Origin of the sequence: Haloarcula sp. CBA1122 (genome assembly GCF_009741785.1) — an archaeon.
Lineage (GTDB): Archaea > Halobacteriota > Halobacteria > Halobacteriales > Haloarculaceae > Haloarcula > Haloarcula hispanica.
In genome coordinates, this window is sequence record NZ_WPCB01000004.1 from 1 (window position 1) to 115,343 (window position 115,343).

At 60.5% G+C, this 115,343-nt stretch carries 95 protein-coding genes, 3 tRNA genes and 7 pseudogenes (1 of these 105 running past the window's edge); 48 read left to right on the forward strand and 57 right to left on the reverse strand.

Features of this window, described 5'->3' with window-relative positions:
- Both GJ630_RS02290 and GJ630_RS02295 read right to left on the reverse strand, forming a co-directional pair.
- The coding region (locus GJ630_RS02290) for a CARDB domain-containing protein (RefSeq protein ID WP_252718701.1) at positions 1–2,492 on the reverse strand (2,492 nt) is incomplete at its 3' end.
- Between the two features lie 346 nt (positions 2,493–2,838).
- Positions 2,839–4,494 (reverse strand): tRNA uridine(34) 5-carboxymethylaminomethyl modification radical SAM/GNAT enzyme Elp3, encoded by a 1,656-nt coding sequence (locus GJ630_RS02295; RefSeq protein WP_191449328.1) that lies wholly within the window; start codon positions 4,492–4,494, stop codon positions 2,839–2,841.
- Between the two features lie 107 nt (positions 4,495–4,601).
- On the opposite strand from GJ630_RS02295, the gene GJ630_RS20260 reads away from it, so the two are divergent.
- Both GJ630_RS20260 and GJ630_RS02300 read left to right on the forward strand, forming a co-directional pair.
- Positions 4,602–4,736, forward strand: coding sequence for a hypothetical protein (locus GJ630_RS20260; protein WP_014040429.1), 135 nt, complete (start codon positions 4,602–4,604; stop codon positions 4,734–4,736).
- 148 nt (positions 4,737–4,884) lie between these two features.
- Entirely contained in the window at positions 4,885–6,777 is a 1,893-nt protein-coding gene (locus GJ630_RS02300; protein ID WP_191449329.1) for a methyl-accepting chemotaxis protein, read from the forward strand.
- A 4-nt stretch (positions 6,778–6,781) separates the two neighbouring features.
- Here the strand turns inward: GJ630_RS02300 and GJ630_RS02305 are convergent, their stop codons facing one another.
- The 7 genes and pseudogenes from GJ630_RS02305 to glmS form a co-directional block, all read right to left on the reverse strand.
- On the reverse strand, positions 6,782–7,270 hold the full coding sequence (locus GJ630_RS02305; RefSeq protein ID WP_191449330.1) for a cupin domain-containing protein: 489 nt from the start codon (positions 7,268–7,270) through the stop codon (positions 6,782–6,784).
- A 40-nt stretch (positions 7,271–7,310) separates the two neighbouring features.
- Positions 7,311–9,509, reverse strand: a complete 2,199-nt coding sequence (locus GJ630_RS02310) for a DHH family phosphoesterase (protein ID WP_050038109.1) — start codon at positions 9,507–9,509, stop codon at positions 7,311–7,313.
- A gap of 64 nt (positions 9,510–9,573) precedes the next feature.
- Entirely contained in the window at positions 9,574–9,837 is a 264-nt protein-coding gene (locus tag GJ630_RS02315; RefSeq protein WP_004592637.1) for a hypothetical protein, read from the reverse strand.
- Between the two features lie 26 nt (positions 9,838–9,863).
- The gene (locus GJ630_RS02320) at positions 9,864–10,511 is read right to left on the reverse strand and encodes a YIP1 family protein (protein WP_023843271.1); all 648 of its coding nucleotides are present in this window, start codon (positions 10,509–10,511) and stop codon (positions 9,864–9,866) included.
- A gap of 87 nt (positions 10,512–10,598) precedes the next feature.
- Positions 10,599–11,176: pseudogene (locus GJ630_RS02325) on the reverse strand (NADPH-dependent FMN reductase).
- 109 nt (positions 11,177–11,285) lie between these two features.
- On the reverse strand, positions 11,286–11,447 hold the full coding sequence (locus tag GJ630_RS19420) for a hypothetical protein (protein WP_162470422.1): 162 nt from the start codon (positions 11,445–11,447) through the stop codon (positions 11,286–11,288).
- A 134-nt stretch (positions 11,448–11,581) separates the two neighbouring features.
- Positions 11,582–12,028 (reverse strand): methylaspartate mutase subunit S, encoded by a 447-nt coding sequence (glmS, locus tag GJ630_RS02330; protein ID WP_014040435.1) that lies wholly within the window; start codon positions 12,026–12,028, stop codon positions 11,582–11,584.
- 248 nt (positions 12,029–12,276) lie between these two features.
- On the opposite strand from glmS, the gene GJ630_RS02335 reads away from it, so the two are divergent.
- Positions 12,277–12,816, forward strand: a complete 540-nt coding sequence (locus GJ630_RS02335) for a GNAT family N-acetyltransferase (protein WP_064288103.1) — start codon at positions 12,277–12,279, stop codon at positions 12,814–12,816.
- Between the two features lie 73 nt (positions 12,817–12,889).
- On the opposite strand, the gene GJ630_RS02340 is transcribed toward GJ630_RS02335, so the two are convergent.
- The 3 genes from GJ630_RS02340 to GJ630_RS02350 all read right to left on the reverse strand — a co-directional run bounded on the left by GJ630_RS02340 (position 12,890) and on the right by GJ630_RS02350 (position 16,872).
- Positions 12,890–13,897, reverse strand: coding sequence for a sodium:calcium antiporter (locus GJ630_RS02340; RefSeq protein ID WP_191449331.1), 1,008 nt, complete (start codon positions 13,895–13,897; stop codon positions 12,890–12,892).
- Between the two features lie 47 nt (positions 13,898–13,944).
- Entirely contained in the window at positions 13,945–14,880 is a 936-nt protein-coding gene (locus tag GJ630_RS02345; protein ID WP_064288204.1) for an A/G-specific adenine glycosylase, read from the reverse strand.
- Positions 14,881–15,006: 126 nt separating this feature from the next.
- Positions 15,007–16,872, reverse strand: a complete 1,866-nt coding sequence (locus GJ630_RS02350; protein WP_191449332.1) for an ATP-binding protein — start codon at positions 16,870–16,872, stop codon at positions 15,007–15,009.
- Positions 16,873–17,030: 158 nt separating this feature from the next.
- Between GJ630_RS02350 and GJ630_RS02355 the strand changes: the two genes are divergently transcribed.
- Together GJ630_RS02355 and GJ630_RS02360 are read left to right on the forward strand one after the other, a co-directional pair.
- Positions 17,031–17,357 carry a hypothetical protein gene (locus GJ630_RS02355; RefSeq protein ID WP_008309033.1) on the forward strand — a complete coding sequence of 109 codons (327 nt, stop codon included), beginning with the start codon at positions 17,031–17,033 and terminating at the stop codon, positions 17,355–17,357.
- A gap of 570 nt (positions 17,358–17,927) precedes the next feature.
- On the forward strand, positions 17,928–19,982 hold the full coding sequence (locus tag GJ630_RS02360; RefSeq protein WP_371726824.1) for a histidine kinase N-terminal 7TM domain-containing protein: 2,055 nt from the start codon (positions 17,928–17,930) through the stop codon (positions 19,980–19,982).
- A 119-nt stretch (positions 19,983–20,101) separates the two neighbouring features.
- Here GJ630_RS02360 and GJ630_RS02365 read toward each other — a convergent pair whose 3' ends face one another.
- Positions 20,102–20,377, reverse strand: a complete 276-nt coding sequence (locus GJ630_RS02365; protein ID WP_004518082.1) for a PadR family transcriptional regulator — start codon at positions 20,375–20,377, stop codon at positions 20,102–20,104.
- Positions 20,378–20,586: 209 nt separating this feature from the next.
- On the opposite strand from GJ630_RS02365, the gene GJ630_RS20465 reads away from it, so the two are divergent.
- Positions 20,587–20,928, forward strand: a complete 342-nt coding sequence (locus GJ630_RS20465) for an amphi-Trp domain-containing protein (protein ID WP_371726857.1) — start codon at positions 20,587–20,589, stop codon at positions 20,926–20,928.
- A 177-nt stretch (positions 20,929–21,105) separates the two neighbouring features.
- On the opposite strand, the gene GJ630_RS19425 is transcribed toward GJ630_RS20465, so the two are convergent.
- Positions 21,106–21,252: a hypothetical protein gene (locus GJ630_RS19425; protein ID WP_004961170.1), complete on the reverse strand. Its 147-nt coding sequence runs from the start codon at positions 21,250–21,252 to the stop codon at positions 21,106–21,108.
- A 59-nt stretch (positions 21,253–21,311) separates the two neighbouring features.
- On the opposite strand from GJ630_RS19425, the gene GJ630_RS02375 reads away from it, so the two are divergent.
- Positions 21,312–22,031, forward strand: coding sequence for a hypothetical protein (locus GJ630_RS02375; protein WP_050007612.1), 720 nt, complete (start codon positions 21,312–21,314; stop codon positions 22,029–22,031).
- Between the two features lie 4 nt (positions 22,032–22,035).
- On the opposite strand, the gene GJ630_RS02380 is transcribed toward GJ630_RS02375, so the two are convergent.
- The 4 genes from GJ630_RS02380 to glyA form a co-directional block, all read right to left on the reverse strand.
- Positions 22,036–22,518 carry an NUDIX hydrolase gene (locus GJ630_RS02380; RefSeq protein WP_191449334.1) on the reverse strand — a complete coding sequence of 161 codons (483 nt, stop codon included), beginning with the start codon at positions 22,516–22,518 and terminating at the stop codon, positions 22,036–22,038.
- Positions 22,519–23,412, reverse strand: coding sequence for a bifunctional methylenetetrahydrofolate dehydrogenase/methenyltetrahydrofolate cyclohydrolase (locus GJ630_RS02385; RefSeq protein ID WP_014040444.1), 894 nt, complete (start codon positions 23,410–23,412; stop codon positions 22,519–22,521). It lies immediately after the preceding gene.
- 75 nt (positions 23,413–23,487) lie between these two features.
- Positions 23,488–24,075 (reverse strand): hypothetical protein, encoded by a 588-nt coding sequence (locus GJ630_RS02390; protein ID WP_058990820.1) that lies wholly within the window; start codon positions 24,073–24,075, stop codon positions 23,488–23,490.
- Positions 24,076–24,158: 83 nt separating this feature from the next.
- Positions 24,159–25,406, reverse strand: coding sequence for a serine hydroxymethyltransferase (glyA, locus tag GJ630_RS02395; protein WP_050038115.1), 1,248 nt, complete (start codon positions 25,404–25,406; stop codon positions 24,159–24,161).
- Between the two features lie 153 nt (positions 25,407–25,559).
- Between glyA and GJ630_RS02400 the strand changes: the two genes are divergently transcribed.
- From GJ630_RS02400 to GJ630_RS02410, 3 genes and pseudogenes are all read left to right on the forward strand, one after another.
- Entirely contained in the window at positions 25,560–27,647 is a 2,088-nt protein-coding gene (locus tag GJ630_RS02400; RefSeq protein ID WP_014040447.1) for a hypothetical protein, read from the forward strand.
- Positions 27,648–28,018: 371 nt separating this feature from the next.
- Positions 28,019–28,836, forward strand: a pseudogene (gene tbsP, locus GJ630_RS02405) (transcriptional regulator TbsP).
- Between the two features lie 31 nt (positions 28,837–28,867).
- Complete coding sequence (locus GJ630_RS02410; protein ID WP_050038117.1) at positions 28,868–30,577, forward strand: YcaO-like family protein; 1,710 nt, start codon at positions 28,868–28,870, stop codon at positions 30,575–30,577.
- Between the two features lie 42 nt (positions 30,578–30,619).
- Here the strand turns inward: GJ630_RS02410 and GJ630_RS02415 are convergent, their stop codons facing one another.
- The 3 genes from GJ630_RS02415 to GJ630_RS02425 form a co-directional block, all read right to left on the reverse strand.
- Positions 30,620–31,768, reverse strand: coding sequence for a DUF63 family protein (locus GJ630_RS02415; RefSeq protein WP_014040450.1), 1,149 nt, complete (start codon positions 31,766–31,768; stop codon positions 30,620–30,622).
- Positions 31,769–31,870: 102 nt separating this feature from the next.
- Positions 31,871–32,710 (reverse strand): inositol monophosphatase, encoded by an 840-nt coding sequence (locus GJ630_RS02420; RefSeq protein WP_064288120.1) that lies wholly within the window; start codon positions 32,708–32,710, stop codon positions 31,871–31,873.
- A 72-nt stretch (positions 32,711–32,782) separates the two neighbouring features.
- Positions 32,783–32,983: a hypothetical protein gene (locus tag GJ630_RS02425; RefSeq protein ID WP_004518094.1), complete on the reverse strand. Its 201-nt coding sequence runs from the start codon at positions 32,981–32,983 to the stop codon at positions 32,783–32,785.
- Between the two features lie 119 nt (positions 32,984–33,102).
- Here GJ630_RS02425 and GJ630_RS02430 point away from each other — a divergent pair, with 119 nt between their 5' ends.
- A complete protein-coding gene (locus GJ630_RS02430; RefSeq protein WP_191449335.1) occupies positions 33,103–33,282 on the forward strand; it encodes a hypothetical protein in 180 nt (59 codons plus the stop codon).
- 595 nt (positions 33,283–33,877) lie between these two features.
- Positions 33,878–35,091: pseudogene (locus tag GJ630_RS20470) on the forward strand (glycosyltransferase family 2 protein).
- 28 nt (positions 35,092–35,119) lie between these two features.
- On the opposite strand, the gene GJ630_RS02440 reads toward GJ630_RS20470, so the two are convergent.
- Complete coding sequence (locus GJ630_RS02440) at positions 35,120–36,106, reverse strand: hypothetical protein (protein ID WP_050007609.1); 987 nt, start codon at positions 36,104–36,106, stop codon at positions 35,120–35,122.
- Between the two features lie 351 nt (positions 36,107–36,457).
- Here GJ630_RS02440 and GJ630_RS02445 point away from each other — a divergent pair, with 351 nt between their 5' ends.
- Genes GJ630_RS02445 through GJ630_RS02455 form a run of 3 tightly spaced genes read left to right on the forward strand, consistent with a single transcriptional unit; the run spans position 36,458 to position 39,227 of the window.
- Complete coding sequence (locus tag GJ630_RS02445) at positions 36,458–37,777, forward strand: DUF58 domain-containing protein (RefSeq protein WP_252718704.1); 1,320 nt, start codon at positions 36,458–36,460, stop codon at positions 37,775–37,777.
- Complete coding sequence (locus GJ630_RS02450; protein ID WP_191449336.1) at positions 37,774–38,274, forward strand: hypothetical protein; 501 nt, start codon at positions 37,774–37,776, stop codon at positions 38,272–38,274. Before GJ630_RS02445 ends, GJ630_RS02450 begins: the two co-directional genes overlap by 4 nt.
- Positions 38,271–39,227 carry a hypothetical protein gene (locus GJ630_RS02455; RefSeq protein ID WP_050038121.1) on the forward strand — a complete coding sequence of 319 codons (957 nt, stop codon included), beginning with the start codon at positions 38,271–38,273 and terminating at the stop codon, positions 39,225–39,227. Before GJ630_RS02450 ends, GJ630_RS02455 begins: the two co-directional genes overlap by 4 nt.
- Positions 39,228–39,241: 14 nt before the next feature.
- On the opposite strand, the gene GJ630_RS02460 is transcribed toward GJ630_RS02455, so the two are convergent.
- The 7 genes from GJ630_RS02460 to GJ630_RS02490 all read right to left on the reverse strand — a co-directional run bounded on the left by GJ630_RS02460 (position 39,242) and on the right by GJ630_RS02490 (position 49,494).
- Positions 39,242–40,252 (reverse strand): MoxR family ATPase, encoded by a 1,011-nt coding sequence (locus GJ630_RS02460; protein ID WP_050038122.1) that lies wholly within the window; start codon positions 40,250–40,252, stop codon positions 39,242–39,244.
- The gene (locus tag GJ630_RS02465; RefSeq protein ID WP_064288126.1) at positions 40,245–41,339 is read right to left on the reverse strand and encodes a DUF4350 domain-containing protein; all 1,095 of its coding nucleotides are present in this window, start codon (positions 41,337–41,339) and stop codon (positions 40,245–40,247) included. Before GJ630_RS02465 ends, GJ630_RS02460 begins: the two co-directional genes overlap by 8 nt.
- Positions 41,339–41,614 (reverse strand): hypothetical protein, encoded by a 276-nt coding sequence (locus GJ630_RS02470; RefSeq protein WP_014040460.1) that lies wholly within the window; start codon positions 41,612–41,614, stop codon positions 41,339–41,341. The genes GJ630_RS02465 and GJ630_RS02470 overlap by 1 nt, the downstream gene beginning before the upstream one ends.
- 88 nt (positions 41,615–41,702) lie before the next feature.
- The gene (locus GJ630_RS02475) at positions 41,703–44,768 is read right to left on the reverse strand and encodes an FtsX-like permease family protein (RefSeq protein WP_191449337.1); all 3,066 of its coding nucleotides are present in this window, start codon (positions 44,766–44,768) and stop codon (positions 41,703–41,705) included.
- Between the two features lie 7 nt (positions 44,769–44,775).
- On the reverse strand, positions 44,776–45,477 hold the full coding sequence (locus GJ630_RS02480) for an ABC transporter ATP-binding protein (RefSeq protein WP_014040462.1): 702 nt from the start codon (positions 45,475–45,477) through the stop codon (positions 44,776–44,778).
- A gap of 99 nt (positions 45,478–45,576) precedes the next feature.
- Entirely contained in the window at positions 45,577–47,259 is a 1,683-nt protein-coding gene (locus tag GJ630_RS02485) for a hypothetical protein (protein ID WP_050038126.1), read from the reverse strand.
- A gap of 156 nt (positions 47,260–47,415) precedes the next feature.
- Complete coding sequence (locus tag GJ630_RS02490) at positions 47,416–49,494, reverse strand: hypothetical protein (RefSeq protein WP_191449363.1); 2,079 nt, start codon at positions 49,492–49,494, stop codon at positions 47,416–47,418.
- 209 nt (positions 49,495–49,703) lie between these two features.
- Here GJ630_RS02490 and GJ630_RS02495 point away from each other — a divergent pair, with 209 nt between their 5' ends.
- Together GJ630_RS02495 and GJ630_RS02500 are read left to right on the forward strand one after the other, a co-directional pair.
- Positions 49,704–50,717 (forward strand): DUF1616 domain-containing protein, encoded by a 1,014-nt coding sequence (locus GJ630_RS02495; protein ID WP_064288133.1) that lies wholly within the window; start codon positions 49,704–49,706, stop codon positions 50,715–50,717.
- Between the two features lie 118 nt (positions 50,718–50,835).
- The gene (locus tag GJ630_RS02500; RefSeq protein ID WP_225306762.1) at positions 50,836–51,369 is read left to right on the forward strand and encodes a metal-dependent hydrolase; all 534 of its coding nucleotides are present in this window, start codon (positions 50,836–50,838) and stop codon (positions 51,367–51,369) included.
- 474 nt (positions 51,370–51,843) lie between these two features.
- Here GJ630_RS02500 and GJ630_RS02505 read toward each other — a convergent pair whose 3' ends face one another.
- The 3 genes from GJ630_RS02505 to GJ630_RS02515 all read right to left on the reverse strand — a co-directional run bounded on the left by GJ630_RS02505 (position 51,844) and on the right by GJ630_RS02515 (position 55,826).
- Positions 51,844–53,466 (reverse strand): PGF-CTERM sorting domain-containing protein, encoded by a 1,623-nt coding sequence (locus GJ630_RS02505; protein WP_252718705.1) that lies wholly within the window; start codon positions 53,464–53,466, stop codon positions 51,844–51,846.
- A gap of 370 nt (positions 53,467–53,836) precedes the next feature.
- Positions 53,837–55,114, reverse strand: a complete 1,278-nt coding sequence (locus GJ630_RS02510; RefSeq protein WP_191449364.1) for a PGF-CTERM sorting domain-containing protein — start codon at positions 55,112–55,114, stop codon at positions 53,837–53,839.
- Positions 55,115–55,742: 628 nt separating this feature from the next.
- A tRNA-Leu gene (locus GJ630_RS02515) sits at positions 55,743–55,826 on the reverse strand.
- Between the two features lie 206 nt (positions 55,827–56,032).
- Between GJ630_RS02515 and GJ630_RS02520 the strand changes: the two genes are divergently transcribed.
- From GJ630_RS02520 to GJ630_RS02535, 5 genes and pseudogenes are all read left to right on the forward strand, one after another.
- Positions 56,033–56,515, forward strand: coding sequence for a DUF309 domain-containing protein (locus GJ630_RS02520; protein ID WP_014040469.1), 483 nt, complete (start codon positions 56,033–56,035; stop codon positions 56,513–56,515).
- A gap of 45 nt (positions 56,516–56,560) precedes the next feature.
- Entirely contained in the window at positions 56,561–57,349 is a 789-nt protein-coding gene (locus GJ630_RS02525; RefSeq protein ID WP_014040470.1) for a succinylglutamate desuccinylase/aspartoacylase family protein, read from the forward strand.
- Between the two features lie 147 nt (positions 57,350–57,496).
- A pseudogene (locus tag GJ630_RS20415) lies at positions 57,497–57,610 on the forward strand (IS200/IS605 family transposase); the annotation flags it as partial.
- Between the two features lie 57 nt (positions 57,611–57,667).
- Positions 57,668–58,153, forward strand: a complete 486-nt coding sequence (locus tag GJ630_RS02530) for a YbaK/EbsC family protein (protein ID WP_191449338.1) — start codon at positions 57,668–57,670, stop codon at positions 58,151–58,153.
- A 211-nt stretch (positions 58,154–58,364) separates the two neighbouring features.
- Positions 58,365–58,931, forward strand: coding sequence for a hypothetical protein (locus GJ630_RS02535; RefSeq protein WP_050038131.1), 567 nt, complete (start codon positions 58,365–58,367; stop codon positions 58,929–58,931).
- Between the two features lie 52 nt (positions 58,932–58,983).
- On the opposite strand, the gene GJ630_RS02540 is transcribed toward GJ630_RS02535, so the two are convergent.
- Together GJ630_RS02540 and GJ630_RS02545 are read right to left on the reverse strand one after the other, a co-directional pair.
- Complete coding sequence (locus tag GJ630_RS02540) at positions 58,984–59,751, reverse strand: hypothetical protein (RefSeq protein WP_175055158.1); 768 nt, start codon at positions 59,749–59,751, stop codon at positions 58,984–58,986.
- A 58-nt stretch (positions 59,752–59,809) separates the two neighbouring features.
- On the reverse strand, positions 59,810–60,331 hold the full coding sequence (locus tag GJ630_RS02545; protein WP_050038132.1) for a metal-dependent hydrolase: 522 nt from the start codon (positions 60,329–60,331) through the stop codon (positions 59,810–59,812).
- 369 nt (positions 60,332–60,700) lie between these two features.
- Between GJ630_RS02545 and GJ630_RS02550 the strand changes: the two genes are divergently transcribed.
- On the forward strand, positions 60,701–60,940 hold the full coding sequence (locus GJ630_RS02550) for an antitoxin VapB family protein (protein ID WP_050007776.1): 240 nt from the start codon (positions 60,701–60,703) through the stop codon (positions 60,938–60,940).
- Between the two features lie 712 nt (positions 60,941–61,652).
- On the opposite strand, the gene GJ630_RS02555 is transcribed toward GJ630_RS02550, so the two are convergent.
- Positions 61,653–62,240, reverse strand: a complete 588-nt coding sequence (locus GJ630_RS02555; protein ID WP_050007777.1) for a hypothetical protein — start codon at positions 62,238–62,240, stop codon at positions 61,653–61,655.
- A gap of 1,351 nt (positions 62,241–63,591) precedes the next feature.
- Between GJ630_RS02555 and GJ630_RS02560 the strand changes: the two genes are divergently transcribed.
- Positions 63,592–64,809, forward strand: coding sequence for a Cdc6/Cdc18 family protein (locus GJ630_RS02560; protein ID WP_191449339.1), 1,218 nt, complete (start codon positions 63,592–63,594; stop codon positions 64,807–64,809).
- Positions 64,810–64,903: 94 nt separating this feature from the next.
- Here the strand turns inward: GJ630_RS02560 and GJ630_RS02565 are convergent, their stop codons facing one another.
- Positions 64,904–66,043: a glycosyltransferase family 4 protein gene (locus GJ630_RS02565; RefSeq protein WP_151103436.1), complete on the reverse strand. Its 1,140-nt coding sequence runs from the start codon at positions 66,041–66,043 to the stop codon at positions 64,904–64,906.
- Between the two features lie 406 nt (positions 66,044–66,449).
- Between GJ630_RS02565 and GJ630_RS02570 the strand changes: the two genes are divergently transcribed.
- Positions 66,450–67,625 carry a glycosyltransferase family 4 protein gene (locus tag GJ630_RS02570; protein WP_050007822.1) on the forward strand — a complete coding sequence of 392 codons (1,176 nt, stop codon included), beginning with the start codon at positions 66,450–66,452 and terminating at the stop codon, positions 67,623–67,625.
- Between the two features lie 260 nt (positions 67,626–67,885).
- Positions 67,886–69,319: a sulfatase-like hydrolase/transferase gene (locus tag GJ630_RS02575; RefSeq protein ID WP_146418120.1), complete on the forward strand. Its 1,434-nt coding sequence runs from the start codon at positions 67,886–67,888 to the stop codon at positions 69,317–69,319.
- 9 nt (positions 69,320–69,328) lie between these two features.
- On the opposite strand, the gene GJ630_RS02580 is transcribed toward GJ630_RS02575, so the two are convergent.
- Complete coding sequence (locus tag GJ630_RS02580; protein ID WP_191449340.1) at positions 69,329–70,858, reverse strand: flippase; 1,530 nt, start codon at positions 70,856–70,858, stop codon at positions 69,329–69,331.
- A 214-nt stretch (positions 70,859–71,072) separates the two neighbouring features.
- Between GJ630_RS02580 and GJ630_RS02585 the strand changes: the two genes are divergently transcribed.
- Positions 71,073–72,458 carry a sulfatase-like hydrolase/transferase gene (locus GJ630_RS02585; protein WP_191449341.1) on the forward strand — a complete coding sequence of 462 codons (1,386 nt, stop codon included), beginning with the start codon at positions 71,073–71,075 and terminating at the stop codon, positions 72,456–72,458.
- Positions 72,459–72,597: 139 nt separating this feature from the next.
- On the opposite strand, the gene GJ630_RS02590 is transcribed toward GJ630_RS02585, so the two are convergent.
- Positions 72,598–74,235, reverse strand: a complete 1,638-nt coding sequence (locus tag GJ630_RS02590; RefSeq protein ID WP_146418117.1) for a hypothetical protein — start codon at positions 74,233–74,235, stop codon at positions 72,598–72,600.
- A 229-nt stretch (positions 74,236–74,464) separates the two neighbouring features.
- Between GJ630_RS02590 and GJ630_RS02595 the strand changes: the two genes are divergently transcribed.
- Together GJ630_RS02595 and GJ630_RS02600 are read left to right on the forward strand one after the other, a co-directional pair.
- The gene (locus GJ630_RS02595) at positions 74,465–75,259 is read left to right on the forward strand and encodes a glycosyltransferase family 2 protein (protein ID WP_146418116.1); all 795 of its coding nucleotides are present in this window, start codon (positions 74,465–74,467) and stop codon (positions 75,257–75,259) included.
- Positions 75,260–75,349: 90 nt separating this feature from the next.
- Complete coding sequence (locus tag GJ630_RS02600; protein WP_146418115.1) at positions 75,350–76,513, forward strand: glycosyltransferase family 4 protein; 1,164 nt, start codon at positions 75,350–75,352, stop codon at positions 76,511–76,513.
- 341 nt (positions 76,514–76,854) lie between these two features.
- Here GJ630_RS02600 and GJ630_RS02605 read toward each other — a convergent pair whose 3' ends face one another.
- From GJ630_RS02605 to GJ630_RS02620, 4 genes are all read right to left on the reverse strand, one after another.
- Entirely contained in the window at positions 76,855–77,220 is a 366-nt protein-coding gene (locus tag GJ630_RS02605; protein ID WP_146418114.1) for a hypothetical protein, read from the reverse strand.
- Positions 77,221–77,324: 104 nt separating this feature from the next.
- Entirely contained in the window at positions 77,325–77,507 is a 183-nt protein-coding gene (locus GJ630_RS02610; RefSeq protein WP_050007816.1) for a hypothetical protein, read from the reverse strand.
- Between the two features lie 158 nt (positions 77,508–77,665).
- The gene (locus tag GJ630_RS02615; protein ID WP_191449343.1) at positions 77,666–78,115 is read right to left on the reverse strand and encodes a UPF0179 family protein; all 450 of its coding nucleotides are present in this window, start codon (positions 78,113–78,115) and stop codon (positions 77,666–77,668) included.
- Positions 78,116–78,147: 32 nt separating this feature from the next.
- A complete protein-coding gene (locus tag GJ630_RS02620) occupies positions 78,148–78,525 on the reverse strand; it encodes a DUF5820 family protein (protein ID WP_064288155.1) in 378 nt (125 codons plus the stop codon).
- Between the two features lie 612 nt (positions 78,526–79,137).
- On the opposite strand from GJ630_RS02620, the gene GJ630_RS02625 reads away from it, so the two are divergent.
- From GJ630_RS02625 to GJ630_RS02645, 5 genes are all read left to right on the forward strand, one after another.
- A complete protein-coding gene (locus GJ630_RS02625) occupies positions 79,138–81,210 on the forward strand; it encodes a PrkA family serine protein kinase (RefSeq protein ID WP_014040494.1) in 2,073 nt (690 codons plus the stop codon).
- Entirely contained in the window at positions 81,210–83,492 is a 2,283-nt protein-coding gene (locus GJ630_RS02630; protein WP_191449344.1) for a PrkA family serine protein kinase, read from the forward strand. Before GJ630_RS02625 ends, GJ630_RS02630 begins: the two co-directional genes overlap by 1 nt.
- Complete coding sequence (locus GJ630_RS02635; protein WP_146418111.1) at positions 83,483–84,796, forward strand: YeaH/YhbH family protein; 1,314 nt, start codon at positions 83,483–83,485, stop codon at positions 84,794–84,796. Before GJ630_RS02630 ends, GJ630_RS02635 begins: the two co-directional genes overlap by 10 nt.
- Positions 84,793–88,020, forward strand: coding sequence for a SpoVR family protein (locus tag GJ630_RS02640; RefSeq protein WP_050038142.1), 3,228 nt, complete (start codon positions 84,793–84,795; stop codon positions 88,018–88,020). The genes GJ630_RS02635 and GJ630_RS02640 overlap by 4 nt, the downstream gene beginning before the upstream one ends.
- An 89-nt stretch (positions 88,021–88,109) precedes the next feature.
- Positions 88,110–88,502 carry a secondary thiamine-phosphate synthase enzyme YjbQ gene (locus GJ630_RS02645; RefSeq protein WP_014040498.1) on the forward strand — a complete coding sequence of 131 codons (393 nt, stop codon included), beginning with the start codon at positions 88,110–88,112 and terminating at the stop codon, positions 88,500–88,502.
- 30 nt (positions 88,503–88,532) lie between these two features.
- On the opposite strand, the gene GJ630_RS02650 is transcribed toward GJ630_RS02645, so the two are convergent.
- Positions 88,533–90,515: a long-chain fatty acid--CoA ligase gene (locus GJ630_RS02650; RefSeq protein WP_191449345.1), complete on the reverse strand. Its 1,983-nt coding sequence runs from the start codon at positions 90,513–90,515 to the stop codon at positions 88,533–88,535.
- Positions 90,516–90,674: 159 nt separating this feature from the next.
- Between GJ630_RS02650 and GJ630_RS02655 the strand changes: the two genes are divergently transcribed.
- Positions 90,675–90,884 (forward strand): hypothetical protein, encoded by a 210-nt coding sequence (locus GJ630_RS02655; RefSeq protein ID WP_008308946.1) that lies wholly within the window; start codon positions 90,675–90,677, stop codon positions 90,882–90,884.
- A 106-nt stretch (positions 90,885–90,990) separates the two neighbouring features.
- Here the strand turns inward: GJ630_RS02655 and GJ630_RS02660 are convergent, their stop codons facing one another.
- The 5 genes from GJ630_RS02660 to GJ630_RS02680 form a co-directional block, all read right to left on the reverse strand.
- Positions 90,991–91,170 carry a hypothetical protein gene (locus GJ630_RS02660; RefSeq protein WP_008308944.1) on the reverse strand — a complete coding sequence of 60 codons (180 nt, stop codon included), beginning with the start codon at positions 91,168–91,170 and terminating at the stop codon, positions 90,991–90,993.
- A gap of 139 nt (positions 91,171–91,309) precedes the next feature.
- Positions 91,310–92,491 (reverse strand): bifunctional sugar-1-phosphate nucleotidylyltransferase/acetyltransferase, encoded by a 1,182-nt coding sequence (gene glmU / locus GJ630_RS02665; RefSeq protein WP_191449346.1) that lies wholly within the window; start codon positions 92,489–92,491, stop codon positions 91,310–91,312.
- Between the two features lie 110 nt (positions 92,492–92,601).
- On the reverse strand, positions 92,602–93,855 hold the full coding sequence (locus tag GJ630_RS02670) for a DUF4352 domain-containing protein (protein ID WP_014040501.1): 1,254 nt from the start codon (positions 93,853–93,855) through the stop codon (positions 92,602–92,604).
- Positions 93,856–94,129: 274 nt separating this feature from the next.
- Positions 94,130–94,204 (reverse strand) — tRNA-Glu (locus GJ630_RS02675).
- A 214-nt stretch (positions 94,205–94,418) separates the two neighbouring features.
- Positions 94,419–96,383 (reverse strand): 3-hydroxyacyl-CoA dehydrogenase/enoyl-CoA hydratase family protein, encoded by a 1,965-nt coding sequence (locus tag GJ630_RS02680; protein WP_191449347.1) that lies wholly within the window; start codon positions 96,381–96,383, stop codon positions 94,419–94,421.
- Positions 96,384–96,496: 113 nt separating this feature from the next.
- Between GJ630_RS02680 and GJ630_RS02685 the strand changes: the two genes are divergently transcribed.
- From GJ630_RS02685 to GJ630_RS02695, 3 genes are all read left to right on the forward strand, one after another.
- A complete protein-coding gene (locus GJ630_RS02685; RefSeq protein ID WP_191449348.1) occupies positions 96,497–97,654 on the forward strand; it encodes an acyl-CoA dehydrogenase family protein in 1,158 nt (385 codons plus the stop codon).
- A 280-nt stretch (positions 97,655–97,934) separates the two neighbouring features.
- Positions 97,935–98,492 (forward strand): serine O-acetyltransferase, encoded by a 558-nt coding sequence (gene cysE, locus GJ630_RS02690; protein WP_191449349.1) that lies wholly within the window; start codon positions 97,935–97,937, stop codon positions 98,490–98,492.
- 45 nt (positions 98,493–98,537) lie between these two features.
- Complete coding sequence (locus GJ630_RS02695; protein WP_191449350.1) at positions 98,538–99,149, forward strand: DNA-3-methyladenine glycosylase; 612 nt, start codon at positions 98,538–98,540, stop codon at positions 99,147–99,149.
- Between the two features lie 30 nt (positions 99,150–99,179).
- Here the strand turns inward: GJ630_RS02695 and GJ630_RS02700 are convergent.
- Positions 99,180–100,531: pseudogene (locus tag GJ630_RS02700) on the reverse strand (RimK family alpha-L-glutamate ligase).
- Positions 100,532–100,619: 88 nt separating this feature from the next.
- Between GJ630_RS02700 and GJ630_RS02705 the strand changes: the two are divergent.
- The 4 genes and pseudogenes from GJ630_RS02705 to GJ630_RS02720 all read left to right on the forward strand — a co-directional run bounded on the left by GJ630_RS02705 (position 100,620) and on the right by GJ630_RS02720 (position 103,416).
- Positions 100,620–101,641, forward strand: a pseudogene (locus GJ630_RS02705) (succinylglutamate desuccinylase/aspartoacylase family protein).
- A 99-nt stretch (positions 101,642–101,740) separates the two neighbouring features.
- Positions 101,741–102,160, forward strand: coding sequence for a succinate dehydrogenase, cytochrome b556 subunit (sdhC, locus tag GJ630_RS02710; RefSeq protein WP_008308928.1), 420 nt, complete (start codon positions 101,741–101,743; stop codon positions 102,158–102,160).
- Positions 102,160–102,525, forward strand: coding sequence for a succinate dehydrogenase hydrophobic membrane anchor subunit (locus GJ630_RS02715; RefSeq protein WP_008308927.1), 366 nt, complete (start codon positions 102,160–102,162; stop codon positions 102,523–102,525). The genes sdhC and GJ630_RS02715 overlap by 1 nt, the downstream gene beginning before the upstream one ends.
- A gap of 3 nt (positions 102,526–102,528) precedes the next feature.
- Positions 102,529–103,416 (forward strand): succinate dehydrogenase/fumarate reductase iron-sulfur subunit, encoded by an 888-nt coding sequence (locus tag GJ630_RS02720; protein WP_129755225.1) that lies wholly within the window; start codon positions 102,529–102,531, stop codon positions 103,414–103,416.
- Positions 103,417–103,678: 262 nt separating this feature from the next.
- Here the strand turns inward: GJ630_RS02720 and GJ630_RS02725 are convergent, their stop codons facing one another.
- The 4 genes from GJ630_RS02725 to GJ630_RS02740 all read right to left on the reverse strand — a co-directional run bounded on the left by GJ630_RS02725 (position 103,679) and on the right by GJ630_RS02740 (position 106,643).
- Positions 103,679–103,966: a hypothetical protein gene (locus GJ630_RS02725; protein ID WP_050038155.1), complete on the reverse strand. Its 288-nt coding sequence runs from the start codon at positions 103,964–103,966 to the stop codon at positions 103,679–103,681.
- A 15-nt stretch (positions 103,967–103,981) separates the two neighbouring features.
- Positions 103,982–104,527 carry a DoxX family protein gene (locus GJ630_RS02730; RefSeq protein ID WP_151146016.1) on the reverse strand — a complete coding sequence of 182 codons (546 nt, stop codon included), beginning with the start codon at positions 104,525–104,527 and terminating at the stop codon, positions 103,982–103,984.
- Between the two features lie 453 nt (positions 104,528–104,980).
- Positions 104,981–105,199, reverse strand: a complete 219-nt coding sequence (locus tag GJ630_RS02735; RefSeq protein ID WP_050038157.1) for a ketopantoate reductase C-terminal domain-containing protein — start codon at positions 105,197–105,199, stop codon at positions 104,981–104,983.
- A gap of 94 nt (positions 105,200–105,293) precedes the next feature.
- Positions 105,294–106,643 carry a PAS domain-containing sensor histidine kinase gene (locus GJ630_RS02740; RefSeq protein ID WP_191449351.1) on the reverse strand — a complete coding sequence of 450 codons (1,350 nt, stop codon included), beginning with the start codon at positions 106,641–106,643 and terminating at the stop codon, positions 105,294–105,296.
- 248 nt (positions 106,644–106,891) lie between these two features.
- On the opposite strand from GJ630_RS02740, the pseudogene GJ630_RS02745 reads away from it, so the two are divergent.
- A pseudogene (locus GJ630_RS02745) lies at positions 106,892–108,717 on the forward strand (FAD-binding protein).
- A 39-nt stretch (positions 108,718–108,756) separates the two neighbouring features.
- Here GJ630_RS02745 and GJ630_RS02750 read toward each other — a convergent pair.
- Positions 108,757–109,077 carry a cupin domain-containing protein gene (locus tag GJ630_RS02750; protein WP_151103458.1) on the reverse strand — a complete coding sequence of 107 codons (321 nt, stop codon included), beginning with the start codon at positions 109,075–109,077 and terminating at the stop codon, positions 108,757–108,759.
- Positions 109,078–109,291: 214 nt separating this feature from the next.
- Here GJ630_RS02750 and GJ630_RS02755 point away from each other — a divergent pair.
- Positions 109,292–109,393 (forward strand) — tRNA-OTHER (locus GJ630_RS02755).
- A gap of 362 nt (positions 109,394–109,755) precedes the next feature.
- Here the strand turns inward: GJ630_RS02755 and GJ630_RS02760 are convergent.
- Positions 109,756–109,980: a hypothetical protein gene (locus GJ630_RS02760; RefSeq protein ID WP_004592515.1), complete on the reverse strand. Its 225-nt coding sequence runs from the start codon at positions 109,978–109,980 to the stop codon at positions 109,756–109,758.
- Positions 109,981–110,066: 86 nt separating this feature from the next.
- Here GJ630_RS02760 and GJ630_RS02765 point away from each other — a divergent pair, with 86 nt between their 5' ends.
- The 4 genes from GJ630_RS02765 (at position 110,067) to GJ630_RS02780 (ending at position 114,109) form a co-directional block, all read left to right on the forward strand.
- Positions 110,067–111,107 carry a nicotinate-nucleotide--dimethylbenzimidazole phosphoribosyltransferase gene (locus tag GJ630_RS02765; RefSeq protein WP_191449352.1) on the forward strand — a complete coding sequence of 347 codons (1,041 nt, stop codon included), beginning with the start codon at positions 110,067–110,069 and terminating at the stop codon, positions 111,105–111,107.
- Positions 111,108–111,109: 2 nt separating this feature from the next.
- On the forward strand, positions 111,110–112,429 hold the full coding sequence (locus tag GJ630_RS02770; RefSeq protein WP_191449353.1) for a cobyrinic acid a,c-diamide synthase: 1,320 nt from the start codon (positions 111,110–111,112) through the stop codon (positions 112,427–112,429).
- A 73-nt stretch (positions 112,430–112,502) separates the two neighbouring features.
- A complete protein-coding gene (gene dacZ / locus GJ630_RS02775) occupies positions 112,503–113,312 on the forward strand; it encodes a diadenylate cyclase DacZ (protein WP_004960990.1) in 810 nt (269 codons plus the stop codon).
- 2 nt (positions 113,313–113,314) lie between these two features.
- Complete coding sequence (locus GJ630_RS02780) at positions 113,315–114,109, forward strand: mechanosensitive ion channel domain-containing protein (RefSeq protein WP_050007619.1); 795 nt, start codon at positions 113,315–113,317, stop codon at positions 114,107–114,109.
- Positions 114,110–114,115: 6 nt separating this feature from the next.
- On the opposite strand, the gene GJ630_RS02785 is transcribed toward GJ630_RS02780, so the two are convergent.
- Positions 114,116–114,664, reverse strand: a complete 549-nt coding sequence (locus tag GJ630_RS02785) for a DapH/DapD/GlmU-related protein (protein WP_191449354.1) — start codon at positions 114,662–114,664, stop codon at positions 114,116–114,118.
- A gap of 20 nt (positions 114,665–114,684) precedes the next feature.
- A protein-coding gene (locus tag GJ630_RS02790; RefSeq protein WP_191449355.1) for a TrkH family potassium uptake protein crosses the window boundary here: on the reverse strand, positions 114,685–115,343 show its 3' end. Its footprint extends 838 nt past the window's final position; only the last 659 of its 1,497 coding nucleotides appear in the window; the start codon falls outside the window, past its right edge — the gene reads right to left on this strand; its stop codon occupies positions 114,685–114,687.

The following is a 115,343-nucleotide window of genomic DNA, read 5'->3' on the forward strand; positions in this document are numbered from 1 at the left end:
CCACCGCCACCGCCTCCGCCGCCTCCGCCGCCACCGCCTCCGCCGCCTCCGCCACCGCCGTCACTACTGCTTTCGGCTTCGACAGCAAGCGTTTCAGTGGCGGCGTTGCCAATAGCGAGCGAGCGGTTGCCCTCGTTGTCGAAGGAGATACTGAAGGAGACAGTTACTGTTTCACCGCCGGCAATCGGGCCGATAGTTCTGGACTTGAGCGTCTGGTTGGTCTCTGTAAGCGCCGCGGTGTAGTTCCCACTCTCTGTCCCGACGTTTGCGACAGTCGCTGTCACGTCCACTGACTCGCCGGTTTCGGTGGACGAATTACTCAGTCGGGCGTCGCGAACCTCGAACGTCGCGGGTTGGGTCACTGAGATGTTTCCGCCGGAGTCACCGTTGACCGCCACGTCGTACTCTCCGCCGCTCTCGAAGACGTAGACGAAGGAGACCTCGGTCTGTTGACCGCCCGAGAGCGTGACGTTCCTCGTGTCCACGATGTCGTCGTTGGTCTGGAGGCGCACCGGGGAGGTCCCTGTCTCGTCGCCGTTGTTGACAACGGTGGCAGTCACCTCAATCGGTTCGCCTGTCCGAGCGCTCGTCCGGTTCAGGTCGACGCTAGTGGTTTCGAACGTCGTCGCCTCGGAGACTCGAACTGTTCCGACCCGCTCGCCGTCGAGGTCGATAGGGTACGTGCCGACGGCGGTGAACGACTCCGTGAACGAGACAGTCGTCGATTCTCCAGGGCCTAATTGCAGTTCCGTGGCGTTCACCCGCTCGTCAGCGACTGTAAGCGGGACCTCGTAGGTACCGGTCTGGTCGCCAGTGTTCGTAACCGTCGCGGTCACCGCGACGCTCTCGCCCTCGCCCACCCTCGTCGTGTTCAGCGCCCTTTCGGAGACTTCGAACGTCGCTGGCTGCTCCACCGTGACGGTCTGAGTCTCGCTACCGACCGTGAACTGGTACGTGCCGGGCTCCTCGAACGTGTGCACGTACGTGTCCGTATCGGATGCATCGGGTTCCAGATCGAACGAGACGGCGTCGACGGCTTCATTCTCCGTTTCGACCCAGAACTCCTGCTTCGCGGTCACGGTCCCATCGTTTCTGGCCGTCACCGTCAGCTCTGCCGTGCCGCCCCGAGTGACCGTTGTTCTGTTCCACCTCGCGTCGGTGACCTGAATATCGGGCTGGCCGACAGTCAGGGTGCCGGCGATGACGCCGTCGACCGTGACCTCGTGGTCGCCCTCGTCAACAGCTCCTTCGAGTCGATAGAGGAGTGTCTCGTTGACTGTCTCTCCGGCCGGGACCGTTACCGACTCCTGGCCAACCTGTGTGCCGCCAACTTCGATAGGCAGCGTAATCGTTCCGGTCTGTCCGCCAGTGTTCTCCACCGTCACCCACAGCTCCGGCTCGCGGGTCCCGATGCCACCCGTGTCCGTGTCAGTATTGACCTGGGTGTCGATGAGCCCGGCGTCCTGAATCTGGAGCGAGCCCTCGTCCGCAACGTCGACAGTCCCGACCGATTCGCCGTTTATCGTCAGGTCGTAAGTACCCTCGCTGTCGAAGCTCGGTGAGAACTCCAGCGTCTCCGTATCGCCGTTCTCGATTTCGACGGTCCGGGTGGCGATTTCGGAGCTGTCAGTCTGCAGAACGACGTCCTCTGTCGCCGACCCGTCCCCGCCTCTGGGGTTTTGCATCCGGACCGTCAGGTCGACGGGCTCGCCGGTGACCGTCGAGTCGTCGCTTAGCTGCGAGTACTCGACGGTGAACTGCCTGGATTCCTCGATGGTGATGGTCGGGTTCGAGCCGGAACCGTCCCGCAGTTCGTACGCCCCGGCAGGCAGCTCGTCGAGGGTCCCGGTGTCCAGCGTCCACGAGGTCGTCTCCGTGTCGCCGCCACCGACCTTGACGGCGAGTTCGTTGACCATCCGGGACGCTCCGGTGTCCGTGTTCTCAAGTTTCGGTATGATCGTCAGTTCGCCGGTTTGCCCGCCAGTGTTTTCGAGCGTATGAGTTACCTCGATGGTTTCGCCTCGCGTGACAGTAGCCCGGTCGACTGTCGTCTCGGTGACCGTGATGTTCGGCGGTTCGACGACGGTTACCGTCCCGGCCGGGACTCCATCGACGGCGAGGTCGTACTCGCCGGTGTCGTCGAGGGTGACGGGAACAGTCTCCGTCGTCTGCTGGCCGCCGCCAACCGCAACGTCGGCTTGCTCAATTTCCTCGCCGTCCGCCGTGACGGCTACTTGTTTCGTCCCATCGCTGTCTCCGGTGTTCTCAGCCGTGAGCTCCACCTGGAACTCCATCCCGGAGACGACAGAGAACGGCGCATCGTGTATACCGGAACTGTTGGTCTTTGTCGCAGAGGCGTCGGTCACCTCGATAGCCGCTGTCTCGTGATTGGACGCGGCTGCGACACCCGGCCCGAACACCGGGGCCGTCGACACCGCAACCACAGCCAGTAGCGTCATCGCTGATAGCCACAGGCCCGTAATCTTACCCATGGGAGGGGCGATGACAGTATGGTAATTAGTTAGCGGGAACGAATCGCAGAGTAAGGTACTATTATCGCGTATACCGTCCGCTACCGCCGGTTCTATCCTAATAAGGGCTGAAAGGTGGCATTACAAGTAATGGCTCACTCGGCGCACCCAGCCCACAGGGCTGGCACGTCGGTATACATATAGTACCTCAAACGGCGGCTGTTCTTTCGGTCAGCGCCCGTCACTCGTCGCGCGATGAAAGCATCTCTCGCTGGCGGGATCCACAACAGCGCGGCTGTAATCTATCGATGAGACGCTCAGGGGCGCACCTGAGGCCGGTAAGAATTAGACTGAGGCTGTGAGGCTATCAGAGACGCTTGCTCACGTATGGGCCGTCCTGCTTGTACCCCAGCTTCTCCCGGTAGTACTGCCGGACGCCGATACCGGAAATAACGGCCAATTTCGGGTAGCCGGCGTCCCGTGCCAGTGTTTCCGCTTTTTCCAGCAGTTTCTTGCCGTAGCCTTTGTGCTGGTGGTCCTCGTCGTCACCCTCTTGACCGACGCCGACGGCGTTGCCGTAGACGTGGAGTTCGCGGACGATTGCGGCGTCCTGTAGCTCCCGGCGTACCGGATCGTTGGGGAATCTGAGCCGACAGAACCCGACGAGCACGTCGTTGTCGAAGTCTTCGAAGGAGATGAAATGCTCCGTGCCGCCACAGGCCTCGTAGGTCATCACGTCGAGTTCGATGCTCTCGGCGGCATCGTCGCTGTGTCCGGCCTCCCGACAGCGGATACAGTCACACGTCCAGTCGTGCTCTTCCATCCGCTGCCAGGCGAGCTGGCGGAGGTTCGACTTCCAGACGCCGCCCTCGATGAAGTCCGCCGGGATGTCCCGCTGGACGCGCTGGAGGCGGGTGTAGCGGGGAATCATGTCCTTGATTTCGGCGACCAGTTCGGCGGCCTCGTCGTTGGAAAGCGGGTCGAACTCGTCGTTGCGCCACCAGTCGTATGTGACGGTTCCCTCGACAATCAGCGTCGGGTATATCTTGAGGTAGTCGGGCCGCCAGTCCGTCTGGTCGAAGATGCGCCGGAAGTCCTCCAGACACATCTCCTTGGACATCCCGGGCTGGCCTGGCATCATGTGAAAGCCCACCTTGAACCCGGAATCGCGCAGGCGGCGGTTCGCGTCGATGGAGGCCTGCACGCCGTGGCCGCGGTGCATCTCGCGGTTGATCCGCTCGAAGGTCGTCTGGACGCCGACCTCGACTTTCGTCCCGCCGAGGTCGAGCATCCGGTCGATCTGTTCCGGATCACACCAGTCCGGCTTCGTCTCGAACGTGGTGGCGACGTTGCGGACGTCAGCGGTCTCGTTTTCCGCGATGACATCTTCCAGATACCGGAACTCGTAGTCGTCCTCGGCGAAGCTCACGTCCTCCGCGGGCGTCGGCTCCGAATCCACGTCGAAGTCGTTCATCGCCTCCAGGGCCCGCTTGACGAACCACTCCTGGTAGTCGTGGCTCCGGGCCGTCATCGTCCCGCCCATCACGATGAGTTCGGCCTTGTCGACAGGATGGCCGATCTCCCGCAGTTGGTTGAGTCGGAGGGTCACCTGGCCGTAGGGGTCGTAGTCGTTCTGTTCGCCGCGTGCGGCCGCGGGCTCGTGGCCGGTGTAGGACTGCGCGGAGGAGAACTCCGAATCCGGGCCGCCCGGACAGTACAGGCACTTCCCGTGAGGACACCGCTCGGGTGAGGTCATGATAGCGATAGGGGAGACACCCGAGGCAGTCCGAACGGGCTTGCGCTGGAGGACCTCCTCCAGCACCTCGCGGTGCTCCTGTGGCGCGTAATCGAGCAGTTCGGAGTTTTTCGGCACTTTCGGCGCGGAATACTCTCGACAGACATCTATCTTGGCCGATTCGACGTCGTCGCGCTCGACCTCGCCTGCGAGAATCCGGTCGACCAGCTCCGCACACACCTGCTGGAAGGTCTCTGTCTCGTCTGGGTCCGGCGTCTCCGTGCTCATCGGCGTTGTGCGAAATCGGCGTCTCGGCCGAATAAGCGTGTCGCTCGGGTATCGTCAGCGACGGGGGTGGCCGTGGGGTTCATTGTGCTGTCACACCAAAGAGAGGTATGAGAAGCGAAACGGACGACACCAGGAGCCCCGACCGACCGACCTTCCGCGGCTGTGTGTTCTGTTACAGCGCGGAGTGGGCGTACTACGGTGCGAAGAAGGCAGCCAGGTCCGTCTCGGCGACTGATACGTAGCGGGACCCGGGTCGCAGTCGGCAGCGAATGAGCTGTCTGAAAACAACTCCAGAGTCGTTGAAGCCCCGTCTCAGGCGCTCTACCCCGTTATTTCGAATGATACTGCCAGGGGAGTCTTTTAGTCATTGCTCTCCTCGACTGTGTATATATGCCAGACACGACCAGTGGGTCTGCACAAACTCGCTCCCGGGAATTGACGCCGACGGAACGGTTCCAGGAGTTCATTGCATACATTCCGAGTGGCGATACGATCCCCGACGAGACATGGCGCGGCCGACACCGTAATATCCTCATTCTGCTGCTTGCGCATGTGCCGTTCCTGCTGGCACTCGGGCTGTATTCGGGAACTGAGTCGCTCGTCACGGGCGCGACGCTTCCCGAGATAGACACGCTCCACGTTCTCGCAGAGGTCGGGGTCGTCGTCGGCCTCGCCGTGTTAGCGAGGTTGCCCTGGTTCGGTCGGCGAACGCGAACCGCGCTGGCGACGATGGGACTCGTCACGACGTCCGGGTTCCTGGTCCACTTCTCCGGCGGGTACATCGAGGCTCACTTCCACTTTTTCGTCGTGATGGCTGTGGTTGCCGTCTACGAAGACTGGCTGCCGTTCTTCCTCGGCATCGGGTACGTCTCCGTCCAGCACGGGATTTTCGGCATGATCGACCCGAGTCGGGTGTACAACCACTCGGCGGCGATCAACAACCCGTGGGTGTGGGCGTTCATCCACGCGGGCTTCGTTCTGATGCTGGCCGCGGCGCTGATGGCGCACTGGTCGTCGACCGAGCGATCCCGTGAAGCGGCGGAACAACAACTCGAACAGGCCAGAGAGAAGACCCAAGAGGTCGAAAACCTGGAGGAGAAGAAAGCCGAGATGGAGCGGACCATCGCCGAGGCCGAAGAGGCGAAAGCCGAGGCCGAGGCCCGACAGCAAGAGGTCGAAGAGTTCAACGAGCACCTCGAAGCCACGGCCGACGCTTACAGCGCGGCGATGTCCCGGGCGGCCGACGGAGACCTCACGGTCCGGATTGACCCCGACAGCGAGAGTGACGCGATGGCACAGATCGCCGAGTCGTTCAACAAGATGATGACGGAGACGGAGTCGGCGATGGCCGAAATACAGACGTTCTCGCAGGAGGTCGCGTCGACGAGCGACCAGGCCACGGCCGGTGCCAACGAGGCAACAGGTGCCAGCGAAGACATGAGCGAATCGATTCAGGGCATCGCCAGCGGGGCGGTCGACCAGCGTGAGATGCTCGAAACCGTCTCAAGCGAGATGACCGACCTGTCAGCCACCGTCGAGGAGGTCGCCGCTTCGGCCGAAACCGTCGCGGAACGGTCCCGCGAGACAGCCAAGATCGCGGACGACGGCGAGGAGACCGCACAGGAAGCGATAGCGGGCTCCCGGGAGGTCCAGACAGCGATCGATTCGACCGTCGAAAACGTGGAGCGGCTGGACGAGAAGATGGCAGAGATCGGTGAGATCGTCGATCTCATCGGCGACATCGCCGAGCAGACGAACATGCTGGCCCTGAATGCCAACATCGAGGCCGCACGGGCCGGAAACGGGTCGGGCGGCGATGGGTTCGCTGTCGTCGCAGACGAGGTCAAACAGCTGGCGGAGGAGACGCAGGCCTCTGCGACCGAAATCGAACAGCTCATCGCGGAGACCCAGGCCCAGACCGAAACCACGGTCACAGAGGCACGGGGGGCAAAGCAGGATATGCAGGAGAGTACAGAAGCCGTCGAAGACGTCGTCGACACGTTCACGCAGGTGGCCGAGAACGCCGAGGCGACCGACGACGGGATTCAGGAGATCAGCGACACGACCGACGACCAGGCCGCCACGACCGAGGAAGCGGTGTCGATGGTCGAGGAGGCCGTGGACATCAGCGAGGCGACCGCCGCGGAGACCGAGACCGCCTCCGCGACCGCGCAGGAACAGGCCGCGTCCATGTCGCAGGTCAGTGCCAGCATCGAATCACTCGCCGAGCAGTCCGAACGGCTCCAGACGATGCTGTCGGAGTTCGAAGTCGACAGCCGATAGCGGCTCACTCCTCCCAGTACTCTTTTTCCGCGTTCCTGTCGAGATACGTCGACAACGTCCGGTCCGCCTTCTCGCCGCCCGGCGGTGACCCGGCGTACAGCCCGACCATCTCCCGGTCGGGGTAGACGGTGATATCCGGTTCCTCCATCGTCGAAACCATCAACAGTCGGAGTTCAGACTCGTCGGCTTCGATTTCGTGCGCACTCTCCTCGCCGGCCGGAAGCGCGACGAAATCGCCCGGCTTGAGTGCGTGTTCCTCAGCGTCGGGGCCGAGCCAGAGCGTGCCGGTCCCGGCCTGGACAAATATCGCTTCCTCGTTGCCTTCGTGGTAGTGGCGCACCCAGAGCCGTTTCCCCGGTGGGACGGCATAGAGGCTCGCGCCGAGTTGTTCGCCCCCGGCGGCGTCACCAAGCTGCTTGCGCCTGAACGTCCGGTCGCCGTGGTCGTGGTCGGTCCAGTCGAGGTCGGCTTCGTTGACGGGGCCGTCGCTCATGCCCGGTCAGACTGCCGGCGGATAGAAAAAGTCCTCTGCGCTACAGTTCGTCGGCCAGCACGTCGAGCGTGGCGTCGAGGACGGCCGGTCGCTCGCCGGCCAGGTAGCGGATGGTCCCCTCGCGGACGCTCCGCGTCGCGACGCCGCCTTCGGGAACTCGCTCGCTGACTTCGCTGACTAGCTCGTGCAGGTCCAGGTCGCCGTTGGCACGGACGTACATCGTGTCCGTCGAGATGCCGAGCACGGCGTCGCTCTCGTCGCGGACATCCCGGTGGAGTTCATCCAGCAGGAGCGACTCCGGCGGGAACTCGTACTGGTGGGTAAAGGCGTCCGTGTCGAGCACGGCGATGTCCACGTCACCGACGGTCCGGTGGTCGAGGTTGGCCCGGGCGGTGGACACCTCTTCGTCGACCTTCTCGCGGAACTGCTCGGCGATGTGGCCGGCCAGGCCGCCCACGTCCTCCTCGTCGTCGCCGAACACGAGGTCGGTGATGAGTTCGCGCTTGTCCTCGTAGGACTGGTAGTGGGCTTCGAGCGCGACGGCTTCGCGGAGTTCCGACACGGCGGTCTCGTCGTAGCCGGCCTCGCTGGCGGCCTCGACGTACGGCTCGGGGATGTCCTCCCAGAAGCTCACGGCCGGAAGGTGTTGCAGGTCGTCACGAACGTCTTCGTTGACGTGTGCGGCGACGTTGGCCGCAAGCGCCGTCGAGGTGGTCTCGGAAACGGCGTCAGCGGAGGGGGAGACAACGGCGTCGACCGTGTCGACGACCGCGCCGTCGACGTCGATGTCGTCGATGACGACGCTCGGCGCGCCGTAGACGTTCAGCAGGTCGAAGCCGTCAAGGCTCTCGCGCGTGCCGCCGGCGGCGACGAAGACGAACAGCGGGAGTTTCTCCTCGTGGCGCTCCCGGTTGTCGAGCATCGTCGTCGTGTCCTTCGTCGCGTCGTCCATGTCGTAGACGCCGCCCTCGATTGGTCGCCGGTCGAAGTAGTGGTACTTCGCGTCGGCGCGGCGGTGCTGCTCGGTGACCAGCGGGAGTGCGGCGCGTTCGAGCGCGCTGCCGGCGAGATAGCCGTCCGCGGTGTTGGCGTGGCGGACGATGACCGGACGGTCCGTCAGCACTGCCTTCCGGATCTGGGTCGCCGCTTCGACCAGATCATCGGAGAGGGCCGCAACCGCCGTATCATCGGCGAGCGGTTCGGCCGTGTCAGGTCGGGCCTCGTCGTCGAGGGCGTCGGCGAGCCGCTGTTCGACTTCCTCGCGCTCCTCGGCTTCGAGGACATCGAGCTCCTCGGTCTCGACCTGCAGTTCACCGCGACGCTCGCGGACTTCGCCCGAGAGTCGGACGTAGTCGTCTTCTTCGACCTCGGGGTAGGCGCGGACGCCTGCCTCGACGAAGGCCGCGCAATCGACAGTGCCGGTCTCGTCCTGCAGTTCGAACACCGTCGGCCCGGAGGTCTGTCGGATGCCGACGACTTCGCCTTCCAGTCGAACGTCCGCACCGACGTGGTCGTCGAGATCGCCGATAGCCGCGGCGACCGGTTCGGCCGTGGTCGCCTCGTCCGTCTGCTCCTCGCTTTCGTCGCTCTCTGCGTCGGCTTCCTCGTCGGACTCGGTCATGACGGCGGTGTTCGACCCGCTGTCGTTGCCGCCGACGGCCGCAGTGCCTTCGACGCGGTCGTCATCGCTGGCCCGACTGACTGCGCCGGCGTTCGTGGCGCTGCTGTCGTCGGATTCGGTGCCTTCGTCCGCGTCCGATTCGTCGTCGCTTTGTCCCGCTGACTCGTCAGTTGAGGGTCGAGACGCCTCCTCGTCCGAATCGTCGGACTGTGTCTCGTCTTCGTCGTCTTCGTTTTCAAGCAGAACGGAGTGACCGATTTCCGGGTCGTCGACGAGGACGCCGCGGAACTCGCGTTCGGACTGGCGGATCGACCAGCCGAGGTCGACGTTGCCGTTGTCCCGTACGTTCTTGACCTGGACGTAGACGGTGTCGCCCGAGTCCCAGTCGAGGGAATCGAGCCGCTGGTCCAGTTCGCTCCGGTGGAGCAGCCCCGTTACGCTGTCGCCGATGTCGACGAACACGCCGAACTCGGCGAAGCCGTCAACACTGCCGCGGTAGTAGCGGTCGACCGATAGCTGGTCGGCACGCGAGCCACGGAACTCGAACAGGGCGTCCTCCTCGTGGAGGTCACAGATGCGTCCTTCGACAGATTTGCCGCAGATGATACACGAACCCATTACACGGTGCAAGCATGTCGGGCCTAAAACGGTTGTCGAATTCCGGACGAACTGAACGGGTCCGCTATTCGAACATCTCGCTCTCTTCTTCCAGTAGTTCGAGCCCTGAAGCGACCGCTTTCGCCTGTTCAGGGAACAGAGCGACCTCGATTTCGCTTCCCTGTTCGTCTTCGAAGGCAATTTTCACGCGCTTGTCGCCGTACTCGCGAACGTCGACGCCCTCCACGTCGTACATCTTGATCGTCGCTTCCTTGTTCGACGGGCCGACGCTCTTGAACGCTCCATCTTTGAGTTCCAGCATGAACTGGTCGATGTCGATACTGAGCATCGTGTGGAAACGCACGCCGGCGGACCCTAAAACCCGTAGTCAGCGGCCAGCACCGAGACGGCCTGAAAGCCCCGGAAGCCGTAGCCGAAAATAATTGCGGCGGGGACGGCTCCGACGATTGCGGCCACGGGGTGCCGGATATTGTGGACGACGGCAGTGCCGAGCAGGTACAGGCCCGCGCCCCAGGCGGTGACGAGCACCCGGACTTCTGCGCTGGGCAGCCCCGCCAGCAGACAGGGGGCCATCGCGTAGCACATCACCTGGACGGTTTCGCTCACGCCGCCGCGGTCCGACGCGACGGGGAGCAGTCCGAGGGGAAGCAACAGCAGCGTCTGTAGCGCCGCCGTCAGATGCACCGTCGCCGGCGTGACGAACACGAGAATAGCAAACAGCGCCAGTACCGCGACGCCGGGCGAGAAGCCACCGATAGCGGGGTAGTCGAACGGCCCCGTAGACAGCAGTCCCCGCTGGGCCAGCTTGACGACGGCGTAACGGCTCACCTCCTCGAAGAGGACTACTGTCGCCGCAAACACCAGCCCCGGGGCCTGGTCACCCGGCGCGACGCCGGTCCGGAAGAACCGCCGCGGACGGCGGAGTATTTCCACCCACGCACGCACCAGCGCGGCTGGCCCGCGGTCCCGGCCACCGGTCGGATTCTCGACCCACTGAGTCACGCCTGAAACTTGGGCGCGAGCCGGTTTGACCGTTTCCTTCTATCCGTCAGCCCCCTTCGGCTCGGACACGCACAGCGGTCCTCACGGCTAATCGTCCGCTCCGACGTTCTCCGTACTCTCGAAACACGCCGAGTCCGGCTCGATGTTCGCGTACTTGACTGCTTCCTCACCGAGCGACGTCACGCGTTCCTCGATATCGGCGTCGACTATCTGACCGTCAGCGATGTGATTGTGTGCGTTCGGAACCGCGGCCTGATGCGGGATGACCCAGCAGTTCAGCGCCCGGCAGACCGAGCGGAGGTGTTCGAGCGCGGTGATGGGAAAGCCCCCGCCGGCGACCGCTAGCAATCCCACGGTTTTGTGTTCGAACTCGTCGAAGCCACAGTAGTCGAGTGCGTTCTTCAGCACGCCGGAATAGGACCCGTGATACACCGGCGTCCCCAGCAGAATTGAATCAGCCGCGTGAACTCTATCGGCGAACTCGACAGCGTCGCCGACCTCGCGATGGTCGGCATCGAACACCGGTAGGTCGAATTCCTGAAGATCCAGCAGTTCCGTGGTCGCCCCCAACTCCTCGGCGGCGACGAGCGCGCGCTCGATACCGACCCTGGTGTAGCTCTCCTCTCTGAGACTGCGACGACACCGACGATGTGTGGTTCGGACATGTCGGGTCTATGGAGTGGGGCCGGTATATCGATGGGGGAGACGAGGCGCAGCGCTAGTCCCTTTCCGGCTGTCGGTTTGTCAGGCCATGAAGGTCGCTCTGGCCGACGCTCAGTTGTCGTGGTAGACGTAGAGGAGGTTCGGATACGGGATGTACGCGACACGTTCGAGCCCGCCACTGCCGACCTCCTTCTTCAGATGGACACCGTTCGACCCCTCGACCACGTCGTGAATGTTCTTGATTTCGGTGCCGTCACTCAGCTCAGCTGTCATGTGTGACATTATACTCCATAGGGACCCTGGTCGTAAAGCACCCCGGGCTGTGCGTGGTCGACGACAGCAGTCGATGAGTGGCTGGCGGATTACGCATGTTCGCTACGCTAACGGCTGCAAAAGGAGTCCGTGGCTCAGGAGCCGAGCTGAACCTTCTCGGACGACGCTTCCTCACGGGAGCGGTGGCCGAGGTCGGCTTTCAACGCCTCGATAGCCTCCTCAGGGTCGGTCTCCGAATCGAAGACCCGGTCGAAACCGAGCGCTTTGAACGTCTCGCGCGTCTCCTCGAAGGAGTCCTGCCCGACAGCGAGGTTGCCGCCGATGTAGGTCGTCACGTCCAGACCCGCCTCGTTGATCTGCTGCTGGAACCCCTGACAATCCTGCTCGGCGTGGCCGTACAGCGACGAAACGAGTATCGCTTCGGCGTCGTGTTCATCCGCGGCGTCGATGAACTCCGACTGGGACGACTGGACACCGAGGTTGACTACGTTGAACCCTGCCGCTTCGAACGCTCGTTCCAGAATGGTAATCCCAACGACGTGCGCGTCGGAGCCGATGACACCGAGGATGACTGTCCTCATACAAGACCACCAATGGGTGTCAACTACATAAACCTAATGATAAACCATGATAGATTATGGGAATGGTTCACACACCGGGGAGAGGATATTAGCCATGATAGCCCAAACGAACCGATAGACACAGCATCTATGGTACGCGACACGATTCAGCATCTGGCAGATCCCCGGGTACTGCGCCGCCTATCGCGTCAGTCCACCCACTGTGGCACCCGCTCGGAACAATCTGTCTGTCCGTCGTCGGGACACGCATGACGACCATCCGCCGAGCCTTCGACGCCGACGCCGACGGCATCCGCCGGGTCGCACGGGCGGCGTGGCACGACGCCTACGACTCGCTGGACTCCGACGTCATCGACGAGACGATATCCGACTGGTACGCCGACCCGCTGGGCAGCGCGCTCCACGGGTGGGCCGGCGGCGTCCCCGCCAACGACCTCGACGACATCGAGGCGACGTTACTGGTTGCCGAACAGGACGGCGAAATCATCGGCTTCACCCAGGGCATCACCATGCATACGATGGGGACGATGCTGCGGCTGTACGTCCACCCGGACTACCACGGGGAGGGTGTCGGGACGGCGCTGTACGACCGGCTCGAAGACATCTTTCTGGAACACGGCGTTGAGCAGTTCCGGGCGCTCGACCTGGCCTCGAACGACCGGAGCCGGGAGTTCTTCGAGAACCTCGGCTTCGAGCGGACCAAGACTCGGACACTCACTATCGGCGGCGATCCCTACGACGAGGCCGTGTATTTCCGCGAACTATCGCCCGGAGAAGGCGATGAGTAAGCCCAACAGGGCAGTTTCCCGAGAGCATCGAGGGCGGATGCTGGCTCACCAGTGACGGCACTGTGGACCCGCCTCAGATACCGCTAACCGTCTCAATAAGCCCGACCGATTCGAGGGCCATCCAGCAGACGAACACCACGTACAGCCCAAGCAGGGTGTACGCTTCGCGGTCGGTGAGCTCGAGATCGGTCCGGATGAACACGATGAACACCAGCGTTGCGAATCCCAGAAACCCCATCGTCGGAATTGCCACGAGAAAATCGATTGTCGCCCGCCCTGCCAGGAGGACGCCGACCGGAATCGCCACCAGCAGATTGAACGTATTGCTTCCCAGAACGTTCGTCAGACTCGTGACGCTGTCGTCGTTTTTCGCGGCCCGGACGCTGACGAAGGCATCAGGGAGGCTCGTCCCGGCGGCGATGACGGTCAATCCCCAGAGAAACGTCGGGGTGTCGAAGATGACACCGAGGGCGAGCGCGCCCTGGACCATCCCCTCGACGCCGACAGTGATGATGACGAGTCCGACCCCGAGCATCCCCCACTCCCGGCCAGGCCGGACACTGTGGGTTTCGTCCGCGACGTGCTCGCTGGCGTCCTGCTGATGCAGGAAGGCGTAGATGCCGTAGGTCACGAGCGGAATGGCCGCGAGCGTCGGAGTCAGGATAGCCGCCCGATTGGTCCCGCCCGGAACGTACGTCGCCCCGAGCGCGAACACGATGAACAGGATGAGGATGCTGATGACGTAGAACTGGGCGTCTTTGTGGACGATGTCACGCGTCGACCGGAGTTCTTCGCTCGACAGCGCCGCGAGGGCCGGAATCACGAGCAGATTGAATATCGCGCTCCCGACGATTGCACCGACGCCCAGCGAGAACTCGTCGTGGACGACGGTGCTGATAACGACCGAACTTATCTCGGGAAAGCTCGACCCGACGGCGACGACGATTGCGCCGTGAACCGCCACCGGTAACCCGTAGTACTTGCTCAGCCGTTCTGCGGCCCGCTCGAAGTACGCGCTCCCTTTCCAGATGACAGCGGTTGCGACGACGATGAGAGCGACCGAACCCAGCAAGCCAGCCATTGTGGACGTATTGACCGCACGGGTTCAAGGGTGTATGCCACTGGCGGTCAGCGCTGGAGGCGCGCGACCGCCTCGCCGTCGCTGTTCTCGACATCGACTAGCCCGTCGTCGGCCAAATCCTCCAGAAGCCCTCGGAGCCATTCGCGGCCGTACTCCCCCTCGGGCGCGTAGTCCACGCGCACACGCGGCCCCAACTGGTCCAGTTGTAGCTCGTCGTACTCCTTGAGCGCCGAGATGACGCGGCCGCGCATCTGTCGACGGCTCCCCTCGAACTCGGGCTGGGTCGGGACGTCCGGCGCGGTGAAATCGCCCGTTTCGTAGGCCGAACACCACTCACGCCACGGGCACTGCGCGCCGTCACAATCCGGCGTCTTTTCGCAGGCAACCCCGCCCAGTTCCATGATGGCGTTGTTCCAGACTCGCGACTGGCCCCCGGGCATGAGTTTGCTTGCGGCCGCTTCAAACTCTGAATCGTCGTCCGGCACGTCGAAGGCGCGGTACAGGACGCGCTTGACATTCGTATCGACGACGGCGTTCCCGTTGTTGAACGCGAAGGAGGCGACAGCGTTGGCGGTGTAGGGACCGACCCCCATCAGGTCGCTGAGGCCATCCGGGTCGCGGGGCCACTCGCCGTCGTAGTCGTCGACCACTTGGCCGGCCGCCTCGTGGAGGTACTTCGCACGATTGTTGTAGCCCAGCGAGTGACTGGTCCAGAAGCCCACGACATCCGAACGGTCGGCCTCGGCCAGGGCCGCCGCAGTCGGCCAGCGGTCCAGAAAGTCTTCCCAAGCGTCGACGACCCGGTCCAGTTGGGTCTGCTGGCTCATCACTTCGGAAACGAGAATCTCGTAGGGGTCAGTCGTCTCCCGCCACGGGTACGAGCGGTGGTCCGCCTCGTACCACTCCACGAGCGCGTCCTGGACAGCCGACGGGTCCGCGGGCACGCCTCCCGGGCGGTCCGTCGCTGTCGACTGGTCAGTCATACCTCCGTTTAGCCCTGTCCCGATTTGTGCGTGGCGGTCGTTGTCGCCCATCCCGTCGGCTGTACGTCTGGAAAGAATCGCCGCCCTGAGATGGCGGATATCTTGCAGTAGCTGCAGCCAACAGTATCAGTCGTCGACTTCGGAACGTCCCCACTCGAACTCGGTCCCGTACCAGTCCGGCTCGTCCTCGCTGAACACGTCCGCGAACACGAACATCGCGCCGTCGGGGTAGGTCGTATCGATGTACAGCCGCCAACCGTGGGCCTCCGCGATGGTCTTGACGATAGAGAGGCCGAGCCCGGTACCGTCCGCGCTCGTCGTGTGACCGTACTCGAAGATGTTGTCGACCGCTTCGCTCGGAATCCCCGGCCCGTCGTCGGCAACGTAGAAGCCGTGTTCCGTCAGCCCGACCGTGACGGTCACCTTCGGGCCGACGTGGTCGAGGGCGTTGCGAAACAGGTTCTCGAGGGCTCGCAAGAGCCGCGTCCGGTCGGCGTCGATGGTTCGACTGCCCGCGACCTCGATGCTGGCGCTTTTGTTGTCGATGTTGTCCCACGCATCGGTGACGACGGCCTCCAGCGGAACCGGGGCCGTCTCCTCGACGCTTGCGCCCTTTCTCGTCAGCGTCAACACGTCGTCGATTATGGACTCGATACGGTCGTGTGCGTCTTCGAGTTTCTCGATGTGTGACTGGAGGTCGGTCGAATCCGTCTCCGGGTCCGACAGCCGCGTCGCAAGCAGTTCGACGTGGCCCCGGGCGATCGTAAGCGGGTTTCGGAGATCGTGGCTCAGTGTCGACGCGAACTCGTCCAGCCGCTCGTTCTGACGTTCGAGTTCGTGGCTCGACCGCTCGGCCTCCTCGCGGGCCGCCTGGGCCTGGCGGATCTGACTCCGGAGCGTGTCCCGCATATTTCCGAAGGCGTCGTACAGCCTCCCGATCTCGTCCTGCCGGGCTGTCGAGATGTCAACGCCGAGGTCACCCTGTTCCATGGCCTGCGTCCGGTTACGGAGCTGTCTCAGGGGCCGAACCGTATGCCGTCCGAAAAGATATCCCGCGATGCCCAGCGCGGCGACTGCCGTCCCGATGACAGCGAGGAAGCCCCAGCGGACGAGCCGACTCGTTCCGTACAGTGTCTCTTGCGTCGCACTCGTCGTGACCACCCACGACGTACCGTTGACGGGCGTGTACGTCGCGACATGGGACCCCGTTTCGATAGTCGTCGTTCGGCCCGCTGTTGCGGCCCGGAGACCGTCCTGACTGATGGGCACGGAACCACCCTGGCCCCCGATAAGCGGGTCTCCGTCCCCAGTGAGCAGTTGCGTCTCGAACCCGTCGCGCCCGTCCTGAAACTGCTCGACCGGGACCCGGGCAACCAGCACTAGTGCTCCATCGCCATCGGAGACGGGAGTCACGAACGCCATCGAGTGGTTGTCACCGTCCGCGTATGCTGTCGAGTGGATAACTGTGCCAGTGTCGGTGGAGCCGTTCATCGTCGCCATCACGGGGGACTCCCACGCGGGTTCGACCGCCCGCGGTGGCCGGCCTTCTGTGTTCGTTCCGGTGCTCGCGACGACTATCTGAGAGTTGTCGACGGTGGAGACGTAGTGAAGCGAACGAATCTGTGACGACTCTGCCGTGGCTGCTGTCGTAAGGTACTGTCTGATATCTGCGGGCGTCCCAGTGACGTACACCCCTGCGGCTGCGATAGCGATGGCCTCCGTCTCGGTGGTCGTCCGCCACTGCCCGATACTGTCGGCGCGATGCGTGGCCGACGTTTCGAGGTCCGTCACCGCGTCGCTGACGACCCGGTCCTGTATCTGCAGGTAGCTGCCGAAGCCGACGGCTGCGAGTACGACGACGATTACCGCCAGCGCGACAGCGAACTTCGCCACGTAGTTACGCGTGTACACGTCCGGGAGGACTGCGTGAAGCCGCTCTAGCAGCCCGTCGGGCTGGCTGGACGCTGCTGTCTCGTCCCCACCACCTGTCATTATCTAATCTGAATCCTTCGGTAGTTGACCGCTACCAACCGTTATGTTCAGTCCATGATATAATTTATCATATGTTATAATCGTAGACATCCGTGTTTCGAGGGAGCGGTCCCAGACGAGTCGTAAGGGGTTTCCTCGCGCTCACCGTCCCCGTTCGTATGAGCCTCGACGATCTACAGGAGGATATCGAAGCGGCGTACGGCGACTTCGACGACGAGTTCGAACTGTCCATCGACCGCGAGACGCGCAACGAACTCGCGATGCTGTCAGTCGCACTCGACCCGGACGACCCGGACGAACTCGTCAGGCGCGCGGTCCATATGCTGTTTCAGTCGACCGTCGACCGCGGGACGCTGGATTTCCACCTCCGGTCGAGCTACGACTGTACGTACGACGAGTACCTCTCGGGGATGACCTTCGACCAGATGACCGGGAACGACTTCCCTCAGCAACAGGACAAGGACGACCGGCGCTACCAGTTTTAAACGAAGAGCCCAAGCGCCGGCACCGTTACCGTACCGAGGACGACCGAACGAAACATCCCGAGCGCCCCGCAAGCAGAATACGAAACACGGTCGTCTGAATCGGCTCCAGGGATCGCTGCAAGAGGGCCGACATAGCTCCCATATACATGAGATTAGTTAACAGTTAGTGGTGCTATAGAGTCTTTCCTCGCTACTTGTACGGCGAAGATATCCGCGACACGGCAACTGCCTCACCCAGCTATCCGTCAGGACAGCGTCTCTGCCGGGAACCGCCCCTGGGTTGAGAGCCCCGCTGACACGAAATAGGCAGTGCGTCCCAACAATGATCGGGGTCGAATCGCGTACCCCACTCACCACCGCCCATAGCCAAGACAGACTACCATCTGTTTCCGATAGTCTTTGCCAAAATATCAATAAATGAAACAGATGTTCCGAGCTACTGTCTTTTATCTTCCGTTAAATACAGCACAAACGGCCGATTCTAACACAATATGTGAGGTGTCGAACAGACTTATTCAAGTTTGATAGTTGGAGGGGAATTATAAAACGACCCTAAATCAACGCTGACGTGTGGGATTATCGCCAGGCATACCGACGTGGGTTCTCCTCATCGCGTTCGGCATAAACCTGGGAATTGCCGGTATTGCCGTTCGTCGGCGGAGTGTACGCGGGGCAGTGCCGCTCGCCGCGATAATGATCTCTGTCGCACTTTATTCGCTCGGCAACGGCGTTCTGTCGGCAAGCACGACAATGCCGACGTACCGGACCGGTCTCGTTATCAAATACATCGGGGCGGTCGGGCTCGGGCCAACACAGTTCTGGTTCGGGCTGACATACAGCGGCCGGGAATCACTCCTGACCCGCCGACGCTGGGCGCTACTGCTCGCTCCCCCAGTCGTCGTTTTCGGGCTTGTCGTGACTGCACAGTCACACAACCTGCTGTGGACCCTCGACGGGTTCGTGCAGGGACCGCCGCTCGCGAGTCCGGAGCGCGTGAACGGCCCCGTCTTCTGGTTCAATCTCCTGTACCAGTACATTCTGATAGGGACGACGTACGTCATCGTCGGGCTCTTCGGACTCAAGCGAAGCGGTCGGTATCGAACACAGGCGACGTTGATGTTGCTTGGCGGCATTATTCCGCTGATTGCGAGTTTAGTATTCGTCTTCGGCAGTGATCCGATGGGGTCCGCTGACCCGACAGCGTTCGCGTTCACGTTTACGGGGGTTGTCTTCGCTATCGCGCTCTTTCGCTTTGACCTCCTCGACCTGATGCCCGTCGCGAGACACACGCTCGTTGAAGAGATGTCTGATCCCGTCTTCGTCGTTGATAAAGACGGGCGGCTTGTCGACGTAAACGAGACTGGCACAGACCTCCTCGACGATGAAGGGACGGCGATTGGCCGGTCTGCGTCGGAAGTCATGCCGTCCTACGACTCGCTACCAGACGACGACGGCAATGCCGACGCCGATGTCGTCATCGAAGCTGACGGCGGACCACACTACTTTGATATCAACCGTTCAACGCTCACCGACCAAACCGGCTCAGTGATCGGACAGCTGCTCATCTACCGTGACGTGACTGAGCGCCGTATCGCGGAAGAGCGCTTCCAGCGCCTCATCGAACGGTCTTCGGACATGGTGACGGTTCTGGACGAAGACGGGGATTTCACGTACGTCAGCCAGCCAGTTAAGAAGATACTCGGATACGAACCTCCCGAGTTGGTCGGTGAGAACGCCGTCGAATACATCCATCCCGACGACAGACAGCGCGTTGTTGAGGACCTGGCCAGATACGTCGACGATTACGGCTACTCCGGCACGTACGTCGTGCGGTTCCGCGACGCAGCGGGTAACTGGCGTTTCATCGAAGCGCACGCAACAAATCTGCTCGGCGACCCGTTCGTCGAGGGGATCGTCCTCAATTCCCGAGACGTGACCGAGCAACTACAGCGAAAGCGGAAACTGGAACGGCAGAACGAACGGCTCGACCAGTTTGCGAGCATCGTTGCGCACGACCTCCGGAACCCACTGAACGTCGCGAGTGGACGACTTAGCCTACTTGAGAGCGATGTCGCTAGCCACGACGCGTCGATCGGGACGATTCAGGAGCAACTCGAGCGCATGGAGTCGATCATCGACGACTCGCTCACGTTGGCTCGCTCAGGAGAAACGGTGACTGAGACCGACGAGGTAGACCTCGAACTGATCGCATACGATGCCTGGCAGAGCGTCGAGACTGGCGGGGCGACCCTCGTCGTCGAAACAACGCTCCAGATCGATGGCGACCGTAATCGGCTCCGGAATATGTTCGAAAACCTGTTCCGAAACAGCGTCGAGCACAACGAGTCGGCTGACCTGACCGTCAAAGCCGGGTCCTTACCCGACGCGGTCGGGTTCTACGTTGAAGACACCGGGGCAGGTATCCCCAGCGAAGAACGTGACGCAGTGTTCGAACAGGGATATACCACAAACGCGGAGGGGACAGGATTCGGCCTCGCTATCGTTAAAGACATCGTGCAGGCCCACGGGTGGGACATATCAGCCACTGAGGGCGAGAGCGGCGGAGCCAGGTTCGTGATCGAGTGCCACGAGTCACCTATGGTGAACCAACCCGACACCACATGACGCTGAACGACTCCAGCGACGAATGCCGTCATCGTAGCGTTACCCGCTCCCGTCACTGAAGACGGACCCACCGCTACCGGCGAAACGACGGCCTCAGCACAAGGGGCGGTGCGACACTCTTACAGGTCGACGTACTGGTCTTCCCATTCGCGGCGGGCGTCGATCTCACGACGCCCGCGGCGCGTAAGCGTATAGAAGTTGGTCCGGCGGTCGCGCTGGCCCTTCTCGACCAGTCCCTTGTCGACCAGAGTGTCGAGGTTCGGGTACAGACGACCGTGATGGATCTCCTTCTCGTAGTACGCTTCGAGCTCCTCCTTGATAGCTAAGCCGTGGGGCTCTTCCCTGCCAGCGATCACGTAGAGAAGGTCACGCTGGAATCCTGTCAAGTCGTGCATCGGTTTTCCTATGTAATGATTTAGTATCTATACTGTTAAATATATCGGCCCAGAGAACTTGATGTTGTTTCGGTAGTCCAGAGTGTCGAATTTTCTGTATTTAGGCCCTCAGTCATCGTTTTGTTCAAATGGTAAATACAGTCAGTATATCATCATTCTTCGGAAACTGATGGCGACAGTATTATTTGTCACTGGAGGACACTGAGAGGTTGGTAGAAACAGTCCTGCTCGAAAGCGAGCAAGGACTCGACCACAGCGCCGTCGCAGCATATCTCAGAACGGTGGTCGACTCTCCGGGAGATAGATCTGAGATCACGCTCAGCGCAGGGAGGGGTCGGGGCCACGTCGCGCCGCCATCACAGGCGGAGTTCGAGGTGAACGCCGAGCGCGAGAGTCCGGAGGGAGCGACGGTAACTCAGCATCGGAGTCGAACCGGAGTGGCCCGAGAACGCGACAGACACAGAGTGGTCTATCGAGTACGTCGTATCGTCCAGCAGTTCCTTTTCGGATGTACAGCAATCGCTCGTATCTGGTCGTTAGCAGCGAAGTAAGTGGAAAGCGGTCGCGAAAAACGCGACCGCTTGCCGCCCTGAATTGGTCCCCGCTGACGCTTCGGCCCTCCAAGCGAAGCGTCACTTGGTCGAATGGGGCAGAATAACTTAAAAGTACCGGCCCCGTCCAGCAGATGTTAGTTATCGAATTAGAAGCGAATGTAAGCTGTAACTAACCTAGATATGTTCCTCCTCGAGCACCCATCCAAGTGCCCGCTTGTAGTGGGTGAACATCATACGGACCCGCTCGTGATCCATCTCCTCGTCGTCTAGCTGTTCAGCAAGGAACTCGTACTGCTCGCGGATCTCGTCTTCCGAGCGCATACGTTGGCGTAGACAGCCCTCACGGAACAATCTTGAGGGCTGGCCTCTCAGCATCACGTATGAAAGTCCGCGGGGAGCGCGAGTGCCAGGACTGTGGCACGCGATGGCGGTACTACGAGACGGGGAGCATCGCCTGTCCGGACTGTGGCAGCATCCACAGCGTCGGCATCGACGAGCACACCGAACACACGGACGCACCGGCCACCCTCGACCTGACGCCGGTCCGGAGCCGGATCGACGCGGACCCGACCCGGGAGCTCGCTGACGCGGCCGCCGAGCGCTGTCGGGAGTACACACGCAAGCGGGGGTTCATCGACGCGGGCGAGCTTCGCTCGCTCAACCCGACGTTCGTCGCCGCGGTCGAACTCCAGCACGTCGGTGCACACCTCTCCCGGGAGTTGCGCAGCGGCGACCCGGCGGAGCGGTACTTCTACGAACTTCTCGGCAGTGCTGACGACGGCGACCGTCCGGCTGTCGAGTCGGTCCCGTCGGAGCTTCGAGTGCCGTACGGCCTGGCGATGGCGGCCGCCGTCGATAGCTATCAGCGCGACGTACGGACGTATCTGGACGCCAATTCGGAGCCGACTGCACGACAGCTCTCCGGACGGATTCGCGACCATCGAAAGCGGATCGAGGCGCTGGACGGCGATGTCGACCCCGCGGACGCCAACCGTCTCGTTCACGCGGCGCGGGACCTGGGGTCGTACATTACCGGCGACGAGAGCGCATTCGTCAGAGCCGAGAACTGGCTTGCCGGAATCGAGAACGACACGGTCTAAGCGGTCACTGGAGCCGCCGTACGAGGGTTTCGTCCAGACAGTTTTCCGGAACCGCATCCCGCCACGCTACGGTCTCTATCGACTCGCCGTCGAGTCCGGGGTCCGACGCGAGGTCCGTGGAGTCAGCCGTCGCGCGATAGGTCCCGAAAAAGAACGTCGCCTCTCGGCCGCCATCGGTCACCGTGACCTCGGTGACGGCAGCCAGTTCGTCGACGGTACTCTCGACGCCCGTCTCCTCGCGTACCTCGCGGCACACTGCTTCCTGACGCGTCTCGCCGGTTTCGACGCCGCCGCCCGGGAGCTTCCAGATGTCGTCCTCGTAGACGAACAGCAGGCGGTCCGCCGGGTCGGTGACGAGCGCGCCGACCGCCCAGCGAAGGCCGCGGTCAGCACGGGCGCGGACGCCGTCTACGCCCGCCGTGTCAGTCTCTCTGGTTACTCGGCGGGTGTGCACGTCGCGGTCCGCAAAATCCGCAAGCGACGGCATTCAGGGCAGGTCGACGTCGATGTCGTGTTGCAGGCCCGTCGCTTTGACCGTATTGTACAGCAACATCGCGCGAGTCATCGGACCGACGCCGCCGGGGACCGGCGTGATTGCGCCAGCGACCTCCTTTGCGCTCTCGTACTCCACGTCGCCGACGAGTTCGTAGCCCTTCTCGGTGTCAGCGTCGACGCGGTTGATGCCCACGTCGATGACCGTCGCGCCCTCTCCGATCATCTCGCCGTCGATCATCTCCGGGACGCCAGCCGCGGCGACGAGGATGTCGGCGTTGCGCGTCCGTTCGGCGAGGTTCTCGGTGCGGGAGTGACACACCGTCGTCGTCGCGTTGCCGCCCGGTGCCTTCTGGATGAGCAGGTTCGCCATCGGTTTGCCGACGATGTCCGACCGGCCGACGACGACGGCGTCTTTGCCTTCTGTGTCCACACCCACGCTCTCGATGAGCTTCTGGATGCCGTGGGGTGTGCAGGGCTTGTAGCGGGCGTCACCGGCGACGAGTCGGCCGACGTTCTCCGGATGGAAGCCGTCGACGTCTTTCATCGGGTCGATGGCTCGCAGGACCGACCTGTCCTCGACGTGGTCGGGGACCGGCATCTGGACCAGGATGCCGTTGACGTCGTCGTCGGCGTTGAGGTCCTCGATAGTGTCGTACAGTTCGGCAGCGTCCGCGTCGGGGTCGATGTCGATGTCGATTGCCTCGATACCGACCTCCTCGCAGTCGTTCTGTTTCATCGAGACGTAGGTCTCGCTGGCCGGGTCCTCGGACATCAGGACCGTCGCCAGCGACGGGCGCTCGCCCGCGTCGGCGAGGTGGTCGATGGACGCGACCAGGTCATCCCGAATCGACTGTGCGACGGCGTCGCCGTCGATAATCTCTGTCATTGGGTACAACGGCGGCGCGGGGCGGTATGAACGTCCCGGATTTCGGCCGGCCGCGACAGGCAGGCGCGCGCTCGCTCAGGGACAGTCCGACTCGGCGACCGACTTCCGCTCGGCCCCCTGCCGGATGGCCCGTGTCGGGCCGCCCGGGACAGCCACCGTCATCGCCTGCCCGCCGTACCCGTGGGTCTGGTCGTGGCCCCGGACTACGACACAGGTCGTATCGTCGGGAACAGTAATGGTCTCCGACCGGGTGAACGGAGCCGTCGAGTGAGCGTGCCGGAGATCACGGCGACCGAGTCGGTCGCCCGCCAGCGTTTCGACCTGCCACCAGTTCGCGTAGCCGTCCTCGCCGTCGTCATCGTGATAGAGTGTTACGTCGAAGCGGTAGTCGTCGCCTTCGTCCGTGAGTTCGACCCCGACGACGTTGGCCTCCCGCAGGTCGAGTTCTGTGGCTGTTTCGGTCTGTCCAGCAGTCGACTCCTGGCCTGTGGGGGTAGCGGCGTCTGTCTCCGCCGCCGTGGCCGTCACTGTCGGCTCGCTCGCGCCGCCGTCGCTTTGCCCGGTTTCCGCCCCTGACTCGCTCTCGAACTGCGTACAGCCAGCGAACACCGACAGGGAGGCACCCAGTGCATAGAGCGTCCGGCGTCGGGTTGTGCGGGGCATACCAGTCGTATCGGAGAGAGATGCCAAAAAGGAGGATGCCAGTGGGCGGACAGCAGAATCCGCGCTCCAGGGCTAGCCTGTCGCTACTCGTACAGCGTGTACTCGTCGGTCATCTCGTCCACGCGGTCGCTGACTTCCGCCACGACATCGTCGTCGTGGGGGGCGTCGACGACCTTGTAGATGAGATCGGCGACCTCGCGGCAGGCGTCCTCGTCGAAACCACGGGTGGTGAGCGCGGGCGTACCGGCGCGGATGCCCGAGGGGTTGAACGCCGAGCGGGTCTCGCCGGGGACGGTGTTGGCGTTGAGGACGATGCCGGCCTCTTCGAGCGCTTCTTCGACTTCCTTGCCAGTCGTATCCGGATGGGACGGACGGAGGTCGATGAGCACGAGGTGGTTGTCCGTGCCACCGGAGACCAGATCCAGACCGTGTTCCTTGAGTCGGTCACCGAGGGCGACGGCGTTGTCGACGGTCTGCTGGGCGTATTGCTCGAACTCGGGGGCCAGCGCCTCGCCGAAGCCGACGGCCTTGCCGGCGACGTTGTGCATCAGCGGGCCGCCCTGGGAGCCGGGGAACACCGCGCTGTCGATGTCGTCGGCGTACTCCTCGTCGCACATGATGATGCCACCGCGGCCGGCGCGGATGGTCTTGTGCGTCGAGCCGGTGACGAAGTCGGCGACGCCGACCGGCGACTCGTGGACGCCAGCGGCGACGAGGCCGGTGATGTGGGCGATGTCCGCGAGGTGGTACGCGTCGACCGCGTCGGCGGCTTCCTGAATCCGCTCGAAGTCGACTTCCCGGGGGTACGCGGAGTAGCCCGAAACGATGATGTCCGGCTCGAACTCCTCTGCGTGGTCGTGGAGGCCCTCGTAGTCGATGTAGCCGGTTTCCTCGTCGACCTTGTACTGTTCGACCTCGTACACCTGGCCGGCGAAGTTCGCTGGGTGGCCGTGCGAGAGGTGGCCGCCGTGCGTCAGGTCCAGCGAGAGGATCTTGTCGCCGGGTTCGAGCACGCCGAGGTAGACGCCCATGTTGGCCTGGGAGCCGGAGTGTGGCTGGACGTTGACGTGGTCCGCGCCCCACAGTTCCTTCGCGCGGTCGATTGCCAGTTCCTCGACGTCGTCGGCGTACTCGCAGCCGCCGTAGTAGCGCTCACCGGGGTAGCCCTCGGCGTACTTGTTCGTCAGTTCGGAGCTCTGTGCCTCCATCACAGCCTCGCTGACGTGGTTCTCACTGGCGATCATCGCCAGCGTGTCGTTCTGCCGGCCTCGTTCGCCCTCCAGGGCGTCTGCGACTGCCGGGTCCGCTTCCCGTACGGTTTCGTAGCTCATGTATCCGAGTCAGGACCGATACGACAATAATCTACCCTTTGGGCCACGTATGTGCTATGTTATTACACATTGTCCGGTGCCGCGGGTACAGTTGGGGAGACGACATCCTGACACCCGTACGTATATATCAGATGACGTTCCACATGTCTATGCATGGTCACCTGGGGGGTGGCAGGCGAGCGGGTGGACCGGAACAGCAGTAACACGCCGGAGTGGGATGGAGAAACGGTCGACCCGAGCGCACTGGTGCGCCAGTTACACGATCGAGAAGTTACGGACGGCGAACAGTTACCACATCGTGTCGACGACTGCTACAGCGGGTCCGTCACCGAGTTAGCACTGCCGGCGGTGGATGCCACGGTAACCCGAGTCGCTACTGACACGAATACTGGAGCAGTTGATTCACCGACGACCCTAGAGGAGGGGGAGTACCTGCTGACGATGGAGGCCCGTGCTGCGGATAGCGACCGAGGGTCGCCGTTGGGCGTCGTTGACGACATTCGGATCCACGTCCGCTTCGACGGGCCGGCGTCGCTCCACTCGGCCGGCATTACCTCTGTCCTCGGTTTCCAAGAGCCGACGAGTATTACCGTCGGGTTCGTCTGGGAGACGAGCGCGGAGCGGCCGCATCTGCAGGTCCCCGCGACACCTGCCGGACTCGCAACGGCGATTACCCATCTGAGTGGGGCCCATCATACGATGCAGCCGTCCCGCTCACATCCGGAACTCCGCGGCCATCCGCCGATAGTCACGACCGGCGAGACGACCCGTATTCCCGAACCGGTTCGGCAGAACCGTCCGGAGACTGGCATCACGCTCCGTGTTCCGGAGTGCGAGGCGGAACTGCTCGTCAGCGCCCCGCTGGCGTACTATCTCGGGGCCGAAGTGGTAGTCGAGTCACGGGATGCAGCACTGTTGACGGCCGACGGCACGTCGGTACACCGCTCTTTCGACGCGTGGCCGTCGCTACAGGCCGGCGTCGCGGCGCTGCTCCGGAAGGTGTTCTACCTCGACTGTCTGGTCAGACGCGTCGATCCAGCCGAGAGTGGCGCTCGTATCACGTCCGCGCTCTCGCTCGACCCGGACACAGTTCGGTCGCTGTCGCCGGCTGGACGGCTCGAGCGGTACATCGATGTCTCCGACGAGGCCGTGAACTCGATTCTGCCGGAGTGGCCACTCTCGACGTACGTCTCACCCGAACCGGAACGGGTCCGATGCCTGCCGTTCCTGCTCGACCGACTCAGTCTCATCTACCTGCCGGACAGCTCCCGGCTCGACCAGGATGAGCTTCTCGACAGGACGCTGTCGGATTCGTATCTGAGCCGCGGTTCGGCCGAGCGCCCACCGGTCATCGAGCCGAACCTACGCGAGGGCCAACTGCACTCGTGGCTCGCTCCGGGGAACCCGATAGACGCCTGTAAAACGCCGGCGGAGGCGTACGTGAACCGCTACCGGAGTCAGAACCGGGATGCCGACAGCCAACGGGTCGCGGTCGTCCTCAACGACGAGGAGATGGCCGGCGAACACACGGAAGTCACAGAGATATACCGGGCCGCGGACCTGCCGATGGACGTCCAGGTCAGCGAACTGCTGTCGGTCAACGAACTGGCCGACGTGTTCGAACAGCCGGCCGATTTCGTCCACTTCATCGGCCACTGCGACGAGGAGGGACTGCGCTGTCCCGACGGCAATCTGGCGCTGTCGTCGCTGTCGGAAGCCCGAACGCAGACGTTCTTCCTGAACGCCTGTGGCTCCTATGACGAAGGGCTTGACCTCGTCAAACAGGGCGCGGTCGCCGGTGCGGTGACACTTACCGACGTGCTGGACAAACACGCCGCCCTGGTCGGGACCGCCTTCGCGCGCCTGCTCAGTAACGGATTCAGCATTCAGCGAGCGCTGGAACTCGCTCGCCGACGGATAATGATGTGCAAGGACTACGCGGTCGTCGGCGACGGGACCTACTCTATCGTTCCCAATCCCGCACACCCCGCGGTCGTCTGGGTCTCCAAAGGGGAAACGGGATTCGACGTCCAGTGTACGGTCGTGTCCCCGGAACGGCCCGGTGAGAGCTACCGCCTGCCGTTCGACGACAGCGCCGCGCTGAACGGCGAACAGACGAGCCACTCGCTCGGCGCTACGGAGTTGGCCGACGCGCTGGGCCAGACCTCACTGCCCGTCATCTTCGACGGGGAGTTTCACTGGTCCGACGACCTCGCTGCGCGTCTCCGGACGGACTTCTGACGAGCGCGAAGCTGTCAGACTCCGTGACGGAAGCCGAGACGGCCGTCATCTATTTTCGAACCGGCCACCCGAGGAGCCGTATTGATGCGACACTCTCCGTACGCACTCAGGTACAGATTTGATACTGTGCTCCAGTCGTGGCTTCCGGCGGGTAGGAGACAGTGACAGTAACCACTGATTCGAGCGAATTCGCGTGACGACGACGAGCAGAACAGATGGTTCAGTCCGTGAGACGAACGGCTTCTGCTTAGGACAGTTGACCAATATTTTATCGCCTCTCATCGGTGGGTGTTGTCGGATTGTTGGCGAAATCAACACAGTATGGCCGGTAAAATTAAATATAATAATACACTATATACTTGGAAGGGACAATGACTGAAAATCTCCTGCAAGACGACGTTGGGTCTATGTTGACCACGGTGTTTGGGGCAACTGACGAGCCGGTGTACGTCGTGAACCCGTCGCGGCGGACCATCTCTGAGCTTGTATCGACACTGGACGCGGATTCGGGCGCTCCCGAAGTTCGGCTGCTCGCCGACGAGCGCGCACTGAAAGACGTCATGGACGACTTCCTCGTTGCGAGCACCGCGGCGACCTCATCGACGAGGAGCGGCTCACGATGCGACTGCTCGACGACGTGCCGAACCACTCGGTCGCGGTAACTGTCGATACGGTGTACGCACTCGTCACCATCAGCGACACGGTCGGCGGTCTCGGGACCGACGACGCGGCGTTCGTCGACAACGCCTACGACTACTACGGCTCGACCTGGGAAGACGCCGACGAGTACTCGCTCCGGACGCCGCCGCTCAACCGCGTCCAGAGCACGCTGGAAGCCGACATCGGCCCGGAAACCGCGTCGGACTTCAACGACGTTCTCAGCTCTCTGTCGACGGCTCGTGGCGACGGCGACGGTCTCGACGAGGTCACCATCAGCCTGCTCGTGGCCGCACGGAACGGCGAACTGCTGTACGACATCAGCAAATGGGGCGAAGACGTCGGACTGGCGAGCAAGGCGACGTTCTCGCGGACGAAGACGAAGCTCGAAGACATGAACCTCATCGACACGGAGAAGGTCCCGATCGACGTGGGCCGACCGCGGCTCCGCCTGATGCTCGGTGACGACCGGCTCAAAGACGCCGAGCCGGACGAGCTGGCCTCCGTGGCTCAGTCGATCCTCGCCGCGTAGGTTTTTCCCGCTCCACCGCGAGGGGTTCGGCATGCAAACTGTCGAAGTCGTCGGGCGTGGACCGGCCGTCGACGCACTCACTGCGTTTCTCGCTGATATCGACGTTACAGTAGCACAGCCGTCGACACCGGCGAACAGTAGTGGCGACCTCGCCGTCGTCGTCGATACTGTCGGGTCAGAGACGTTTGCGGCGTGGAACGACCGAGCGAAAGGCGATGACGTCCCGTGGGTCGCCGTCGAACTGGGCGGCGTCGGCGGCGTCCCGGTGACTGACGCCGCGATCAGCGGCTTCGGACCCGAAACGGGCTGTTTCGACTGTCTGCGGACTCGGGTCGAGGCGACGGTCGACGAGACCGAGGAGATCACAGAAGCCCCGGCGGCGGCCACGCAACGATTCACGGGAGCGCTGGCGGGCCGACTGGTAACCCAGTTTCTCGACGGCGACACTGCCCTCTTCGGGACAGTTACGGAACTCCCACATACGCAGCGCCGGTTCCTCCCCGTCCCGGGCTGTGACTGCAGTGAGACGCCGAGCCGTACCCTCGGCGACGGTCGCCGAACGGCCCCGGACAGCGAGGCGCTCTCGCGGGCGGAACTGGGCCTCGACGACCGGGTCGGTATCGCCACGGAGGTCGGCGAAGTCGAGTCGTTCCCCGCCCCGTACTACCTGTCGACGCTCGCCGAGACTGCCGGTTTCAGCGACGTATCGGCCGCCGCCAAGGCCGCCGGTGTTGCCATCGACTGGGACACGGCGTTCATGAAAGCGCTGGGCGAGAACTACGAGCGGTACGCGGCCGGGGTCTACCGAGAAAGGAATCTGCGGCACGGGACGGTCGTCGATGTTCCGGATGCCGTCGCACCCGACGCGTTCGTCAGGGACGAGGCCGAATGGGACGACTCGACGGCGCTTCCCTGGGTCCCGGCCGAAAATCTGCTGACCGACGAACGGCGGTCGCTTCCCGCCGAGACCGTCCACTATCCGCCGCCATCGAACGTGGTTAGACCGGCAACGACGACCGGGCTCGGGCTCGGAAACACCGTCACCGAGGCGCTGCTGACCGGGCTCTACGAGGTCATCGAGCGCGACGCCGCGATGCTGTCGTGGTACTCGACGTTCGAGCCGCTTCGAGTTGCCGTCGACGACCACGAGCGGTACGACACGCTCCGGCGTCGCGCGGCGTCCGAGGGGCTCGAGGTGACGGCGCTGTTACTGACACAGGACGTGGACGTGCCGGTCATCACCGTCGCACTGGAACAGGACGAGTGGCCTCGCTTCGCACTCGGCACCGATGCGGATCTGGACCCGGGTACGGCCGCCGTCGGTGCGCTGGAAGAGGCGCTCCAGAACTGGATGGAACTCGACAGCATGGGTCCCGAGGCGGCCATGGACGCACAGGGTGCAATCGGGCGCTACGCCGAATCACCCGGCGAGGGGGCCGACCTGACGGCCACCGAGACGGCGGTCCCGCTGGACTCGCTCGGCCCGGACGCAGACCTCTCCGGCGAGGCGGAGCTAGAGACGTTGTGTGACCGGGCAGCTGACGCGGGACTCACGCCCTACGGAGCGCGGCTGACGACGCGCGACCTCGAACAGCTCGGGTTCGAGGCCGTCCGTGTCGTCTGTCCGTCGGCACAGCCGCTGTTCTTCGGTGATTCGTTCTTCGGCGAGCGGGCCGAAGCCGTGCCTGCTGACCTGGGCTTCGAGCCGCGGCTCGACAGGGAGCATCATCCGTTCCCGTAGCAACAGCCGACGAGCGAGAGTCAGATACCGGACAGTCCGTATTCAGATGCCGAACGTCGCCCGCAGCATGTCCCGCGTGCCCGGCCCGAGGCCGACCGCGGTAACGGCGATGAGCAACAGCAGCGCGTACCGCGGGCTGTCGTCGATGAACTCCTGGTTGAACAGCGAGACGACCAGCGAGGCGACAGCGAGCTTGACAATCAGGAACGGCCACGACGTGCCGATAGCAGCAGTCAGACCGGCTGACTGGAGAGATTCGGTGGCTTCAATGATGAATGCGTTGGCCGGGTGTTTCGGGTAGTACGTCAGCGGGACGTTGAGCGCGTCAAGCCAGTCAGCCAGCAGGACGTTCGCGACGCCGTCGATGGCGTGGCCCCAGATGACCAGCAAGCCGATATAGCCGGTTCCGTCGTTCAGCGCCGGTCGATAGGACTCGAACAGGCGGTACAGACCGTACGACAGCGCCGATGCCAGTGCGACAGTCGTGATGAGGACTGACGGGTACAGCGTCGCGTACTCGCGTGTGAGCGCGACAAACGTAAGATAGAGTAGCGTCACGGCGACGAAAATGCTACCAACAGCGCCAGTCGTCCGGTAGTAGCTGTCGACGATGCCGCGCTGTTCGAGGTCCACGCAGACGACGAGGACGAGCAGCGTCAGTAGGAACACCGTGCCGTAAATAACGGGACTGATGATGAGTGAACTCAGCGGATACTCGACGATGGGTGAGACGCCGGCATCCACCGCGCGGTCGGTCGCGTCCTCGACAGTCCGCAACGCGCCGCCGAGCAACATGAACGGCACGAACGCGAAGTAGAGCTTCGGGTCCTCGGCGATGTCCAGTCGCTCGAGGAGGAAGTAGACGCCGACGAGCATATACACCAGAATCAACATGTAGCCGATCTCGGAGACGATAGTGTATCCCGGCTCGGCGATGAGCCGTCCCTCCTGAATAGCCGCCCTACAGCCATCGTACAGCGGTTGTGGCCCGGATGCAGTCATCTCGGCACAGCTGGCCGCCTTGGCGTCCGCGTACACTGGCCCCCAGAAGTACTGCCAGAGGAACCGATCCCAGACGGCCTGTGGAGCGGCCATAACGGCTCCGACCGCGACGAGGAGGACGGCAGCGAAAGAGCCCACCCAGAGCTGGCCGGGCCCGTACTCATCGACGGCTCGCTCGAACGTTTCCATGGCCGAGTGACCGGTGGCAGGCGGTTTTAGCGTTCCGGTCCCGTGTGCGTGGAGCGGACTTCCGCGAGCCAGACGCGGCGGGATTTGATGGCGAAACTGTGTTCAATCCTCAGCGAGTGCCTCGTTGCCGGCCGCCACGAAGGCCTCGTGTGCCTCGCCGTTGGAGGCGACGACGGAATCGCTGTCGTGGGTCCAGGGCTCGCCATCGAGGTCAGTGACCGTGCCGCCAGCCCGTCTGACCATATGGACGCCAGCGAGCGTGTCCCAGGGGGCCATCGGGCGCGTGCAAACGAGCCCTTCGAGCGCCCCGTCGGCAACGTGTGCCAGCGTGGCCTGGAACGAACCCAGACGCCGAATGTCGCCGAAGCGGTCGCCGACAGCGCTACACAGCCGACCGAACTCGTCCCTGTCGTCGCGATCCCACCAGCCGACAGGAGCCACGGCGAACGTCTCCGGGTCGGTTCGACCACTTACCGACAGTTCGGTCCCGTCTCGTGTCACGCTTTCGGGGCCAGCCGCGTAGAGGTCGCCGTACGAGGGGAGATAGGTCACCGATGCGACCGGCTCGCCGTCGACAACTGCGCTGACGGCCGTCCCCCACAGACGCATCCCACGGACGTAGTTCGCCGTCCCGTCGATTGGGTCGATGACCCACACAGAGCCGCTATTTGGGATGCTATCGACCGCTTCAGGCTCGGAGTCAGTGTCCGGGCCAGCTAACGTTGAGAGGTCCTCCTCACAGAGGAACCGGTCACGGGAGAACTCCGCTCGAATCGTGGCGACGACTTGCCGCTGGGCGTCACGGTCCGTCTCCGTGACGAGATCGTTTTTGTTGGCCTTCGACTCGACACTGAGGTCGCCCCGGAACTGCTCCCGAGCAACGACACCGCCAGCGCGGGCCGCTCGCTCGGCGACCGCCGCCCGGTGGCTTGCATCTGTCATACCTGACGCTGGACCTCCCTTGTTCAAACCATCTCGCCTTCCAGCAAAACAGGGCCGACGGATGGCGATGGGTTACTCTTCTTCGACAGCCTCGTCAACAGCGTCGAGAATGGCTTCGGCGATGTCCCGCGCCTCATTGGGCGTGTACAGGACCTGGTTCCCCAGTGACTGTTCAATACGGACGTAGCCGTCATCGTCCTCAATGGAGAAAAACGCTGTATTCTCCAGCGGTGGCACATGCAGGCTCGCCCCCTCGGACTGATCTGTGGCCATGTTATCGTTTAGCACATAGGGCGGCTTAAATCTACGGCTCTGGACAACAGCGGCCGCCCAGTTACAAATATTAATAATCAGACCCCAACGGCTTATACTCAGTCCAGGTATGTACGTATATGGCATCGATACGTGGGGCACTTCGGTTCAGCAAGGACATCTCGGTTATCATGCTTTTGGGAGTCGTCTACGTCCTTGGGCTGAGCGTCGCAACGCTGATCAGTGCACTGGAGGAGCGACTGCCGCGGATACACGCTGTTAGTGGCGAGATACGGAGTCGGCTTCGTCGCCCAGTGTGAGACGCTCAGCAACCATGACGCCAAAGCCACCGACCGGTACATGGAATCAGGTGGCTGTACCCGGAACGCGCTACTCGAATTGACGCATTTTCCCGATTACAGACTATCCGAAACGACTGCCCAGTGCCTCTCGTAGTAGTTTCCCGGTGTAGTTCGACATTCGCAGACGTGACTTCCTAGTGATGGTTCCCGTTTTATCACCTTGCTTGAGATATCCGGCGCTGAAACCGCGGGAGACATAGTCTACTAGTCTGATAGATATCTGCTTCACAACGTACATTAGTGCGTGAATAATGTGCTTTATTGATAGATGGCACGCCACACTGTGGTCATGGGTCGAAGAAATCGTGTACAATCAGGGGAGGAGAGGGATTCTCATGACAACTATTGTTATTAATGATGGATTATCCCACCCGACAGCTTTATTATATGCTGCTTTGACATGACACTCTGTGTGGAAGCCGTGCGGTACATATCAGAAATTCGGCATTGAACTCAGATAAAATGGGGCCTACTAGCCGTGTTCATCGGAAGCCGCTCAGGGGAGTGGAGAGTGTATGCTACCAGACGCACCAGCGATAGCCGAGGTACGGGAATGACGATACAAGCAAATCAGGCAAATCAAGCGGGTCAACAGGGGATCACGAAGGCTGTAGACGAGTTTCTCGTCACGCCGGAGAGCGAAGTCACGCCGGTTTTGAGCGTCGTGATGCCCACCCTCAACGAGGAGAAAGGGATCGTCGAATGTATTGATCGGATCAAGACAGCGATCTCGGAGTTACGTGTGCCGACCGAGATCATCGTGAGCGACAGTTCGACCGACGCGACTCCGGAGTTAGCTCGCGAGCGGGGTGCGACAGTCGTGACACCTGATGAACCGGGCTATGGCTATGCGTATCGCTACGCGTTCGACAAGGCACGGGGAGAGTACATTGCGATGGGTGATGCTGACACGACGTACGATTTCGAGATGATTCCCCAGCTCCTCGAACCGGTCCAGAACGGCGACGCGGACATCTGTATGGGGAGCGACTGGAGGGCGAGATCCGGGACGGGTCGATGCCGCCACTCCACAAATACGTCGGAAACCCGCTGTTGACGCGGTTCCTGAACACGTTCTATGGAGCCGGTGTAAGCGATGCACACAGCGGCTTCCGTGTGTTCACCAAGGACGCGCTCGAAACGCTAGAGCTAGAGACGACCGGGATGGAGTTCGCCAGCGAAATGATCATGGAAGCCGGTGCGAACGACCTCACCATAGAGGAGGTCCCGATTATCTACCACGAGCGGGAAGGCGAGGAGACGCTCGATAGTTTCAGTGACGGCTGGCGACACGTCCGCTTCATGCTCGTGAACGCGCCGGACTACCTGTTCTCGTATCCGGCTCTGTTGCTAGTGTCGGTCGGGGCAGTGTTGATGTCGCTATCAATCGCTCGGCTGTCGATCGGTGGCGTCAACTTCGGCATACAGACGATGGTCGGCGGGTCGTTGCTGGCAATCGTCGGGTATCAGGTCTGGACGCTCGCGCTGTTCAGTTCCATCGCCGCGAACCCGATAAACAAGCCCGAGGGTGTGCTTGTCGGCATGATACGGGAGCGGTTCCAGTTGGAGCACGGCGCGTCCATCGGCATTCTCGCGGCTGCAGTCGGGATTCTGTACCTCGGGAGCGTGTTCGGACAGTGGCTGCTCGCCGGCGAGGCGGCGTTACCGTCAGCTACAGCGACCCTTCTGGCCTCGACAGTCGTAGTGCTGGGGCTACAGACAGTGTTCGGGTCGTTCTTCATGAGTATGCTAGCAGACAGCAGCTAACCGTTGACAGTCGCTTTAGCGGAATTGGTCAGTTCTGCGTACACCTGCTAGGGCACGTTCCGTTCTCGACGCAGTCGATGTCGGGCTGTGTTCGGTTCTCGGCAACGAACTGCCACTCGTTTCGGCCTACACTGTCGGTGCCGTTGGAATAGGAAAGTTGTCTGTACAGCCCGTTGTAGTTCATCACGCTGTCGTACTCTGTCTGGGAGTACCGCTCCTCGTCGATACCGTCCTGATGGGCGTCGAGCCCCATCGCGTGCCCGAATTCGTGCATGAACAGCGAGGCGGTGATCTTCGGTGAATCGAACCGCTCCATCGCCGCGATTTCAGGTCGGCCCGCACCGACGAAGTAGTCGTCCCCGTTGTAGGCGACGTCGTCAGTTAGCAGGACGTAGTAGTAGCCGTCAGCACGGTGCTCGGAGTGGTTGGCCCGGAAGTCATAGATGTCGTTCCCGGCACCAGCACGGGATTTCGAGTGTACCGTCCCGTTGGCCGAGAGGTTCGTATCGTCTGTGACGAGATGGATATCGATCCCGGTGGAGCCGTCGGGGTTCGAAACGGGTGCATTCTCAAACGTCTCGACAATAGATGTCCGGACCGGGTCGCTGAGCGTCGTTGACTGTGTAGAGTCGACTTCGACGTAGATGTCCGTTCGGAGCGGGTCTGCATCCGGAAGAGCCTGCTCACAGCGGACTTCCATGCCGTCCGGATAACCGTCGCCGTCCGTGTCCGGGTCCGTCGGATCAGTGCCGTAAACGGAGCGCTCTAGCGAATCCGCCAGCCCGTCTCCGTCTGTATCAGTGGCGTTCGAATCGGCCTGAGCCTGCTGTACGTCCGGAGTATCGGCCCCGCCACCGCTAGCAGTGTTCACCTGCGGCGACGTCCCGGCGACTGGAAACACGACACCGGCGAGAAGCAGCGCCACGAGGACGACGGCACCGGCGCGAACCGTCGGCAGGCGACAGAACCAGTTGTTCGCGAGACGGCGGGCGCCAACTAAGATGTCTGTGAGCATAGTGCTAATATTAATACTGATTCCGATAGCTACATTTAGCTGAGTTCTCGAATTCCGACCTCTAGTGAACTCAGACCATCCATGACTAAGGGTTTTTGAGTGACGGTTAAGTATATAATCCCCCAAATATCAATATCAATTTCGATATTAACGATAGATGCGAACTCCCAGCACTCGGCTGTGTCTGTCGGTATCTTCAATGGGCTCGGTTCAGTAACCGAAGCTAATGCGTGTCACCCGGCGGTTCTGGCTCACGATCACTGCTATCGGTAGTCTCGTCGTGAGTGGTGGGCTGCTCGATGCGCCCCTGTTAGTCGTCGGGGCCGTCGGGTCGCAGGCTGGCTGCTCGCAATGCAGTTTGCGTTCGTCCGTGGCGTTTCACGACTCGAGGACGAACTCACCGTCAGCCAGTCGCTCGACCGGTCCCGAATACGGACCGACGCCGAAACGAAGTACACTCTCGAGGCATCAGTTGCCGCCGCCGGCGATCACCTGCCGCTCTCCGTCGAGGCAAGGATTCCACTCGCAGCGCGGATGGAAGCGGGTTCCTCTCCGGATATCCATCTCGATACGTCGATGCAGTCCTCGTCGGTGACGCTTCCGCTCACCTGGGAGACTGTTGGCAACTACACCGTTCCCGGAGCCACAGTAACCGTCAGTGACGGCACCGGGCTGTTTACCCAGTCGTTCACGACGGCTCCCGGCCCCGAACTAGCAGTCGAGTCGCCGTCGGTCGGTCCGATTCACGTTGGCCAGAGCGGGAAACAGTTGCTACGCGGTGTCGGCGAGCACGATGCCCGGGGGCGGACGGGTGGCCTGTCAGCTGAGGAGATTCGAAAATATGTCCCGGGTGACGCACTGAAATACGTCGACTGGAAGGCGACTGCCAGACTAGACGAGACGCACGTCCGCAACTACGAGGCTGAGAGTAACCGTAGCGTGGTGCTCGTCCTCGATCACCGGCAGACTCTGGGTGATGGGACACCTGGCGAAACGAAGCTAGATCACCTCAGAGCGGTCGCCGCAGCGTTCCAGCAACGTGCCGAAACGATCCGTGATCCCCTGGGCTATCTCACTATTGACGACGCGGGCGTGACGGAATCGAGAATCCCTGTGGCGAGAACCGAGGCCTACAGGTCGTGCCGGCATCGGATCAACGACCTCGACACCGAAACTGAGACGCCGGCAACAGCTACCACGACAGCGTCTCACACCGGCAGGATGACAGGGACGGTGAACCCGACGGCGGACACACAATCACCGATGGAAACGACGTTGCTCGCGTATCGAGATGCCGCCGGATCAAAACGACACCTTCCCAACCAGCCGCTGTACAACGGGCTCCAGGCGGCACCACACGAGATACGCAGCGCGAACCTGCTGGTCATCTGTACTGACGACAGCAACCCGAGTGAACTACGGAACGCGGTTGGACTGGCGAGACGCAACGCAACGGAGGTCGTCGTGTTTATCGCCCCATCAGTAGCCTTCGGTACGGACCTCCTCACCGATCTCGATACCGCATACGAACGGTATCGAACCTTCGACCAGTTCCGGCGTGAACTGAACGAGGTCGACTCGGTGACGGCCTACGAGGTTGGGTCCCCGGACCAGATCTCGGCTATTCTGTCCGGCAGCCCAGCGAACACAGACCGGAGGGAGTACGCATGAGCGTCGCACTGAAAACGGCACGCTCGCCCCGATCACTACCCACCGTGCTCGGCCTGCTGGGCATCGTCGTAGCTACAGGCGGACTCGTCTGGGGCGGGCCGGTATGGCTTGGTTTCGTCGGTGTTGTCCTCGGCGGTCTCTACCTGTCCGGTACACCCGTTCTCGCGGTCGTGCTCGGACAGGTAGCGCTCGTCACAGTCGATACACCATCACTGCTACCGCTCGTCATCGTCGAAGGCGGCCTGTTCCTTGCGTTGCTTTCGGTACCTATCGAGACACCCGACAGGCGAGTCGCCGGCAGCCTCGTCGCACTTGTCGTTCCGCTGCTCGGCAGTCTCGCCTGGCTGTCGCTCTGGCGCTGGGACTTGGCCCCCCTCAGCGTCGGGGCCACCGCGGTCATCGGAATTGCCATCGTCGGCTATCTCTTCCATCGCTATCTGCTGATAGAACTCGACATCGTGACTGAAGACGCAGCTTCGGACCGTGATTTCCTATGAGCCAACCCGAGCCTACGCAACCGGACGCATCAGCCGATGACAGCACCCGGCAGACGGATATTGTACACGACCGCCAGACACTCGAAGCGGAGCTGGAAGTGTTACGGGAGGAGAACCGCCGGTTGCGCGACTCCTACGCGCATGCGAAGCGGGCAACGTTCAGACGGACCGCAGTGGGCTTCTTTGCGGTCGGTGGACTATCCCTCATAGCGGCACTCCTCTTTCCAACCCTGCAGACCATCTTCGTCGCGTTCGCAGGAACCGGTGTGTTTGCGGGCATCGTCACGTTCTATCTCACTCCCGAGCGGTTCGTCTCGGCGTCGGTCAGTGACACGGTGTTCGACACGTTGGCCGATGTCGAACAGCACCTCGTCAGCGAACTGGAACTCCAGACCGAGACGGTGTATGTCCCAACGGCATCCCGTCCGGAGACGAATGCGCGCCTGTTCGTCCCCCAACACGTCGAGTACGCGGTGCCCGATCCAGACCAGTTGGGAGACCTGTTCGTTACGAGCGGTGCCGAGGCGGAACAGGGCATATCGCTTCCCCCGACCGGAGACCGTCTGTACACCGAGTTCGAGCAAACGATCTCCGGCAAATTCGGTAACGACCCCGATGCAATAGCGGCGCAACTGACCGCAGCCCTGTCCGAGCAGTTCGAACTCGTCGATGACACAACAATCGAAATCGATGGCGGGAACCGAACTGCTACTATTGCCATCAGCAATCCCGCGTTCGGCGACGTTCACCAGCTAGATCACCCAGTGGTGTCCTTGCTCGCGGTGGGGTTTGCCACGGGACTTGATCGACCGGTTACTGTCGATACGCGCGATGACGACCGGTTCAGCGGTGTCGTGACCGTTTCGTGGAACGCACTCGAACAACCATCGGCGCAGTCCAATGGCGCGGCGACCCGAGAACGAGAGACGACACCAGCCCCGGAAAACAGCTAACTGCGGTCCAGTCGCTACTCGAACTCCCGTTTCGTTCCGCCGTCGCCGACCGCTGTCTCGACACCCGTACTGTGGTCGGTGTCGGACCCGGGCGGCGTAATCGACTGAAGGATTTCTTCGATAACCGTTTCGGCGCTGATCTGGCTTAGTTCGGCATCGCTGTTCATAATGAGACGATGCCGCAACACCGGGAGCGCCATCTCTTTGACGTCGTCCGGAATGACGTACTCCCGGCCGTTCAGACGAGCGACTGCTTTGGCCGTATTCTGCAGGGCGATTGTCGCCCGCGGTGAGGCCCCGTGAACGACGTTTCGGTGGTCCCGTGTCGCGCCGACGATAGCGAGAATGTACTCCTTGATGCTGTCTTCGATATGCGTCTCGGGGATGACTGACCGGGCGTCCAGAAGTTCGCTCCGGGAGATAACCTGCGAGATAGAGTCCGCGTCAAGCGTCGGGTTCGCGTCGAATCGGTCGAGGATCGCGCGCTCCTCCTCGGAGTTGGGAATCTCGGTGACGAGTTTCATCTGAAACCGGTCGCGCTGGGCCTCCGGGAGTTTGAACGTCCCTTCCATCTCAAGAGGGTTCATCGTCGCAACGACGGTAAACGGCGTCGGGAGTTCGAGCGTCGACCCTTCAATGGAAACCTGTCCCTCCTGCATCGCTTCGAGGAGTGCGCTCTGTGTTTTCGGCGGGGCGCGGTTGATCTCGTCGGCGATGACCAGATTGGTAAACACTGGGCCTTTCTGCAGCTCGAACTCGCCGTTTCGCTGGTGATACACCGTTGTTCCGGTGATATCCGCAGGGAGGAGGTCGGGCGTCATCTGGACCCGGGAGTGCTGGAGATCCGTCGCGTTGGCGACGAGCGTGGCGATCGTCGTTTTCGCGACACCGGGGACCCCCTCCAGAAGCACATGACCGCGTGTAAGCATGGCGACAGTAATGTGTCGGAGAACTTCCTCGTTACCGATAAGAACTGTCTCCGTCTCCTCCTTGAGACGGTCGTACAGCACCGACGGATCAGTCATTGCGTTGACGTTCGGCCCGCTGTTTAATAATGGCTTCCGTTACTCGCTCTACCTGTGCGGTCTCCCAGTCTGGATGACTGGCTCTGAGATACTTCTCAACGCCGTCCCTGGAGAGATTTGGGTCCGGATCGCCGCCACTGTATTCCCGGAGACGATCCCGGAGATGCTCGTCGAGACGGCGGTCGTACGCGAGCAGCGCCCCGACCAGCACGACGCCACAGAGCAGTAACAGCGCGTCTGACCGCTGGACGGCCAGGACGGCAGCGGCCACCGGCGGGACGCTACTGGCGTGTGAGTAGTCCAGCAGTGCGTCGTCGTGGCTGGCGACGAGGTTCCGGACGAACCGTCGGTTGTCACCGCGTTCGAGCATCGCGTTCACGAAGATGCTCGGGTCACTGACGGCGATAACCCGGCCGTCGCCGACCGGTTCGCTCGTGACGACGGGTCGGGACGCTAACTGCTCCTCGCCGTCGAGTTCGCCGTTGCCGTTGGTGTCGAGGTAGGCGTATTCGGAGGTGTTGACGAGCGTCGTCGCGTCTCCGGCTCTGACAGTCGTCCCGTAGTTGAGGACGACAGTATCGACGCCGGCAGTCTCCGGATAGTCGCCGGCAGGCGTCGCTTCCGGGAGCGAGGAGTTGCGGTAGTAATTTCGGTTGTCGTACACCGGGCGACCGTCAAAACGCGCGTCAGCACCGACGGCAGCGAGCAGGGCATTCCCTTCTGGGCGGTAATCCTCGGCAACGACGAGTGTCCCACCGCTTCGAACGAACTCCGCGATTCGTGCCCGCTCGCTCGACGAGTACGGCTCCGCCGGCGAGAGAACGACCGCAACGGTGGTGTCCGTGTCACTCGTCGGATACTGACTTACGTTCGTTCCGACGGTCACGTTTGCACCGGCGTCAGCTGCGACGGTTCGAAGTTCGCCCGCCCCGTCCCACTGGGAGTTATACGCACCGAACGCTGCTGAGGACGTGCTTGCGGCGTAGACGAGCGCGATGATCGTGAGGACGGTGTAAGCGGCCAGCAGGAGCTGCGGGAGAGTGAGCGACGGTAGCCAGGAGTCCTCGGAGAGCGGTGTCAGCGCCATCAGACCAGCCCCGGCGGTAGAATCTCGAGGATCCGTTTGATGACCACGTAGGCAAAGCCAACCAGTCCGAGCCCGATGAGCCACCAGAGCCGCCGTCGCCAGCGCGGCGACACGGCCTGCGGTGCGACCAGTTCGACAGTCACGAGAAACCCGATCAGCGAGACGACGAAAAACAGCTCCAACGTCAGCGCATCCAGGAGGGTCAACACGAGGATGGTACCAAGCACCCACATGAGATGCCCGTAAATGAACTGTTGGCGCTGTCGGGTCGCCATGGTACGGCGTTCTCCTCGGCAGACAGTCAAAGTTCCGACCGACAGCTGCTGACTGAGCCATGGGTAGCGGCTAACCTAGCAGTTCGGTTCAGTCGTCGCTAGGCTGTCTCGAATCCGCCGACTCCTCGTCGGGCGTTCGCGTTCGGTCGCCGCTCGGGAGCAACGAGACCGGTGACGCCGTCAGATACGGCACCGTTGCGACGAGGGCACCGAACAGGGCGAGCGAAACGCCGCCGAGGAATATCGCTGCGAGGATAGCTGGCGGCGTCCGCGCGGAGAGGCGGAAGCCGAAGAAGACGAGCCAGCCAGCCCGCTCCAGCAACTGTAACGCGACGACCGAGAGGCCGAGAGCGAGCGCCGTCGCTGGGATCGCGATACGAGCGATGTCGGCCAGAATCGTCCGCAGGACCCGCCACTGCGTCGCGCCGGTCGAGCGATGGATGCCGATGGCCTGCCGACGCGCGTGGACTCCCTGGGCGAACGTCGCCGTGGTACTTCCGACGGTGCTCAGCGCCGAGAGGACGACGAGGACGCCGAGGATCAGCTGGACGTTCCCGAACACGCCCTCGACGGAGCGTTCGATGGGCGTTCCGGACGCGTACGACCCGCTACTTGCCACGGCAGACGCCAGCCGACGATCCCCGGTCACCTCGTACTCCGCCGTGGTGAGGGTGGTCCCGTTGGCCGTCACTCGGTAGGTGTAGGTTCCAGGCTGACTTCGTCCGCCGTCCGGGGAGAACCGCGTCTGTGTGACGTTTCCGGGCGGCATGTAGACGGTCCGGTTCCGGGAAACACCGGGGCCGATGACACCGACATTGCGTGTGATCGGCTCCTGCCAGGGGTTTGCGAGCCCGATCCTGAGGGTTGGCGTCGTCAGGACCGAGCCCGAAGACGGCGATATCGACAACTCCCCGTACAGTTCCCGCTCGGTACCACGGACGATCTGGATATCGTGTGTCGCCGTCTGGTCGCCCGAACGAGCTGTTATCGTGTAGTTCCCCGGCTCGCGTGGCAGGGGAACGACGGCGACACCACTCGATCCAGTTCTGAGCGACGGCCCGTTCACCGTGACGGTGGCGTTCGAAACGCGGTCCCCCGTTTTGGTGACGACAGGAACTGAGAGACCCGATCCGGGCGGGGCCTGTGACGGCAGCTGGCTCGGAATCTCGATAGCGTTCGGCGAGACGACGGTCACGGAATGGGTGTACTCCCCGGCAGTGGCGTTTGCAGTCCCCAGTTCTGTCGCGGTAAAGGAGACGGACTCGGTCCGCTCCTGTCCCGGCGGGACGGCGACCGTCGTCGTTCGCTGTTCGCCCCGATATCGGACTGTGACCTCCCGGTCAGCCCGCTCGGTACCGACGTTTCGCACGGCGACTGAGAGGTTGACTGTGTCGCCTTTCGTGACGCGTTTCGGACCCGATAACCCCGTCACGACAGCGCCTGACCGGTTGGCAGCGACGCCGTCGGCGCCGTCAATCTCCGAAACGGACCCTTTCACGCGGATCATGTGGACCTCCCCTGGTCCGGTCGCCAAGTCGGCCGCGGAGTCGAGCGGCAGAATGAGCAGGTCATCGAGCGTTCTGGGGGCGTCGTACCGCCCGACGATAGTGACCCGTCGAACCCCGGGCTTGACGCTCCCACTGACAGTCAGTTCGTCACCGACCTCGACATCGAGCGTCCGCGCGAGGTCGCTCCCGATGACGGCCTCGTCGTACCGCTGCGGTCGCTTTCCGTCGACCAACGTGGCCCCGGTGACGTTCGCGAACGCGTCGTACTCCGCTCCGTGGGCCATGTACGGCTGGCCGTCCGACACCTGGGCGTAGATGATTTCCGGGCTGGCTGGCGTCCCGTCGGCCCGCAGGGCTGCGGCGTACTCAGCGTCGAGGCGACTGTTCAGCGGATGGGGCGCGCCGGCTTCGGTGATGGTCCCGGAGCCCCCTCCCCCACCCCCAAGCGGAGACGCGAGACCGGCCAGGGAGACGACCAGCAGGAACGTGATGCCGAAGACGGTCAGCGTCGCCGCCGTCGGCACGACCGAGCGCCACGACAGGAACGTCGGCGCGACCCAGTTCCTGACCGTCGCAAGCGTCGACTGCTCGGACTGGCCGGACCGGGCGTGACGGCTCCCGAGTGAGGCTGGTGGGCGGGTCGCCGCGGGGTAGGCCGCGAGCGCGCCGGCAGCGAGGCCCATCAGAACGAACACACCGGCGACGCCACCGACGACGGTCGCGCTCTGGCCCGTGACGGTAACGTCGAGTGCGATGGGGAGACCGACGTAGATCGCGACGTTGACCAGCGCCTTGATGAGGATCAGTCCGACGGCGTAGCCCAGCACCACGCCGGTCGTCACGAGGAGGCCGGCCCGAAGTGTAAACAGGAGTCCCACGCGCCACCCCGGTGCGCCGGTCGAGCGGATGACCCGTATCGCGTCGAGTCGGTCACGGACGCTCATCCGCGTGACGTTGTAGACGACGATGAGGACCAACAAGCCACCGGCGGCCGCCGCGATGCCCAGCGCCCAGAGTACCTGCTCTAAGCCGCCGAGGACGTACAGGAGCGCGCTGACCAGCGGTGCCCCTTCGCTTGGGAGGCTTCCCAGCCCGGTCCCGCTCGGACTGTGGTCGATGACGAAGTAGCCGGTGACGCCGACCTGCTGGGCGGTCGAGGCGTTCGTCGCGTACCACTGATTGGAGAGGAACGTCGTCCCCCGCTCCTGTGGGACAACGGTAAGCGAGACGGTACCGTCTGACCCGCTAACCGTTCGGGTCCGCTGCTGAGAGACCGGTCCCCGGCCGTCAACGCCGTCGGGAATCGTCGGTAATCGTCCCTCCTGCCACTGGGCCGACCCCTCGATGAGCACCCTGGGCGTATCGGGCGGGATGCCAACGAGCCGAACATCAGTCCCGCTTGTGGTCGCCGTCGCTGTCGGGAGCACGGTGACGTCCCCACCGGTTTCGGGCGGGCCGTTTTCCGCGTCGTGGTAGGTGACCGTCCCGGAGTTCGCGAGCGGCTCTGCGAACGTTTCCGAGTACGTGACTGCGGTGAACAACAGCAAGACCGTACCGATGAGAAACGCGGCCGTCACGGCGACGACGACGACGGTGAGCCGGTCCCGTCTGGACCAGCGAAACAGGAGGGCGTTTCTGTATCCCATCGGTTCGTTAGTTCGTCTCCGTGGACGGGCTCGCGTCCGGCGTCGAGGCGGCATCGGAGACGAGCGTGCCGCCGCGGATGAACAGCCGCTCGTCGAACCGCTGGGCCAGTTGGGGGTCGTGGCTGATGACGACGAGCGCGGTTTCCGTCGATTCCTTCATGCTGAACAGAAGGTTCAGCACCGACTCGGCCGTGTCCGGATCTAGCTGCCCGGTCGGCTCGTCGGCGAGGATCACCTCGGGGCGGTTCGCGAGCGCCCGTGCGATGGCGACGCGCTGTTTCTCGCCCCCGCTCAGCGTCGCAGGGTACTGGTGTTCGAGCCCGGCGATACCGAGGCGGTCGAACAGCGTGTCCAGCCAGTCTGGGTCGCGGTCGCCCGCGTGTTCCTGCGGGAGCGACGCGTTCTCGCGAGCGGTCAGATCGCCGATGAGCTGGAAGTCCTGAAAGACGAACCCGAGCGTCGTCCGCCGCAGGCTCGCGCGCTGGCGTTCGGACAGGGTACTCGCGTCCCGACCGTCGATCTCCAGTCGACCGCTAGACGGTGATTCTAGCAATCCGAGGACGTTGAACAGCGTCGACTTGCCGGCCCCGCTAGGGCCCTGAACGAGCATCGCCGCATCGGACCCGACCGAGAGTGAGACGCCGTCGAGAATCCTGGTGCCCCGTCGTGTGACACACAACTCCGAGCCGACGAGGACGGGGTCAGTCATTGTCGGCCTTTCTGCCGGCCCCGTATTGTATGCCACGGTTACATACCCGGGAGAGGTGAGGATGGGAGAGACCGTCGAACCGGGTCCGTTCAGAACTCGTCAACAACTCGTTCGGTTCCCGCCGGGCCGAACGAGGTACACGGAGTCGAGGCCGCGCGTGTCATAGACCACGTCGTTCTCGTAGCGCCACTCCGCCAGCGCCGCGGGCGTGGTCTTCTCGCTCGCTGCCGGGAACAGGTGCGCCCCTGTCGTCCCCCACGACGCCCGCGACAGCGTCGGGCAGTTGGGTTCCGTCCCACCACCGAGCCACCGGGCGGTCGGCTGGTACGTTCCGTTGGACGCGCTCGGATAGTACAGATCGACGATACGGCTGAACGGGTGGTCGGACGCCCACTGCTCGTCGACGTGGTCCGCGGTAAACGTCGCGGCCGCGAACTGCGATTCGGTCGCCCCAGTCGGGAACGCGAGCGTGTCGAGATTGACGAAGGCGATAGGCATCGTCGCAACTGCGGCAACCACGACGACGACCGTCAGGACTGTTGCGAGTCGGTGGCTGTGAGTCTTCGGCGTTCCAAGCCCGCCGTCCGGCGACCCCCGGTAGGCGACCGACGCGACGCCGATGCCGGCGAGGACGAACACGGGCAAGTGAACGAACGTCTGGCCGCGGAGCGCGGTCCCGTAGTACTCCGGCGTCAGCGAGGCGGTCAGCGAGAAGTACACGATGACAATCGGCGCCAGCAGCAACGCCAGCACGACCGGCCCGATCAGCCGGCGGTCGCGGCTCGCAAGTGGGAGGCCGACGACTGCAAACACAACCGGGACAGCGAAAGCCGCGACGAGCACCAAGAGGCCGGCCGGTGTGGTCTGTGTCCCGGGAAACACGGTCTGTACCGCGTTCGCACCCAGCGTCAGGAACCAGAGACCGACCGCGCCGCCGATGGTCACCCGCTGCAGGCGAGCGCTCGTCCGCTGGAACCAGACCAGTGTCGCCACCAGAACGACGACCCAGGCCAGGAACAGCCCCGGATACGCACTGACACGGTCGACGTACGGGACCTCCAGAAGCGAGCGTTCTGCAATCCGGTAGTACCCCCACATGTACACCCAGAAGCCCGCGACGGCGACGAGCGCAGTGACGGCGTCACGACGCGACGGAATCCTGGCGAGATGGGCGGCTAGCACCCCCGTCAGTACCAGCGCAGCGATGAGCGAGCTGAACGTATGCAGGAGCGGGAAGGCAGCGAACAGGACGACCACAACTGCGCCCCATCGACGCCTGTATCGCTCCGTCGTGAGCAACCGATGGACGGCAATCGCAAACAGCGGCAGCAAGAGAAACGCCAGCGCTTCCTCGTCCGTTTGTCCGGTCCGCCGGAGATAGATGCCTTCCACCGCGAGCCCCATCCCGACCACGCCCATCGCCAGCGTCGTCCGCGAGTGACGCCACCGACTCGACTGTGCGAGTCGTTTGACCAGCGCCATCGCCGTCAGGCAGGACGCTGCACCGGTGACCGCGACGACCAGCTGTGCGATGTACAGTGGCCGCTCGCCGGTGAGTGCGCCGACGACGGTCAGAACAGCGGTAAACACGATGTTGTCAGCGCGGAAGCGTCTGAGCGGAAACGTCCCCGTTTCGAGCGTGTCCCTGGCCAGAGCGACGTAGCCGAACCCGTCTAGCGTTGAGGGCAGCGGCGTCCAGTGGAGCGTCGTCAACCGGGCCGCGACTGCCACGGCCAGCACAGCCACGATGAGCAGCAATCGCCCCTTCCGGCCGTCACTCATTGGCGGGTCCTACAGCGGGTGGGTGTAAGATAGTTACCGCATTTCGACGGCCGACTCGGGAGCCTGACAGTCTCTCGGTCTACCGGTAGCCCTGTCGAAAATCCGGGATTGCTGCCGGGCTCTAGACACACCTGGAGTGTCCATGACGATTGGCGGTCACTGGTCCCCGTTCGACTTGATCTTGCGGGCGCGTTCGACGGCCGCCTCCGCGCGTGACGGATCAACCGATGTCGGTGCGAACGCCGCCGTCTCGAAGGCTTCGACCACCGTTTCGATATCCGCCATGCGTTCCTCGGGAACGCCGTGTTCCTGGCTCTGCTGGAGGAGTTCCCAGTGTGTCGCCCCCTCGTCAATACCGTTTTTCACCGCTAGCTCATCGTGGACTACAGTGTACGCTACCATCGCTGCGGCGTCGTAGTCCCCGCCATCCAGATACGTATCGACGCGGTCCGCAAACGTCGGACTCGTCGCGTTCGATGGCGTCGTCGCCTGGTCGGGTCCACTCATCGATACCTCAGTTGCCTCCACTGAGGAAGTCGCGTTCACATCCTGGGATTGGCGGCGCCGCGACACGATAAACCAAGCCCCGACGACAACTGCAAGCGCTACCCCGCCGCCCAGGACGGGCAGCCAGCTGTATCCGATGATCCCGTTCCCAAAGGCTACTTCCGGGTTCTCGTCAGAGCCGAACAGTATCGCTACCAGGGTATCGATAAGCAGATCCCTGTCCGAATCGGAGCCGACCGGTGGGTTTCCGCCGCCGGCTCCTGCGGCCAGCGTTGTCGTTGCGGTCGCGTTACCGAGGTTCGAACTCGGTTCGTCGTACGTAGCGGTAACGGTAACTGTCTCGTTGTTCTGCGGATATTCGAGGACGGTCTGGAACGACCCGTTCCGGTTCGTCTCGACGAGTTGGGTGCCGCCAGCACCGACCTGCAGGCGTACCGGGCGACCCGCGACAGGGTCCCCGGCAACGGTCTGGAGTTGCCCCCTGGCAAGGGCCCCATCATCCGTGCGTGACGCACTCACGGAGAGGGTCGTCTGAGTCTCGACGACGACAACAGGGGTCTCCGACTGGACGCCCGCAATCGCTCGGTTTTCGTACGGAACCCGAGCGACAACTACACGCTCACCGTCGTTTACCGACGCTGGGGCTCGGGTCGATGCTGTCGCCGTTCCGTTCGGTCCGGTCGTCGTTCGTGCAACGACAGTATCACCAACGGTGAACTCGACCGGTACTCCGTCGACACCTCTCGACTCGACTGTCACGGACGCCGTCGCGTTGAGTCGGTCGCCGTACCCCACCGTCCCCGGTGCGATTTCGCTCGTCGCGTTCGGCGTCACCTGTTTCACATCAATCGTGAACGTGGTGTCGTCGGACAGGTACACCGAGTCGGTATCCGGGACGTACTCGACCGGGACGGACTGCGACCCGAGTCTGGCTGAGCGTGGCCGGTACTGGGATTCGAACACACCGCTGGCATCAGTTCGAACAGTTTGTGTCCGGTTCCCGATCCTGAGTTCGACCACCTCGTCTGCGATGACCGAGCCGTTCTCAGTCCGTATCTGGCCGGAGACCGTTCCGGGATCCCTGAACGATGCAGTCGAGTCTATCGCCTGAACTGTGAGCGTCGTCCCAACGAGTGTCTCTTCGCGGATAACCGCCTGCGTCGCCGTGATGTTCTCTGTCGTCTCATTGATCTCGGTCTGTCCCGGAGAGAGGTCGACGGACGTGGTGTTCTCTATCCGTTCGAAGTTCCGGTTCAGTTCTCGGCTCCTATCGCTGATGTTCGACGCCGTTCGCTCCATCGCGCGCGCAGTGATGCGGGCCTTGCTTTCGTTACCGCGCTCGCGTGCCGCCTGATACGCCGTATATTGCTGGCGGTACCGCTGTACCTCGTTCGTGAGATTCCGCTGGTTCTCGCTCGCGGCCTCGAACTCCCTTGCAGCGGTGTCGTCCGTATCCGAGGACGTGTCACCGGCAACGTCGACGTACTGCTCCAGACGCTTGTCGTAGTCGTCGCCGAGGACCGACCGAGCCTGGTCGTACTGGTCGTTCGACAGCGCAATACTGCTGTTCTCCAGCCGCCCCCCCATCGTCCGAGCCAACCAGGCGGCCGTTTCATCGCCGTACTCGCCGTCCGACACCGAATCCGGGTTTTCCTGTTGTGTCTCGTTGTCGTCCGTCGGCGTCTCCACCTGCCGGTTCAGAGCCGGACCCCCATCGTCGGTCCCCATCGCTGCCACCCCACCAGCGCCCGCTGTAAGTCCAAGTATTGTCAGGGTGACGAACACGGCCCACGACTGGCTCCGGAACACACCGAGTTATTCCGCTGGTTTGATAAAATGCGTTCGGTTGACTCACCGGAGTCGGTCGCAGTCACGTACCGTGGCAGAGAGGGACGCAATCAGCTATTTTTTTACCGTGCCGACATGACTCATTGCCAATGGCTGAAACCCAGACGTGGAAACTACTCTTGCCACGTCAACTCCGCCACCTCCCGGCCGATCTGGCAGGCGTTATCGGCGTGGTGATTCTGACGAATCTGGCTGCCCTGCTGCCGGTCATCTCCGACACGCCGGTCCGCATCGTCGCCGGGCTCGTGTTTGTCCTCTTCATTCCCGGCTATGCGTTCATCGCAGCGCTGTTTCCGGAGGCCGGGAGCGGCCCCACGGCCGACGACGAGACCGTTTCGGATCCACGAGCCGACGGAATCGACGGTATCGAACGGGTCGCACTCTCGTTCGGACTCAGTATCGCCCTCGTTCCCTTGGTCGGCCTAGTGTTGAATTTCACGCCGTGGGGTATCCGCCTGCTTCCGATTCTCGTGTCGCTCAGCGGGCTGACGCTCGTGTTGACCGCTGTCGCGGCTGTTCGACGCTGGGCGGTACCCGCTGACGAACGGTTTCATGTCCCGTATCGCGCGTGGCTCAGTGCCGGACGTGCGGAGTTGTTCTCGCCGGCCTCACGGACGGACGCGGTCCTGAACGTGCTGTTGGTCCTGAGCATCCTGCTTGCGGCCGCCAGCGTCGGCTACGCGGTCACGGTACCAAAGGACGGCGAGCGGTTCAGCGAGTTCTACCTGCTGACCGAAGACGAAGACGGGGAACTCGTCGCTGACGGCTATCCGACGGAGTTTCAGCAGGGCGAAGGTCGCTCGTTGATCGTCGGTATCGGGAATCAGGAACACGAACGGACAGAGTACACCGTAGTCGCCGAGTTACAACGCGTCGAGCGCGTCGGCAACGAAACCCAGGTCCGGGAACGGTCGGAACTTCGGCGCTTCCAGCCGACCCTGGGCCACAACGAGACCTGGCACCGCCAGCACGAAGTGACGCCCGAGATGACTGGGGAGGGGCTTCGGCTCCAGTACCTGCTGTACCGCGGGTCACCACCTGAGACCGTGGACCAATCGACTGCGTACCGGGAAGTCCACCTCTGGGTGAACGTAACCGGCTGACCCAGGTTCTCGTAGCGAGCAGCGCTCCCCCAGGTAAAACAGGGACCGACTTACTGCCCATTCTTTTGAGATCTAACCCGGCAAACAGCTTTTCCTTGCCTGGATCATTGGTTTCACCGTGTACCCCGCAGGCCACTTCCTCCTCGCAGCCGTCCCGCTGACGGCATACATGGTGGCTCAGTGGCGTCGACTCCCGTCTGGGCCGATGGTACTGCTCTTGCTTGTTGCGACGCAACTCCCGGACGTAATCGACAAGCCGCTCGCGTGGACGGTCGCTATTCTTCCGAGCGGGCGTATGCTTGCCCATTCGCTGGTCGTCTCGCTACCCGTCCTCACCATCCTTGTACTGCTGGCTGCACGCCAGAGCTACGGACGGCACGCAGTGGTGTTTTCCGCCGGCTACCTCTCACACATCGCCGGCGACTTCTATCCGATTGTGCGGCTCGGGACGGACTACTACTTCTTTCCGAACCTGTTCTGGCCGCTGTTGTCGGCAACCCCCGATAGAACGCCGTCGTTTGCGGCGCATTCGCCCGACAGTCTACTCTCGCTTGCCGTCCCTGTGATCGTCTTCGGACTGGCCATCAGCTACAGCCTCGTGACGGTGTACTGGAGATACGAGCAGGTCTCAGCCGAAATACCACAACGGTAAAGCGTTCGCGGCCAACGGTCGTTGCTACTGAAGCAGTGGGTCTCAAGCGGCGGATTTCGAACTACCCGTCAGATATCAAAGCTACCGTTCCCGCCTCTGGAGATCGCGGAGTGAAGCTGAAACGCCTGTCTCAAACTGGGGTCGCCGATTCGATCGGTGCTTCGCCGCAGCTGACACAGATATACTCTTCGTCGACGGTGAGCACGACCGGTGAGTTACACTTGATGCACTTGATTTTCGCCGCACGGGATGGCTTTGCGTAGTCCCCCATTGTATGTACCTTACATAGCAATGTTATATGTAAAATGACATAAAATTACCCCTTTCAGCAATATTGTATCCGCAGCCGCTAGGAGGGGATAACTCAGTTATGCAGGAAAGCTAGCTCCGGCTAGTACACAACAGGAGAGAAATCCGTCAGAGAAAGAGATTCGTCAGAGAATAGACAAATGCCGCGTAAACTGTGGCAGTTCCTCAGTCCCGACGTGCCAGGAATCCAGCGCCTAGCAATGCTAGCACCGCGACGAGGACGGTGAAACCGGGGCCGCTCGAACTCGTGGTCTCGACCGAGCCCTCCGTTCCGGTTGTGTCTGTCTCATCAGGTTGCTGTGCCCCACCACCTGCGGTCGTGGCTGCTTCCGTTGGCACCTCTCCGTCTTCAGTCTCGACTGTCTCAGTGTCGTCGGTGTCGGTCGTAGCTTCGTCCTCAGTGTCTTCTTCAGTCCCCTCGGTATCGGAGTCGTCGTTCCCACTATCGTCATCGCTATCTCCGCTATCGCTGTCATCGCTCCCGTTATTGTTGTCGTCGTTGTCGTTGTTGTCGTTGTCGCCGTCACCGTTGTTGCCATCACTCCCGTCGTCGCCGCCGCCGTTGTTGCCATCACTCCCGTCGTCGCTATCGTCATCATCGTCGCCGGAATCGGTTTCGTTCGACTGTGATAGCGTGACTGTCCCGGTCGCGGAGTTGATATCGTTTGAGTCTTCGCCAACAGCGACGTGAACATACGTGTACGTCCCGTTTGGCCAGGAGTCGAGTGTTTCGACGTCGACGGTGGTATCGGAGGCACCGGAGACCGTCGTCGACGAGGCGTGCATCACGTCATCACCGGTCGAATCCGGCGATGCTTCGGAGAGAACGAACCCGAACAGCCCGATCAGTCCCGCTGACGGCATCGCTCCTGCTGCCGTCGAGTCCTCACCGGTGAGGGTAGCGTCATCGTCGGCCGACGAGACGCCGTTGACGCCGTCGAAGGAGTTCTCGACCGTGACCTGGTCTTCCGAGAAATTCTCATCGATTTCGCCGGTCACACGGACGGTGCTCGTCCGCTGTTGGAGTTCGTCCTCGTCGAGTAGCAACACAGCGTGCGTGACAGAGTCGTCCTCCAGTTCGGTCTCGATATCGAGCGAGACGTTATCGCCAGCGGTGATATCGTCGGAGGTCGCATCGACCGTCGACGGGCTTTCCTGAACCAGCGTCTGTTCGACGCCGACGACGGTCACGTTCCCATCGACCGAGACATTGTTGTCCGAAACGGACATGCCCTGTCCGTCATCGACAGTGACCAGGACGAAGCCGTAGGCACCGCCCGAGTCAGGCGTGTACGAGGTTTCGAGCGCACCGTTGTCATCTATCGAACCGACACCGTCCCCGTCGTCTAGCAGTTCGACCGAGTTGGCGTTGGAGTCGTTCGTAAAGATACTGGCCAGATCGGTTCTGATGCTACCTTCGCTAAACCCTGCTGAAGATGGGTTCTCAGAGAGTCTGACAGCGAGCAGTTGCGCCTCGTCACCAGCAAGTCCCGTCGTTCCAGCCCCAGTCGTTGATTCGAACCGAAGGTCTACTGATTCGCCCGTCTCGTGAATCGTGTACTCCTCTCTGTTGAGAGGGACGTCACCTGTCTGGGCAGACTCGATGTTGATGTACGTCTCCGGGGCTGCTATCGCTGTTGGGCCGGTGGAGGACGTCCGAAGCGGGAGCAGTGACCGCTCCCAGACATCCACGTTTTCCGTCACCGCTGTCGTTTGCCCTTCATCAACTGGCGTTGCCGCCGCCGACGTTACCGACAGGGGGGCGGCTAACACCAGCAGCACTGTCATCGCACAAATTACAGTGCGTTTTCCGTTTGTTGTTTTATACATTACTGAATTTTTTCGGAGGGGTGCGGTATAATTCTTATGCAGTGACATTCGACGCTACACAGTGTCATATGACGGTTACAAAACACGTACCCGCTGTCTGGGGATTTTACAGCGCGACTCGTGAGTCGTGTCTCGGCAAATCACTCTATTCGTATTTATAACAGGTTCTCAGTTTGACGCATTCCTTATAGTAAATGCTCGACAGCGGACCCGGGTTTAACAGCGATCGGCCAGCAGTCGGCCGTGTCATCGAGTAGAATCCGCACACGTCGGCGCACAAAGAGGTGCTGTGTTCGGTGGACACCACCAGTAAAGGCCGCCCGATCAGTTACTCTCCGTCCTCTTCGTCGTCGTCCCCAGCATCACTCGGTCCGCCAGCGTTGTCCGGGGGACCGCCACCGTTGCCCGGGCCACCACCGTTATCAGGGCCGCCGCCCGGACTCACTGCCACCGTGCCGGTATCCGAGTTGAGAGTCCCGGTTTCGTTACCGACTGCGACGTGGACGTACTGATACGCACCGTTTGGCCAAGAATCCAGGGTCTGGACCGTCACGTTGGCGTCAGCGTCACCGCTGACAATCGTTGCAGAGGCATGGATAACGTCCCCGCTAGCGTCCGATTCGGCCTCGGAAACCACCGTGCCGAACAGCCCCTGCAACCCGATTGCAGGTATCGACTGGTTCTCGGAGAGGGTGAAACTCCCCAGTCCAGTGTTGCTCTCAACCGTCCCAACACCGCTGATGTTATCGAAAGAATTCTCGACGGTGATCTGGTCAGCCGAGAAGCTCTCGTTCAGTTCGCCCGACACAGTCACCGTGCTCGACTGCCGCTGGAGTACGCCCTGTCGGACCAGCAGGACCGCGTGGGTGGCGTTTTCGTCTTCCATCTCAGTGTCGACAGCCAGCGTGACGTTGTCGCCGGGGTTGACTGGGTTCTGGGTCCGCTCGACGTTCGAGGCGTTGTCCTGCACCACGGCCTGTTCGACACCGACGACGGTCACGTTCCCGTTGACGGAGACGTTACCGTCCGATACCGATAGCCCTTCATCGCCCTCGTCGACAGTCACCAGAACGAAGCCGTATGCGCCGCCCGATTCAGGGGTGTAGGACGCCTGCAGTTCGCCATCCTCGTCTATCGTGCCGACGTCTTCCGCGTCATCGAGTAGCTCCGATGACGTAGTGTCCGAGTTATTTGCGAAGACATCTTCGAGGGAAGCGCGGGAGATGTTACTGGCGTTTGCCCCTGCCGTAGTCGGTGCTTCATCCAACTTGACAGCCAGCAGTTGCGCCTCGTCGCCGGCAAGTGCCCTCGTTCCGGCACCGATTCTGGGTTCGAAGGACATGTTTATTGACTCGTTGCGCTCGTGGATCGTCATCGTCCGCTTGTTGAGCGGCAAGTCGCCAGTCGCAGCTGATTCGACGTTGAGGAACGTCCGCGGTGCCACTATCGTGGTCGGCCCTTCTGACGTCGTTCGGAGCGTGAGCGGGGACCGGTCCCACACGTCGACGTTTTCGGTCACCGAGAGCGACTGGCTCCCAGCGACGGGGGTTGCCCCAACAGTGGTCGTCACTGATAACGGACCAGCGAGTACCAACGCGACTGCCATGACGAAGATGACAGCCGGCGTTATTATTGGTGTTTTTACCATTACTGAAACATTACTGAAGCCTGTGGTATATTTCTTGTGCAGTGATACTATTCTGAGGCCTTTAGAAGCCTTCTGGGCCGAGATAGTACATGAACTGAGGTATAATTGATTGTTTTCCTGTAGTTGTTAGTTTTTGATATATATTCACAAATAAGATGGTAACTAACCGATGCTAAAAGAGCCTAAATAATGTCTCAGTAACTGTAGTCCGCGTTTAGAGCGGTACTTACTGAACTGATCTGGGGCAATTCACGGGAGAGCCAGCTTCATCGGGCTGGTGTCACAGGGTGCCACATCGCTGAGACACGTCTCTAGCAGATCGGTTCGGAGAATTGCGAGGGAAGATCGCTCCGTGCGAGTCTTCCGGCACCGGTCGGCCGTCGTCTTCACAGCGAGACACCATCGGGGTCGATGGCGTACTCGCGACCGTGACGAGGGCCGCTCACTGTTTGCGAGGGACCGCGTCGGTCCAACAGTGCGAGGGAAGGGATTTGAACTACGCGGAGACGGGCAACCGCCCCGCCTTCTCTCGTTCAAACCCTTCCGTGTGCATCCTTCGGCGCCGCGTTGTGCGGCCCCTATACGATGCGAGGGAAGGGATTTGAACCCTTGGACCCCTACGGGAGCGGATCTTGAGTCCGCCGCCGTTTCCTGGCTTGGCTACCCTCGCACGCGTAGTGCATTCGGTACACATGGCGGTACGGTATAAATGTCGTACGGAAGCGACTCAAGGCCGGTGGGACAGTATGTCAGTAATTGAAAGCGTTTGCGTACTGGCCGCACTGCCGCCGCGCGATCAGGTGGGCATTGCGTTCCAATGGCGACTGTCGCCGATAGAACCGGTGGTTTGACCCACCGTGAACAAGTAGCGTAGGCATGGACGACCACACGCGCGACCCGACCGTCGAGGCCCCCGACGGGAACCCTTCGGGCTGGCGAACCGACGGTCAATGGGAACACGAGACGCTCAGGCGGGCCGTCGTCCACGGCGTCCGTCTGTACAACTCCGGGGAGTTCCACGAATCACACGACTGTTTCGAAGACGAATGGTACAACTACGGCCGCGGGAACACGGAGAGCAAGTTCCTCCACGGGATGGTGCAGGTCGCCGCCGGCGCGTACAAGCACTTCGACTTCGAGGACGACGACGGGATGCGATCGCTGTTTCGCACATCGCTGCAGTACTTCCGTGGCGTCCCCAACGACTACTACGGCGTCGACCTGCTAGATGTGCGGACGACGGTGACGAATGCGCTGTCGGACCCGTCAGCGCTCCAGGGCTGGCAGATCCGTCTCGACGGCGAGTATCCGACGTGTCGCCCGGAGGACATCGAGTTCGCTGAGTCGCTCGAACATTGACCGAATCCGGATAATTCTAAAGGCTGGAAGCGTTAGCACGGACAGATGCGAATCGAGCAACTGGGAGACGGGGTTCCGGAGGTGGCCGTCGTGGGAAGCATCCACGGCGACGAACCGTGCGGTCGGGACGGCATCGAAGCCGTCCTTGCCGACCCACCGGAGGTCGAGCGACCGGTCAAGTTCATCATCGCGAACGAGGCCGCCCTCGACGCAAACAAGCGATATCTCGATACGGACCTCAACCGATCGTTCCCAGGCGACGCTGACAGCGAGTCCCACGAGACACGGCTGGCCGCGGCTCTCGCCGCAGAACTCCACGATTGCACCGTGCTTTCGCTGCACTCCACACAGTCCTACGACGGAATGTTCGCCCTCGTCGACGACCTCACGCCGGAAATGGAGGCACTCTGTAGCGCCCTCTCCGTGGACGCCGTCGTTCAGACGAAAGGCGCAAACGAGGGACGATTGTTCGCGACGGTGGACTCAGTCGTCGAAGTCGAATGTGGCTATCAGGGCTCCGCGGAAGCCGCCGAGAACGCGGAGCAGGTCATCCGGGAGTTCCTCGCTGCCACTGGAGTCACCGCGGAGTCACCTCAACAACGGGAGACGTCACTCCCAGTGTTCCAGCTTGGCGAGCCGATTCCGAAGGCAGCAGCAGAACAGTACGAGGTGTTCGTCCGGAACTTCGAGCCGGTGCCAGAGGGTGACCCTGTGGCAGCAGCCGACGACGAAACTGTCGTCGCGGAGGAGGCCTTCCACCCGGTGTTGCTCTCAGCCTACGGCTACGAGGACGTGTTCGGCTTTACCGCGGATCAGATCGGGATGCTTGACTGAGACGGGTTTGCCGCGGGGTTCCGGTTCGGTCGTGACTTCACCGTCGGATTAGTCATCATTCTGGGCGACGACTTCGTACGAGGTGTACTCGATCTTGTCCGAGTCGCCCGAAAGCACCGGATCGAGTAGCTTGTCCTCACAGCATGAGAGATGCGGGAACAGCACGAACCGTTCTTGCAGGGGTATCTGTGGGGCGGTTGATTCTGGGAGGAATCGTGCTACGTTAGGACGGCAGGCGACGTTTCGACCGATACGATTGAGCTATCGTCCTGTTCGTCTTCGTCCCCGTTTTTACAGAGAGAGGTGTACAGAAGAGGTATGCACGAACGCGCTTCGGAATTTGCGGACCGGGCCCGTGACCGATACGGGGTTGACCTCGATGTCTCGGAATTCGAGTCGGGAACGGAAACAGCCGCAGCGGCCGCCGAGGCCATCGGCTGCGAGACGGCCGCCATCGCATCGACCATCGTCGTCGCACTTGCAGGCAGCAATCGCGACGGTGACCTCGTCGCCGCAATCACGAGCGGTGCGAACCGTCTTGACCTTGACGCGGTCGCGAACCACTACGGTGCAGAAACCGCGTCGATGGCCGACCCGGGCGACATTCGGAGCGTCGTCGGCTGGAGCATCGGCGGCGTCCCCCCGATCTGTCACGATACGGCCCTCCCGACCACGGTCGACCCGACACTGACCCACTACGACGTTGTTCACGCTGCCGCCGGCACGCCGAGCGCGGTGTTTGCGGTCGAACCGGACCGATTGGTGGACCTCGTCGACGCCGACGTCGTCGACCTCACAGAGTAGCGCCGACGGTGCGACCATCCGTCGTTTCAGGCTTGTTGGCACTCAGACCGGGGGTCGAGTACTGGCCGCGGAACCGGCCGGTCAGTACCCGGGGAAACAGCCGACAGACGGACGAAACACAGCAGGAGCGGTTGTATCGCCAGCTGCGATGACAGATCGCGAACATACAGAAGAGGTTTACAACCGCAGATGAAACCGAGAAGACGCTACTATGCCCTCCAAGCAAGCCGTTAGTAGTCTCGGGAGTCTACTCGCCGTACTCGGACTCTCCGGGGTCGCAACAGCACAGCCTACAGCCTCGGGTGGGAGTCTTAGCCCGGCGCTCGAAGTCGTTCTCCGATTCGGTGTCGGGTTCGTTATTCTTGCAGTATTAGGTGCTGCAGCCGCCGCTATCGGCCCGAAGTATACGACTAACGCCGTGCGGGAGATTCAGGACGACCTCGGCGGCGCAATCGGCTGGGGAGTTCTCGTCGGCATTTTCCTCCCCATCGGGCTGGTGATACTCGCGCTGACGGTTATCGGCGCTCTGATCTCGATCCCCGGGCTGCTTCTCATCGGCATCCTGGGTATCATCGGTACCGGCATTACTGCCGTCTGGGTCGGGAACTCGGTTATCGGCGATGACGGGACCGTGAGCGCAACAGATGGCGTCGCTGGCGGACTACTACTGGCCGTCCCGTTCGCAATTCCGGTCGTCGGTGGCCTCCTCCTCAACCTCATAACGCTCGTCGGCCTCGGTGTCGTCGGCCGCGGGCTGTACGAGGACTGGACGGACTGAGCGAGTTTCTCGCCCACCGTTCAGCGGTTTCTCTCTGTTGCTGACGAGTGGGTCAGCTGGCACCGGGACAGCCGAGTTCGTAGGGGTCGTCGTACACCTCCGGTGGTACCGAGATTTTGGTCGGTTCGTCGAAGTCAGTGTACCTGAGCGTAATTGTCGCGGTTGCGGTCGCGCCTCGCTGTGAGATTTGTAGTCGGAGTTCCGATTTTACTGGCCTGTTTGTTTCCGGGTCGAGCCAGAGTCGCGCCGTCGCGTTCTCAAGCGAGCCGCGGTTGAGCGCCATGTCGCCAGCCTGTCGGCGATTCATCAGTGACTCGATGGTCTCGGCGCTCGGGGACGCCGTGACGAGAACAGTCCGGTTGCCGTCGAGCGTCTCGTTGCCCCGCCAGTAGACGTTCGAGCGTTCGAAGAGCAGGACTTGCCGATGGAGCGGTGTCGCGGTTGCCCACGGCTCGGAGCGCGAAACGTTCTCGACGCCGTAGCCGTCCCAGGGTTCCTGACAGCCCTGGTACGCTTTGTACCCATCGACGAAGGACTCGACCGTCTGGTCTTGCATCCGTGTCGTCGCCTGCATCCGTTTTTCCGAGACGTTCACCGCACCCTCACCGTCGACTCTCACGGTCCGTGACTGCTCACCATCCGACGCAGTTACGTGCATATCCATTCCGAATCGGTACGCTTTGACGGTGGCGACAGTGCTGTTCGCCTCCTCGACGGCCGCGACGGCTCGTTCGTCGCTCGGCGGCGGACTATCTCCCACGAATGTGCCACACCCAGCGAAGAGGGCAACGAAGCAGACGGCGAGGACCAATCGTCGCATACAATACCGTCGTTCGCCCGTCGGTCTAAAACGTCATGGATCCGACTTGTGATACCCCTCAAAACAATCTGAAGTCAAGTTGGGTCTGCAGGTCCATTACTAGAATATACGCCGCCAGTGCGAGAACGAGCACCGAAAACCCGGTCCAGAGGTGGAGATTTACTGCACCCTCGCCGACCCACTGTGGGACCGCCGGGCGCACAACGGGCGGCTGGAGCGGCCAGAGCAAGTCCGACGACACGTACGGGTCCGGGCGAAGGAGCTGTCGGTTATCGGCCACCAGATGTGAGAGATGGGCGAAGGCAAACGCCGCCCCAAGTCTAGTCCGATCCGTTCGGACCGCGTATGCGACGACGGCAATCGAGAGCGGAATCGCGAACGGAAGCGAGTGCATAAATACCCGCCCGGAGGGGATCAATTGGAGTTCGTACGCCAGTGGCTTGTCGATGAGATCCGGGAACTGGCTGCCGAAGAACGTCACTGCCAGTAAGTGAAGCGTTGGGAGCTGTCGATCGCGGAGGAGGGCGTATACTGCGACGGGAAGGAGGGCGATGATGAAATGTTCGATTGGGAGGACCATTCTCTGACTCGGTAGTAGTGCTACGTTGATGTGGGAGGAAATACCTTGTGTGGGAGGGAAGACTGCGTGTCACATGGCATTCTATTAACGAACAGCCAGTGCGCCCGCTGTAGTGATTCCCCACCGTGTCGAGTGCTTTCCAATTGATTCATACGGGCCTCGTGGGAAGCGGTACTCTATCGCTCTCCTACCCAGTCGCCGTCTCGTCGAGTGTCTCGAATGTCCTCTGTATTGGTATCTGAACCCGGGACACTCGACGTAGCGTAGTACTGCAATCACAACCTTGTTGCAGGATATCAGGTCCCTCAGCCAACTCCACGACAGTACACAGTCGCCCAAATAAATAGATACACAGAAAGTCAGACACAGATGCCGAGTAAAACAATCAGTCTCAAAGAGGAAACATACGAGCGGTTGCGTCGTAAGAAAGGCGAAGGTGAGAGCTTTAGCGACGTTATTGATCGTATCCTTACCGAAGAGGAACATCCACTGTATGGATTGGTCGGGTTGGCAGAAGATGACGAAGTAGCGCAGATTCAAGAGAAATCCCGCTCATTCCGTGATGATGTCGATAGACGCATCAACGATGAGAGCCAGATTGAACAGTGATTCTCGATGTATGCTTTTTGACTGATTTACTCGCTGAGGACGCCGGAGCAGTTGCAAAACTCGATGAGATCTCCGATGAACTACTTGTTGTCCAACCCTAGTCTATACCGACGTCGGGATCGGTATCGACCCAACGACAACGACTGGCCAACAGTTCGATGAGATTCTCGACGACAGTCCGTTAGTGCCATACGATAGCGAAGCTGCGTGTCGTGCCGTGGACGTTCAACGTGATCTTGCTCGCTCCGGGGAACAGATTGGTGCTGTCGAGGCAATGATCGCGGGGATTGCTGTTGGCCGTGATGAACCAGTCGTCACGCGCAATGCCGGTGAATTTGCTCGGACGCCTGTTCGCGTCTCGCCGTACTGAGGATGGTGTTTAGATTTCGAACGACGGCCGCAGAGAGACAGAAAGCCCTGGCTGGTTGAGGTCGGGGGACTTGCTCAGTACAGTCGTGATGGTCAACAAGCGCAGGTTCGAACACCAGATTTCCGGAGTGTTCTGGTAGCAAATATACCCGATCTGATGGCTGGAACTAGCTCGATAGCACCAGGGATATCCATTGACCGTTGAGACACACACCCGATTCGGAGTTAGTTCAGTTCTCAACTTCGTGAGGCAGGGCTATGCTTCAGCAGCTATCTTTGTAGACATCTGAGCGTCTAACTGGGTGTCAAGTGTGTTTCTGGGCACAGGAATTGAACTGAGGAGTTACGTGTCCTTCTGAATCGAACCGCCGAACTCCTCTTCGAATCCCTCGACGAGACGCGCGACGCCCGACTGAAGCGAGAATTTGGCGTCTTCTTTCGCTTCACGGAGGTGCTTCGCCTGCGTCCCCGACGTTTCCCCTGCCATATCGTCAAGTTCGATGACAAGCGCTTCCAGTGTCTCCTCATCGTCAAGCGCGTCGTAGGTTCGAAACACGTCTTTCAAGCCACGCTTGGCCGCTTGTCTAACACGGCCATCGTCGTCCGTGAGCGCCTCTAGTAGAAAGCCACACAGTGCATCTGTCTGGTCTTGGAAAGTTGCTTCGTCGATAGCGATAGATCGGTCGTCATTGTCGAGTGCCGCTACGATCGGAAGTCCAGGTACAAGCTGGTCTGCGACGCGGACAACTGACTGCCGGACGTATCCATCGTCGGCCGCCTCATACAGTTGGACTACCTCGTCGAAGCAGCTGTTGAAGAGTTCGCTCCGCTCGCTGAGACTCATATCGCTAATATCGTCAATAACGTCGTTGACGCGGTCCGATTCACCGGATTCGAGTTCTGGTGCGAAGTCTGACCACCGCTGGTGCATGGTTAGTGTTACTCTTTCCACTTACTAACACCTAATCAATAAGGCGTCAAGCGTCTCCGTGTACGAGTCAGCCGTGGGTTATGAACAGCTATAGTAGCCATTGCAAATCAATGTACACCTGATCGCACGATGGCAGTGTGATCTGTGTACATCGTTTCAATTGTTACTATAGGGACAACCGGAGCAGTACGTTGCAATCACATACTGGCTCGAAAAGCGATAACGGTCCGTATGACACATGGCGACCAGAAGCCTGTTCCTGCTACCACATGTCCAGTGTCTTTTGTAGCAGTTGGACGACCTCGTATCGAGGACAGCTCAGTGACTCCGATCAAGACGCTGTTGTACTTCCTTGAAGATACCCATGTGGCCTACCGTTTTGCTGATTGTCTCGATACAGGGAGTGGATTCGCAGCAAGAGCGTACTCGTAGTACCGTCCTCCAACGTCGTCTGTATCCTACTCAACCCAACTGGTGATTCCCAGCATGGCGAGCTCGTGTAGGTAACCTTGCATCCACCGAGGGAAGAGTGCACCTGTCACCGCCCGGTGGTGAATGACGTCGTACCGCGCTCGAATCGCTCGTGTCCGGACTGTCGTATCGCTTCCCTCGTGAGCTCTCATATGGACTACGCGGCTGCTGCCGTGGGTGGTGCTTTGGGGTTGATCTGCCGTTGGTACAGGTGTGCTGGTCCTGCCTGACTGGCGGAAAGCTTGTCCCGGACACACCTGATACCGAGTGTACTGGCTGGTTGTCATTGTCTGTCCGATAGATTCTCGTCTCAGACACACCCCACACCGAGTGAAAGATCGGATCTCCACAGCGTCTCTGATGAGCGGCAAGTAAGCGGGTTTCGGGACGAAAAGCGGACTGAGACAAAAGCCGCGAAGTTGCGGGTTGCATCGAATATGCAACCCGACTGCGTTTTATAATAGTCCACAAATGGATCTCGCAGGCACGCACCAAGTACCGAGTGTACTGACCGCTGATCGTCGTTGACAGAGAGATACTCGTCATGAGCGGATCATGAACCGAACGTAAGCTGTGTATTCTCGGCCAGTCGTTCGGCGTTTACTGTAAGTAGACGCTGCGCCAGTGGTGAAATGAGGGTAAGGGACTCCGATCTAGATATAGTCCATCGTGGACTGCATGCCTTCCCGCGCGTGACTTCAAGTAGCCTAGTGTGGGCAGTAGGCGATTACACTCGGTAGAGGGTGTGTGACACCCCACTCAGACATATATAAATTTATGTGAAAAGCTACTAAAATGGTTTTAGACGGGTTTTACTAAACTTCACTCGTTGCTTGGTCGCTACACTTATCATACAGGGACGGATTTGATAGAGTAAATAATGTCAGACTCAGATGAAGATGATAATATCTTCAAAACCGGCGGAATATTTGCTAACAGGGAACTGGTACGCGTCGGCCACGTCCCCGATCTGGAGCGAGTCGTTGGGCGGGACGACGAAGTCAGCGCTATCGGGCAAGCACTCGGTCCAGCAACGGTCGGCGGCCCACCGGAGAGTACGATCATATACGGCAAGACCGGAACCGGAAAGTCACTCGTTGCGAGGTGTGTGTCTCGTGAGGCTCACTTCGAGGCACAGGCAAACGATATCTCGTTTCAGCAGGCGTACGTCGACTGCTCCGATTATCAGACCGACGCAAAGGCAAGCCGGGAGATGGCACGCAAACTAGTGGCGAGCCTCGACGCAGATATCGACGTCCCGCGTGTCGGGATCGGAGCCACCGACTACCGTGACATCACCTGGGACCTACTTGAGGAGTACAACATTAACTCACTGGTCGTCATTCTCGATGAAATCGACAAGTTAGACGATGATGAACTGTTACGCAGCCTCTCTCGGGCTCGCGAGAGCGGGAAAGCAGAGACACACGTCGGCGCCATCTGCATCAGTAACAAGATCGAATATCGCGAGCGCTTGAGCGAACGCATCGACTCAAGTCTGCAGGAGAACGAACTCGTCTTTGACCCCTACGATGCTGGTCAGTTACGAGCAATCTTGGACAACCGGACGGATGCCTTCGAACCGGACGTGTTGGAGCACGATGTGATCCCAAAGGTCGCTGCCCTCTCAGCCAAAGAACACGGGGATGCACGGAAAGCGATCGATACGCTATACGAAGCTGGCCGTCTCGCTGAGAAACAGGGGACGGAGACAGTCACAGTCTCGCACGTCGATGACGCCGTCCAGCAAGCAGAGGTGAACCGCTTCGAGAAACTCGTGCGTGGGACGACGCCGCATGTGAAATACATCCTCCGAGCGCTGGCGCTACTTACCGTCGACAACCCAGCTCAGGAAGCTTTTCGAACTCATCAGATCTATACGCTTTATTTAAAGGTCGCTGAGCAGGCTGGAGCGGATCCACTCTCCGAGGATCGCGTGTACCGGCTGCTGAAAGAACAGTCGTTTCTCGGGGTGACTGAGTCGAATCACACAGGGGGTGGACAGGGTGAAGGGAGCTACCTGGAACATCGACTGCTTCGGGATCCAGAGGTTGTCATCCAAGCCATTGAGAGCTCAGCGACGGGCGGGGACCCATGACGATGTTTCACTCGTTACGAGGTGTGTGGGTCGGCTTCGATATTAAACCGCAGAGGGGAGCCAAAGCGCAGTTCCGTTTCCGCTAGAGTTCCTGTTACCACGACCCGTCAATAGCTCGCTGATAGACGGTTTCGGCCTGATCTGCAACCGCATCCCAGTCGTATTGCTGTGCACGTTCGACGGGATCCGTCGCTGGGCGGTCACCACCTAAAATATCATCGAGCGTTTCTGTAAGCGAGGCAATGGTAGGTTCTACGAGGAAGCCGGCGCCGTCGATGACCTCGTCTGCCGCCGAATCTGGGTGGTCAGCAGCAATCACGGTGCAGTCGGCGGCCATCGCCTCGACGAAGGTAATTCCGAATCCCTCTCTTGTTGAGGGAGACGCGAATATGTCTGCGGCCCGCATATGGCCGAGAACATCCTCGTACTCTTCGAGAAAGCCTAACATCGAAACGCGGTCGGCGTGTTCCAGTGATTCGCGTTTGGTATCCAGCCGGTCACGCTCCGGGCCGTCACCGATGATACCTAGCGTGACGTCATGCCTGTCGGCGACTGCATCGAATGCCTCTAGCAGAATGTCGACGTTCTTGTGCTCGATGAGCCTGCCAGCGAAGACGATATCGTAGCCGGTGTCGGGGCGAGGGGCCGTCTGGACCTGCTCGGTATCGAGCCCGTTTGGCACGACTTCGATGTGCTCACGGCTCGGGCCGATGGCAGCGAGGTTGTCCGCAGTGATGCCCGAAACCGCGATCGGATGCTGGGGCGTCTTGGCCGTGAGTTGTTCGACGAGTTTGCCACCCGGAGCGAGCGGGCCAAGGTACTCCTCCCAGTAGTCGCCCCAGACCTCGTGCCAAGTCGTGACCACTGGTGTGCTAGTCCCGAGGCTAGCAAGCTTCGTCGAGAGAACTGGAAAATACGGGAAGACGCTAGCGATCGCGAGGTCGTGTTCATCGTCGCTGAGACGTCGACGGAGCGGAGGGAGTGCGCGAGCCGCAAAGTCGATGGCCTCGGTGATGGACCGGCGGTCGTCTTCGTAGAGCTCTGCTTCGGGGGCGACCGCACGGAGGGTCATTCCCTCGTGTGTGGTCTCTGCCGGTCCGTCCCAGAAATGTCGGCCGTAGATGGTGATGTCGTGGCCCTCGTCAGCGAGGCGAGTGCCGATTTCGTGGATGCGTTTCTCAGCGCCGCCTTTCACATAGGGAAACACCACATTACTGATAAAAGCGACATCCATCGTAAGGTAGCCGTATCGTCACGGGGCGGCATCTTGAACGCAGCGTTTCAAGAGTGCCGTTCAGTTTGTAGCACTTAGGATTTCGTTATTTGATGTCTTTCTTTCCACCTTCCGGCTTCGGGACTGGGAACAACACTATCGATTCGATGATGTAACGTGAGGTTGTGCCACCTCCCTACGTGAGCAATCTTACCTTGCAAAGAGGCAAGTTGAGTATACGCTCCGAAAACTTCACCGCCGATGATTGAATTGGACAAGGCAGCCTATATCGGTTCATTGATGACCCGAGAGAGTATAAATACATCTTGTTCACATACTCTAATTGTGGGATATGTCCCGTCAGCAGTGGTAATAGTACAAACTTCTGTCGAACTGCTTATTATCCTGATAGTGTTGGGCTAACGTGATGGAGATTCTACAGACACCAGTACGGTTTTATCCATATATCGGCGGGGTAGAGTCCTATGTCCACGATCTTTCAAAGAAGCACGTAGCGTCTGGACACAACGTCACAGTCGTTTGTGCCAAATCTAAGCCTGAGACGGACAAACGAGAGATTGTTGATGGGATCACCGTACGACGCCTGACAAGTATCGGACAGATAGCTAATACCAATATCACACCTGCCTTACCGAAAGTACTAATCAAGGAAGCTCGGAAGGCCGATGTCATCCACACACATATCCCCACACCTTGGAGTGCCGATATAAGCGCTCTCGTGGGTGTAATCACCGACACCCCTGTGGTCGTCACGTATCACAACGATATCATCGGTGATGGCCTTGCCGACTACATTGCGACCGCGTACAACCGGACGATGCTCCGACTATTGCTCAGAACCGCGGACCGCATCATCGTAACACAGGCAGATTATCTAGAGGACTCAAAACATCTTGAGCCATATGCTGAGAAGGTACGTGTAGTTCAAAACGGAGTCGACGTGGAACATTTCCATCCGGTTGAACTCGAATCTACAGAGCGAGAACAACTTGGGTTTTCTTCGGATCGGCCGAACTTATTCTTTTTGAGTGTGCTCGATGGCCATCATGGATACAAAGGCCTAGACGTACTACTGGAGTCGCTCGCACGCTTGGATGAGATCGAGGACGTGGTCCCAAAGTTGCTCGTCGGCGGCGGTGGTGACTTACACTCACAGTACAAACAGCAGGCCAGGAAACTCGACATTGACGACCATGTGGAGTTTCTGGGGCGTGTCCCTGAAGAGGATCTCGTCTCGCTATATTCTGGCGCTGACCTGTTTGTGTTACCCTCAAAATCGACCGATCAAGAGGGGTTTGGGTTGGTCATACTAGAAGCACTAGCCTGTGGAACGCCTGTCGTGACGACGGACGTCGTTGGTGTCTCTGACGAGATAATTGCAAACAATGCTGGACAGCTGGTTGCTATCGATGATTCGGATGCACTAGCCGAATCTATCATAGATAGCCTTTATAACACTGTGTTCGACACAGAGAAGGGTCGAGAGATCTGCTCCAAACAGTACTCATGGAAAGCAAATGCAGATAAATTAGAAGCGCTGTATTACGAAGTTTCTGAGCTGTCAGCAATGGATTCTTCGTAGCTCCTTGAGATCCGATTGGCGCCTTGAGTGGTGACTAGCGAGACTATCGTGATGCTTCAACCTGCTGTGTTGAATAGCGGTGCTGGTCGGGACAGCAGAAATTCGAGCTGACTTGTCAGGGGCTGATACTGGTAATCTCAAAATCGGTGTCGCCTCACCGTGGCTCAGGAGACGCTGTTTAGCACAGCACTTCAATCGGGTGTTTACTTTGAAGTTCGAAAATAATTTCACTTAGAGTGTCAATCTTGGAAGTAGTAACGATGGGACCAAAGCCAAATATTATATTCCTCGTAGTCGACACTTGTCGAGCCTCCACTTTCCATGGTCTTCTTGAACAGGGAAAAATCCCGAACTTCGAATCACTGCTTGATGGCGCAGTTCTCTATGAGAATGCCACCGCGGCCGGTCCGTGGACCGTTCCCTCTCACGGCTCGATGTTCACAGGGTTATATCCCTCTCAACATGGTACTTCGGCAGACAATCCAAAGTTTAACCCACCGAACACGCCTATTGCTCAGATACTCCGTGAGGAAGGCTATCACACTGTCGGAATCTCTGCTAACCCTTGGATATCTCCCGGTTTTGATTTTGATAAAGGATTTGATAGGTTCAAAACTGCGTATGACCTGTTCTGGGGTGGGGCAGAGCTCGGAGACATTCGGAACCTCTCTTCTCGACGCGAACAGTTTCGTGCACTAACAGACCGTGTTACCATGGTGTCAAGTGCAAAAACTATCGGAAACATAGCGTACGAAAAATTCTGGGCAAAGCGGTTTGATAGCGGAGCGAAAAAAATCACCTCTGATGCCCTGTCTATATTAAAAAATACGGCGGACGGTCCACAGTTTCTTTTTTTGAACTATATGGAACCACATCTAGATTACGAACCACCGGATGATTTGGCAAGAGATGAACTGCCCGGCGATGTAGAGCTAGAGGAAGCGCGCCAGCTCAACCAAAATCCATGGAAATACATCGCCGGTCAAGAATCAATGAGTCCACAACACTTTGAGATTCTTCGTAGTCTTTACCGTGCAGAACTCCGATATCTTGACACTCAAATCGGGCGTCTTCTGGAAGAACTTAAACAGAGAAATGTCATGAATAATACCTGTATCGTTATCGCTGGCGATCATGGAGAAAATATTGGGGACCACGGTTTGATGGATCATCAGTACTGCTTATACCAAACACTAGTCCATGTTCCACTCGCGATTCGATATCCAGATACGATAGCTCCAAGAAACGTCACAGACCCCGTGGAAACAAAAGAAATCTATGGGGCCTTGTGTGAGATTGCAAATACAGGTAGTGAAGACGTAGAAAACCCATTATTGAAAGAAGAGGACAGAGGAAATCAGGTGATCTCTGAATACCCGGAACCTCAGCCTTCGATGGACGCTCTGGAAGAACGGGCTGGAAAGTTGGATGACGAAACCCATGAGTATGATCGTTCTCTTCGCGCCATTCGAATAGGTCCTTGGAAACTAATTGAGGGGTCAGATGGCCTCACAGAGCTATACGATCTTGAAGAGGACCCAACTGAAACAACTCCAGTATGTGATACGGAGCAAGCTGAGCGGCTTCACAATCTGCTGGTAGATGAACTTGGCGAATTAACTGATGGTATGAACAAGGAGTCCAATGTGGATGAGACTACTCAGGGTCGGCTAGAGGACCTGGGATATATTTAATTTGGACGATTAAAGCCCTTTTCTAGCCATTCTTTTTACTATCTCAAGATCTCGTCCCATTCTCGTTTCTACCTGTTCAATCAAGTCAATATCCGCCTCATCTACGCTTGAGGTCAGAATAAGAACTACTGGCTGAAGAAGGATTAAACTGATACCGACACAACCCAAACCTATCAATCCAATAGGGGACGGTATAATTCTAGAAACCAGTATAGCAAGTGCAGACATAGCACCGATGTATTTAGCAATATTAACTGAAAACGGAGACCCACCAGTTAGGCGATAGATCCAGATTAGTTCAACTCCATTGTAGATGATATATCCAACAACAGTAGCAATAGCTGCACCGGATATTTCGAACACTGGGATCAACAGATAATTTAGGACTATATTCGACACCAAGCCTAAACCACCAGAAAATAGTTCAATTCGGGGTCGGTCGATTGCTTTGACCATATCTCCGTCAAGTCCACTAAGAGCACGAAATAGTAGTCCGGTGCTTAAAATAGTCAAAACGGGTGCTGCAGGTAGATAGCTCTCTCCGAACAGTATTTGGATAACCTCCCCCGAAAACAGGGCGAACAATAGTACAGGAGGAAGCGTTATCAGAAGAATCCATTTCGTAGTGATTGTGAATATTTGATCAAGGCCTGCCGTGTCTCCCTCTGTGTAATACTCAGTCGCAACTGGGAGAAAAAGAAATGTGAAAGATCCCAAGGCAAACGTCGCAATCTTCTTTAGGGGCTGGACCGCACGGTAGTAGCCCACTTCATCTGACGGCAAAAAATAGCCAATCATCAAAATATCCACCCTATTTAGCAGAAGGAATATCCCAGATCCAATGGCAAGGGGCCAAGAGAAGCCCCAGAGTTTACGAGCGGTTTCTTGATCGGGTAGTATATTGAACAGATTCCGTGGTAATTCACTTGTCGAAATAAAGTAAAGAGCAATAACTAATGCAAATAGAGGGGCAGTGACCCAGTATACGATGGCACCATCAAATTCTCTGCCAGCTAATATAAATAGAAGGAGAGAGACGAATGCTATTCCTCTGCCACCGATCTGTTGTGCTATTACTGCAGGAAGGGTTCTTTTTTGAGCTCGAAGAGTTGCAAGCGCAGCACGTGAAAGTGGATAAACGAATAAAAACGGAGAGAGTAATAGTAGATGATGATGAAGATAATTTGCGGACATAACGTTTGCCAGCCATCCCCGGGAAATATATAGACCGCCAACGGCAGCAACAGCAGAAAGTAGTACCATACTGAATCCAGCATAGAATATCTGAACTTGACACTTCTTGGTCTCAACTGCTGAGATTTGCCGGGTCATTCCTTGGTGGATCCCAAGTAGCGCAATGGTCCCAAGAGAAAACACGATGGTATATGTCAATGTTAGCTCCCCATAGAGTGAGGGAGGGAGAGACCTAGCGATAATAACCTCAGCCAATAACCCGACAGAATTTCCAAAGATAGTAGCTAAGAGTACAATTGCCGCGCTTTTTGCCAATTTAGATAGCGTTGAGCTGTGTGTATTCACAAGTCTCTAGAGACAGACAATATCTATCATCTATTCAATTTTTGGAAATACAGTATACTGGCTATGCCCTTAATGGCCCCTATCATCATTCTCCTGTTATTTATTATCATCGGGATTTAGCTGTTGAAGTCCAGGTTTGACACCCCCACAACCGCTGTCTTAGACCATTTATCTAATAAAAGGTTTAATACGTTCGCTATTGCTTATAACGTATATGACAAACATTATACTGCTCACAATAGATTGCTTCAGATATGATCGGTGTGGATTTAATGGACATCATCGAAACACTACTCCGTTTTTGGATAAGTTAGCTAGAGAATCAATCATCTTTGATAACGCGTTTGCCACAGGTCCTTATACCACAGAGTCAGCCCCTGGTATTTTCGCTGGACAGCATTCGTTCAATGGCTGTTACTTTAATTCCCGTGCGTGGAAAGCCATCCCTGAGAACAGTGAAACAATCGCATCTTATCTGAACAAACATGGGTATGAGACGCTCGCTGTCCTATCAAATCCACATATGACTGAAAGCCGAAATTTTGATCTAGGATTCGATTCGTTCCGAAATTTGCAGATAGATGGAAAAGATCCGAAGGCGAAGACAGAAGATGATAGCTCAGGGTTCTCCGTGGCCGACTATGCCCATGAAATAAAGACCCGGATGAGAAAGTATGATTCATTATTAACACCATATACGATTCCATATGTAGCCCACCGACTGCTACAGACGCGAAATGAATGGCCGGCGCACCGCGCTGAATACGTTCTTCAGGAATTCGCTGATGGACTCAAAGATGCGGTCAAGCCGGTGTTTGGGTGGACACATCTTATGGATTTACACGCCCCTATACATCCAGATGTTGGTGATACACCAGTCTATAAGAACCTACTTGCCGATGCGGATCGAGTAGTGGGTGTTGATTCAGACAGGTACCGTCAATTATACGATCATGGGTTGAGATATGTTGACCAGCAGATATGGGAGTTCGTAAGCAAGCTTAAATCCGCTGGAATTTGGGATGAAACCGTTCTTCTTATTACAGCCGACCATGGAGAGGCGCTCTTTGATAGAAAAGAGATGTATGGGCACCCAAGACATCACCATTATGACGAACTGCTCCACGTTCCAATGCTAGTACGAGTTCCAGATGTGCCGTCACAGAGGATTCAAAGCCCATTCTCACTAGCATGGATACATGAACTTCTCGCTGAACTCATCTCCGAACCACCCGGAAATTTCCCCTCTGAGAGTGGGAATAATAGTTTCTTAGCAGATGAACCCGCGGAGGTACCAGTAATCTCTGATACGGTAGATGAAAATGGGCACACAATAGCAATTCGAGACGACTCTTGGAAATATATTCGTCACAATGTCTCGCCTCCTCAGGATTTCTGGTACCCGTTCGGTGACAATGAACAAGCATACCACTATATTACCGACCAGGGGGAACGGAATCCGGCAGACATTTCTAACGTGAGTGACCTGTCAGCAACAGCAGAGAGTTACTTAACCGCACCTGAGAGCCTTCCTAAACTTGAAGGCGAATTTTCACGAGAGATGGAAGAACAGCTGGAAGATCTTGGGTATAAGATGTGAGCACTGATGTTGTATTGAGAATGAGTAGGATTTCAGCCCAGGGCTAACACAAATAATCAAGGTTCGATTACTGTAGTGTCGTGCGTACAAAACCATTCATATCGTCTAGGGAAAGCTATAATTCGGATTGGGGACGCATTCACTGCGCTTCTGCATTTTGCTGGCTATAATTTTTTTCTGAGATCAACCGAACATTTCCGGACGAATAGACAATCGACCGATGTCTTAGTTCGATGAGGGGTCTATAATCAAGTACTTGTGTTCCACTCATCCGATAGCGGTTGATATCTCTAAGCACGATATCGCCCTTTACGTTGGATATATTACCGTTGAATAGGGATGCTCCAATCGGTGTCCATCCTTCTTGCAGTGAATGTTCCTCCCCTGTTTGGTAGGTTCTTTCGGCCGATATCTCGTGTAGTTCGCGCGCGTAATAGATATCTGTTGAAACATGACTCGTTACTCCATCGATAGTTCCCTTTGCGTGTTGCTCTTCCTCGGTGAGATACTGCCTGAATTGACCGGGATGGTCCGGGGACGCAATTGGTGCGGTCAATTGAACTAAAATAAGGAGTCCAACAATAACGACTGTACCCACGTGCGGGAGGCGGTCAACTCCGACTTCCGAGAATATAGCAAACGGGACGACCGCTAATAGGATAACTCGCGTATACGGAATACCAGGCCCGAAGACCGCTACAGCAACGAGAACGGCGCTTATCATCCCAGTGGCAATCAGTAACTGGGTTGATGGATCGCGAGTTTTGTACTGTCTGTGACTGAAAAATGTCCAGCCGACTCCAGCCACAGCACCAAGAGTTAACCAGTGTAAATTCGTCAGAATCGATCCCCACAACCCTCCTAAGACTGGCGATGCTGCTGAAAGATCAACGGCTCCTGTGGTAAATGACGCTCCAATAATAGACGGGAGGAGTATCACATTGAACAACCCCCATCCAAAATTTGTCAGGAAAAACCATTGAAGAGTGGCCAGACAAGATAGAATTATAACAAAACTCCCGAGTAACCGATTTCCTCTTGAAAATAGTGTTGCGAAAACAAAGATCGGGGCAATGAATCCAAGAGAAAGTTTATGAGTGAAGGTAAGTGCAGCTAGTAGAATGAGTAACTTCAACGTCATCAGAATTTTACTAGACCCTTTGTTGAAGAAGTCCTCTTGAATATAGACGATACTAGCTAAAAGGAAAATAGCAACAACTGGGACGGCCAGTCCCTGTGGAATAGGTTGGATACTCCACGCTCCAAGCGCTGATGCAGTTGCCGTAATGATTCCCGCGATGAGCCCGCTATACTGAAATCGGCGAGCGATTGCTGTTGCCGCAATTGAAGGGACAATTGTCAGTAGAATTGGAGAAATAATTAGGGCCTCTCGGCCTCCAGTGTTCATAAGTATTCCAGCGACTCCGGCAAGGACATGGAAATTTGCTGCAACCTCATAGAAGGCCAGATTACCGATGGCTTCGGTTGATCCAGATTGAATGATTCGCTCAACGCCAACAGCAATCTTATCTGGATCCATTCCAATCATGGATGGAGTTGAAAGATAGACATAAACACGGATCATAACAAGACCCAACAAGAAAACTGCTAGTGAGGCCTTCGGATTTCGGTGAAGGAAATACGCGGCCACCAACAAAAGGAGAGAGAAACTAATTATTGAGATATAGTATCTTATAGGGAACAAGAGGACTGTAGCTGATGCACCGAGGAGTGTGAGAATAAGTGCAAACTTTGATGCTTGTCTATGTCTTTTCACAATTCAGAATCCCACTTTGACTAATTGTTCTTTGGTTGGCCTATCAATGATAAAACCCTTACTCTAAGTCACTAGCATCAACTGAATTAATATTTGGAACACTACGGGCTTCTTTTATACAATATATTTGTGAATAATATTGTAGTATTTTAACCTATAGATGTGACTGGAGCAGCCGAATGTTTCAACACCAACATATATTTAGGTATAATCCAGTAATGTATAATACATGCGCCCACTCTCCGTTTGTATTGCCACATATAATAATTCGGATACAATAAGGAGGGCACTCAACAGCATTAATTCGATAGCTGATGAAATAGTCGTATTAGACAGTCATTCATCTGATGGAACAAGAGATATCGTCAAGGAATATGAAAAGACGGCTATCTATAACTATGAATTTGAAGGGTTCGCAGATATGTTTCGGACTGCAGCAGAGAAGTCATCAAACGAATGGGTTCTCTTTGTTGATGCAGATGAAGAAGTCAGGGAAGATCTAGCTCGGGAGATTCAAAACGCCCTTCATAGACCTTCAGAAGATGCATATAGGGCAGAAAAGCAAAACCGTATGTGGGGACAATGGATGCACGCCACACACAAGCCGCGGCCGATTCTTGCTCGAAAGCAAGCGCTTAGTTGGGATGACTCTTTAGTAGGAGAGGAGTGGAAGGTCAGAGATGGGTTTTCCACAGGTGAACTTCGCAACCCTATTCATCATTATGCCTACGACGATATCGATGAGTATTTAGAAAAGTGGGAGAGGTATACAGCAGCTGATGCACTTGATGAATGGAGAGCAGGATACACACCATCAATTCCGAGATACTATTTAAAAGGCATTGCCGCATTTTGGTATCGATATGTATACGAGAAGGCAATACTTGACGGGTGGCAAGGGTTATTTTTCGCAGTTATGTCTGGTGTTTTCTACCCTGTAGTTGATGCCAAGATGCGATATATCCAGACAATTCAGGGGCAAAATGAGAATTGGGAAGATTGGTGGATCGAGACCAAGCTCTGATATGAGTTGACAATCAGTACCGCTTCAGGGGATTTGTTACGTATTCACTTGATGACAAGATAATAATGGGTGGCGGTATTCAGTTCAGCTATGAAAGTCGGCTTTATAACATCTGAATTCCCACCAAATAACCCAGGGGGTGCAGGAATCAGTAGTAAATTAATAGTTGACAGTATCCGAAATGAAGGGGTTGACATTGATGTATACGCCATCGTTGGCGAAGAATATTCAGTTACACAACAAGACGGGATCTGCCAGCTACCGGACGAGTCGCGCTATCCTGGTCCAAAAACTATCGGAGAGAATATTAGTGTACTTCGTCACCTACCGTCTCCAGATGAATATGATTTACTTCATGTCTATAATGTAAGACATTTGCCAGGAGTGATACTGAAGAGTTCAACTCCAGTTATTTCCACTATGAATAATCACACATGGATATCGCCAGATGCTGAGCAACATCTCCGAGAAGGTTTACCCCAGTATGACTTGCCGACAATCTACCGACACGCTCAAACTAATGGATACACTGGAATTCAGGCGCCAATCCGTAGTGTAATAGAGTATGTCGGGAAAACAATAGCTAGGCGTCTTGATCGATACACCGTGCAGACAGAGGGAATGAAAAAAGTGATGAGTCGTTCTGGGTATGACCCAGAAAAAATAGACGTAATTCCAAATATCTTAGATGACCGATTCAGAACTACTGAGAGAAGTAGCGAACACTATATTCTATTCGTTGGCCAACTGTACGATCACAAGGGACCGCTTGAAGTTATACGAGCGTATGATTCTCTTCCAAGAAAAATAAAAGATAACTGGGAGCTTAGAATCTATGGAAAAGGGGAGCTCGAACCTAAAATTGAGAATTTAATATCCAAGAAAGATCTCACACAAGTAAGTATAAATTATAGTCCATATAGTGAATTACCAGAAATTTATGCTAACGCAGGATTACTCATTCACGCCTCAAAGTACACAGAGCCCTTTTCTCGGACCTGGTTAGAGGCAATGGCGTCTGGAACGCCAATCGTTGCCTCTGAGAACCCTAGTTCATCACATATTCTCAAAGATGTGGCAAAATTCTATGATCCGTTCGATGCGCAGGCATTAGCAGAGACTCTACAGGAGGTACTAGAAAATCAATGTATGAGGGAGTCAATGGCGAAATCTGGAAAACGTGAAGTGGAGAAATATACCCCAGGAAAAATAGGGAAAAAATACGCGAATCTCTACAACCAGATAATCCTATGAATTTGACATAACATCCTCTTCATGGAGTATATATGTTTAATGAATTTACCGGTAAAGGTATTCAAGTTCCTCTCCAGGCCTTTTTAAGGGAACCACTCTGTAAAACATCGTCCGGGCTCTCTAGTATCCGATACCTCTCATCAAGCACGGGACCGGCGGATTCACAACAGGGAAGCCTTGGACACCGAATATCGCGACAGGAAGCTGTCAGCTATGATTTGCTTAACATGACAAAAGCAAGGGGGAGGTTGTAGCTGCGCGCGCAGCGAAGCGAGCACGAAGCGGAGGGCTGGGAGGTGGGGCCGCGGGGCTGTGGTCGAAACGAACGGAGAAGGGGCGCGCTAGTCGCTCGCTACCAGCTCGGCGACCGGGTCAGTCGGCGTGAGATGGGTTTTACCCGCCTCGTACACCGCTTGGGAGTGGCGCGCGATCTTGTATTTCGAAGTCGGCACAGTCTCACTCACCGCCGCAACTACGTCCGCTTGAGTCACTGCTCTCCCCGACTTGAACCGATCCGCCGCATAAACCACTGCCCCGGCCACGGTCACTCGTGCCGTGTCCGAACCGATCGGGACTGAATCGGCCACGTCTAGCAACCGCTCGCCGACACGTACCAGTTCGATCCCTGTTTCCACGTCAATGCCGGCCCCATCGAGGCCCGCCACGACCCAGTCTACCGCCCGAGCGCGAACTACCGGTGCGTCCACGGGCGTCTGCAACCGGGTCTTCCGTGTAGCTGCACACACTCGCTCACGACTTATCTTTTCGAACTATTGGGCCAGCGTTCGCTCCACGCTGCCTGCACGCCCTGCTAACTGCACTGCACCAGCCGCCAGCGACTCCCAGGCCATCCGCCCGGCAACCGCGTGTCTTTGGCCGCTTCCAGATAGTGCGCCGCGTCCGTGGTGGCGTGGTCGGGGAATTCCAAGTTGGCTTTGAGCATCCCGATATCACGGAAGCCCTCGTTCAGCCGCTTGTGTCGATCCGACTGCATCGTGATCGCCTGTGGCGCTACCGCAATCGCTCCATCTTGTCTATCATTCCGGGCTGAGCATGTCGCCCTTACCGTCGGTCGCGAGGAAGAACCTCGTGTGTAATTCCTTGACCCGGGGATCAATAAGCTAACACACAGATACCAAAGAGTGTATTCAACTATTCTCCGGGCGCTTCCAACTCAACCAACGTCAAGTCACGATCTAGCATACAGTAGTCGTGGGGCGGATCGCCGATAATCTCGTCAATCCGGTACTCCTCGTCGAAGTCAGCACCGGCGGGCTCACAGTAGGGATGGCTCGGACACTCGGTGTGTGGACAGGGGCCCATCAGCGAGGCCTTGCTTCCAGCATACGCGCCCTTCGAGGGCACGTTCGCCTGAATCGGCGCAGGCTCGACTTCGACGGCCCGCACGCCGTCTTGATGCATAGCACAGTCTAGCGTCTGGCCGCTCTGTCTGACGCTGGTAATTCGGTAGCGGTTCCCCGTCGTCAAATTGAGGCATTGGTCGCGGTAGGGACAGCCCTCACAGCCGCTGGCTTCGCCGCGGTAGACGAACTCCTCGCCGGCCTCGGCGAGGCGCGTCCCGACGAGCGTGACAGTAGTCATACTGGGTTATAGAGTGTCGCCACGGTAAAGCGTCATGACCGCCCGGTCAGCTCGTCCAGTTTGTCCAGATACGCCTCGCGAGGGACCTGATACAGCGAGCGGTAGTCCAGCTCGCCGTCGGCGAACCGGGTCGCCAGCTCCACGGCACCCTCGACGGCAGTGTCGCGGCGTTCGTAGGAGTCGGCGTCGCGCTCGACTTCGGGCTCCAGATAGAAGGTGACGTACCAGCGCTCCCCGGTCCGGTCAGCGCCGGGGCGTCGGGTTCGTTTCCCGCGCGTGAGATAGATCGTCGGGAGACACGGCGCTGGAAACTGCTCGGAGTCGAAGATGTCCGGGCGGTACGCGAGGATGAGCTTGTCGTCGGTCTCGTTCCACACCGTCCAGTCTTCGGGAAGGGCCGACAGGTCCATACCGTCGAATTGGCGTGGACCGGCAAGAATCCGCTGGTCCGTCCCGAAATCCGCCGGGCCCGGATACCGACACTCGTGCTGACGGCGGCAACGTCGATACGTCAAGCCACAATATCGTGTGGGCCGTTCCCAGTCGCCAATCAAACCAGCAACAGATTCACATCAATCCAGCGCTAAACACTGGCCGACACACCGAAGAGAACAGTTGACAACCGACACAGTATATAAATCCAACTCGAAACCAATGATGCACGCTAACATACATATGGCCCACCATCCCCGTGTTCGGCCTATCACGGCGTCGGAATTTATCGGCGGTATACCCACAAGAGGGCAAAGTTCTTATACGAACAGAGTTCGTACGGTAAATAGTATCGGAAACAGTTCCACACTGTCTCCCGTTACCACAGCAGGTCGGAGCAGTCCCCGTGTTCCGCCCGGCAGGTCAGCCATGGAAGGGCACACGCGTCACCCTGCAGCGAAGGGTGATTCGGCGGCTGTACGCGGTCACATCTGCAGCGGACAGCACCGACGACGAGTAGCCACACAGCCCCGGGACCGTCCCGCAACAGTCGGCGGTCGCCTGCAGCCACGACGAACTACTGAGATAGCATGAGCAAGAACAAAGAGACACTCGAAGCGCTGAGCAAGGAGTACCGTGACACGATACCGGCGGACCTCCGGAAGACGAACACGTTCGACTGGTATCTACAACAGTTGTACGACGAACCGAAGGTAGCCCGCAACGCCCACCAGCGCGTGGCGGACATGTTCGACTACTACGGCAAGACCTACGACGAGGAGGCCGGCGTGGTCGAGTACGAACTGGCGAGCGAAGATCCGCTCAACGACGGCGAGAACACCTTCTACGGGCGGGTCATCCACGAGGCGATCCACGAGTTCGTCAACAAGGTCAAATCCGGCGCTCGCGGACTCGGCCCCGAGAAGCGCATCAAACTCCTCCTGGGGCCGGTCGGGTCGGGCAAGTCCGACTTCGACCGGCAGGTCCGGCGCTACTTCGAGGATTACACCAGCCGGGACGACGGGCGGATGTACACCTTCCGCTGGACGAACCTCTGTGATGTCATCCACGACCAGGACCCCGCCGACGACGTGGTCCGGTCGCCGATGAACCAGGACCCGCTCGTGCTCCTCCCACAGGAGCAGCGGGACAAGGTCATCGAGGACATCAACGCGGAACTCGATGCCCCCTACACTATCCGGAACGAGCAGTCGCTGGACCCCGCCTCGGAGTTCTACATGGATCGGCTGCTGGCCGAATACGACGACGACCTCCAGTCCGTTCTGGAGAACCATATCGAGATCATCCGCTTCGTCGCCGACGAGAACCAGCGCCGCGGGATCGAGACGTTCGAACCCAAGGACAAGAAGAACCAGGACGAGACCGAACTCACCGGCGACGTCAACTACTCGAAGATCGCCATCTACGGCGAGAGCGACCCCCGAGCGTTCGACTACTCCGGGGCGTTCTGTAACGCCAACCGCGGAATCTTCTCTGGCGAGGAGCTGCTGAAGCTCCAGCGGGAGTTCCTCTATGACTTCCTCCATGCCAGTCAAGAACAGACAATCAAGCCCAAGAACAACCCCCGCATCGACATCGACCAGGTCATCGTCGGCCGGACGAACATGCCCGAGTACCGGGACAAGAAGGGCGACGAGAAGATGGAGGCGTTCAACGACCGGACCAAGCGCATCGACTTCCCGTACGTTCTCCAGTACGAGGCCGAAGCCAACATCTACCAGAAGATGCTGCGCAACGCCGACCTACCGGATATTCAGGTCGAGCCCCACACGTTGGAGATGGCGGGCCTGTTCGGCGTCCTCACCCGCATCGAGGAGCCGGACAACGAATCGATAGACCTCGTCCAGAAGGCGAAAGCCTACAACGGCGAAATCGACGAGGCCGACGACGTCGACGTGAAGAAGCTCCGCGAGGAGGCCGAGAAAATGGCCGACATCGGCGAGGGGATGGACGGCGTCTCCCCGCGGTTCATCGGCGACGAGATCGCCGAGGCCATCATGGATTCGATGCACCGCAGCCGGGACTTCCTCTCGCCGCTGACGACGTTCAACCACCTCGAGGGCAACCTCGAGAACCACGGCTCTATCGACGAGGAGTCGTTCAGCAAGTACTACCGCTTCCTCGAACTCGTCCGCGAGGAGTACAAGGAGCGGGCCATCGAGGACGTGCGCCACGCGCTGGCCTACGACATGGACGAGATCCAGCGCCAGGGCGAGAAGTACATGGACCACGTCATGGCTTACATCGACGACGCGACCGTCGAAGACGAACTCACCGGCCGCGAGCAGGAGCCGGACGAACAGTTCCTGCGCTCCGTCGAGGAGAAGCTCAACCTCCCCGAGGACCGCAAGGACGACTTCCGGCAGGAAGTGTCCAACTGGGTGTCCCGGCGTGCCCGCGAGGGTGATACGTTCAACCCACAGGACAACGACCGCCTGCGCCGTGCCCTCGAACGCAAGCTCTGGGAAGACAAGAAACACAACATCAACTTCTCCGCGCTGGTCTCCAGCTCGGAGATGGACGACGAGGAGCGCAACCAGTGGATCGACGCCCTCATCGAACAGGGCTACTCCGAGGAGGGCGCCAAGGAAGTCCTCGAGTTCGCCGGCGCGGAGGTCGCCAAAAGCGAGATGGAAGAGTAATGACCGGCGAGGAGTACATCGACCGCGCGGACGAGTCACTCGACGCCGCCTACGAGGCCCCGATGAGCCTCGCGGAGTACGTCGACACCGTCCTCGAAACGCCCCAGGTCGCAGCCCACGCTTCGAAGTACCTGCTCGATGCAATCGAGGACGCCGGAACACGGATCGTCATCGAGGAGGGCGAGGAGAAGGAGCGCTACCGCTTCTTCGACGACCCGCACAACGACGGGGAACACGCCATCCTCGGTAACACCGAGGTCCTGAACGCGTTCGTCGACGACCTCCGCTCGATTGCGGCGGGCCGCGGGAAAGACGAGAAGATCATCTGGCTCGAAGGACCGACGGCGACCGGCAAGTCCGAGCTCAAACGCTGTCTCATCAACGGCCTGCGGGAGTACTCGAAGACGCCCGAGGGGCGGCGCTACACCGTCGAGTGGAACGTCGCCGGGGCCGGCGGCAACGCCACCAGCATGACCTACGGGAACGCGGCCGTCGGGGACGAGGACGACTGGTACGAGAGCCCCGTCCAGGCCCACCCGCTGACGGTGTTCCCCGACGACGTCCGCACCGATCTGCTCGCCGAGGTCAACGAGCGCCTCGACGACCACATCCCGATCCGCGTCGACGGCGAACTCGACCCGTTCTCGAGGGAGGCCTACGACTTCCTCGAAGAACAGTACCGCCGGCAGGGCGAGACGGACCTGTTCTCGGCGGTCACCCAGCCCGCTCACCTCCGTGTGAAGAACTTCGTCGTGGACGTGGGCCACGGCATCGGCATCCTGCACTCCGAGGACGATGGCACGCCCAAGGAGCGGCTCGTCGGCTCGTGGATGCACGGCATGCTCCGCGAACTGGATTCGCGGGGGCGCAAGAACCCACAGGCGTTTAGCTACGACGGCGTCCTCTCCCAGGGCAACGGCCTGCTGACCGTCGTCGAGGACGCCGCCCAGCACGCTGACCTGCTCCAGAAGCTGCTGAACGTGCCCGACGAGTCTCACGTCAAACTCGACAAAGGCATCGGGATGGACGTGGACACCCAGCTCATCATCATCTCGAACCCGGACCTAGAGGCCCAGCTCAACAAACACGCCGACCGCGAGGGTCAGGACCCGCTGAAGGCGCTGAAACGCCGGTTGGACAAACACGAGTTCACGTACCTGACGAACCTCTCGCTCGAAGCCCAGCTCCTGCGGCGGGAGCTGACCAACGAGACGCAGGTGTGGGACCCCGAGACCTGGGACGAACTAGAGACGTGGATTCAGGAGCCACTGACCATCTCGGTTCGGGACGAAGTCGAGTCGGCGACCGACAAGGAGCTGGCCCCACACACAATCGAGTCCGCGGCGCTGTACGCCGTCGTCTCGCGGCTCGATAGCGCCGAAATCCCGACCGGGCTGGACCTCGTCGACAAAGCGCTGCTGTTCGACCGGGGCTACCTGATGGAGGGCGACGAGCGCGTCGACATCGACGACTACGATCTGGAGACCACCGCCGAGGACGGCGACCACGGTATTCCGGTCACCTACGTCCGCGATATCATCGCCGACCTGCTGCACGAACCACAGGACCGCCACCATCCCGACCTCCCGGTCGAACACGTTCTGATGCCCCGAGACGTGCTCAACGCCGTCGCCGAGGGACTGGTGGATGCCCCCGTGTTCTCCACTGGTGAGGCTACCGAGTACGAGGAGCGTGTTGTGACTGTCAAGAACTACATCTTCGGCCAGCAGGAACAGGACGTGCTCGACGCGATGATGCGGGACAAGCGCGTCGACGAGGCGACCGTCGAAGAGTACATCGAACAGGTCTACGCCTGGGAGTCCGACGACCAGATCGAAAACGAGCGGGGCGAACTCGTCGACCCGGACCCGCTGAAGATGAAGGTGTTCGAGATCGAACACCTGGGCCGCTTCGACGAGAAGAACTATGACGGCAACGAGCCCGACCACGCCGTCGAGCAGTTCCGCACCGACAAAATCATCACCGCCCTGAACCGCCACGCGTGGCAGCGCCGCGACGAGGAGTTCCGCGTCGGCGACGTCAACCCCAAGGAGATTCCGGTCATCAACACCGTCCTCGGGAGCTACGACTGGGACGACATCCAGCGGACCTACGCGGACTTCGAGCCCGGGCTGTGGGACAACCCCCCGTCCGGCACCGAGACGGCCCGCCTCAAGGACAAGACGCTGGATAACATGGTAGAGATGTTCGACTACACGCCGGCGTCGGCCGAACTGACGAGCCGTCACGTTATGAGCCAGGTGAGTTACAGATGGGACTGAAAGACGACCTCGAGCGGTACCGCGACGTGGGCGAGGAGCGCCGACAGGACCTCGCCGAGTTCATCCAGTACGGCGATCTGGGCCAATCTCGGGGCGACTCCGTTCGTATCCCGATCAAGATCGTCGACCTCCCTGAGTTCGAGTACGACCAGCGCGATCAGGGTGGCGTCGGTCAGGGGGAAGGCGCCGAAGAGGGCGACCCGGTCGGCCAGCCACAGCCCCAGCCCGGCGACGACGGTGACGAGGACGGCGAACCCGGCGAGGAGGGCGGCGAACACGAGTATTACGAGATGGACCCCGAGGAGTTCGCCGAAGAACTCGACGAACAACTGGGGCTCGACCTCGAACCGAAGGGCAAGAAAGTCATCGAGGAAAAGGAAGGCGACTTCACGGACATCACCCGGACCGGCCCCTCCTCGACGCTGGACTTCGAGCGGCTGTTCAAGAAAGGACTCAAGCGAAAGCTCGCGATGGACTTCGACGAGGACTACGTCCGCGAGGCGCTCAAAGTCGACGGCTGGGGGCCGGCCACCGTCTACGAGTGGACCCGCGAGGGGAACATGCCCGTCTCGAAGGCGTGGATCGACGACGCCTACGAGGAACTGCCTGCCGACGAGAAAGCCGTCTGGGACTCCATCGAGGAGATGGAGGACAACGTCGAAAAAGTTGAGACCTCACAGCGCATCCGCCGGGAGGGCGTCGACCAGATCCCGTTCCGTCGCGAGGACGAGCGCTACCGCTACCCCGAAATCGTCGAGGAGCGCGAGAAGAACGTCGTCGTCGTGAACATCCGGGACGTCTCCGGGTCGATGCGCCAGAAGAAGCGGGAACTGGTCGAGCGGACGTTCACGCCGCTTGACTGGTATCTCACCGGCAAGTACGACAACGCCGAGTTCGTCTACATCGCCCACGACGCCGACGCCTGGGAGGTCGAGCGCGAGGAGTTCTTCGGCATCCGCTCGGGCGGGGGCACCCGAATCTCCAGTGCGTACGAACTCGCCGCCGAAGTGCTCGAAGAGGAGTACCCCTGGAGCGAGTGGAACCGCTACGTGTTCGCGGCGGGCGACAGCGAGAACTCCTCGAACGACACCGAGGAGAAAGTAATCCCGCTGATGGAACAGATCCCGGCGAACCTCCACGCGTACGTGGAAACCCAGCCGAGCGGCAACGCCATCAACGCCACCCACGCCGAGGAGGTCGAACGCTCCTTCCGCGACGCCGACAACGTCGCGGTCGCGTACGTCTCCTCGCCGGAGGACGTGGTGGACGCCATCTACGACATACTCAGTACGGAGGACCAATGAACGACGACAGATTCGCGAAACAGCGCGTGGCCGACGACCTCGACGAGCCCGTCGAGGAGGCTGGCAATCTCGCCAGAAAGCTCGGGCTGAAACCGTACCCGGTGAACTACTGGATCGTCGACTACGACGAGATGAACGAACTCATCGCCTACGGCGGGTTCCAGCAGCGCTACCCGCACTGGCGCTGGGGGATGCAGTACGACCGCCAGCAGAAACAGGGCCAGTTCCTCGGCGGCAAGGCCTTCGAGATCGTCAACAACGACGACCCGGCCCACGCGTTCCTCCAAGAGTCGAACACGCTGGCCGACCAGAAGGCCGTCATCACCCACGTCGAAGCCCACGCGGACTTCTTCGCCAACAACGAGTGGTTCCGGATGTTCACCGACGGCTCCTCCCGGACGACGACCGATGCGTCCGGCGAGGACCGCCGCCGCGGCCCTGACGCCGCCGGGATGCTCGCCCGCCACGGCGACACCATCCAGGAGTACATGCAAGACCCCGACATTGAGCGGGCCGAGGTCGAGCGGTTCATCGACCACGTCCTCTGTCTGGAGGACAACATCGACCAGCATATTCCCTACAGCCCGGTCGAGACGGTCCCCGAGGAGTTCGAGGACATTGAAGGGGCGGACGTGACCGAGCAGCTGGATGATCTTGAACTCTCCGAGGAGGTCAAACGGCAGGTGTTCGACGAGGAGTGGCTGGACGCCCAGCGCGACGACGACGAGAACGTCACGTTCCCCGCCGAACCCGAGAAGGACGTGCTCGGCTTCCTCCGGAAACACGGCATGCAGTACGACGGGGACGCCGAACGCGCGACCGAGATGGAAGATTGGCAGACGGAACTCTTGGAACTGCTCCGACGGGAGGCCTACTACTTTGCGCCGCAGAAAATGACGAAGGTGATGAACGAGGGTTGGGCCTGTGTAGACCCTGAGACGCCGGTTTTCACGGCTGATGGGTTAGTTCCAATGGAGGACGTGGTATCGGACCATGTCACCGTCTCCGATGGTGAACAAGCACGCGAAGTGTACGACTCTAACATTATCCCGGACCACGATACCGTGACGATAGAGACACGTCGTGGGTTCGAGTTGACCGGATCGAACAATCACCGTGTGCGTCAGCCCGATGGAGACTGGGTCAGACTTGATGAACTGGAGACTGGCGATGAAATCGCCGTCACTGGCGGGAACGGGACGTGGCCCGAGACGAACGTCCCAATCGAGTGGACCTGTTCGGAATACACGTCGCTGAATGACGTCGCTGATGAGGCGGGTGTCTCCGTCTGGACCGTAATGCGGTATCGGCGTACAGGTAGCGCCGAAAAGGCTGAGGCTATCGACCGCGCACTCGACGGCTACGAAGAAGGCGGTAACGCTGGGTTGAGTAACAGAGAGTCGATCCGCATCCCTGAAACCGTTGATGAGTTATTCGGGCGATTCCTCGGTTTGTTAATCGGAGACGGACACGTTCCGTCGAATTCCCGCCATATCGGGTTTACATCCGGTAAACAGGCCCATGCGGAAGAGTTCGCTGGGCTTCTCTCGGAACTGTTCGGTATCGAAGCGACGGTCGAACGGCAGGAGTCACGGTGGCGAGTCTACGCGTATTCGAAGAATCTCCGTGACTTGCTCACTGAGGAATTCGACCTCCCAACTGGTGTCGCTGCTGCTGAAAAAACGGTCCCAGACCAGATTCTGCGGTCGCCGAAACAGGTGGTCGCCGAATTCATTCGCGGTCTATTCGACGCCGATGGGTACGCCGGAGAGCAGGGTGCGATCCTGTCGACAAAGAGCGAAGATCTCTCGAAAAGGGTTCAGCTACTACTGACGAACTTCGGAGTTCTGAGCCGACGGCGGGAGCAGTCGGACGGCTGCTATCACGTCCATCTCACCGGTGCGTCTGCAAACACCTTCGCCGACGAAATCGGGTTCGGATACGAGGCAAAAGCGACGGAACTGTCGACGTACCTCGATGAACTCGCCTGGTTCGAAACTGAATCGTGGACAGACGAAATTGTCGATGTCGAAACCGGCACCGGAGATGTGTATGATATCTCCGTTGAGGAGACGCATCGGTACGCTGCCGCGGGGTTCGTCAACCACAACTCCTACTGGGAATCCACGATGATGACCGGCGAACAGTTCGCCGGCGACGACGAGTTCATCCTCTACTCCGACCACATGTCGAAGGTGCTCGGGTCGGGCGGGCTGAACCCTTACAGCCTCGGCCTGGAGATCTGGGAGTACGTCGAGAACACGGAGAACCGCCGCGAGGTCATCGAGCGCCTGCTCCGCGTCGAGGGCATCACCTGGCGGAACTTCGACGAGAGTGTCGATTACAAGATGGTACAGGACCACCTCGAACCGCCGGCGTGGCTCACTGCTGTCCCGAACCACCTCGACGACCTCGACCCCGAGGACCCGCGGGTCGATAGCGACGGGCTGGCGGCGGCCCGCGACGGCGAGTTCGACGTGGAGCAGTACCCCTGGAAGGTGCTGACCTACGAGGGGCTGGCCCAGCGCCACTACTCGCTGGTCAAGCCCCAGTACCGCGGCTTCGTCTCCCGGGTTGGGCAGGAGGAACTGGAGCGGACCGCCCGCTACATGTTCGACAATTCGCGCTACGACAGCGTCGAAGACGCACTCGACGACGTGGATTACACCCGCGGGTGGGAGCGCATGCGGGAGATCCGCGAGAGCCACAACGACGTGACCTTCCTCGATGAGTTCCTCACCCAGGAGTTCGTCGACGACAACGACTACTTTACCTACGAGTACACCCACGCTTCGGGTGACTACCGGGTGACCTCGACGGACCACGAAGACGTCAAGAAGAAGCTCATGCTGCAGTTCACCAACTTCGGGAAGCCCACCGTCGTCGTCGAGGACGGTAACTACCAGAACCGCAACGAACTGCTGCTCGCTCATCAGTACAACGGCGTCATGCTCGACATCGGCCAGGCCAAGGAAGTGCTCAAGCGCACCTTCGAACTCTGGGGCCGACCGGTGAACCTGCTGACCATCGTCAAGGAGTTCGACGACCACGACGTGGAGGTCGCCAAGCGCCGCGACCGCGAACCCGAACCAGAAGAGGTCGGCAAGCGCATCCGCTACGACGGCGACGAAGTGACTGTCACCGATGTCGACTGGTCCGAGGTCGAACACCTCACAGCAACTGACATCGACTACAACACCAAGCCGGACGAGTGGCTTGCCTGAAGGGCGGAGTTTGAACGAGGCCGCGTTTTCCGACCTGTGACGCTGAGCGTAGCGGTACGCTTGAGTTCCGTCCGCTCGTGGGCGCAGATATGCCAACGAATCGGTTCACTGTCGCGACTGACGACCAGCTCTCGGTAGTCGACATCACCGACCGAGTCCGGGACGTGATTCCCGAAGACGCCGAGGGGACCTGTACAGTGTTCGTCCGCCACACCACCGCGGGCATCACAGTCAACGAGGCCGAGCCGCGGCTGCTCGGTGACCTCAGTGACGCACTCGGGGACCTCGTCCCGGACAGCGGGTGGGACCACGACGAACTGGACGGCAACGCGGACGCACACGTCCGGGCGATGTTTGTGGGGCCGAGCGAGACGATTCCCGTCCGCGACGGGGGCCTCGATATGGGGACGTGGCAGTCCGTGCTGCTCGTCGACTGCGACGGGCCGCGAGAACGAGCCGTCGACGTGGTCGTCACCGACTGAGGCGGCGACAGCATTACTGACGACTACCAGTCAGACAGCCTCGACCTGCTGTTCGCCGTATATCTCTGCGAGTTTCTCGCGGTACGCGCTGCGGATGTTGCGGCGCTTCTTTTTCATCGACGGCGTGAGCAAGTCGTTCTCGGCGGTCCACTCCCGGGAGACGAGCGCGAACGACTTGATCCGCTCGACGCGTTCGAGTTCCTCGTTGACCGCGTCGACGGCAGTCTGGACCCACGCGTGGACGCGGTCGTCCTCGACTAGTTCCTCGGGGTCGTCGGGGAGGTCGACGCCCTCGCTGTCGGCCCACCGGCGGAGTTCCTCGAAGTTCGGGACGATTATCGCGCCGACGAACTTCTGGTCGTCGCCGACGACCATGACCTGATCGACCCGGTCGTTCGTCGCGAACTGGTCTTCGATGGGCTGTGGTGCGACGTTTTTCCCCGTCGAGAGGACGAGCAGTTCCTTGAGGCGGTCGTGATAGATGAGGAAGTCGTCGTCGGTCCGTTCGACGATGTCGCCGGTGCGGAACCACTGGGTGCCGTCGATTTCGGTGAAGGCCCGCGTCGTCGCGTCGGGCGCGTTCCAGTACCCCTGCGTGACGTTCGGGCCGTCGACGAGCAGTTCGCCCACGTCGCCAGTGACGCCGTCGAATTCGCTGGCGTCGACGACGTCGGTATCGATGTGAACGTCGACCTCAGTCAGCGGAGCACCCAGGGTTCCGGGACGGACGTCTTCCGGCGGGTTCACCGTCAGAACCGGTGAGGTCTCAGTGAGGCCGTACCCTTCGAGTATCGTCAGCCCCATCCCGAGGAACGTCTCACAGAGCGTTTTCGAGAGACTCCCGCCGCCGCTGACCATGAACTCGATGTTCCCACCGAGCCGTTCTTTGACCGTGCTGTAGACGAGTCGATCAGCGAGCGAGTGTTTCGCAGTGAGTATCGGTCCCGGGTCGTCAGTCCGGGCGTAGTCGCGGGCCACGTCCATCGACCAGTCGAAAATCCGCTTTTTGAGCGGGGACTCGCTGGCCTGCGTTCGCATATTGTCGAAAATACGCTCGTAAACTCTGGGGACGCTCAGCCCGGTCATCGGTTTGACGGTCTGGAGGTCGTCGGCCAGCGTATCCGGGCTTTCGGCGTAGCTCACAGCCGCGCCGGAGGCGTACATGAAGAAATGGCCCGCGAGGCGCTCGAAGACGTGGGCCAGGGGGAGGAACGCTATCGAACGCGTCTCGGCGGTGACGGTCGGCAGGTCCGGCGGCTTGTCCGGTCGTGGCCCGATTCGCCTGCGGGCCTGATTGACGTTCGCTCGGAAGTTGCGGTGAGTGAGTTGGACCCCTTTCGGTTGGCCCGTCGTCCCGGAGGTGTAGATGAGGCTCGCCAGATCGTCGGGGTCGCGGTCGTCCAGCCAGGACTGGTACGCCGACTCGCTGAACGTCTCCTCGCCGCGCCTGTACACTGTTTCGAGTGTGTACACGTCCTCGCGGTCCACGTCGATGTCGTCCATGACGACGATGAACGAAAGCGACAGGTCCTCCTCGATAGCCAGGACACGGTCCAGCATCTCGGCGTTCTCCACGACGACGGCGCTCGCCTCTGGGTCCGACAGCAGATACTGCACCTGTTTCGGCGAGGAATCCGTGTACACGGTCGTCACCACCCCGCCCGCAGACAGAACGGCAAAGTCGCTCAGCGCCCACTCCATCCGCGTGTTGGCCAGAATACCGACGCGGGCGTCCGGGCCGACACCGAGGTCACGGAACCCTGCGGCCAGGTATTTGACCAGGTGATGCATCCGCTCGTAGCTGATCTCGGCGTAGTCGCCGTCGGGAGCCGCCGGTATCACGTCGCCAGTCAGTGACCGGTCGTAGACACCACCCTTGTACAGTTGGGCGGTCGTGTCGGCGTTCCGGGCCGCGCTTGCGGCAAACATTTCGCCCAGCGTGTCGTCGCCGATGACGTCATCAGTGTGCGCTTCCTCGGCCGTCCGCCAGTCAGAGTGATTGCCCGCAGTCATGTCATACCGCAGTGTTCACTAGGCCAGCCCAAATATGTGCAGGATGTTAACACTCAATTGGTTTGTCGGAGTTGATTCCGTCAACGGTTTTGGAAGAAGGGGCGACGAGTGGCAACCTGTCTCGCCAAAGCTTTGTCATGAGAGCGAGATAGCCATCACATGGTCGTCTCGACGGAACCAGCCTGGGGTGATGCCGTGGAGCAGTTCGTCAAAGAGTACGAGAGCGCCATCGTGTACGCCGATATCGAGCAAGAGACAGTCCTGCACGAGGGAGCGGTTCGCGTCCTCGCAAACGGCTGGGTCGAACTACCCACGGGGCGACTCCTCTCACCAGACGCAGTCCACCACATCGATGCGCAGGTGGACTGAAAAGAGCGTGCGAGTTTGCCAGCGAAGGGATGCACCCGAAGACCGGAGTCGCGGGTGCGCACCCGGAAAGCGGTACACCGTCCGGAAGACAGTTAGAACAGACGTGTTACTGCCACTCTAGTCGGCAGTCCTCGTTGCAAAAGTGGGCGGTTTCGACGCTGCCGTCTTCTATCCATGTGATGACACGGTGTGTCACTTCGTTAGCGATAGCGTCGCCGCAGGTAGCACACTCCGGTGCCTCGTCCTCGTCGATATTCTCGTGGTGATCTGATGTCGGGTCGACCATCTTAGTTGAGAGTGTCTTTCACGCCACTTAATCCCACATACTTGCACTGAACGTCACGAACGTACACGAATGTCGAATCGGTTACAGAAGGCTAGCTACACGTAGTTACCGCAAACAGACGCTCGATAGAAGATGCCCGCTATCGGTCTCGCGTGACGGATTCGCCAGGGGTTGTCGTCGCGCCCGAGGAGAGGACGACACCGGCGTTCAGGCTCGTGTTGATAGCCGTCTTCGCGCCGTCGCCTGCGACGACGCCGAACTTCCGCCGCCCCGTCGAGACGCGGTCGCCTTTCACTGTCATCCGGACCGGGTCGCCGTCGTGGCGGAGGTTCGCTACCTGCGTTCCCGCGCCGAAGTTGACCTCGCGCCCGATGACGCTGTCACCGACATAGGAGACGTGGGGCACGTTCGAATCGGCCATCAGCACCGTGTTCTTGAGTTCGACCCCGTGGCCGACGTGAGTGTCCTCGCCCAGCAGGGTCGCCCCGCGGACGTAGGCGTTCGGTCCGACGTGTGCGCCCGAGCGGACCAGCGCCGGTCCCTCGATGACGACGCCGGGTTCGACGACCGCGCCCTCCTCGACGACGACTTCGCCACGCAGGTCGGCGTCACCGCGCACCTCGCCGTCGAGTCGCCGGTCCAGTTGTCCGAGTTTCCACTCGTTGGCTTCCAGCAGTTCCCAGGGACGGCCCACGTCGAGCCAGCGGTCGACCTCGACGGCGGTGACCGTCGACTCCTCGATGACTTTGGCGAGCACGTCCGTGATCTCCCGCTCGCCGCGGTCGCTGAGCGGCACATCGAGCCAGTCCCGCGCTTCCGCCGGGAAGACGTACGCTCCTGCGTTTGCGAGGTCCGTCGGTGGGTCGTCGGGCTTCTCGACGATGCCGGTGACGGCGTCGCCATCCGTCGACAGCACGCCGTAGCTCGTGGGGTCGTCGACGCGGTAGGCGGCGACCGACGGTGCGGCGTCGAAGAGGCCGCTGAGACTCGCAGCGTCGTAGAGGTTGTCGCCGTTGAGGACTGCGAAGGGACCGTCGAGGTGCTCCCTCGCAGCGGCGACAGCGTCGGCGGTCCCCAGTTGCTCCTCCTGAACGGCGAAGCTGACCGGGACGCCGTTGTACTCGTCGCCGAAGTACGAGCGGACCGCCTCGGCCTCGTAGCCGACGACGAAGATGAGTTCGTCGGCCCCCGCCTGGATTGCCGTGTCGGCGGTGTGTGCCACCAGCGGCCGGTCCGCGACCGGGAGCATCGGCTTCGGTGTGTGGTCTGTCAACGGCCGCATACGCGTCCCCTGGCCTGCCGCGAGTACGACTGCTTGCATGGTCGGTCCGTTGCTCGGACCCGAAAAATACCTACCGCTGTTGACTCGTTCAGGAGGCGGATTATCGAGAAGTCACGCTGATTCGGTCGTGGAGAAAGCCCTATCTACACCTATTCCACGGCCTCGAACGTCCACTCTGCCCCGAATGGCGTCGTCCGGTAGTCCCACCGCCTGTCCGCGTCCGGTTCCGTTACCAGTTCGATGGTCCTGGTTTCCCCAGCGGGAATCCGCTGCGTGTAGGGGCCATCAGAGTCAATGTACCACGTATCTGCGGAATAGCCGGCAAGTATGCCTGGTTCCTCGGGCGTCTTGAACTCGAAGATGGACTTGAACATCCCTGCGCTGTCGCCCACGTTCTCGACCTCCATCTCGACTATCGCTTCATCGCCCGTGACGTCCTCCGGCGGAACGTCGATGTTCGCCAGTTCGAACTCGGGGAAGCCACCGGGCGACTGAAGCGGGATTTCGATATCAGCGACTGCACTCCCTTCTGCGAGATTTATGCCGAACGCGAGGTTGTCAATCTTGGCCTTCGGGACAGCGTAAATCAGATGGCCGCTGTAGGTCTGCCCTGGGTTGATGTTCTCCCCGGCTGCGTTCGTCCCGTCACGACCTGCGGCCGACTCGCTCACGAAGCTCGATTCGGGAACGACAAAGTCGTCTTTCGACACCGTCTTCGCCTCGCCAGTTCCGTTCTCGAACGTCACGCTCAGAATCAGGAGGATATTATCTGAGACCGTTTCGCGAATGGCATGGACAGTGTTATCGCCCAAAGCCCGTTCGCCAGAGGGGAGCTCGTAGGCGATCATCTGTTCGTAGGACATATCAGACACTGTGGCCTGAACGCCGCTCGCAAGCTCGATGGTTTCCCCAGTGCTCCCCCGCTTCGGGAGGACCGACACGGTTGACGTGACCGTATCGTCGACGGCGTAGAAGTCCGACGACGGTTCAAACGCCCAAGCACCGGCGTACTCGGCGTCGACACGATAGCTATGCGAGACTTCTTCGCCGGACGCCAGTCCGTCAGCGTTGACGGTGACTGTCTGTGGCTCAGTGTTAGCTGCTTCCGAATGGACGAACTCTATGGTTGCGTTCCCGGATATCGGCTCACCACCGACATTGACGGCAGTCACGTCACCCTCGATGGTGTCACCGAACGCGACCTCCTTTGGCCCATTCACGGAGAGCAGTTTCAGCCGTGCCGGTGCCTCTTGATCTACTTCATACGTTGGTTCCGGCGTTGGTGTCGACTCACTGGTTCCGTCTCCGCCGTCTCCGTCTCCCCCGTCGCTCCCACTACATCCTGCAAGGCTGAGTGCAGCGATGCTGCTTCCGATCGTACTTACGTATGTTCGCCGTTTCATATACTACTGGCTTCATATACATATATAAATATGTTTTCTTTCACCTACGTAATTGTCAAATATCAACACAGAGAGTGGCTGAATTGCAAAGCCTGGAGGCTGAACTCACAGTTACGTGCGGACTGGGCAGAGTAGTAACGGATCGAACAGCGGGCACAGCAGTCGCTCACTATAGTAACAATTGAAACAGTTCACACACTGATCACACTGCTGTCGTGCGATCAGGCGTGGGTTGGTTTTCAATGGCTACTATAGTTTGGTTACGACAGTAATGTGCTCGGTCAGGGATTTGAACCCTGGTCCTCGGCTCGAAAGGCCAAGATGATTGGCCGGACTACACCAACCGAGCGTACTCAATCGTTCCGGGTGGACCAATTTAACCCCATCGAAATCAACGCTACCTGAGGATGCGTACCACAGACGTACGACTGTTGTGAGTCGGCAGGCTCCAGTAGCGTGTGTCAAAAAGATACGACGTATTCAGCCGGTGGGCGACTGTCCGCTATTACTTGCCTTCGAAGTCCGGCTCACTTCCGTCAGAGCGAAGCTCTGAGACGGTCGCCTCACTTCCCTTCGAAGTTCGGCTCCCCGTCGCCCATGAACGCGTTGATGCCCTCCATCACGTCGTCGGTCCCGATGAGATGACCGAAAGCCTGTGATTCGACTTCGAGGCCGGCATCGATGTCGTCGCGGCCGGCCAGCATCGCGCGCTTGGTGAGTTTCTGTGCGACCGGCGGGCCGGCGGCCATGTCTTTGGCCAGTTCGAGTGCGTGCTCGTGGAGGGCGTCGTTGTCGACGACCTCGTTAATGAAGCCGTATTCGGCCATCTCGTCGGCGTCGTAGCGGTCGCCGGTGAAGATAATCTCCTTGGCGCGGCCTTCGCCGACGATGCGGGCGAGGCGCTGTGTGCCGCCCCACCCCGGCAGGAGGCCGAGGTTGTGTTCGGGCTGGCCCAGTTCGGAGCGCTCCGAGGCCACGCGGAGGTCGGCACAGGTCGCCAGTTCCATCCCGCCGCCCAGCGCGTAGCCGTCGATGCCGGCGACGACCGGCATCGAGCACTCCTCGAGCTTCCCGAAGGTTTGCTGGCCCTTGCGGGAGAGTTCGATGGCGTCCAGCGGCGTCGCGTTCGAGGCCATCGCCTGCACGTCTGCCCCGGCGGAGAACGCTTTGTCGCCGGCCCCGGTCAGCAGGATGGCGCGCACCTCGTCGTCGTCTTCGAGCAGGTCGACGGCGTCGGCGAGGTCGTCCATCAGCTCAGGGCTGACGGTGTTCATCCGGTGTGGGCGGTCGAGTTCGATGTGACCGACCATGTCACCGGGGTACTCGACGGTGACATTATCGAACTCCGCTGGAGCCTCGTCCTCGGTACTGTAAAAGCCACCTTCCGCCGCGGCCTCTCGGAGGCCGTCAGAGACCGCGTAGCGCTCCGCGCCGGTCTCCTCGTGGGTTTCCTCAAGCGTGTCGACGAGCGTCTCGAGACCGGTCTTGTCGGCTATCTTCGCGGGACCGTCCGGGAAGCCGCCGCCGAGCTGGACGGCCTGGTCGATGTCTGCAACGGGGGCCACGTCGTTCTCGACGAGCTTCCCGACCTCGTTTGCCATCACGGCGACGAGGCGGTGCTCGACGTCTTCGCGGCCGGCGTCGGTCGGAATATCGACGCCGCCGTTCTCGTAGTCGTAGAAGCCCTTGCCGGTCTTCTTCCCGAGTTCCTCGTTCTCGACTTTCTCCTCGAGCAGGGGACACGGGGCGTAGGGCTCGCCCAGCACTTCGTGCATATATTCGAGGACGTGGAGGCCGACGTCGTTACCGACCTGATCGGAGAGTTCGAACGACCCCATCGGCAGGCCCATGTCGAACTTCGTCGTCGAGTCGACCTCGGCGATGGTCGCTTCCTCGCCGTGGACGAGCCAGGCGGCCTCGTTCATCAGCGGGACGAGGATGCGGTTGACGATGAACCCCGGCGAGTCCTTGCGGACGCGGACCGGCGTTTTGTCGAAGTCTTCGGCGAGCGCCTCGATGGCGTCCAGCGTCTCGTCGCTGGAGTGTGCACCGGAGATGACTTCGACCAGCTGCATCCGGACCGGCGGATTGAAGAAGTGCATCCCACAGAACTGCTCGGGTCGCTCGGTCACTTCCGACAGTTCCGTGATGGAGAGGCTGGACGTGTTCGTGGCGAAGATGGCGTCTTCGGGCGCGTGTTCTTCGACCTCCGTGTACACGTCCTTCTTGATCTCCATTTTCTCCGGCACGGCTTCGATGACCACGTCGACGTCGCTGACTGCTTCCTCGACATCGACCAGCGGCGTGACGCGGTCAAGCGCCGCATCGGCTTCCTCCTGGGTGAGCTGGTCTCGCTCGGCCAGCTTGTTCAGCGACCATTCGATGTTGTCGTAGCCGTCCTCGACGAACTCGTCTTTGATGTCACGCATCCGCACGTCGTAGCCTGCGATGGCGGCCACTTCGGTGATTCCATGGCCCATGTTCCCGGCACCGAGCACGGCGATAGTGTCAATATCCTCGAAATCCATGACATATCGTTCCACTGCCGGCCGAGGCTTCAACGTTTCTCTCATTAGAAAACCACTCTCCAGTTTATTTCGGATTACAAACCATTAATGCATTTCACGTCAACACACCACATATGGACTTCGAACTGACAGAAGAGCAGCGACAGATACAGGACGAGATCGCCCGGTTCGCCGAAAACGAAATCAAGCCCGTCGCGACCGAGTACGACACGGAAGAGAAGTTCCCTCGAGAGATCGTCGAGAAGGCCGCCGAGATGGGGCTGACAGGCGCGAACATCCCGATGGAGTACGGTGGCGCAGGCTACGACACGCTGACCAACGCTATCATCGCCGAGGAACTGTTCGCGGCCGACCCCGGAATCGGCCTGAGCATCCAGTCGGCCGCCTTCGGTGCTGACGCCCTCATCGGGTTCGGCTCAGAGGCCCAGAAAGAGGAGTACCTGGAGCCTGTGGCAACTGGGGACGCCATCATGGGCGCGGCCATCTCCGAACCAGACACCGGCTCGGACGTGTCGTCGGTGTCGACACAGGCGCGCAAGGAGGGCGACGAGTGGGTCATCAACGGCAACAAGATGTGGATCACCAACGGCTCGGTCGGCGACTACTTCGTCGTGCTCTGTGAGACCGACCCGGACGCGGAGGGGCGGTACAACGGCTTCTCACAGATTCTCGTCGAGTCCGACCGCGATGGGTTCGAGGCCGAGAAGATCACGGGGAAGCTCGGCATCCGTGCGTCGGACACGGCAGAACTCATCCTCAACGACGTGCGCGTCCCCGAGGACAACCTTGTGGGAACGCGCGGGGCCGGCTTCCTCCAGATAATGCAGTTCTTCGACGAGACCCGGACCGGCGTGGCCGCACAGGGTGTCGGTATCGCCCGCGGGGCCGCCGAGCGTGCCCTGGAGTACGCCCAAGACCGTGAGCAGTTCGGCCAGTCCATCTCGGAGTTCCAGGCCATCCAGCACAAACTCGCCGAGATGTTCACCGAAATCGAGGCGGCACGCCAGCTAACTCACAAGTCCGCCTGGAGCGTCGACAACGACGCCGACAAGCTCACCCAGCTGGCCTCAATGGCCAAAGAAAAGGCCTCCCGCGTCGCCGTCGAAACAGCCGACGAGGCCGTCCAGATCCACGGCGGCGCTGGCTACGTCAACGACTTCGACGTCGAGCGGTTCTACCGCGACGCCAAGATCACCCAGATCTACGAGGGGACGACCGAGATCCAGAAGAACATCATCGCCCGAGAACTGCTCGGGAAGGGCATGACCTGAGCAGTCCCCGGTTGTCGACGTGAGACACCCGTCTCCCGAGGGTGCGCTCGTTGAGTGAGGAACGACAGCAGTCCAACCGCTGCTTTTTAAGCCGCCGAGCAACGTAGAGTAGCCAACGATGGGCGACCGAGTCCCACGCCGTGCTACTCGCCCGCTCCGGACCGTAATCAGTGGTTGCTCCCCCCGTCGCCGTTGTTGTCCCCGGTGACTCCTGTCCGGTGACTCAGACCACGACCGACTGTCTCGTGTGCAGACGATACGCTCCCCCCACACTACACTAATGTTCGACCGACTGAAAACGGATATCCGTACAGCACTCGCAAAGGACCCGGCGGCGACGAGCGCCGTGGAGGTCGCACTCACGTACCCCGGCCTGCACGCGATCTGGGCCTACCGCGTCGCTCACTGGCTCTGGACGAACGACCGGACGCTGGTCGCCAGGCTTATTTCCCACGTCACGCGGTTCCTGACCGGCGTCGAGATACACCCCGCCGCGGAGATCGGCGAGCGCGTGTTCATCGACCACGGGATGGGCATCGTCATCGGGGAGACGGCCGAAATCGGCGACGACGTGCTCCTGTACCACGGTGTCACCCTCGGCGGCACGTCCATGCGCCGCGAAAAGCGCCACCCGACGGTCAGGGACGGCGCGACCATCGGCGCTGATGCCTCGATAATGGGGCCGATCACCGTTGGAGAGAACGCGTCCGTCGGCGCTGGCGCAGTCGTCGTCGATGACGTGACCCCCGAAACGACAGTCGTGGGCAACCCGGCGGAGCCTGTCGGCGCTGCCGGTGTCGCCTCACCAAATCCGGACCCTATCATCGCTGACGGCTAACGGCGACAGATACGTTCTTTTCCGTCGAGTCAGTATCACAGAGCCATGAGTGACTCGCCACATGAGGTGTTACGCGCAGACCCCGATATCGGGCCGCTGGTCGAGACACACGGCGAACTCACGCTCGACCCGGCGTCGGACCTTTTCGAGCGGCTCGTCGTCTCGATTCTCCGCCAGCAGGTGTCGATGGCGTCGGCCGCCGCGACACGGGAGCGACTGTTCGACGCCGTCACCGTGACACCGGCGGGCATCAAAGACGCTGACAACGACCTCCTCCGGGACGCCGGGCTCTCGCGGCAGAAAACCCGCTACGTCAACGAGGTCGCCGATGCGTTTCTGGAACACGGCTACTCGCTGGAAACGTTCGAGGACGCCGCCGACGAGGAGATCCACGAGGAACTGACCGCCATTACGGGTGTCGGCGACTGGACCGCAAATATGCAACTCCTGTTTGCCTTCGGCCGCGAAGACGTGTTCCCGGTCGGCGACCTCGGTATCCGCAAGGGATTCGAGGCCGTCGTCGGCGACGGGTACAGCCGCGCGGAGATGCGGGAGTACGCCGATCGCTGGTCGCCGTATCGGAGCTACGCGAGCCTGTATCTGTGGCGGGCCAGCGAGGATATCGCCGAAAGCGTCGCAGAAGTGCGCGAGGACTGAGACGGCTCGAAAGCTGGTACTAACGCGTCGCTACTCTTCGCTCTGCTCTTCTTCCTCTGTTTCCACGTCTGACTCGTCGTCCGCACGGCGGGTCACGTCGACCTGATAGTGCTTGAGGATGTCCCGACCCAGCAACAGCGGATAGTCCATGTGCCCGCGGTCTTCGACGCTGGCGGTGACGGTGTGCTGGGTCCCGCCGACGCCGACGACGAGGTCGACGACCGGGCGCGAACGACCGGACTTGAGGCTCCCTGATTTGATCTTCACGATGTCGAGAATCGGCCCCGTTCCGATTTCCGCGGCGAGCTTGGCGTCGATACTGGTTCTGGTCGCGCCAGTGTCGGATTTCGCGAGGACGGACTTTGTCCCCTGCGTCCCGGTGACGACAACCTCCTCGATGTAGCCGACGACGACGTTCTCCTGTGCTTTCGGCTGTGGCTTCTTCGGCGTACACGCAGGCTTGGAGTCGTCAAGCCGGTCGGAGAGTCGCTCGACGGTTTCCTCGTCGACGCTTCCGCCAGCCCGCTCGATAGCGAGCTGAGCGATGTAGGGGGCAGGACTGACGCCGCTGGCCTTGAACAGGCCGCGGAACCCGGCGGTGGGGTTCACTTCGAGCACGTAGTAGCCGTCGTCGCTCTGGACGATGTCGACGCCGGCATAGTCTAGACCGATAGCCTCGACCGAGTCGAGCGCGATTTCCCTGACCCGCTCGGGGAGTTCGCCCGTCATATCCTCGACCTCGCCGCCGAGCGCAACGTTCGTCCGCCACTCGCCTTCGGGCGCGTAGCGGTTCATCGCGCCGACGATCCGGTCGCCGACGACGTACACGCGAAGGTCGTGGTGGCGCTGCTCGTCGTGTTCCATGTACTCCTGTAAGAACGCGTAGCGGCCGCCGACCTGGGCGTTGACCTGGTTTTCCAGATCGACCATCCACGTCCCGCCGCCGTGGGTGCCGATAGCCGTCTTGTACACCGCGCGGTCACCGAAGCGGTCCCGTTCCTCGTTCAGCAGGTCGCTCGACAGCGCGAGCAGCGCGTCCGGGACCGGGACGCCGGCGTCGGCCAGCGCGGCAGCGCTGGCGAACTTGTGCAGTGCCGTCGTCGCCGCCATCGGCTCGTTCAACGTCGGTGCGAGCCGGCTGATAGTCATCCCGAGCCCGATCCCTTCCGCGGGATGTTCGTCGCTGGAAAGTAGCAGACGGTTCGCGACCACGTCACACTCGGTTCGAGTGTCATTTCGCCGTCAGCAACGCTGATCGCGGTGTTTTCGGTGCGAAGCCACTCCGTGTCGTAGCCCATCTCGTCGACCGCGTTCAGGATGGCCTTCGACTCCTTGCTGGAGTGGAGGCTGAGAACGCCGACTGTGATATCCTGGTCGCTCATGCTGTCGACTTCTGTCGGCCACAGTATAGATGTACGGATACTCGCTTGTCCCGGAGGGGTTTTAGCCGCCGACTCTCGTTGTGATGGCATGGAAGAGGCCAAGCCGTTCACCTTCGACGGCGGCCGCGTCAAACCGGGGGAAACCCGCAACGTTCGCTACACGGTCAGCGAGACGTATCTGGGGGACGCCGTCCGGATGCCGGTTACCATCGTCAACGGCGAGCGGCCCGGTCCGACAGTGTTTCTCACCGCAGCGGCCCACGGCGACGAACTCAACGGCATCGAGGTCGTCCGGGAGGTGGCCCACGAGTGGAACCACGACGGGCTGGCGGGGACGCTGGTCTGTCTGCCGGTGTTGAACGTCCCGGCGTTTCTGGCACAGGAGCGGTACCTGCCGATCTACGACCGGGACCTGAACCGCTCGTTCCCCGGCGACCCCGAATCGACGAGCGCGAAACGGATGGCCCACGAGATTTTCCGGAACTTCCTGGCCCCGTGTGACGTGGGCCTCGATTTCCACACGTCCACGCGCGGGCGGACGAACATGCTCCACGTCCGGGCGAACATGGACGACCCCGAGGTCGCGCGGGTCGCGAACGCCTTCGCCTCGAACGTCATCATCTCTTCGGAAGGTCCGTCGGGGTCGCTCCGGCGGGAGTTGAGCGATTCGGGCGTCCCGACGATCACGATAGAGATGGGCGAAGCCACCGGTTCCAGCGGCCGCTCATCGACTCGGCGCTTGATAGTGTTCGGTCGGTGCTGGCGGAGTTCGGCCTGCGGGACTCCGACACCGTCCGGTGGCCGGGCTGGCGGACGGTCATCGACGACAACGGCGAGAAAACCTGGATCCGCGCGGACTCGGGCGGCCTGGTAGACATGCACTACGACCGCGGCGACCTGGTGTACGAAGACGACGTGATATGTACGATCACGAACCCGTTCAAGACGGAGAACACGCTGATGCGTGCGCCGTTTACCGGCCTGCTGGTCGGCGTCCTCGAGAACCCACTGGTGTATCCTGGCAATCCCCTCTGCCATCTGGTCCGACTTGATGACCGGATACAGCGGGCGATCGAGTGGAATCGGCGGACGAACGACGACGATTGGTAACTGCGGAGTAGTCAATTGACGAACGTCTTCGGGCGGGATTCCGGTGATACGCGTCCGTTGTAGAAACTACTATCTGTCCCCGGACTAACCCCCCAGTGTATGAGTCAGTCTTACAATCGCGGCACCGTCGAGGACTTCGGACGGTGGCGGGAGTTCACGGCCGGGATGTGGGCCTGGATCTTCCACAAGTTCACCGGCTGGGTTCTCGTGGGCTACCTGTTCACCCACATCGCGGTGCTGAGCACTGCGGTCGGCGTCGATCCGGCGAGCGCGCAGGCAGGCAGCGACCTCTACACCAGCACGATCAGCGGCCTCGAATCGCTGCTTATCGTCCGGTTCCTCGAAGTCGGTCTGCTAGCCGTCGCCGTCTTCCACATCCTCAACGGCATCCGATTGCTGATGGTTGACCTGGGTGTGGGGCTGGAATCGCAAGACAAGAGCTTCTACGCGTCGCTCCTGCTGACGGGCGCTATCGTCGTCGCCAGCGTGCCGACGTTCCTCGGGGGGAAGCTAGCCTGATGGCTGAACACTACTCCTCCTTCGACCGTGGCGGGCGTCGCTGGCTGTTCCAGCGGCTGACGGCAGTGTTCCTCGTCGGCGTGCTCGCGTTCCACTTCATGCTGTTGCACTTCGTGAACCACGCCGCCGACCTCACCTTCCTGGGTACGCAGGCCCGAATGAACCGACCCTGGTATCTCATCACGATGTGGCTGTTCCTCGTCACCGCCACGTTCCACGGCGTCAACGGCGTGTACAACGCGCTGGTCAACCAGGGACTCACCGGCTCCCGGAAGAACGCAGTCAAATACCTGCTCGGCATCGCCGGCATCCTGCTCATCGTGCAGGGGACCCGCGTGTCGCTGGCCATGACAACCCTCGTCTGAACTATGAGTACGCAAATCGAACAACAGGAAACCGAGACGGAGGCCGACGAAGAGACAGAGCCCGAGGTCCAGTCCCCGGGCGACCGTCGGCGCGCACAGCGAGACGAACGACAGGCACAGGAGCAGGCCCAGCGGGAAGTCGAAGAGGAGACGCTCGACGACGAGGACACGATTACGCTGAAAGTGTTCCGTTACGACCCCGAAGTCGAGGGGAAGCAGGAACCTCGCTTCGACGACTTCAGCGTGCCGTTCCACAAGGGGATGACCATCCTCGATGCGCTCATCTACGCGCGGGACCACTACGACTCCTCGCTGACCTTCCGACACTCCTGTCGACAGGCTGTCTGTGGGTCGGACGCCCTGTTCGTCAACGGCAGGCAGCGCCTCGGCTGCAAGACGCAGATCTCCGAGCTTGAGGACCCGGTCCGCATCGAGCCGCTCCCCCATCAGGAGGTCGTGAAGGACCTCGTTGTCGATATGGAGCACTTCTACGACCAGATGGAGGCCGTCGAGCCGTACTTCGACGCCGACGAGACGCCGGACGACAAGCTCGAAGAGCAGCGCCAGACCCGGGAGAACCGCGAGAAGGTCAAGATGTCCACGCGGTGTATCTGGTGTGGCGCGTGCATGTCCTCGTGTAACATCGCCGCCGGCGACAACGAGTACCTCGGCCCCGCCGCCATCAACAAGGCCTACCGCTTCGCGATGGACGAGCGCGAGGGCGAGAACCGCAAGCAGGAGCGCCTGCGCATCATCGAACAAGAACACGGCGTCTGGCGCTGCCAGACCCAGTTCTCCTGTACCGAAGTGTGTCCGAAGGACATCCCGCTAACCGAGCATATCCAGGAGCTCAAGCGGGAAGCGGTCAAGAACAACCTGAAGTTCTGGTGACTTCAGCGTAGTATACCCGATACGCTACTTCTGCCGTGCTCCGCTGATCGAACGAACCGATGACGGGCAGAGGGTTGTGACCTCGGGGACACCCGCCCTGAAACCGTTCGTGTACGAGCACAGGTGTTCGGTACGCCCCAGTTGCCTCTCCCGATTGAGACTACTAGCGGCCGCGAAGACAGTTCTGACACCTGAAGCACAGTGTGAGACGATGTCTACGAAACCATCTCTCGGATTCGAAAGCGAAGGAAAGTTGCTGGGGCTACTCGGCCTGCCCAGCACGTATGTCTGGCTGAGCGGTGCCGGGAACGCGTCCGCCAACGGCCACCTTGTAGATGGCGTAGACGGCCCAGATGAGAAACCCCAGGAGGATGATATACGACCGGATCTCGAGCGGAACGAGGGCATCGTGCACGACTTGCCCCTCGCCGGAGACGGGGTGGGTACTCCCCAGGAACATTTCCACGAGGCCGATACCAACCGTACCGAGAAGCACGAGGCCGCCGCCGACGTACATAGCGATCTTGTCTGCTGTAGTAAGGTCACTCATATTTTGGCACCTCCATTAGCCGATGAGGTACTGAAGCCGCGGGTGGTTCTTGACGAACTCGGTGTTCTGCAGGTACGCGTCGATGCCGAGGACGCGCCCGGCACCGAGGGTGGCAATCATCCCGAAGATGAGAATGCCCAGCAACTCGCCCGTGACGACGCCGTGAGACCAGGCACCGGTCTCGCCGTTGATGAAGTAGAAGAACACCATCATGAACGCGCCGAAGAACGCTGCTGTCCGGGTGAGCGCCCCGAAAACCAGTCCCAGGCCGATCAGCACCTGACCGATCGGGACCGCGACGTTGGTGAACGCCAGTCCGGCGCCACTACTGAACAGAGTGACGATGGGACCGAGACTCGTTCCCTGGGCGGCGCCACCAACGAACCAGCTTGCGTCGAACGGCCAGCTAGCGAGTTTGTCGAGGCCGGCGTGTAACAGCCACCAGCCGCCGACCAGCCGCATAATGACCAGCCAGTAGGCCAGCCACGGTTGTGACACGCTGAACGTGACGTCTTGCCCGAGCATCCGGGTTTGAATATTGGTGAGGTCGCTGGTTGCCATATGTTTCCACACTATTTGGTAACATGGTTATATGTATTCAATTTTTGCCTATACGATGAGTGTCAAAAATCCGTTTAACACGTCGGTATTAAACGAAGAGATACCTGCACCACCAACAGCTGTGCCTACGGGGCCAGTCGAGACACCAGTCCCACCAGCGGAGACGCTGATTCTCGGCGCGAATTAGAGAGAACAGACGAGTGCAACCCCGAATCGTGGTGGGTGGGCGCATCACGCCACATCCCAGTATCGAAGGCACGGGGAACCGCCCACCCCGGTATCCGAGTGTACCGAACCGGCCGCAGTCCCGCAGGTCGACCGACTCCGAGCGGTAACGCTACGTACAGCGACAGGTGCCGGGGCGGTGGGCCCACAGTTCGGTGCGGACCGCCCCCAGCTCTCACTGTCACCTGTGTGCAGGTGTACTGCTTTGCGGTCAGCGGACCCCGCGACTCAGTCGCTCCCGTCGGCCCACGGCGGCAGAATCGCGGTCAGGGCCTCGTTCATCGGGGCCGCGACGCCAACATCGTCGGCGTGGCGGACGACCGAGCCGTTGAGCGCGTCGAGTTCCATGGGCTTGTCGTGGGTCAGGTCGTAGTCGAGCGAGGAGTACATCCCCGGGTCGAGGTCCTCGGCGAAGTCGAGACACTCCGAGACCGTATCGTCGGGCAAGTCGAGAGACGGAGTTTCATACTCCGTAGAGCTACAGCGAACCGGGTGAAATGGGCTTGGGCGGCGACCACAGCCGTCAAACGCAAAAGCGTACTCAGTTATCGCGACAGATGAACTCGAAGCGCGCACCGCCGCTTTCGCTGTCGGTCGCGATGACTTCCCAGTTGTGTGCATCGACTATCTGTTCGACGATGCAGAGGCCGAATCCGGTCCCCTCATCGGCCGTCGAGTAGCCGGGTTCGAACAGGTCCGCGGTGCCGTCGGAAAAGCCCGTTCCGTCGTCCGTAACGTAGAATCCCCACGATTCCGTCCCGACAGTGACAGTCACGTCGTCGCCACCGTGTTCGATAGCGTTCCGAAAGAGGTTCTCGAGTAGTTCCAGCATCGCCCCCTCGTCGGCTTTGATGCTGTCGGCGGTCTCAGTTTCCAGCGTCGCGTCCTGTGTGTCGACCATCGACCAGGCCCGTTGCGAGAGGGTGCTGAGGTCGACTGTCTCGATCTCCTCCGGGTCGACGCCCTGTTTGGCGAGCACGAGCAAGTCGTCGATGAGCGTGTACATCCGGTCGATGCTCCGTTCGGCGCGCTCGAAGTGCGCGTCTTCCCCTGTCTCACGCGCGAGTTCGAGCGAGCCATCGAGGACGTCCAGCGGGTTCCGTAGGTCGTGACTAATCGCGTCCGAGAACCGCTCGAGGCGCTGGTTCTGTCGCTCGAGTTCCTGTTCGCGCTGTTTCCGCTCGGAGATGTCGCGAGTCGTCACGACGACGTGGTCTTCCAGCGGGCCGCTCTCGACCTGCTGGCCGCGGGACTCCGCCCAGATCCAGTCGCCGTCTGCGTGGCGATAGCGGTGCTCGATGACGGCGATATACCCCGGGTCGTCTATCATCCGGCCGAACTCGGTGAGGGCGTTCGAGAGGTCGTCCGGATGCACGTACTCAAAGAGGTCCGAGTCCTGCATCTCGTCTTGCTCGTAGCCGAGGACGCGTTCCACGGACGGACTGATGTACTCGACATTGCCTTGCTCGTCGAACACAGTGAGCACGTCGGAGGTATGCGTGACGAACTGGCGAAACTGGGCTTCGAAGCGCGGTCGGTCGCTGACGTCGCGGGAGGTGAACACCAGGCAATCGCGGTCTGTCTCGGTGTCTGATGAGACGATGGTTTCGAGCCAGACCCAGTCGCCATCGGCGTTCCGGAACCGGTACTCGGCCCCGTCGTCCTCCCGTTCGCCCGTAAGCGTGGCGAGGACGCGATCCGTATCCTCCGGGTGGACGAGATCCAGCCAGTTCGTGCCGACGAGCGACTCCATATCGTACCCTAACACGCGTTCGATCGCTGGGCTCACAAACCGTATTATCAGTTCTCCATCAGTAACTGTCAGTACTGAGGGTGCCTCGGCTAACACCGCTTCGAAGTCATCAGTTGACGTGAGATACTGGTCTGGCATCAGGTTTGAGACGGGTCAGCGCCCGTAGTGGGACTATCCGTCGGGTCTAGTATCAGTAGTTGGTTCCTAAGTATTCACAGCGCGTGATATAATTCCATCGGATAGGTCAAGAATTCAGTCTCCCTGACAAGACATCCCGATACCAGGAGCGGGATGCAACCCACTAGTGGAGCCATACTCGGTAACGCAACAGGGAGCTTAAGTTTGGCTAATCCTAAGCCGAAACCACGCCAAGAGACACTCTCACAATGTACGAACACGATGTCATCGTGGTCGGCGCGGGTGGCGCTGGCCTCAGGGCGGCTATTGCAGCGGACGAAGAGGGTGCAGATGTGGCCCTCGTGACCAAGCTCCATCCAGTTCGGAGCCACACTGGTGCCGCGGAGGGTGGAATCAACGCCGCCCTTCAGGAAGGGGACTCCTGGGACCTCCACGCGTACGACACGATGAAGGGGTCAGACTACCTCGGCGACGCCCCTGCCATCGACACCTTCGCCAAGGACGCCCCGGAAGAGGTCATCCAGCTCGAACACTGGGGGATGCCCTTCTCCCGCGAGGACGACGGCCGCGTCTCCCAGCGGCCGTTCGGTGGCCTCTCCTATCCGCGGACGACGTACGCCGGTGCCGAGACCGGTCACCACCTGCTGCACACGATGTACGAGCAGGCGGTCAAGCGCGGTATCGAGGTGTACGACGAGTGGTACGTGACCCAGCTCGCGGTCACCGACCACGACGACCCCGAGGACCGCGTCTGTCACGGCTGTGTCGCCTACGATATCAAGTCCGGCGAGATTCAGGGCTTCCGCGCGAACAACGGCGTGATTCTCGCAACCGGGGGCCTGGGCCAGGCCTTCGACCACACCACGAACGCCGTCGCCAACACCGGCGACGGCTGTGCGATGGCCTACCGCGCCGGCGTCCCGATGGAGGACATGGAGATGATCCAGTTCCACCCGACCACGCTGCCATCGACGGGCGTCCTCATCTCCGAAGGGGTCCGCGGCGAGGGTGGGATCCTCTACAACGACGACGAGGAGCGGTTCATGTTCGAGCACGCTACGCCAACAACGAGGGGGAACTGGCCTCCCGCGACGTGGTCGCTCGTGCCGAACTGACCGAGGTCAACGAGGGCCGCGGGGTCGAAGACGAGTACGTCGACCTCGACATGCGCCACCTCGGGGAGGAACGCATCCTCGACCGTCTTGAGAACATCCTCCACCTCGCGGAGGACTTCGAGGGCGTCGACGGCCTCGACGAGCCGATGCCGGTCAAGCCCGGCCAGCACTACGCCATGGGCGGCATCGAGTGCGACGAGAACGGCGAGACGTGCATCGACGGCCTCTACGCGGCCGGCGAGACGGCGTGTGTCTCGCTACATGGCGCGAACCGGCTCGGGGGCAACGCCCTGCCGGAACTACTCGTGTTCGGTGCCCGCGCCGGCCATCACGCCGCCGGCAAGGACATGAAGACCGCCGAAATCCAGACCGGCCCCTCCGCCAAGAGCGAGCCCGGCGACGTGGAGCCGCCGGTCGAACCCGGTGCCATCGACGCCGGCAGCGACGACGTCGCCGCCGACGGAGCGGCTGTCGAGCCAAAGGCGGTCCTCGAAAGCACCGTCGAGCAGGAGCGCCAGCGCGTCGAGGACCTCATCGAATCCGACGGCATCAACCACGCCGAGGTCCGCGCGGACGTGCAGGAGACGATGACCGAGAACGTCAACGTGTTCCGGACCGAAGCGGGTCTGGAGAAGGCCCTTCAGGACCTCCGGACGGCGCGCAAGGAGTACGAGAACGTCGCCGTCGAAGACCCGTCCCGGACCTACAACACGGACCTCATCCACACTATCGAGACCCGCAACATCCTCGACGTGGCAGAGGCCATCACGCTCGGCGCGCTCGCACGCGAGGAGTTCCGTGGCGCACACTGGCGTGCGGAGCACCAAGAACGCAAGGACGACGAGTGGATCAAGCACACGATGCTCGCCTGGAACGAGGGTACCCCCGAACTCTACTACAAGCCCGTCATCCTCGAAGGCGACGAGGAGACCTACGAGCCGAAAGTCCGGTCGTACTGACGACCTGACCACCGGCGACGATATCTGTTTCTGCGAGTTTCAGGGTGCGCCGACGAGGACGAACGTGCTCTCTGTGTCGCCGTTGTGAATCGTTCGCTCCGCTTCCGGCGGGAGACTGATCGCATCGCCAGCAGCGAGGGCCACATCTTCGCCGTCAACCTCGACAGTCGCTTCTCCCTCGATAAGGACGTACACCTCCTCGTGGCCCTCGTCGGCGTGGTCGTGCGGTTTGCCGGTCCAGCCGGCCTCGCAATCCAGCACAGTGACGCCGACCTGCTCACAGTCCAGGGGGTCTCGGAGGAAGTGCATCGCATCGGCCACCGGTTCCACATCGGTGTAGTTGACTTTCGTGTAGCTCACAGACACAGGTGTCGCCGGCCAACACAAAATAAGTTGTTGTGGATTCGAAAGGAAAAGCTGCAGAGGCGGATACCGCTCCCGCTCTGGGCGTTGCCATTGGTGAGATACCGGATGAGCGACCGGCTCAACGGCACTCGAGTGTCGGCAGCGTTGACTGCGGAAACACCCGGAATCATCACTTACTTGGTTGTCAGGAACGTATTACTGATAGCTTGGAAGGGTGGCTCAGTGGTAGAGCGCTACCGACCAACATGCCAGAATCGGTTGGTAGTTACCCCGCAAAGGGCTCCGCGTGGTTCGACTCCCGCCCCTTCCATTTTCCGTCGGTTCGTCGTGAGCGGAGTAGCCGGCTCCGGGTGTGCCACACTGGCAAGTCGGATCTGACAGTTGAGCCGCCTGGAACTACCCCAGTAGGGTTGACTATAGCTATCGGGTACGAAAACCGTCGATGTGGAAGCCGACACCTCACCGGAAGTGGAAAGGTAAGGAATGTGGGGGTGGGGGGTGGGGTGGTGCGGCACCAGTGTGGTGCCTATTGCGAAAAACGGGAGGAGATGTATAAAAACCCATTGCTGTGATTATCACAGTTGATATTGGGGTGAGATGCTGTTGCCGGATTCTACACTACTGGCGTAGAGAATTGGCGGAGGACCAACGAGATGACACCTGTCCCGGCAGTTACTTGTGGGTAAACAACACGACGTTCCCATCGTTGATAGTCGTACAGAGGTCCATCTCGAAATCGAGATTGAGGGAGGTGAACTCCTGCTTACAGACGACCATATCGTCGAACGGTTCTTCACAGGATGGACAGGCCACAGCCGTCGTGTTCTGGTAGGAAGCGATCGCCTCGTTGTCCTCACGCGGCGTCAACGACGAGAGGAGTTCGTCAAAATCGTCCATGTTCGGGGAACCGCGGGCGTACGGTATAAATCATGCGCCGCCCCAGCACCAAGGTATTAAAGTTCACTTGTGGTAATACAACTACAATGACTTCACCCGGTGGCGGAACGCGCTTCGCACTCGTCGCAGGAACCACGGAGACCGCGGATCGGGCGGGGATCAGCGCCGCCGGAGCCGATCCCGAACTAATGTCGGTAACGCCCGCCGCAGACGCTGAATTAGTGACATACGGCACACCAGTTCGGACGGACGTGACACCAGTCAGTCCGAGCGGCTGTCCGACGCCGGCGCTGGTGACACGGGCCGCCCGAGAAGTCCTTGGATTTGATGTCACAGTTGTCGACGGGGGTCTGGCAGAAAAAACAGGGGCACCGACAGTCTCGGTCGGCGCACGCCCGGGAAAAGACATCGCAGAGCAGGACCCGGTGTCGACGGCCCACGGGGCGTTCGCGGCCGCCAGACAGTTCGGCCAGTCGCTCCCGGCCGACGAGCTGTATCTGGGCGAAACCATTCCCGGCGGGACGACGACGGCACTCGGCGTCCTCCGTTCGCTGGGCGAGGACGGGATGGTCTCCTCGTCGCTCCCCGAAAACCCCACAGCGCAGAAATCGGAGGTGGTCGCCGAGGGACTGCAAGCAAGTTCGCTGGAACCGGGCGACGCCGCGAACGAACCGAAACGGGCGGTCCGCCGGATGGGTGACCCCGTCCTGGCAACGCTCGCTGGGCTGACCGCAGGAGCCGTCGAGAGCGATACCGCCGTAACGCTTGCCGGCGGCAGTCAGTGCGTCGCCGTCGCTGCGCTGGTCCGCCACGGCGGCTACGAGGGACCGCTCGGACTGGCGACGACGAGCTACGTGGCCGACGACGAGAGTGCCGACGTGCGGGCGTCGGCTGACCGACTCGACCTCGACCTGACGGTGACAGACCCCGGCTTCGACCGGAGCGATCACGTCGCGATGGAGCGGTTTGTCGCCGGCGAGGCGAAGGAGGGGGTCGGCATGGGCGGCGCGCTGGCGCTCGCCGACCGCGCCGGCATCCCGATGGCGGAGGTCCGTGACCGCTTCGCGGCCATCTACGACGACCTGATCGGCGACGCGCCCACAGCAACGGCCGAGGAGAGGACGTGAACATGGAGGGGTTCGTTCTCGCCGGCACAAGCTCCGGCGTCGGCAAGACCGTTGCCACGCTGGCGACCTTGACAGCGCTCGAAGACGCCGGGTATCAGTCCCAGCCGGCCAAGGCCGGCCCGGACTTCATCGACCCGAGCCACCACGAGGCGCTCGTCGACACGCCGTCGCGGACGCTCGACCCCTGGCTCGCGGGCGAGGACGGGATGCGCCGGACCTACTGGCGCGGCACGGGCGATATCTGCATCGTGGAGGGCGTGATGGGGCTCTACGACGGGACGAAGACGTCGACGGCAGCGGTCGCCGAGGGGCTGGACCTCCCGGTCGTTCTGGTCGTCGATGCGAAAGCCGGCATGGAGAGCGTCGCCGCGACGGCGCTGGGGTTCGCGCAGTACGCCGACCGCATCGGTGTCGACATCGAGGTGGCTGGCATCCTCGCACAGCGCGCCCACGGCGGCCGACACGCCGACGGCATCAGGGACGCGCTCCCCGAGGGCCTCACCTACTTCGGTCGGATTCCGCCGATGTCGGACCTAGATATTCCGGACCGCCATCTCGGGCTACACATGGGCTCGGAGGCCGGGCTCGACCGCGACGCGCTCTCGACGGCGGCGGAGACCATCGATATCGAACAGCTGGTCGACGTGGCACGGGAGCCACCGGAAGTCGCGCCTCAGGGAAAGGACAGCGACGGCGTGGCGGCCGACCACCGAATCGCCGTCGCGCAGGACAGCGCGTTCTGTTTCATCTACCCCTCAGTACTCGAACGACTCCGGTCTGAGGCGTCCGTCGAGCCGTTCTCGCCGGTCGCCGGTGACTCGGTGCCCGACGCCGACGCCATATATCTGCCCGGCGGCTATCCGGAACTCCACGGAGAGTCGCTCGAAACCGGCGGCACACTCGACGAGATAGCCCGTCGTGCCGCCGACGGCGTCCCGGTCTACGGCGAGTGCGGCGGCCTGATGGCGCTGTCGGAGTCGCTGACGACGACCGACGGCGACACCTACGAGATGGCTGGAGTTCTCCCCGCAGATATCGAGATGCAGGACCGGTATCAGGCGCTCGACCACGTAGAGCTAGCGGCGCAGTCAGACACCGTTACGGCTGCCGCCGGGAAACGACTCCGCGGACACGAGTTCCACTACTCCGCTGCGACCCTCGGCAGCGACGCGTCGTTCGCCTTCGACATGGTTCGGGGCGACGGCATCGACGGCGAACACGACGGGCTCACGGAATACAACACCGTTGGCACGTACTGCCACTGCCACGGAGAGAGCGGCGCGTTCGACCGTCTGCTGGCAGTACCCTCGAAGGATATCTGACGCGGTGCCCCACCGTCGGACGCGTGGCTGACTGCCCGCAACCTTTTTTTCGACAGACAGCGTCGTTCTGATAATGAACGAGTTGCGCGACCTGCTCGGAGACCTGGTCGCAGACGTCGATGCCGTGTTCCTGTTTTCCCCGAACGCGTCGTTCTTCGAGGAGTTCGACGACGTTGACGAGGAAATCGTCGTCGTCGGCCCGGAGAACACCCTCGATGCGGAGCCGTTCGTCGAACTGCCGATCGACTTCACCGACCTCGAAGGCCGCCTCCGCTTCGGTATCGAGGGCGCGCTGGAGCAGGGCATCGTCGACGAGGGCGACGAAGTGCTCTGCGTGACCGAGGTACTGGACGGTGCCGAGAACACGCTCGTGCGGGTCCAGACCAACGACTTCTCCCCCTCCGGCGTGTACGACATGTTTGTCAACTCCAGGGCGGACGCGAGCGTCGTCCGGGACGTGTTCGAGGTCGCTATCGAACTGGGGAAGAAAGGCCAGAAGGGCAAGCCCGTCGGTGCCCTGTTCGTCGTCGGCGACGCCGGCAAGGTGATGAACAAGTCCCGGCCGCTGTCGTACAACCCCTTCGAGAAGTCCCACGTCCACGTCGGCGACCCCATCGTCAACGTGATGCTCAAGGAGTTCTCGCGCCTCGACGGCGCGTTCGTCATCTCCGATGCCGGAAAGATCGTCTCGGCGTACCGCTACCTCGAACCCTCGGCAGAGGGGGTCGACATCCCCAAGGGACTCGGCGCTCGGCACATGGCGGCTGGCGCGGTCACCCGTGACACCATGGCGACGGCTATCGTTCTCTCGGAGAGCGACGGGCTCGTACGGGCGTTCAAAGGCGGGGAGTTAGTCCTCGAGATCGATCCCGAGGAGTACTGAGGATGCAGTTTGGTTTCGACTGGGCAACCATCATCCGGCAGGTGTTCTCGCCACAGGGAACGTTCGTCTTTTCGCTCGTGGTACTGGCGTTTGGCATCGTGCTCGGCTATCTCGTCTGGCGCTCGTCCCGGCGGTTCATGCGCGAACTCGGTGTGCCAGAGGCAGTTGAGGGGACACCGTTCGAGCGGACGGCGCGGGGACTCGGCACATCAACTGTCGGCATCGTCTCGAACCTGGCGGCGCTGTTTATCTACATTACGACGGTCACCGCCGTCCTCAACATCGCGCAACTGACAGACCCGGAACTGTACTGGGCCCGCTTCACGTCGTTCCTACCTGACCTGTTTATCGCCCTGTTCGCCGTCATCATCGGCCTCATCGCGGGCGACAAGGCCAAGCTCATCGTCTCCGAGCGACTGCGCAGCGTCAAGATGCCCGAGGCGACGGTCCTGCCAGAAGTCGTCAAGTACAGCATCTTCTATCTGGCAGTGCTCATCGCGCTCGGCCAACTGGGCGTCGAAACCCTTGCGCTGCTCATTCTCCTCGGGGCGTACGCGTTCGGGCTGGTGTTCGTCTGTGGACTGGCACTGAAGGACATCCTGCAGGCCGGTGCAGCCGGTCTTTACCTCCTGTTGACAGAGCCATACAGCATCGGGGACGAAATTGTCATCGGTGACCAGAGCGGCATCGTGCAAGAAGTCGACATCCTCGTCACGCGTATCGAGAGCGACGGCGAGGAGTACATCATCCCGAACAAGCGCGTGTTCAACACGGGTATCGTCCGTATCCGCAGCTAAGTGAGGTTACGCTTCTTCGGTTGTCTCGTCGTCCGCGCCCAGCGGTTCGGCCGGGACGCCAGCAACGGTCGTCTCTGGCGGCACGTCGGCAGTCACGAGCGAGTTCGCGGCGACCTGTGCGCCCGGGCCGATTTCGACGCCGGGAAGCACAATCGCGCCCGCACCAATCATGGCCCGTTCGCCGACAACGACTTCGCCAGTGCGGTACTCGTCCTGCAGGAACTCGTGACACAGCAGCGTCGCGTCGTAGCCGATGATTGCGTGGTCCTCGACGGTGATGAGTTCGGGCCAGAACACGTCCGGTGTCGACTCCAGCCCCCACGCGACGCCGTCACCGACGGTGACACCGAGCCGCGAGAGTAGCCAGTTCTTCAGCCGGAGGCTCGGCGAGATGCGACAGACGAGGATGACGACGTAGTTGACCATCACCCGGAGCGGGTGTTTGGCGTCAGGCCACGGGAACAGGGAATTGTGCGGGCCGGGCGTCGGGTGCTGGGTCAGACCGTCATGTCGTGGACCACTCACGTCCGTCGTGTATGGGGCCGCGGTAATCAAACCCGTCGGCTCGCCGGCGGTCACCGCTTCCAGAACGTCGGTGTCAGTAGCACCAGCACGGGGACGATCTCGATGCGGCCGACCCACATCAGCAGTATCATCAGCACCTTGCTCGACCGGGCAAAGCCCTCGTAGGTCCCGTAGGGGCCGGCCTGCCCGAACGCCGGACCGATGTTGAAGAACATCGACGCGGCGGCGCTGAGGGCCTCGAACTCGGTTATCGGTGCGCCCGCCCGCTCGCCGTCGGCCACGAGCAGGACAGTGCCGAGTATGAAAAACACCAGCGCGACCAGCGTGTACGCATACACGTCGCGGACGGTGTCCTCGTCGACGATTTCCCGTCCCAGTCGGACCGGGCGGACACTCCAACGGTGGGCCGAAACGTTCAGGTCCCGCCAGAAGGACTTGGTGACGATGAGCCAGCGCAGCGTCTTGATAGAGCAGGTGGTGCTTCCGGCCATCCCGCCGATGAACATCATCACGAAGAGGACGTTCTTTGCGCCGGCCGACCAGGTGTTGAAATCCGTTGAGGCGTAGCCCGTCGTCGTGACGATGGCGGCGGTCTGGAAGACGGCGTGGCGAACCGTCGCCCCGACGCCACCGGTGAATCCCTGATCGAGCACGAGTAGGCCGCCGATGAGCAGGGTGCCGACCCCGAGAATCCCCACGTAGAAGTGGA

What these genes read in the sequence shown, in the direction of transcription:
- GJ630_RS02600 (WP_146418115.1), top strand. Translation starts at nt 75,350, where the DNA reads ATGAAAGTCGGCTTTATAACATCTGAATTCCCACCAAATAACCCAGGG.
- GJ630_RS02465 (WP_064288126.1), bottom strand. Translation starts at nt 41,339, where the DNA reads ATGGCGCTGACACCGCTCTCCGAGGACTCCTGGCTACCGTCGCTCACT.
- GJ630_RS02715 (WP_008308927.1), top strand. Translation starts at nt 102,160, where the DNA reads ATGGCTGAACACTACTCCTCCTTCGACCGTGGCGGGCGTCGCTGGCTG.
- GJ630_RS02610 (WP_050007816.1), bottom strand. Translation starts at nt 77,507, where the DNA reads ATGCAGTCGGATCGACACAAGCGGCTGAACGAGGGCTTCCGTGATATC.
- GJ630_RS02350 (WP_191449332.1), bottom strand. Translation starts at nt 16,872, where the DNA reads ATGACAGGTGGTGGGGACGAGACAGCAGCGTCCAGCCAGCCCGACGGG.
- cysE (WP_191449349.1), top strand. Translation starts at nt 97,935, where the DNA reads ATGTTCGACCGACTGAAAACGGATATCCGTACAGCACTCGCAAAGGAC.
- GJ630_RS20260 (WP_014040429.1), top strand. Translation starts at nt 4,602, where the DNA reads ATGAGAAGCGAAACGGACGACACCAGGAGCCCCGACCGACCGACCTTC.
- GJ630_RS02645 (WP_014040498.1), top strand. Translation starts at nt 88,110, where the DNA reads ATGCCAACGAATCGGTTCACTGTCGCGACTGACGACCAGCTCTCGGTA.
- GJ630_RS02595 (WP_146418116.1), top strand. Translation starts at nt 74,465, where the DNA reads ATGCGCCCACTCTCCGTTTGTATTGCCACATATAATAATTCGGATACA.
- GJ630_RS02765 (WP_191449352.1), top strand. Translation starts at nt 110,067, where the DNA reads ATGACTTCACCCGGTGGCGGAACGCGCTTCGCACTCGTCGCAGGAACC.
- GJ630_RS02490 (WP_191449363.1), bottom strand. Translation starts at nt 49,494, where the DNA reads ATGGGGACCGACGATGGGGGTCCGGCTCTGAACCGGCAGGTGGAGACG.
- GJ630_RS02770 (WP_191449353.1), top strand. Translation starts at nt 111,110, where the DNA reads ATGGAGGGGTTCGTTCTCGCCGGCACAAGCTCCGGCGTCGGCAAGACC.
- GJ630_RS02760 (WP_004592515.1), bottom strand. Translation starts at nt 109,980, where the DNA reads ATGGACGATTTTGACGAACTCCTCTCGTCGTTGACGCCGCGTGAGGAC.
- GJ630_RS02525 (WP_014040470.1), top strand. Translation starts at nt 56,561, where the DNA reads ATGCGAATCGAGCAACTGGGAGACGGGGTTCCGGAGGTGGCCGTCGTG.
- GJ630_RS02315 (WP_004592637.1), bottom strand. Translation starts at nt 9,837, where the DNA reads ATGCTCAGTATCGACATCGACCAGTTCATGCTGGAACTCAAAGATGGA.
- sdhC (WP_008308928.1), top strand. Translation starts at nt 101,741, where the DNA reads ATGAGTCAGTCTTACAATCGCGGCACCGTCGAGGACTTCGGACGGTGG.
- GJ630_RS02640 (WP_050038142.1), top strand. Translation starts at nt 84,793, where the DNA reads ATGAACGACGACAGATTCGCGAAACAGCGCGTGGCCGACGACCTCGAC.
- GJ630_RS02570 (WP_050007822.1), top strand. Translation starts at nt 66,450, where the DNA reads ATGGAGATTCTACAGACACCAGTACGGTTTTATCCATATATCGGCGGG.
- GJ630_RS02345 (WP_064288204.1), bottom strand. Translation starts at nt 14,880, where the DNA reads ATGACTGACCAGTCGACAGCGACGGACCGCCCGGGAGGCGTGCCCGCG.
- GJ630_RS02670 (WP_014040501.1), bottom strand. Translation starts at nt 93,855, where the DNA reads ATGAAACGGCGAACATACGTAAGTACGATCGGAAGCAGCATCGCTGCA.
- GJ630_RS02295 (WP_191449328.1), bottom strand. Translation starts at nt 4,494, where the DNA reads ATGAGCACGGAGACGCCGGACCCAGACGAGACAGAGACCTTCCAGCAG.
- GJ630_RS02520 (WP_014040469.1), top strand. Translation starts at nt 56,033, where the DNA reads ATGGACGACCACACGCGCGACCCGACCGTCGAGGCCCCCGACGGGAAC.
- GJ630_RS02375 (WP_050007612.1), top strand. Translation starts at nt 21,312, where the DNA reads ATGAAAGTCCGCGGGGAGCGCGAGTGCCAGGACTGTGGCACGCGATGG.
- GJ630_RS02550 (WP_050007776.1), top strand. Translation starts at nt 60,701, where the DNA reads ATGCCGAGTAAAACAATCAGTCTCAAAGAGGAAACATACGAGCGGTTG.
- GJ630_RS02400 (WP_014040447.1), top strand. Translation starts at nt 25,560, where the DNA reads ATGGTCACCTGGGGGGTGGCAGGCGAGCGGGTGGACCGGAACAGCAGT.
- GJ630_RS02380 (WP_191449334.1), bottom strand. Translation starts at nt 22,518, where the DNA reads ATGCCGTCGCTTGCGGATTTTGCGGACCGCGACGTGCACACCCGCCGA.
- GJ630_RS02615 (WP_191449343.1), bottom strand. Translation starts at nt 78,115, where the DNA reads ATGACTACTGTCACGCTCGTCGGGACGCGCCTCGCCGAGGCCGGCGAG.
- GJ630_RS02410 (WP_050038117.1), top strand. Translation starts at nt 28,868, where the DNA reads ATGCAAACTGTCGAAGTCGTCGGGCGTGGACCGGCCGTCGACGCACTC.
- GJ630_RS02625 (WP_014040494.1), top strand. Translation starts at nt 79,138, where the DNA reads ATGAGCAAGAACAAAGAGACACTCGAAGCGCTGAGCAAGGAGTACCGT.
- GJ630_RS02555 (WP_050007777.1), bottom strand. Translation starts at nt 62,240, where the DNA reads ATGCACCAGCGGTGGTCAGACTTCGCACCAGAACTCGAATCCGGTGAA.
- GJ630_RS02630 (WP_191449344.1), top strand. Translation starts at nt 81,210, where the DNA reads ATGACCGGCGAGGAGTACATCGACCGCGCGGACGAGTCACTCGACGCC.
- GJ630_RS02530 (WP_191449338.1), top strand. Translation starts at nt 57,668, where the DNA reads ATGCACGAACGCGCTTCGGAATTTGCGGACCGGGCCCGTGACCGATAC.
- GJ630_RS02585 (WP_191449341.1), top strand. Translation starts at nt 71,073, where the DNA reads ATGACAAACATTATACTGCTCACAATAGATTGCTTCAGATATGATCGG.
- GJ630_RS02655 (WP_008308946.1), top strand. Translation starts at nt 90,675, where the DNA reads ATGGTCGTCTCGACGGAACCAGCCTGGGGTGATGCCGTGGAGCAGTTC.
- GJ630_RS02695 (WP_191449350.1), top strand. Translation starts at nt 98,538, where the DNA reads ATGAGTGACTCGCCACATGAGGTGTTACGCGCAGACCCCGATATCGGG.
- GJ630_RS02485 (WP_050038126.1), bottom strand. Translation starts at nt 47,259, where the DNA reads ATGAGTGACGGCCGGAAGGGGCGATTGCTGCTCATCGTGGCTGTGCTG.
- GJ630_RS02635 (WP_146418111.1), top strand. Translation starts at nt 83,483, where the DNA reads ATGGGACTGAAAGACGACCTCGAGCGGTACCGCGACGTGGGCGAGGAG.
- GJ630_RS02365 (WP_004518082.1), bottom strand. Translation starts at nt 20,377, where the DNA reads ATGCACGACTTGACAGGATTCCAGCGTGACCTTCTCTACGTGATCGCT.
- GJ630_RS02545 (WP_050038132.1), bottom strand. Translation starts at nt 60,331, where the DNA reads ATGGTCCTCCCAATCGAACATTTCATCATCGCCCTCCTTCCCGTCGCA.
- GJ630_RS02445 (WP_252718704.1), top strand. Translation starts at nt 36,458, where the DNA reads ATGCAGTTTGCGTTCGTCCGTGGCGTTTCACGACTCGAGGACGAACTC.
- glmU (WP_191449346.1), bottom strand. Translation starts at nt 92,491, where the DNA reads ATGCAAGCAGTCGTACTCGCGGCAGGCCAGGGGACGCGTATGCGGCCG.
- GJ630_RS02415 (WP_014040450.1), bottom strand. Translation starts at nt 31,768, where the DNA reads ATGGAAACGTTCGAGCGAGCCGTCGATGAGTACGGGCCCGGCCAGCTC.
- GJ630_RS02620 (WP_064288155.1), bottom strand. Translation starts at nt 78,525, where the DNA reads ATGGACCTGTCGGCCCTTCCCGAAGACTGGACGGTGTGGAACGAGACC.
- GJ630_RS02565 (WP_151103436.1), bottom strand. Translation starts at nt 66,043, where the DNA reads ATGGATGTCGCTTTTATCAGTAATGTGGTGTTTCCCTATGTGAAAGGC.
- GJ630_RS02730 (WP_151146016.1), bottom strand. Translation starts at nt 104,527, where the DNA reads ATGGCAACCAGCGACCTCACCAATATTCAAACCCGGATGCTCGGGCAA.
- GJ630_RS02685 (WP_191449348.1), top strand. Translation starts at nt 96,497, where the DNA reads ATGGACTTCGAACTGACAGAAGAGCAGCGACAGATACAGGACGAGATC.
- GJ630_RS02495 (WP_064288133.1), top strand. Translation starts at nt 49,704, where the DNA reads ATGGCTGAAACCCAGACGTGGAAACTACTCTTGCCACGTCAACTCCGC.
- GJ630_RS02305 (WP_191449330.1), bottom strand. Translation starts at nt 7,270, where the DNA reads ATGAGCGACGGCCCCGTCAACGAAGCCGACCTCGACTGGACCGACCAC.
- GJ630_RS02460 (WP_050038122.1), bottom strand. Translation starts at nt 40,252, where the DNA reads ATGACTGATCCGTCGGTGCTGTACGACCGTCTCAAGGAGGAGACGGAG.
- GJ630_RS02540 (WP_175055158.1), bottom strand. Translation starts at nt 59,751, where the DNA reads ATGCGACGATTGGTCCTCGCCGTCTGCTTCGTTGCCCTCTTCGCTGGG.
- GJ630_RS02450 (WP_191449336.1), top strand. Translation starts at nt 37,774, where the DNA reads ATGAGCGTCGCACTGAAAACGGCACGCTCGCCCCGATCACTACCCACC.
- GJ630_RS02385 (WP_014040444.1), bottom strand. Translation starts at nt 23,412, where the DNA reads ATGACAGAGATTATCGACGGCGACGCCGTCGCACAGTCGATTCGGGAT.
- GJ630_RS02335 (WP_064288103.1), top strand. Translation starts at nt 12,277, where the DNA reads ATGACGACCATCCGCCGAGCCTTCGACGCCGACGCCGACGGCATCCGC.
- GJ630_RS02340 (WP_191449331.1), bottom strand. Translation starts at nt 13,897, where the DNA reads ATGGCTGGCTTGCTGGGTTCGGTCGCTCTCATCGTCGTCGCAACCGCT.
- GJ630_RS02660 (WP_008308944.1), bottom strand. Translation starts at nt 91,170, where the DNA reads ATGGTCGACCCGACATCAGATCACCACGAGAATATCGACGAGGACGAG.
- GJ630_RS02355 (WP_008309033.1), top strand. Translation starts at nt 17,031, where the DNA reads ATGAGCCTCGACGATCTACAGGAGGATATCGAAGCGGCGTACGGCGAC.
- glmS (WP_014040435.1), bottom strand. Translation starts at nt 12,028, where the DNA reads ATGAGGACAGTCATCCTCGGTGTCATCGGCTCCGACGCGCACGTCGTT.
- GJ630_RS02505 (WP_252718705.1), bottom strand. Translation starts at nt 53,466, where the DNA reads ATGACAGTGCTGCTGGTGTTAGCCGCCCCCCTGTCGGTAACGTCGGCG.
- GJ630_RS02440 (WP_050007609.1), bottom strand. Translation starts at nt 36,106, where the DNA reads ATGCTCACAGACATCTTAGTTGGCGCCCGCCGTCTCGCGAACAACTGG.
- GJ630_RS19425 (WP_004961170.1), bottom strand. Translation starts at nt 21,252, where the DNA reads ATGCGCTCGGAAGACGAGATCCGCGAGCAGTACGAGTTCCTTGCTGAA.
- GJ630_RS02430 (WP_191449335.1), top strand. Translation starts at nt 33,103, where the DNA reads ATGGCATCGATACGTGGGGCACTTCGGTTCAGCAAGGACATCTCGGTT.
- GJ630_RS02575 (WP_146418120.1), top strand. Translation starts at nt 67,886, where the DNA reads ATGGGACCAAAGCCAAATATTATATTCCTCGTAGTCGACACTTGTCGA.
- GJ630_RS02390 (WP_058990820.1), bottom strand. Translation starts at nt 24,075, where the DNA reads ATGCCCCGCACAACCCGACGCCGGACGCTCTATGCACTGGGTGCCTCC.
- GJ630_RS02720 (WP_129755225.1), top strand. Translation starts at nt 102,529, where the DNA reads ATGAGTACGCAAATCGAACAACAGGAAACCGAGACGGAGGCCGACGAA.
- dacZ (WP_004960990.1), top strand. Translation starts at nt 112,503, where the DNA reads ATGAACGAGTTGCGCGACCTGCTCGGAGACCTGGTCGCAGACGTCGAT.
- GJ630_RS02455 (WP_050038121.1), top strand. Translation starts at nt 38,271, where the DNA reads ATGAGCCAACCCGAGCCTACGCAACCGGACGCATCAGCCGATGACAGC.
- glyA (WP_050038115.1), bottom strand. Translation starts at nt 25,406, where the DNA reads ATGAGCTACGAAACCGTACGGGAAGCGGACCCGGCAGTCGCAGACGCC.
- GJ630_RS02535 (WP_050038131.1), top strand. Translation starts at nt 58,365, where the DNA reads ATGCCCTCCAAGCAAGCCGTTAGTAGTCTCGGGAGTCTACTCGCCGTA.
- GJ630_RS19420 (WP_162470422.1), bottom strand. Translation starts at nt 11,447, where the DNA reads ATGACAGCTGAGCTGAGTGACGGCACCGAAATCAAGAACATTCACGAC.
- GJ630_RS02300 (WP_191449329.1), top strand. Translation starts at nt 4,885, where the DNA reads ATGCCAGACACGACCAGTGGGTCTGCACAAACTCGCTCCCGGGAATTG.
- GJ630_RS02470 (WP_014040460.1), bottom strand. Translation starts at nt 41,614, where the DNA reads ATGGCGACCCGACAGCGCCAACAGTTCATTTACGGGCATCTCATGTGG.
- GJ630_RS02510 (WP_191449364.1), bottom strand. Translation starts at nt 55,114, where the DNA reads ATGGCAGTCGCGTTGGTACTCGCTGGTCCGTTATCAGTGACGACCACT.
- GJ630_RS02475 (WP_191449337.1), bottom strand. Translation starts at nt 44,768, where the DNA reads ATGGGATACAGAAACGCCCTCCTGTTTCGCTGGTCCAGACGGGACCGG.
- GJ630_RS02420 (WP_064288120.1), bottom strand. Translation starts at nt 32,710, where the DNA reads ATGACAGATGCAAGCCACCGGGCGGCGGTCGCCGAGCGAGCGGCCCGC.
- GJ630_RS02425 (WP_004518094.1), bottom strand. Translation starts at nt 32,983, where the DNA reads ATGGCCACAGATCAGTCCGAGGGGGCGAGCCTGCATGTGCCACCGCTG.
- GJ630_RS02650 (WP_191449345.1), bottom strand. Translation starts at nt 90,515, where the DNA reads ATGACTGCGGGCAATCACTCTGACTGGCGGACGGCCGAGGAAGCGCAC.
- GJ630_RS02740 (WP_191449351.1), bottom strand. Translation starts at nt 106,643, where the DNA reads ATGCCAGACCAGTATCTCACGTCAACTGATGACTTCGAAGCGGTGTTA.
- GJ630_RS02680 (WP_191449347.1), bottom strand. Translation starts at nt 96,383, where the DNA reads ATGGATTTCGAGGATATTGACACTATCGCCGTGCTCGGTGCCGGGAAC.
- GJ630_RS02310 (WP_050038109.1), bottom strand. Translation starts at nt 9,509, where the DNA reads ATGGGTTCGTGTATCATCTGCGGCAAATCTGTCGAAGGACGCATCTGT.
- GJ630_RS02560 (WP_191449339.1), top strand. Translation starts at nt 63,592, where the DNA reads ATGTCAGACTCAGATGAAGATGATAATATCTTCAAAACCGGCGGAATA.
- GJ630_RS02780 (WP_050007619.1), top strand. Translation starts at nt 113,315, where the DNA reads ATGCAGTTTGGTTTCGACTGGGCAACCATCATCCGGCAGGTGTTCTCG.
- GJ630_RS02480 (WP_014040462.1), bottom strand. Translation starts at nt 45,477, where the DNA reads ATGACTGACCCCGTCCTCGTCGGCTCGGAGTTGTGTGTCACACGACGG.
- GJ630_RS02725 (WP_050038155.1), bottom strand. Translation starts at nt 103,966, where the DNA reads ATGAGTGACCTTACTACAGCAGACAAGATCGCTATGTACGTCGGCGGC.